Genomic DNA, 115,343 nt, shown 5'->3' with positions numbered 1-115,343 from the left:
ACATAATCAAACATGCCATGGGCCGTCATGTAGTTGCCGACCGTCACATACCAAGCCCCCCAGATAAAAAACTGGAGAAACATCATGATTGAGAGTCGCGTTCGAACACTGGCCACGGCAAGAACTCCTGATTAGAGCAAGTTGTAGAGGGTTGATCAGATTCCTGATTGCCATTCACATGGGAGTAGCAAAATACTGGACAATCCACAAAGAAAGTTACCAACAGAAGAGCGAAGTTACCAGCACAAAATACCAGAATTGCCTGTGAGATATCGCTCAGAGAGTGCAAATGTTTCGCCGACGAAAGACTATCAGTCCCACGACCCACGCAATCGATCCGATGGCAAGGAGCGTCAGCATATCGCCGACGGGTACTTCGCCGGTGGCCAAAATATTAGCGGGGCGATAGTAGCTCAGGATCCCCAGTGTGCCCAGGAAGTCGATTTCTGGCCAGAATTGAATCAGGAAGTTGAGTAAAAACGAAGCCACCACCAACCCGAAAGCCGTGGCCATCGCTCGCCCCCTGACATTGCTCAGCGTTGAGATGAGTAGAACAACGCCTCCAACAGCAAAGTAAACGCAGTACAGATTGCCGACCACGACCAACGACTTTGTCAGAGCATGTCCCCCCTGGGACGGAGCGAAGAAACTCGCGACATTATGCCCCGCTAGGAGCATCCCACAAAGCCAAAATCCTGAAATGAGCCAGACTAAGGTCTCGCTCACATACAGCTTAATCCGCGAGACGGGCCAGCTAAGCAGAATGTCGATCGTCCCGCGGTCTATTTCCCCCGCGGGGAGCCGTGTGCAGAAAACAATCTCTTGAGCCCACAATAGTGTCAAGACAGTTGGGTGGACCCATACAATAGCTCGCAACGTTTCTGCATTGATGTTTCCGCCAAAGTCGTCACCAAGAAGTGCTTGGATAAACGTACGTACAAAGGGCAACGTAGACAAAAACTGATTCAATCCTTCCTCTAGTTGGGGAAGTAACATCGTCAGCAACATTCCCACCACAAAAAGTGCGAGACCAAATGCCAGATGCAGAACCCAGGTTTCGTAGAGCGTCTTTCGCAGTATACCTCTAATCACTTGCCGATCTCCTGCGGCTCATAAAATCGGCGAAACAAGCTCTCAAGACTGGGGGGACTCACTGACAAATCTTCCAGTGGTTGATGAGTCGCCCAGGCAATCAATTGGGGCGTTGTACCCGTCAGCACACATTGGCACACCTTGCCGTTGCGCTGCTCGAGCAACAGAAAGCTTGGCAGCTCAGCTTGTTCGGCTTGTTCTGCTTCCTGAAACCGTAGCACGACAGAACGATGCACTCGCTTCCGCAGGGCGTCCATGGTTTCGTCAGCAATGATTCTTCCACTTCGAACAATCGCGACACGACTACATAGGAGTTCCACTTCGCTAAGTGTATGACTGGAAAAGAAGACTGTTGCACCGCTTGAGACGGATTCTCGCAGGCAGCGGTAGAGTTCGTCACACATCAAAGGATCGAGCGCCGAAGTCGGCTCGTCGAGGATTATCAGTTTCGGCTCGTGTACGAGTGCTAGGACAATCCCCAGTTTTTGCCTCATTCCGCGCGACATTTTTCGAACGGGTATGTTGCCGTCCAATTGGAACCGCTCAAGAAGGTCCTTGCCAAAGCTAGAAAGGTTTTTGCCGCGAATAGAACTAGCAATACTAAGAGCCTTCTTGCCAGTGAACCAGGGATAGAGGCGGAGGTCACCTGGTAAATAGCCCACACTTCGTTTGATCTCGGCGCTGTGAGTCCAACAATTCTGGTCGAATATCCGAGCAGAACCTTGCGTTGATTTTAAAAACCCCAACAGAATTCGAATTGTGGTCGTCTTGCCGGCACCATTTGGCCCCAGAAAGCCGAAGATTTCTCCTTGAGCCACTTGGAGATCGACCGAAGCGATCCCCATGCGATTGCCATAGTTTAACGAGAGTCCAGTTGTTGCAATGACATCCATGCTCTGTTGCCTCATCGTAACACAAGTCGCTCAGGCCATCTGGCCTGACACTCATATCTCAATTGGGCGACCTCCATGGGATCGAATCGTACGACAAGGATTCTCTAGTTTGCCAACTACTCGCTAAATATAACAAGAAATAGTTGGCTAAGACCACGAGATTCAGATATTCACACAAGTTACTCCAGAATTGCACTAGGATTCACATTTCCTTGGTCTATAGAATAAATGGCTAAACAAAGGCGAACTCTTATCGCTCTGTTCAAACTCGATACAAGAAATCCTATGCGGAGAGCCGAATCATGTTCAGGTACGCTTGTTTGATCGTGTCCTTGTTAGTGGCCGCCAATTCTTCCTTCGGCGAAGAAGCTTCACGCCAATGGCCCGGCTTTCGCGGGCCCGAGTTCACGGGAGTAGCGCCGCATGGCAATCCACCCACTACATGGAGCGAGGACAAAAACATCCGCTGGAAAGTCGAAATCCCTGGTCAGGGCAGCGGCTCACCTACGGTCTGGGGGGATCGCATTTATCTTCAGACCGCAATCAAGACCGATCGAACGGCTGACTCAACTGACAATACGGCGAGTCGTATCGTCCCTGAACCCGATCATGCTCCGTTCCGACTGGTGGCAACTGATCGCGACGGGTTGCTAGCTCAAGCAGAGCCTCCTCAAGATGGCGAAAGACCTCGGGATGGCGAGCGTCGTCGCCGCGGCCGTCGGGGAGGTGGCTTCGGACGAGCAGAGGCTCCTACCAATTACTATCAATTCATTGTCATGTGCCTGGATCGCAAGACGGGGGAACTAGTCTGGCAAGAAACTGCTTGCGAGGCGATTCCTCACGAAGGGCATCACGGCACGTCCAGTTATGCCTCCGCGACGCCGGTGACCGATGGCGAAAACATTTATGTTTCATTCGGTTCGCGGGGCATCTATTCCTACACCATGGATGGCAAACTTCGCTGGCAAAGAGATCTAGGCGATCAGACCATGCGGGGTTCCTTTGGTGAGGGATCTTCTCCCGCGTTGTACAAAGATACGCTCGTGATCATTTGGGATCACGAAGGGCAATCTTTTATTACCGCACTCAATGCCAACACGGGTGAAAGCAAGTGGAAGGTAGAACGGGATGAAGCGTCTACCTGGCTCACGCCACTCATTGTGGAGTACGATAGCAAAGTGCAAATTATCATCAACGGCATGAATCGGGCTCGGGGCTACGATCTTTCCAACGGAGAAGTCATTTGGGAATGTGGGGGGCAAGCCAGCAATCCTGTTCCCACGGCTGTGCTTCACGGAGACTTGGTGTTCTGCATGACTGGTCATCGTGGTTCAGCGTTATATGCCATCCCCCTTAGCGCCAAAGGAGACATCACCGATAGCGATGAGATCGCCTGGCACATCGAACGTGACACCCCTTATGTCCCTTCGCCATTGCTCTATGACGACCAACTCTATTTTACCAAGGCCAACACCGCGATTCTTTCTTGTTACAATGCCGACACGGGGGAAGTGATCTATCGGGGCAAGCGGCTACCCGATATGGACACGGTCTATTCTTCCCCGGTCGCCGCCGATGGCAGGATCTACATTGCGGGTCGCAACGGCACGACAACAGTCCTCAAGCATGGCCCCGAATTCGAGGTCCTGGCAACCAACATGCTCGACGAACCGATCGATGCGACCCCAGCTATTGTCGGCAATGAGATTATTATCCGTACTTCGGGACATTTGTATTCGATTGCGGAGTGATGCCCAGAATGACCGCATCCTCGGCCTCTTGATAGCGAATGAATCAAACAGAATGGCAAGAGAACTTACAGATAGCTATTCTGATGTGCCAGCACATTACGGTACGTTGTCAATCGCGCCTACTCTTCTCAATGGGCAGGTAGTCAAAGTTACTATTATGGGCGACAGTGATGGAATGGCTTATCTTTCCGACCTTTTGAAATACATGGCGGAACTTGATGTTGAGTTGCGAAACATGCCCGATGGCGCCAGAGCTCACTTTCCGTTGCGTCCAGGTTTGCAATTGCATGAGCTTTCTTGTGAAGTCGAGATCTGTCGTGCAGAAGCTAAAGGGTCGGGTGAACTTCCTTTTTAGATACCAAAGAGTTAAAAACCAACATCGGAGAATTCGTGAAGTTTTGCTGGCAAGGAATACGAATTAGATCGGGATAGTATATTATCATCATATCTGTTTCGTAAGATTTATCTATTCTAGGACTTTATTGTGGAGACTAAGAAGAGTGAAAATCTCTTTACTGTGGCTAATAGCGTTCGGTTTAGCCTCAATCCTACTCTTGCCGATAGCGTCGCTGCGGGCAGTGGAGCAGGTAGTAGTAGCAGAATTGGTCGAGTTCAAGAATCAGGCTGGACAATTCAGCATCGGGCTACCTGGGGAGCCGCTGTACGAGAAGACAACCGTAGGGGATGCCCAGGAGACACAGCATCAGTACACGGTTCCCATGGAGCAAGGGGTCTATCTGATCTCGTACCAGGAGAATCCGAATCTGGAAGGGAAGGGGCCAAAGGAGTTGGCGTCGGCACTTGTATCGGGTCGTGACCGACTTCAAGAGGTATTTCAAGGAGAACTCGTCGAGAGCAAGAGTATCGCACTGGATAAATCGCATCCGGGCCTTCAATTCCGTTTCACAATTCCAGCAGCCAATGGAGAGGCTCGCTGTCGATTCTACTTAGTCGGAACGAGACTTTACCAACTGATGGCCCTCGGTGCCCCAGATTTCGCGCAATCTGATCAGGCCACTCGAGTCATTGAATCTTTTAAACTGTTAAAATAGTAAGTCGGTTGGGAAGGCGTCCCTCTTTTCATGAGTTACCAAGATTGGAACTGTCTGGCAGCGGAATTTGAAAAATCTGTCTGCGACATCACGGCTAGTAGCGGCGAGCAGCTTGTCGAACTAGTAGACGCAGCGCACCCTACGCGGCGGCAAACTCTGGTTGACGCGGGGTGTGGCATTGGGACTTTTGCCAAGCAGTTTGGCCGACGATATGGCAAAGTAGTCGCTTTTGATTTCGCTTCGGCGATGGTACGGCGGGCTCGTGGCCTCTGCCGAGAGTTGAACCATGCAACCTGGCAGACGCTTCCTTTAGAAGACGCTGGTGCACAGCTTGGTACAGTCGGCCATCTGGTTGCTTGTCTTAACGTGATTACTTCCCCCAATGCTGCTCTTCGTACTCGTCAGTGGGATAGCGTAGTGCAACTGGTGCGGCCCGGCGGGCATCTGCTGTTAGTAGTCCCATCACTGGAATCCGCTCGTCATGTAGCGGAACATGATTCCGAGGCGTTTGGCGGAACTTTGGATACCGAGGCCGATCTCGTCAACCGCCGCGACACGGAGCAGAAGCACTACACGCGTCAGGAGCTTCGTCGCGCGCTCGTGGGACGAGGGATGAAAGTCGATCACCTTCGGGAAGTTCACTACCCGTGGGACGACGATGGCCTGGACGCGTCCGACGCAATACCGCCCTGGGATTGGGTCTGCCTGGCACAAAAGCCGCTTGCGGCTTAGCGAGCCAATACCCAATGCGCCGTGTGCCGTGCTACGACACGGCTACGGGTTTTCTCTAATCCCGATACGCCGAGTGACACTGTTGGCAACTCTTGTGAAGTAGTTCCATTTTTTGGGCAGCTAGATCAGAATTCTTCGCTTCAAGAGCATGTTCTAGTTCTTTGGCGGACCTCAGTGCTGAGCCAAACCAACTCGCCAAGCGTGTATCAGACCTCTGCTCAGCTGTGAGTTGCCTAGCCGCTTCAAATAGTCCTTCACGCAGCAGCAAAGCCTCCTGACGGGCGGATATGTCAGGATGCTCTGCCATCGGTTGCCAATCGGCTGCCTGGCAGAGTTTAAGATGATCCGACGCACGATCGACTTGAGCCATGGCCGCGGTTAGTGAATCTACCTCGGCGACCTCCACAAGAGCGGGCAAAGTCGCGTCTTCAGCCGGGGGTTGATATGCTTCGACATCCCTCCACAAACCGGCATAGTCGCTGCTGGTGCCCGATCGTTTGAGGATTTCGATTGCTTCCTTGTGATCGACCGTTCCTTCGGCAATGCACGCAACCGCTGCCGCCGCCGGTCCGCGATGTTTTCCATGGTGGCAATGGATATAGATGGGACCTTCGACAGAGCGCACAAGTTGAGCAAGCGACTTGCCTGCTTCCTCTGAGACGCCATCATATCCAATGGGGATATGCACATAACGCAATCCATGATGTCGCGCCGCAGCCGCTTGCGGCTTAGCCCCGTCAACGCTCACCACCGTGAGAACGCCTAACTCCGCGAGTTCGGCAAACGCCACGTCTTCATGGGGTTCCGCGCCAACGTAGATGCGCTCGGAAAGACGTTGCAAGTTGTGCAGATGGGGAAAGCGAGTCGCATTCACTGCTTGGGGTGTAGAAGACCTCTCAACGGCCAGAGAGGAGCAAAATGGCAAGAAAAGAAAACTTGCGAACAGCAAGTTCAGAGCAAGTAGCCAAACTGGAGAATGTCGTAAGGGAACTGCCATGCTGCAATTGTCAGTAAATCGCAGATCCGCGTCAAACGGCTGTCGAGGCCGATTGGCCTTCAACTATACATCTGCCCCTGTCCCACGGCTGGAAATGCATCGAGGATGTGGCGGATGCTGGGAAGCTTCTGGTTCTCGGGCCAGACGACCTCGATCACGTCGAACCGGCTGGCATATTCGAGTAGACCATGTCCCTTGAGAAAGGCGAGCCCGGCGTGGGTAAGCCTCCGTTGTCGAGCCGAGTCGACCGCTTCTGCCGGTTGCGTAGTATCATCGAGGCGACGGGTTTTCACCTCCACGAACACGACTGTGTCAGAACTAGCGGAATAGTCGACGGCAATGATGTCGATCTCGCCATACCGCTTGCGGTGCCGAGTTGTGACAATGCGGTAGCCGGCACGTTTCAAGAACCGAGCCGCGGCAATTTCACCTCGTTCGCCTAACGACTTGGGAGCCGATCGAAATGAGAACGGCAACCAAGTGAGTAGCGAAGTCATATGACTATTTACCGGCTTTGACCCGATCGGTGCGGCGTTCCTTCAGACGGACGGCCTTACCGGACCGCTCACGGAGGAAGTAAAGTTTGGCACGGCGGACGACGCTGCTTCGCTTAACTTCTACTTTGGCAATCCGCGGTGAATGGATGGGGAACTTCCGCTCGACCCCTTGGCCGTCGACGATACGTCGGACCGTGAACATCTCTTTGGAGCCGGAGCCACTACGGGCGATGACTACCCCAGAGAAGACTTGGATGCGCTCTTTGTCCCCTTCCAGGATACGGGTATGTACGTCGACGGAGTCGCCGATTTCGAACTGGGGCACATCTTCCTTGAGGCTCGATTGTTCGACTAATTTAATGATGTCTTGGCTCATTGTTTATTCCTTGTTCAATAGCTGTTAGCTGTTAGCTATTAGCCGTTAGTGGATTCAAGTCTGGCTAAAAGCTAACCGCTAATTGCCAATAGCACTTTCATTTCTCTACGTGTCCGCTAGAGCAAGTCGGGTCGCCGCTCTTGGGTCCGGTCTCTACTATTCTTTTCTCGCCAGGCTGCAATCTGGGGATGGTCTCCGCTAAGGAGAATCTCCGGAACCTGGTGTCCGCGATACTCACGCGGACGAGTGTATTGGCTATGCTCAAGGAGGCGATTCCCTGTGGAAAAGGAATCCACATGGCTCGACTCTTCGTCTCCCAACACGCCGGGCACGAGGCGGATTACGGTGTCGATCACCGTCATCGCTGCCACTTCCCCGCCGTTGAGGACAAAGTCGCCGATCGACAACTCCTCAGGCTGCAGGATGTCACACACGCGTTGGTCGAATCCTTCGTAGCGTCCACACAAGAGCACAAGTCGCTTGTGTGTGGCTAAACGCTCGACCACCTGCTGGTTCAAGGTTTCCCCCTGTGGGGTCAGCATGACCAGCTTCCCCGGATTTGCATCCAAGGTTTGTACTTCTTCGACCGCTTCGACTGTCGGCTCGGGCTTGATCACCATCCCGGGGCCGCCACCGAAGGGGCGATCGTCGACACATTGGTGTTTGTCTCGACTCCAGTTTCTTATGTTGTGCAGATGAATCTGCACCAGTTGGCGATCGATGGCGAGCTTTAACAAGCTCTGCGTCATGTAACCAGAGAACATTTCCGGAAACAAAGTCAGCACATCGAAACGCATTTGGTGTGAGGTGAGTAGGTGAGTAAGTGAATAGGTGAGTGGTCAAATTCCACATACATACCTTCTCACTCACTCACCTACTCCACCTTCTCCTTACTCTTTCGCAGCAGCTTCTTCGGGTGCAGCAGCTGTTTCGGCAGGCTTCTCTTCGGTAGCGGTCTCGGCGACCGGTGGTTCCGTTGTAGATTCTGCGGGAGCAGACTCGGCTGCTACCTCTGCAGGAGCTTCTGTTGCGGCAGCTTCCGTTGGAGCTGGTTCTTCTTCTTTTTTCTTGGGCAGTGAGGCAGGGGCACCAGGATCGGGCACGACCTTTGGCTGAGCCTTCTTAGACAAAGCCTCTTGCTGCTGGGCGAGGTGGGTGCCATCCTTGCCGTACTTCTTGATCAGCACAGCCACCTTCTCTGTCGGCTGGGCACCCACACTAAGCCAATAGGCAATCCGCTCCCCATTAAGTACGGCACGCGCATCCGTGTCGGCTACACTGGTGTCATAAACGCCCAGTTCTTCCAGAGCCTTCCCATCGCGGGGGGCATGATGATCGAACGCACACACACGGAAAAAGGGACGATGGGTCCGACCCATCTTCTTTAATCGAATTCTGACTGCCACTAAGTTCTCCTCGCCTGATCTTTGACTACATCAAACTGAAATATTGATTAGCGACCGTTGGGGCCGCTCTCGCTGCTGGAAACCCACAATTCTGCCAGATTTGGGGGGTGTCTGACAAGGGGTAAGAGGGGAAATGACCAATGTCGAATGACCAATGACCAAAAGGATTTGATTCGCAGCCCAAAATTGGTCATTGTTCATTGGGAATTGGTCATTTTCTCCCCCGCTGCTCTCTTTTCTTACGACGCATCTCTTTTTCTCGCTCTTTTTTGAGCTTGGCCTTCTCTGCCGGCGAAAGCCGCTTACCGGTGGGTTGCTTCTTCTTCGCAAGCTGGGCATTGGGATTGGTCATCTCCGACTGCATTTGCCGCATCATCTTCATCCGTTCCCGCATCCCCTTGCCGGCAAGTTGGGTCATCATGGTGGCCATCACGTCGAATTGCTTAACCAATTCATTCACTTCGTGGGGCTCGACGCCCGAGCCGGCGGCGATCCGGCGGCGGCGACTTTGGTCGATCGTCTTGGTTGGATTCCGCCGTTCGTCAGCCGTCATCGAATCGATAATCCCAAATAGCCGCTTCATGTCCTGCTCGGGATCCATGTCGCCCATAGCATCCTTCATGCCGCTCATGCCAGGAATCATGCCCATCACTTTTTGCAACGGGCCGAGCTTTTTGATTTGGCTCAGTTGCGATTTGAAATCGTCGAGTGTGAACTCGCCTTTCTTCATCCGCTCTTCCTGGCGGAGCATTTCGTCCTGGTCGAATTCGCGTTGGGCTTTTTCGACAAGGGTCATAATATCGCCTTGACCCAGAATGCGGCCTGCCATCCGGTCTGCGTGGAATTCCTCCAGGGCATCCAGGTGCTCGCCGGTGCCGATGAACTTGATCGGTACGCCGGTAACATGCTTCACTGAAATCGCCGCCCCACCACGGGCATCGCCATCCATCTTCGTGAGAATCACGCCATCGAGTTCCAAGGCTTCGTTGAACGCCTTGGCGCTATTGACCGCATCCTGACCAGTCATGCCGTCGACGACCAAGTACGCCTGATGCGGATTGCACTGGCGGTCGATTCGCTGCAGCTGGCCCATCAATTCGTCGTCGACATGCAATCGACCAGCTGTGTCAAGAATCACAACGTCGGCACCCAGTTTCTTTGCCTGCTTGAGTGCTTCGTTGCAAACCGTGACGGGGTCCTTCTGGCCACGATCCGAAAAAACTTCGATCCCTAGTTGCTCGCCAATTACATGCAGTTGGTCGATCGCCGCAGGTCGCTGCAAGTCAGCGGCCACCATGAGCGGTTTGCGACCCGACTCTTTGAGCATCCGGCCCAGCTTGCCGCAGGTGGTCGTCTTCCCGGAACCTTGCAGCCCGCACATCATCAATACGGTTACCTGGTCTTTGCCAAGGAGATGAAGCGAATTGTCGACCGGCCCCATCATGTTTACCAGTTCCTGGTAAATGAGGCCCACGACCTGCTGGCTGGGATCGAGCGATTTGAGCACCTTCTCGCCGACGGCTTGCTCGGTCACATCGGCCATGAATTGCCGGACGACCGGGAAGCTCACGTCCGCTTCGAGCAACGATTTCTCGACCAGCTTCAGGCCGTCGCGCATGTTGGCTTCGGAGAGTTTGCCCTTGCCTCGGAGCGTCTTGAACGCAGAGGTCAGACCATCTTGGAGGGCTTCAAACATAAGTGGTACCGCTAGTGGGATGTAGTTCGTGACTGCTCACCCCCCCGAGCGCGGGGGAATGGGCGTGAATCTCGAATTCTAACGGATTCGGCGGAGATGTGAAATCCTGCAACTTGCCCGTTATCCCCGCGCAGGGGGGGACCCCTATGAAACATACTCGGTCCCGGGTCCCCGCCTGCGCGGGGATGACAAATCTCTTTTCCAGTATTACCGCTAGGACTGGCAAACTTATTTCGCGATTCGCTGGGAACAAGCCCCAAACGACCTTCCTCGCTAGACAACCCCAATTTCAAAACCAAGAGTCCAGTAGGGGACCTTCTGCGCGCATCATGCCCCAAGCTCCCGCCCTCTTGTCGCACACGCAAAGCAGGCATTGCAATGGCTAGTGAAATCCTTGAAGCTCCGATACCTGTTCCAAACGCCCAACAGACAGTCGAGAAGAGACTGCACACTCCTGAAGGATCCCCCGTGCGGTTCATTCCTCCGGAGCCCGCAGAAATCGAAGACACGGGACTCCAAGCACACGATCTGGAGGTGCTAATCCTGAAGTTGCTTCTGAAAAGGGGCACCGTCACAGGTCGCACCATCGCCGAGTCGATGCATCTACCGCGCCACATCATTCAGCAGCCATTGGAACGATTGCGGTCTGAACTGATGATCGCCATCAAAGGTTCGTCGGGTCTGGAAGACTTTGTGTTCCAACTCACCGAAGCCGGTTTCGATCGGGCTCGCCGCGAGGATCAACATTGTTCCTACGCCGGGGCAGCTCCGGTTTCCTTGGATGCCTACATGGCTGCCATTAGCAAGCAGTCGATTCAACTAAGCAGTCTTACGATGGAGAAGTTGCGCAGCGCGTTCAGTGAAATGTGCCTGAGTGAAAACCTGCTCAGTCAACTCGGCCAAGCAATCAACGATGGTCGAGGTCTGTTCCTGTTTGGCCCTCCAGGCAACGGCAAGACATGCCTCTCCGAGCTGGTCGTGAGTGCCTTTGGCGAGTACCTCTGGATTCCCCGCACGGTCACGATTGATGGGGAGCTGGTGCGACTCTACGACCCACGCAGCCACGAGGCGGTTGAATTGCCTCAGTTGAAGGATATCAGTTACGACAGACGATGGATCCTGATTCGTCGTCCCACGATCGTCGTCGGCGGTGAATTGACCATGCAGCAACTCGATCTCCAGGTCAACCCGCAAACGGGAATTAGCGAAGCTCCAGTCCAACTACGTGCCAATGGCGGCGCCCTGGTCATCGACGATTTTGGCCGCCAGCGTATGCCCACCTCAGAACTCTTGAACCGACTTATCGTGCCGATGGAGAAACACCACGACTACCTGAACCTCTCGAGCGGCCGTCAGATCGCCGTGCCGTTCGACATGCTGATCGTGTTTTCTACCAACCTGGAGCCTAGCGACTTGGTCGACGAAGCGTTCTTACGACGTATCCCCTACAAGATCGAAGTCGAAGGCCCAACGACCGAAGAGTACGTGGCACTGTTTCACGAACTTGCCAGCAAAATCGACTGCCAGTGCGACCCTGAGGCAGTGGACTATCTACTAGAGAAGCACTACTTGCCATCCCAGCGCCCTTTGCGCTTCTGCCACCCCCGCGATCTCTTACGTCAGATCCGCAATTACTGCGAATTCCACAACCAGCCCCTGGCGGTGACGCGTCAGACGGTAGACGTTGCGGTGAAAAACTACTTCGCGGGATTGTAGGGGTCAACGTAGCACAGAGATGGTGTTGGCTATCACGATAAGCCCGGGGATATCACTGCGCTCACTCCCCGACGAATCGCATGAACCTACCGGGTTCAATTTGCCCCCCGTATAGGCTCTGGGGGCCTCTCAATTTCGCGGGGTTCGTCTGGGGACGCCGATTGATGATCGTAACTAATGACACGTTTCAATTTCCATTCTCCCTCGTTCAAAAAATAAGTATGAATGAAACGACCGCTGGAGACTCGGTTCGCTGATCCTCCATTTGGAGTAAAATAAAACTCGTGTGCTCCGAACTGAACCGCGGCGTAGGTCGTTCCATCCTTCTTGAGTGGGAACACAGACAGACTTTCTGGGACCACCTTCCGGGTAAGTTTGCCATGAGGATTGGAGCAAATGTTCTCTTGGATTGATTTGATGAATCCATCGAATTCCGATTCGCCTGACAAGTCATGAAGGAATTCGAGATCCTCATGTAGAACACTTCGCAGAACCTCTTCGTTGCACTTATTGAAACCCTCCTCAAAGATCGTACTGTCCATATCACGCAGTTGGATGAACAGCTCAGATGGCTCATCTGCGAATAGGCAACTGTTCGAGGAGAAAATGAGTATAACGGCGATTGCAATCAGCGGAATTTTCACGTGGAATCTCCTAGCTCTAGTTTGGAACGTGCAAGGCGAAACAAGCCCTCAAGACATTGCAATTCGTCTTGAATGACACACTATTGGGAAAATCAGGAGGAAATTGGTCAAATAGTTTGATTTGAGCAGCAGAAAGACAATGCAATAGAAATGGGAATGATTTCCAGATGCAGATATCTCTCGGGAACGGTACCAATGGTTGGTCGCTGGCACAAAGCTGTGCCTTCCGTTATCTTCACATCCATGTCTGACCTCTCCGAAATCCAACTCAATGATCGCGCCGGCGTACTCTGCCAAGAAATCCCCCCCCGAGCAGAAACACTCCAAATTGCAGTAAAAACACTCGACAGCGGCACGACACTCATCGACATGGGGATCGAAGTCCCCGGAAGCAAAGAGGCGGCAATTTACCTTGCTCGTGTTTGCCTGGCGGACTTGGGAGAGGTCACTCTCGACATGCCAAAAGATAAAGCCTGGCCGACTGTGGGAGTTTCAACTCAAAAGCCCGTCGCTGCTTGCCTGGCATCGCAATACGCGGGTTGGGAGATCAAAGGCGATAAGTTTTTCGCCATGGGGTCGGGACCGATGCGGGCTGCGGCGGGGCGGGAGGCGTTGTTTGATGAGATTGGGTACAGGGAAGATGCAAGCGAGGCCGTGGGTGTGCTGGAGACGGCGAAATTTCCGCCAGAGCGAGTGTGCCTTGAAATTGCCGAAAAGTGTGACGTAGTGCCGGAACAATTGACACTGCTCGTGGCGCCTACGAGTTCGATTTGTGGAACTTTACAGATCGTTGCCCGTAGTGTCGAGACGGCATTGCACAAGCTGCATGAATTGAAGTTTGACCTCTCGCGCATTGAAACGGGTAGTGGGACGGCTCCACTTCCTCCCTTGGTCAAGGACGACTTTGCCGCGATTGGACGCACGAACGATGCAATTCTCTACGGGGGACAGGTCACTCTGGAAGTGCACGGTGACGACGAATCACTCGCAGAGATCGGTCCGCGTGCTCCTAGTTCCGCCTCGCCCGACTATGGCCGTCCGTTTGCTGAAGTTCTCGCTGAGTATGGCAACGATTTCTACAAGGTCGATCCGCTCCTGTTCAGCCCGGCGGTGATTGAGTTTGTGAATCTTGATACGGGCAGCTGCTTTCGGTTTGGTGAAGTGAACGAAGAAGTACTGGAACGATCGTTCAGCGGTATGTAGTTGTTCGGGCTCGAGGACGAGCCGGCTCGCCTATTAGTATTGGACCCACATGCGAATCGCGATTCTCGGCAATGCTGGTAGTTGGTACACCAATGACCTAACACGTGCTGCCGGGGAAAGGCACGAAATTGTCCCGGTTGACTACCAGAAGCTTGCCTCCACGGTGGGTGGCGATACCACAGTCCACACCGCCGAGCAGACTCTCAACGAATGCGACGCCTTGCTAGTCCGCTCCATGCCGCCGGGGTCGCTGGAGCAAATCATCTTTCGCATGGACGCGCTGGCCAACCTGGCGCAGGCTGGCGTCACAGTGATCAACCCGCCTCGCGCCATTGAAGTGGCCGTGGACAAGTATCTCGCGACGACGCGCTTGGCTGCGGCTGGAATGTTGGTTCCTCGCACGATCACATGCCAAACAGTCGAGCAAGCTTTGAGAGCCTTTGATTCCCTGGGAGGCGACGTGGTGCTCAAGCCACTCTTCGGTTCCGAAGGGCGTGGGATTGTGCGGCTCAGCGATGAGACTATCGCAATACGCACTTTCAAGGCTCTCGCAGCGGTCGATTCCGTGTTTTATCTACAAGAGTTTCTCGAACACGAAGGTTGCGACTTGCGTTTGTTGGTTTTGGGTGACGATGTTTTGGGGATACGCCGCTGCAACGAGCTGGATTGGCGGACCAACATCAGTCGCGGGGCGACTGGCCAGCCGCTTGAGGTTACCAACGATCTAGCCGAACTAGCCCAGCGAGCAGCGGCGGCGATTGGGGCCCCGTTGGCTGGCGTCGATTTGCTGCCGACCCGTGATGGGCGTCTCTATGCGATTGAGGTGAACGCGGTGCCCGGCTGGCGGGCTCTGGCGGAGGTGACAGGTGTTGACGTGGCGGCACGAGTTCTGGGTTACCTGGAAGCACATCCCGGAAGCTGACACATCACGCTCGTCGACAGATGTGGGTGATGTGAAGTGGGTGTTTTCTAACGCAATTACCGCCTTTCCCAGCTAGTTGTTGGACCCGCTCTAGATCGTTATAATCGCCGATTCAGCTTCCACCTAGCACGGCCAGGTATCTGGCGGGCCGGATGTGTCAGCTTCCGGTGTGTGCCCCTGCCTTGTGGCCGCTATCGTATACCGTGTCCGAATTGCCTGTCGGCTGTTCAGACTTATCGCCGGTTGGGGCAACCGGATGAATTACAAATCACAGAAGGAGAAAAAGAGTGTCAATCAAAGTAGCAATCAACGGATTTGGCCGCATTGGCCGTTTGACGTTCCGCAACCTGCACGCCCGTTCCAGTGAGTTTGAGGTAGTTGCAATCAATGACCTCACCGACAACGAAATGCTGGCGACCTTGCTGAAATACGACAGCACGCATCGCCGTTTTCCGGGTAAGGTGACTCACGATGCTGAGTATCTGACTGTCGATGGCAAAAAGATCCGAGCACTCGCGGAACGTAATCCGGCAGAACTCCCTTGGGGCGATATGGGTGTGGACGTCGTGGTCGAGAGTACCGGTATTTTCACCGCCCGCGCTACCGACAGCAAGCCTGGCTACGATTCCCATCTCAAAGCAGGTGCCAAGCGCGTCGTACTGAGTGCCCCCGCCAAAGATGGTGCAGATCTTACTTGTGTGCTCGGCGTGAACGACGACAAGCTCACTGCCGACATGAAGTGCATTTCCAATGCGAGTTGCACGACCAACTGCTTGGCTCCAGTCGCCAAGGTGCTGCACGAGACTTTCGGCATCGAAAAAGGTCTGATGACCACTGTGCATGCCTACACGAACGATCAGCCCACCCAGGATCAGCCGCATAAGGATCCCTATCGTGCACGTGCCGCTGCTCAGAATATTATTCCCACCAGCACGGGCGCTGCGAAGGCAGTCGGCCTGGTGATTCCTGATTTGCAAGGCAAACTGACAGGCATCTCGCTTCGTGTCCCAGTACCCACAGGAAGCGTGGTTGATCTGACTACTTTGATGAAGAAGTCGGTTACCGCTGAAGAAGTGAACGCCGCCATGAAGAAGGCCTCGGAATCGGGCCCGCTCAAAGGCATTCTGTGCTATACCGAGGACCCGATCGTGTCGACCGACATTATCGGCGATTCCCATAGCTCGGTCTTTGCCGCGGATTGGACCCAAGTGATGGATGGCAATATGCTCAAGGTCGTGAGCTGGTACGACAATGAGTGGGGCTACAGTTGCCGCACTGCTGACTTGATCGCCAAGATTGCACAGCTGTAATCGATTAAGCAGCTCTCAAAATAAAAGCCTCGTTCCGAGATCGGGACGAGGCTTTTTTCGTTTATCTGTTGTTGTCAAACAGACAATGTTAAAATTCCACCTGGTATTTCTCGGTCATCTTGCGTCTGATAACGGCCGTAGCGTCGTCGATCAGCTTGAAGCCTTCGACCCGCGAGCTATTGGCTGCTGCCATAGATTGGGCTCGTGCTGCCGAGCGATCAGCGGCGCTTGATCGGGCGCCGGAGTACGCATCGCCAATGAGGTTGCCGAAATAGCCGTAGTCAATCGAGTAATTGCTATAGCCTCCGCCCCCCATGCCTGCCGTTGCGGTGCCGTAGGCGATCCCACCCTGCCGCTTGGCGAGTGCCATCGAACGAAGGGTCGTTGCCAAGTGGCCGCCGAAATCTAGCAACTCTGGATCAACATTTAAGATGGGCATGCGATCAATCTTGCGAGAGTAACGCTCCATGACTGCCGCACTTGCCTTGTTGCCTTGCAAATCGCGACGGAGATCCTTCACGAGGACATCAATCGCTCGAAAGTAAGTGATCGATGCTTCGCGAATTTGACTCTCAGGAGTCGCTTCGGAGGTTTGGCTCTCGCCGGTAGAATCCTTGAGTTGACTGAATTTGGTAGAGGGGAGTTCAATCACGCTGAAGACCCGGCGCTGACCGTCTTGAGACAAGGGACCTTGCATGTGGATGGCTTTTTCTTTGACGTCGAACTTCCAGGATTCCAAGTCGGAGATGTTGGCGCCCATATCTCCTAATACTGAGAGGATCAGATCTTTAGCGATAGGTTTGAGAGCAGAGATGTCACTACCAAAATCGATCCGCAATTGCCCTTGGACATCCTTGCCAACCGCGACCCGCAAGATAGCACCCTGGAGACTTGCCAGAATCGGCACGATCTCTTGGGGAGTCAAGTCAATTTTCTTGAAAGAGGACGAGGCTTCTATCGTCTGCAAAACCTCGTGTGGTTGTACGACATTGGCTAAATCGATTGCCATAAGAATCTGGACCTTCTCGTTAGTCAATCGGGTCGCCTCTCTGAGATACTCCGTGAGAGATACTTCATTATTCTTGTTGGCAAAGTTTAACCAACGCGAAACGAACTGGCGCTCAGCCGGAAACATAACGCCCAGTTCCTGGTCATCTAGCTTCACGAAGTAGGCATCGCTTGGAGTCCAAACAGCTTCGGTTCCATCGATGGTATCCAGGTATCCACCCTCGCTGCGTGCGATAGAACGCAGTGACATTGGCTCACTAAGTTGCATCACTCCCAACTCCCAGAGTTGCGAAAAGTTTTGACTCGGTTGCAACGCAGCCGCCAGCACTAATTTATTTGCTTCCGGAGGGAGAAAAATCGGACGCTCAACGTAAGCAAGTTCTAGCTTCTTTCCCCATCCCTCTTCCTGAGCTATCGGAGCCTGCAAGGTTTGCTCGACATTGATCAGAACCAATGTGTTGGCCGAAGCGGGGACCTTGTAGAGCAGTTCATCGAACTCACCGCCCTGAACATTATCAATGAACAAAAGACAAAACGACAAATAGGTCAACACCGTGCAGATGCGTGCCATGAAGAGATCTCCTCGTACAGCGGAAGTTTGCTCAGGAACAGTGAGAAAAAGCTTACCGACGGATAATACCAGCCAACGATGGGAAAATCTACAAGGGGTCACTCAAACGACTCCGTTTCGAGTGACACGGAATCTGCATGGCAAGGCATTATCGGCGCGAGGTCCACCGCTGCTTGCCAGCGGTTGTGGAAGCTGGCTGGGAATCGCGCGGGATTGGAGTTGTGCTAATGTTCCACTTTTTCTCAGTGGCAGTTGTAGAGAATCCGGAATTCGCACCCGAGCTGAAGTGGGTAGCGGCACGCCACTGAGGCTCGGCTTTCGAAGCCGAGTCTACTGATGCCAGGGGCGTCGTGGAAACGCTTTTCTTGTTTCCAGAACGCAATGGATTAATGCTGGCGATTTCTGCTTCTTCTGTTTCCCCCAGTGGAGACTCCAAAGCTCCGTCTGCCATCTGCTCGACATCAACATCTTCCATGGTGGCGAGAGTTTGGGCCTCCATGGGGATCTGGGAGAGCAGTTTGCCACCATCTGCCGACTCCAGGCGGACCCATAATTCGAAAGGACCTTCAGGAAGCTGAGTGTCTTCCAACGGCAGCTCCAAGTGAAGGCCGTCGCCAAATTGTGAAGTCTGCCACGCTGCAGCAGTTTCTTCCTCGGTGAAATCCCACCGCTTAATACGAGTTGGCGCTTCAGGGTCTCCCTGCATTACCATCAGCGAAACTTTGCCATCGAAGGCAGCAGGCTCATTTCTGGAATCTCGCGCTTCAATAACCGAAAGCAAGCTACTTGGTTTTGGCGACTCGGTGGAATCGCGGAAAACGTAAGCGATGACGAGTCGTTCTGCCTTGCGGACAGACGGACTCTGCGTTTCTGCTTCGGCGACAGCCTCGGTGTCGTCGAGATTCTCCAACGTTTCTACTTCGAAAGGAATATCCGTGGATTCTTCCAACTCATCATAGCCGGCGGTCTGATAGGCTACCGGATTGGGGATTCTAATAGTATTAGGGTCTTGTTCGTGTTCGATGCCCTCGGAATCTGCCAGGATTGCAGCTTCATGCTCTTCGTCAGAACTAATCGGTTCGCCGATTTCCAAATCCAATTCAGGGACTTCAAGTTCTTCGACAGGGACTTCTGACTCGACTGCAGGCTCCGAGGCAGGTTCGACTGAATCTAGGATGGATTCCTCACGAGGTTCCTGTAGAGTTCTCCGTGCAGGTTTCTTCTCGACTGTAGATTGTGTAGATTGTCTTGTGTTGGACTTCGAAGTTTGCTTGGGTGCAGGAGTGGGTTTGGTCACGGATGCCACGTGTGGCTGAGAACAACGGCATTGCCGCAATTTGTCGGAATACTCGACGACATAGTCCTCCAGCTCGTAGATATAATCTTCCTGGGCACGTAGTTCCCGTTCCAGGATATCGATCTGATTGTCACGCGTCGAACGACAGCCTGAGGTCGCAAACAACGAGGCCATCAAAGTGCCCAACAGCAGCGCAGGGTAAAGGCGCCTGTTCAAGTTGAAACCTGTTGTATCGTTCGCTGTTGGCATCACTCAGCTCGACTCTTACTCAGGGAAAAGAGATTTCAGGCAACCAGTAGAGCCGTTGCGCACGTACCCCGCCGAAGCCATTTGGGAGGTATGAAATAAGAAAACCGGTAGGCACCGTCAAGCGAGATCGAAGATGCTAGCAGGGGGAGGAGGCCTGAAGGAAGGGGAGAGATTAGGGGGAACTGACGAATGATGAAATACCCAATGACGAAAGAAGTCGGAAATACGAATGACTAAAGCTGGCCCCTTGTAGGGCACTTGTTTTTAGTCATTCTTTCGTGCTTGGGTATTTCCGTCATTCGCCATTAAATCGCTGCAATGTTGCCCCTACATGCGTTCTCCCATCCTACATTTCCATTTTCTCGATGACTTTATCGATGATTCGATATTCGCAGGCGTCGGCTGCGGACATGAAATGGTCGCGGTCGGTATCTCGCTCGATTTGCTCGAGGGTCTGGCCCGTGTGCTCGATCAAGATGCGGTTGAGCTTGTCTTTGGTTTTGCGGTACTCGGTCGCATGGATCATGATATCCTCGGCGGTGCCTTCCATTCCGGCAGAAGGCTGATGAATCATGATACGGGAGTTTGGCAGGGCATGCCGTTTGCCAGCAGCGCCAGCAGCCAAGAGCAAGGCCCCCATAGAGGCTGCTTGGCCCAGGCAATAAGTAGCTACATCACAAGTGACAAACTGCATGGTGTCATAGATAGCCATTCCAGCAGTGACACTGCCCCCAGGGGAGTTAATGTAGTAGTGGATATCTGCCTTGGGATCATCGGACTGAAGAAACAGCAATTGAGCCACAATGCTGTTGGCAACATCGTCGTTCACAGCGGAGCCCATCAGGACAATGCGGTCCTTGAGCAAACGGCTGTAGATGTCCATGGCCCGCTCTTCGCGGCCTGATTTTTCGATGACAAAGGGAACTAGCGACATGACGGGCAATCCATTGGTTGGGGGGACGAATGCGAAAGATTTTTATCGAGCAACGTTGGCTGAGTTACCTGACTCAATCGTCATCGTCGTCTTCCGGTTCTCCACCTAGTGCGGGTTGTTTAATAAGAATGTCATCGACGACACCGTATTCCATGGCCTCAGTAGCAGTCATATAGTGGTCGCGATCACAAGCTTTGTGGATTTCTTCGATGGTTTTGCCAGTGTGCTCAGCCAAGATGCCATTGAGGATTTCCCTAGTGCGGATGATCTCATTGGCTTGGATCTCAATATCCGAGACCTGGCCTCCCACTCCGCCATGGGGCTGATGAATCATGACTTTTGAATGTTTGAGCGCGAAGCGTTTTCCCTTTTCTCCACCAGCGAGCAGAACTGCGCCACCACTAGCAGCCAACCCCACGCAATAGGTAGCCACGGGAGGGGAAATCATCTGCATGGTATCGTAGATCGCAAGCGTTGAACTCACACTGCCACCAGGCGAATTGATGTAGAAATGGATATCCTTGCGACGGTTCTCGCTTTGCAAATAGAGCAGTTTCATGACAAGCTCATTGGCATTGCCATCGTAGATTTCGCCCTGCAGAAAGATCACACGGTTTTCCAGCAAGAGATCGCCCAGTGTCATCTGACGCTGACGCTGGTAGTCGCGCATCGCAGCGGCAAACCGAGGATCGAAGGAATTCTCGGCCGACGTTTCGTAATTCATATCAACTCCCTTTTTGGAAACCTATTCCTGACAGTCAACCGATGATATTGACGCTAAGGCAATTCTCGTCTCGTCCCCTCACGGCGACAACTCAATCCATTTAAGTGATAGTTCAGCTTTCGGTGGCCTCAGTTGATTCTGGTGCTGGTTCGCTCGCAGACGCGGGACCTTCTCCACCACCGGCGGCTAGATTCACTGCTTCGACGTCGAGATTCTCCGGCTCAAAGGGTTTGTCGGAAAACTTGGCATGTTCTTGCACTAGTTCAAGCACCTTGCGCTCGACGATCTGATTCTGCAATACGTCCATCAGGCCGCGTTTCTCAATCTGGGCACGCACACGACGAGGCGACTCGCCACTCTGCATGGCAATCAAGAAGATTTCTTTCTCAAAATCGCCCTCTTGGGCTTCAATGTTCTCTTCTTCAGCGATCCGCTCAAGAATGAAATGTTCTTTCAGGCTGCGGGCTGTTGAGGCGGCACTGTTCTGACGAAGGACATTTTCACGGGCACGAATCTCAGCTTCATTGAAACCAGCCCGGCGTAATTCCATGACGGTGCGTTCCAATTCCCGGGCACTCTGTCGTTTCAACAAGGATGGCGGCAATTGCCAATCTGCCGATTTGGTGAGCAGAGCGGAGATCTGGGAGCGGATTTTTTGTTGCTGCTCATACTCGAGTTGCCGTTTGAGGCTGTCGCCGATTGCGTCGCGAAGGTCGCCCTCGGTCTTGAAGTCCCCTATTTCCGCGAGAAATTCTTCGTTCAACTCGGGGAGCTTCAGTTTCTTGACTTCTAGTACTTCGAAGTCCACGTTAATTTTTTTCCCGCGAAGGGATTCGTTCGGAGCATCCTGGGTAAGTTCCAACTCCACCTTGCGGTGGTCCCCGGCCTTGGCACCACCCATCAGTTTCGCGAAGTCAGCGATTTCGCCATCGCGGAAGCTGAGCTTCTGACGAATTCGCAGAACGTGTTCTTCTTCTTTTTCGAGTTGTTTTCCATCGCACGAGGTCGTGATATTGACCGTCAGGTAGTCCCCTTCCTCGGCAGTCCCCTCGTGAGGAACAAGTTGTCCGTAGCGAGCCAACATCTTTTCCAAATGCTGATCGACGTCGGCGGGCGTAAAATCACGCACAGGACGCTCGATTTTTGCACCCTTCCATTTCGGCATGTCGAATTCAGGGCGAACTTCGATGTCGAACTCAAACGTCATTGGCCCGTCATCGGGGACCTCCACGGCATCGAGATTCAGATCGGGCTCGCTGATCGCGGTAAAGGATTGTTCCTCGCTAATCTGAGTCAAGCTATCCATGAGCAAAGATCCCTTGATCTGCTCGGCGATTTCTTTTTTGAACTTGCTTTCCACCAACTTGCGAGGAGCCCGACCGATACGGAACCCCGGTACGTTAGCGCTCGGCATCAGCTCACTGTAGGCATCGTTCATATAACGATCGATGTCCTCGCGTGAGACGGTCACGGTCACGTGACGTTCGCAATCGCTGGGACTGGTGACCTCCACCTGAAGGTTGAGTGGCTGATCTTCCTCAGCGGTCAGCGTATCTGCTTGTTGTTCTTCGTCTGCCATGGACTTTTCTCTCTGCGAAAATCTCGCCTGGAAAACCTCAACTTGGGTAGTCCGGCGGCAAGAAACTTATCTTCTAAAAAACCAAGAACCCGCTACCAGCAATTGTGCCTCCCCAAGTGGAAGGCCAAGAAAGCGGGGGCGGGCTCCAATTCGAAGCGAACTCTATCGGCAGTCCCGCGATACTCGCTGGATTTCAGCCAGCTTTTTCGCCGGGACTCGTGCTTAGAGCGGGTGATCGGGTTCGAACCGACGACAACAACGTTGGCAACGTTGTGCTCTACCAACTGAGCTACACCCGCAGTCCGTTCTGCACCCCCCTGCCTAATGCCCGAGAGGCACAGTAACGATTCCCGAATTATAGGCCCACCTCTGGCGTACGCAAGGGGATTTGGCCTGCCCGGAGTGGTAAAATCCCCGGGAATGAGTCACCAAACAACCAATGGTACTTGCCGGTTCGGGAAATGACCAATTTTCAATTTCCAACGACCAATATCAGCCGGAGAACTAACTCAATGGCTCTTGGTCATTGGTCATTGGACATTGGTCATTCGAGAACCTGTACCACCTGCGACTCCTTGGCAAGTCGAGTGTTCTGCGGCTACGATCTAAGCCATGCTCTTGTTCAAGAAGAAGTTTCTGCCCGCCATTCGTAGCAGAGAAAAAACCCAAACGATTCGTTTGTGGAAGCATCGTATGATGCGTGACGGCCAGCGGAGCTATATCCCTGGTGCAGGCTACATCACGATAGACAGCGTGCAGGAAGTCAAGATTGATGAACTAACCGACGCCGACGCTATCCCAGATGGATTTCCCACAGCCTTGGCACTGCAGGCTGAACTCGATTCTCTCTACGCGGACAAAATAGCAGCAGGCTACCAGGCCTATCGCGTCGTGTTTCACTTGCAGGATCCTCAGCCATCTAAGTGACATGCGGCGTGTCTTCCCTCAATAGGAGAAAATCTCCTGCATCGCCTGGGCGATCTGCTGGGGGTGATTCAGCATGTGGACCATGCTAGTGGCCAAGAGGATTATCGCAAATAGCACGATTCCCAACCAGCGCGGGTTGGAATCCACCGAGAGTCCGTCGAGCCTGGAGCCGAGCAGTCCGGCCAACTGTCGCCAACTGGCAAGATTCTGCTTCGAGCCGCTGGCGACCAAGGAAACATTGCGCATGATTTCGAAAGTTTCCAGATGCAGCTGGATTCCCACCGTTGGCATCGAGAGGCTATCGCCGGCCCATCGCGCTTGAGGATCAAGGCTGCGGGCTGCCTCGGACAAGACGGGGCGAAGTTCTTCCGAGCTGATGTTGTAGATCACCAGACGAGGCCGCGCCAGAAGCATTGTGAGCCAGATGGCGAGCCAATAGAGCACCAGGAGAAACAGCCACACGTACCCACCGAACTCCACGGAGGCAGCTTCAGGACGGAATAATTCGATGGGGCCAATAAAGACCAAACCCGAGAGCGCAACCCCCAGAGTCGCCAGGTCAGCCCCACCTGTTGTGATAAATGGCTTGCGCCGCGCGTTCAATATCCCCAGCATCAAGCAGTAAGAAACTACCGGCAGCAAGGCTATCGTCAATCGCAAAGGATCAGGAAGCATTAGCTCATGCTATCTCTGATGTGCATGTTGCAATAGGGCCAACCGCTGGAAATTACTCGGCCGACCGCAGCCACTCCAGCATCACCAAGCCGACTTTGCCCAGTGAATCCGCCGAACAGCGGTTCGGCGTGTCGGCTGTGGTATGCCAGTAGCGATTCGAGCGGTCGGGGTATTCGAAATCAATGACGTCGCACACAGGGATGCCCCCGATCTTGTGCAACGGGATATGATCATCCCGGACTTCGTAGCCCACGCGGGGTATGAATTCATTCACTCCCAACCGGGCTGCGGTGTCCCAGATTCCCTGCACGATCGGACGCGTATCCCTCCAGGCAACACTATTGTGCTCCTGGTAGATGCTCAATTTAGAGTCGCCCACCATATCCAGCAGTACCCCCGCGACATATTCATAGTCCCGATTGTTCTTGCTGTATTCGCGCGCAAAATACTCACTCCCCAGAAAATAGGGATCTCTGCGATCCGAGTAGACAAGTTCTTCGGCATCGAAGAGTACGAAGTCGAGCCCATATCGTTCCGGGAGACTCTTCACGTGATTTGCCAGTTCCATCAATACCGCCGTACCACTCGCACCGTCATTGGCTCCGAGAAAAACTCCCTCGCGGCGCTGACGCGGATCAACATCCTGCGAGGGTAGCGGCCTGGTGTCGTAGTGGGCACAAAGCAAGATCCGCTCAGTACTCTCGGGATTCCATTGGACAATGAGGTTGGCCAGCGGGACGGGTTTCCCCGTTAGGGGATGCTTTGTTTGGAACCGTTGCCAAGTAACCTGCCCGCCCAATTCCTTAAAATGCTTTTCAAGCAACTCTTGTTGCTTCTGCATCCCCGGGCTGCCACTCATGCGATTGCCGAGGGCACAAAGTTGCCGGAGATAATCGTAGGCCCGCTTGCCATCAAACGACGTAGGGACTTGTGCGATTGGCTGAGAGGGTTCAGCTAGCGCATATCCAGAGAAGAATCCAAAGATGCTAGCTGACCAAAGTGCGATGACCAATAATTTCATGGAGTCTTCTTGCTCGAATTGCCTACGGAGTTCGCTAAGAGTTCTCAACTCAACTTGAGAAATTGTAGGAAAATGGGTGCGGTCAGTCACCTGCAATGCAGCAGAGTAGCAACTTCGGCCATTGTAGCACGCCTCTCCGAGTCGTATTTCTTCAACTCGACATTGTAGCACGTGTCTCCGAGTCGTTTTATTTAAATCGTCATTGTAGCACGTGTCTCCGACGCGTTATTCCTTGTTACACTCTTGCCGCTAGTGCATTGTTCCGTTTGAAATCTAGGGTTGCACTGCATTGAGCCGATGGCGCTCGCCACGGGTTTTCCAGAATTCACCCGACGCTAGCCCACCCAGAGGGTACCCGGCGGCTCATCCGAATATCGAAGCGGAACAAAACACTAGTCGCAACGATACGATTCGGAGTGCCTAGTATCACTAAGAAATCACGACTCAGCAGAGGCGTGCTACAATCAGATCACGACGCGTCCTAGCGGACAGCCGTTTCTGCGGGAGGTGTCTCACAACCCAGGCAGTTTAGTCTTTAGTATTTGCCATTGGAACGGCTATACTTCATGATGATTTGCTCCAGAGATTGAACGTCAAGTCGTCATAAATGTTAGGAGAACAACATAGTGTTCACGTTTGGAAGAGAACATGAACGTGAATGTGTACTTCGCTATCTGCCAAAGGGCGAGGACGTTTCCAGGGTTACCGCACTTGTCGATGGTGTCCACGATTACCTCGACGGTAAATGCTCTAGAGCCTCGCTCTACTCCGTGTTTGCTACAGTATTCTCAGAGGGCGGCAGCGGAGCGTGGGAGCAAGCTGGCTCATGGTTGCGTCGCTTTGTTGGAGAGAATACAGAGTTCCAAATGGTTTGGCGCGAATTGGCGGCACATCGTCTCGGGAAAGTACGTTTTCGGGTCGCCTGCTTCATTAACGAAATGCCACCAGCACTAGCGAAAGAACTCGGCTCACAACTTGCCGAGGATTGCCACAAAAAAACCCGTGAGATGGCACAAGCTCGATTGGATGAACTAAGCGACGACTCCTAGTCGCTTCAGTCACATCGACAGGTGGAAAAAACTGTCATCTCATCACTAGCGGCGGCGCGCCAAACCGCCGCTAGAATCGCAGGAGCCCAAGCTGTCTCGATTTCATCTCCCAAGGCTCACGGAGAGGTTCTTTTTCGCTGAACGGGTAACGTGTCATAATCTATCTGATTACACGAAAACAACGGTTTTTGAGACGTCTCTTGGCCTGAAAACCAGGGACTTGGAATAAATCGAGCCGATAAATTATTCGGAGCAAAAGTCAGCCCTGCTCTGAGTCGAGTGATTACGACTTTTTCTTCGCGGTCTTCTTGGCAGTGGTTTTCTTCGTTGCTGCCTTTTTCTTGGTCGCGGATTTTTTCTTGGCGGGAGTTTTCTTCGCCGACTTCTTGGTCGCTGATTTCTTCTTCGCCGCTTTCTTCTTTTTCGGGGCAGGTCCTTGGGCCGCTTTTTCTGCCAGAAGCGACAACGCCTCGTCGTAGGTGATCTCCTCGGGCATCATCCCCTTGCGGAGCGAGATGTTGGTCGTCCCGTCGGTGATATAAGGGCCAAACCGGCCGTCGAGAATCTGAACCTGCTTTTCGGTGACTGGCGAGACTCCTTCGAAGACCTTCAGCGGTTCCTTCTTGGCAGCACCTCGGCCACGCGTCTTGGGTTGCGAGAGCAAGAACAGCGCTTGCTCCATGGTCACGTCGAGGGGCGAAATATCCGCCGGCAACGAACGAGTGTCAGAAGCACACTTGATGTAGGGCCCATAGCGACCATTGTGGGCGATAATCGGTTCCTGGCTGTCGGGGTGTGGCCCGATTTCGCGAGGCAACGAAAGCAGTTTGAGTGCCAATTCTAAGTCGATTTCTTCGGGAGTCATCCCTTTGAGCAAGCCAGCGTTTTGAGGTTTTTCTTCGTCGCCGGTCGTGCCACGCTGCACGTAAGGTCCAAAGCGCCCCACCTTCACAAAAACGGGCTTCTGAGTTTCGGGGCAGAGTCCCAAGGGCTCGTCGCCTCGCTCTGCTTGATCCAACAACTCTAAAGCGACTTCCATAGTCACTTCGTCGGGGGCCATATCTTCCTTGAGCGAGGCGGTGCGATCCCCCTGCTCGACAAATGGCGAATAGCGCCCGACACGGACAAAAACCTCGGGCATTCCTTCTGGAGTACCAATCGAAATGCGCCCAATTTTGGCCGGATCGATTTCGTCGATTTTGTTCTCCAGCAGTTTCTTGAGTCCGTCACGACCATTGCCGAAGTAAAAATTCTCCAGATACTCGATGTGTCCCCGCTCGCCACGACTAATCGCGTCGAGATCGTCTTCCATCTGAGCGGTGAATTGATAGTCAACAAGCGAGCCGAGGTTCTCTTCCATGAGTGTCACGACCGAGAACGCTACCCAAGTAGGAACAAGCGAGTTGGCTTTCTTGAAGACATACCCTCGCGCCAAAATCGTATCGATAATCGAGGCATAGGTACTCGGTCGACCGATCCCACGTTCTTCGAGAGCCTTAGTGAGGGCGGCTTCGCTGAAACGACCGGGTGGCTGGGTGCTGTGCTCCTTGGCATCCAGTCCCGTACAGCGGAGTACATCGCCTACTTCCACGCTGGGCAAAGTGCGTTCCTGATCGGCCAACTCTGCCGACGGATCGTCGGTCCCTTCCACATAGGCTCGCAGGTAGCCGGGGAAATCAATCGTCTTGCCACTCACCTGGAATACGCAGCCTTCACCCTCAATCGTGACAACGATCCGTCGACCGCGAGAGTCGGCCATTTGGCTGGCTATCGTACGTTTCCAGATAAGATCAAAGAGTCGAAATTCATCGCTGTTGAGCTTCGATTTCATCGCTTCGGGCAGTTCAAACGGATGCCCCGCAGGTCGAATCGCTTCGTGAGCTTCTTGGGCGTTCTTGACTTTTGATTTGTAGACTCGCGGCTCGGCGGGCAGGTAATCTTTGCCATAGTTGCGATCTACCAGATCGCGGGCGTCATCGATTGCCACATTGGCCAGCGTCGTGGAATCGGTACGCATGTAGGTGATATGGCCATTTTCATAGAGGCTCTGAGCAACCTGCATTGCTCTGCGGGACGTGAACCCCAGCTTGCGGTTCGCCTCCTGTTGCAGTGTGCTGGTAGTGAACGGCGGATACGGCTTAGTGGTGTACGGCTTATCTTCGACAGAAGCTACGCGAAACTCGCCGTTGCGAATGCGCTCGGCAAGTTGCAGTGCGGCGGGGCCATCGAGTAGTAGTAAATCAGGGTTCTTCAACTTTCCGTTGGAAGCGTCAAAATCTTTGCCGCTGGGAATCTTGCGGTTCTCAACCGAAACTAGTGGGGCTTCTAAGGATTGACCCTTATCGGTGTCACTTTGCTTGACAAAATTGCCAAGCAGGTCCCACCAAGTACCTGAAACGAATGCCATTCGTTCGCGTTCGCGCTGGACAATCAAGCGCACCGCCACGCTTTGCACTCGACCCGCTGAGAGTCGGGGTCGCACTTTGCGCCACAACAGAGGAGAGACTTCGTAACCGTAAAGGCGATCGAGAATACGTCGCGTCTCTTGAGCCCGAACCAATTGTTCGTCGACTTCGCGAGGTGAAGCAAGTGCACCCTGAATGGCATCTTTGGTAATCTCGTGAAATACCAGTCGATGAACAGGGACTTTCGGCTTGAGGATTTCCATCAAATGCCAACTAATCGCCTCCCCTTCGCGGTCTTCGTCCGTTGCCAGATAGAGGGCATCCGATTTCTTGAGCTGTTCTTTAAGTAGCTTGATCTGTTTGGTCTTCCCGGGGGGGATGACGTAGATCGGGGTGAAGTTGTCGTTGACATTCACTCCCAAATTGGACCAAGATTCTCCCTTATATTGGGCCGGGATCTGTTTCGCTCCCTGAGGCAGATCACGAATATGGCCGATGCTGGCCTCGACTCGGTAGCCACTACCCAAGTATTTGGCGATCGTCTTGGCTTTGGCGGGAGATTCGACGATCACCAGGGCCTGGCCGTTTTCTTTCGAGGCTGCTTTTTTCTTCGCCATTTCTTTCCTGATGTCTAATATTGGCCTTGGGAAGCCGAAACGCCTTCAAAGCCTTTGCCAAGTTTGCGTAGATACTCTTATTCGCCGAAATCATCTCGATACGTTAGCGAAGACTTGCCAAACAGCCTCTTCCGGCCAACTTCTACAAGCCGTAAATTAAGGGCTTCCTGCAAAGGTCGGCCATACGACGATTGGCTTGTCTCGTTTGGAAACCATCCTCTTTGAGGTTCATTTCGTCGCTAATCTCGGCCCAGGAGACACGGCAGAATCGACCACACTCCCGATTGGGATTGCATTTACGTCGATCTGCCATAGAATCACGGACCCCTAATATTAACACTTCACGTCGTCAATCATTACTTATGCACCGGCCAAGCTGTCAAGTGGTAGCTTGTCGGGCAGCCCCGACTCAGGACGGTTAGATGGCAAGCCCGTTTCGCTATTTTCGCAAGCATCAAAAGGCTTTTTTGGCAATTGCAGCAGTTATTGCCATGTTTGTTTTCGTCATTGGCGATGCCATGTTCGGTTATATCGGACAGTCTGGCGATAGCAGCAATCCGCGTGCTATCGTCGCCGAGTGGAAGGGGGGATCGCTCAATGGTCAAGAATTGGCCTCTCTCACCCAGCGCCGGTACTTCCTGAGCGAGTTTCTCAAGCGACTTCGTATGACAGGGGCTCAAAAAATCATCGAAGAGGGTGGTACCCCGATGATGCCCTCTGTCCCAGACTTTGTCCTTCCAGAGAGTACGACCTCCCGAGACGTGCAGGTTGGTGTTGTGACCACCCGCATACTGGCCGATCAGGCCAAAAAAGCTGGAATGACGGTTAGCGATGGGATGATCAATCAGTTTCTCAAGGAAACGAGTTTCCGCCGCGTTTCTGACCAAGACATCATGAGACTGCTTTCCAGTGTGCAGCAAGGCGATCCGAGATACCTTGAGGACCAATTGTTTTCCGGTTTGCGGGAGTTGCTTCTGGGCAACACCTATTTTGGGAGCTTCGCCTCGAATGTCCGCAATGTCTTACCAGAACAGCGTTGGGAGGATTGGCGGCACATCAATGAGCGGATTGCCCTGCAAGCGGTCGCGGTTCCCGCTTCCGAGTTTGTAGCCGAAGTTCCGGATCCCAGCGAGGCAGAACTTCTTGCTTTCTACGAACAATATAAGGACAACGTCCCCGGGATTGTTCATCTGGTTTTAGGTGCTCAGCTACCTGCCCCCGATCCAGGCTTCAAGGTGCCGCGACGTGTGAAGCTCAATTATATTCTTGGTGATGTAAATTCCTGGCGGGACAAATACCGCGATTCGATCACCGACGAAGAAATAGCGGACTACTACGAACGTAATAAGAGAACGCTTTTTTCTACGAAAGGTGCATCCAAGTTCGACGACAGTTTGTTCAATTCAGACTCCGAAAACGAAGCTCCGAAGTCCGGTGAGGCAGAGGATGCCGAGGAAATTGAGGAAACCGCGGGGAATGACGAGGCCGATGCCCCGATCACGGAGGAGTCGGCGGACGAATCCGCCGGAGAAACAGAGGAAGCAATCATCGAGGAAGAAGCTGACACCGAAGATGTCAGTGATGACGTAAGTGAGATCGAATTAGAAGCTGACCCACCTGCTGCACCGGGTGAAGACGAGTCTGGCAATGTGAGCTCAAGAGTTAAAATGCGATTGGTCGCCTTCCAAGAGAATTTGGAATCCAGCGACGATTCGGAAGCCGAGGAGGGCTCTGAGACTCAGGACTCCGATACCACGGAAACTGCTTCTGACGATCGAAGCACAGAGGAATCTAGTTCTGAGGCCGACACTCAGGAAGCTGAGGAGGATTCCAAAGCGTCCGATGAGAACCTTGAATTCGAGCCCCTGGAAGATGTCAAAGACTCCATTCGCGACAAGTTGGCAACGGACAAGGCCGTCTTGGAGCTCAAGGATAAGATCGAGAGTATCTACGGAGAGCTACAGTCGGAGTACAACCCCTATGGTTTTGATGTCGTATCAGCTCGCACGAATGAAGAAGAAATCCCAGCTCCCCCGAAGGATTTGACGAATCTCAAAGAGCGTGCTGCCGAAGCAGGTTTGATTTCAGAAGAGACCCTGCTCGTTTCTCAACGAGAATTGGCTGACACCTTTGTTGGTAAGGCCATCGACGCTCAAACCAACCGACAGTATGTGGTTCAGGCAGTCTTTTCTTCACTAGCAACTTACGAGCCATTCCTGGCCCAGGATTTGGATGGAAACTGGTATCTTGTAACAAAAACCCAGGACGTACCCGAAGAGGTTCCTGCTTTTGAGGATATTCGCAGCGAAGTAATGGCCGCATGGAAGCAACAGGAAGCTGCCAAGCTGGCGCTCAAGAAGGCAGAAGAAATCGCTAAAGACTGCGAAGAAGCCGGTAGCTCCCTTGCCAAGTTTGATTATGGCAAATCTTATGATGTGGTAACGACGGACCTTTTCAGTTGGTTAACATTTGGTTCAACTGCTGAAATTGAACGTGGTCCTCGTTTGGGTGAAGCTCCACCGTTGGAAGCTGTCGGCCCCGAATTTATGAAAGAGGCCTTCGAACTGGAAGATAAAGAGGTTGCCGCGGTATTGAACTATGACCAGACGATCGCCTATGTCATCCAACTCGATCGCAAAGAACGCCCCGAAGACGAGCTTCACCAACTATTTTTGACGGAAGCCAATACTTGGTATGGCGGTCAAGTTATGACCATGGCTCGGTGGCAGAACCAACAGCGTCAGGTGCTCGAACAATTGACTGAGCGCGTTGGATTGGATCTGGAGAAACTCGAAGAGTTCCTCAGCCCGACGCCGGGTGCGGAAGAAGACTAAGGGATTCTGTTCCCATATACCTCAACCATTCCCGCCCATGGGGGGACATCATACGCCGCTCTATGCGCGTTGTGGCTTGAATACCACTACCGACAACGGGGGTAGCGTCATCAGCAGCGAGAAGGGACGTCCATGGCTTTCGCTTTCCTCGGCTTGAAGCCCCGGATAATTGCCGACATTGCTGCCGCCGTAGTACGCTGAGTCGGTGTTCAGTATCTCCGAGTACCAACCTCCTTCGGGGACTCCGATGCGATAGTTCTGGCGAACCACTGGCGTAAAGTTGCAGGCCACCAGGACAAAGTCTTCTGGGTTGGTTCCACGACGCAGATAGACTAGCACACTATCGTTGTGATTGTGGCAGTCGACCCACTCAAAACCAGTATGATCGAAGTCTTGTTGGTGCAGGGATGGTTCGGTGCAATAGATCTTGTTCAGATCGGCTACCAATCGTTGTACACCTTGGTGAGTATCCCACTGCAGGAGATCCCATTGCAAGCTTTCTTCACAGTTCCATTCTTTCCATTGAGCAATCTCTCCACCCATAAACGTCAACTTTTTCCCTGGGTGGGTCCATTGATATCCGTAAAGGAGTCGCAGGTTGGCAAACCGCTGCCAGAGGTCACCCGGCATTTGATCCAACATCGAACCTTTGCCGTGGACAACTTCGTCATGAGAGAATGGTAGGACGAAGTTTTCCGTGAAGGCGTAAATCAATGAGAATGTCAATTCATCGTGATGATAGCCGCGGTGGATCGGCTCGTGGCGGAAGTATCGCAGGGTGTCATTCATCCAACCCATATTCCACTTCATGCTGAATCCGAGTCCTCCCAAATAAGTGGGACGCGATACTCCTCCCCAAGCCGTTGATTCCTCGGCCACTGTCAACACGCCGGGGTACTGGATGTGGACCTGTTCGTTAAACTCCTTCAAGAAATCAATTGCCGCCAGGTTTTCTCGGCCACCATATTCATTGGGAATCCAGTCACCATCTTCTCGGCTGTAGTCGAGATAGAGCATCGAGGCGACCGCATCGACACGCAATCCATCGATATGGTACTTATCGAGCCAGAAGAGCGCGTTGGAAACCAGAAAATTGCGGACTTCATTGCGACCATAATTGAATATCTTGGTGCCCCAGTCCGGATGCTCCCCTTGGCGAGGATCTGCATGCTCATACAGGGCTGAGCCATCGAAGAAGTCAAGTCCATGGCTATCTTTGGGGAAATGCGCCGGGACCCAGTCGATCAGCACCCCAATGTTGTTCTGGTGAAAGTAATCCACGAAGTACTGAAAGTCTTCGGGGCTGCCATAGCGACTGGTGGCGGCAAAATAGCCCACCGTTTGATATCCCCAGCTCCCTGTGAAAGGATGCTCGCTCACCGGCATGAGCTCGATGTGGGTGTAGCCCAACTCTTTGCAATAGGCGACCAGCCGGTGTGCCAACTCCCGATAGTTGAGCCAGGGATTTTCCCCTTCTGCGCGCTGCCAACTTCCCAGATGGACCTCATAAATCGAAAGCGGCGAAGTCAATGGATTGTGCTTCGCCCGTTTGGCAATCCACTCGGCATCACCCCATTGGTAACTATCAACGTCGGCTACGATGTTGGCCGTCTTGGGCGGCACTTCGGCAGCAAAACCATACGGATCGCATTTCTCGACGACATTACCATGGTTTTTCACAGAAAACTTGTAGAGAGTTCCCAGCGCCAATTCCGGAATAAACAATTCCCAGGTGCCACCGGGAATATGCTTCCGCATCGCGTGCTTGCGGCGATCCCAGCCATTGAAGTCTCCCACGACGCTAACACTCTCCGCATTGGGTGCCCAGACGGCAAAATTGACTCCCTGGATCCCATCGATCTCCCGCACATGGGCTCCCAAACGTCGATAGCTATCCCAGTGGCGCCCCTCACCCAGCAAGTGCAGATCGTAGTCAGTGAGCAGCGGTGGAAATGAGTAAGGGTCGTGCATAGTGGTCTGTTCGCCTGCTTGATTCATACTGCAGAATTGGTAGTTACGTCCCAGTTTACGATCGTAGAGCTCTGGTTCGCAGATTGCTTCATAGAGACCGGCAGGGTGGATTCGCCGCATGGGTTGTGAATGCCCATGTTTCGAATCGACCAGCCACACCTGTTTCGACTCCGGTAAGTAGGCTCGTATGGCAAGTGCTCGCCGGCCATCGTCTTCGATTTCATGGGGTCCAAGCACCTCGAAAGGATTGTGATGGTATCCATGAACGACCGGTGCAATGGCATTGAGATCAACTTGAGTTCGCACTTGGATGTCCTAGTCTATTTTCTGTTGTACTTGAAACGAATCGACCTGGCTGCCTATTTTGCCTAGATAACGCTTGTTTTTCTCATGTCAGCTCTGTTTCACCCCAGAAAATGCTTGAATTGATCATTTTCGAGGAAGTAGTTCTCGACTTCCTAAGTTGCACCTTGGATCACCGGCCCCGAGGAAGCTCCCCAGCTGCTTAGGGTATTTTTCCATTCGAGGGCCCGTCCAACCAAGGGGCCGTGCCAATTCTTAGCCTCTTGCCGAACTGCTGTTTTTCTTCTCGCCCGACGCCGCCAATTCTTCGCGGGGACAGAATGACTTGCATCGATCCGTTGAGTCGTACTTCTCCTGGCAGAACCACGTTCTTCACCCTGTACGGTTTCGACCGCCATTTCTGATTGGGAAGAATCCGCAACAGTTTCAGTAGAAGCTTCGAATTGCCAAGCCTGGCAGTCGACTTCGTGAAATAACAGAGCCCGGTCCACACGTTGCCAGAGATCGCTGTCTTTGACAGGAACAATTCGACCGAATCGTTCCCACCGCCACTCATTGGCTCGCCATTCGGCCAGCCCATGCTTCATGCCGCGGCTTACATACCGACTTTTTGTGACCAGAGTGACTCGAGACGGACCGTCGATGGCTTCGAGACCACGGACAACAGCCAACAACTCAAGCCGTTCACCGCAACTGGCCGGTTCGTGGTCCGAAGCGACCATTCGTTTGGTGGACTCGACGTTTTGCAGCACAAATCGCCAGGATCTTCCAGCAGGTGCGCTACAACTTGCCTCTGAAAAGAGCAAGTAATGGGGGGATGCATTCATAGGATGGGACGCGTCGACCACGCTCAATGAAGAATTGGTCAACTCTCTGGCGGGTTTTTGGGGCAGAAAACCTCAAATGTTTTCCGCCCCGGAGGGGAGTACCGGAGGCACGCGTCCACTGCGAGCCTGACAGAGCTAGCCCTGTCCAGAGAACGTTATCGGCAAACCCGCCGCAAACTCTCCACTTTATCAGGAGAGTTTTTTCCATGGAGCTGTCTTGCCGAGGCTGACAATTAGATTGCAACGGATAGAATCCCATTCGCGAAGAGACTTGGCTGCGCATAGTTCGCTAAACCAAGTGGCGGTTCTTATGCTGCAAGTCTACAAGCTCAGCCAATTCACGCCGCTCTTCACGACTCGCCCAGCCATCCACGACTGCCCATGTAAGACGGGAAATTTCTTCTTCCAAGCTCTCAGCGGGACTCAATAGAAGATCAGAAGTCCCACTGGTCTTGTACAAACGCCTCCCTGCGGCAATCGTCATTTCGGATTCCACCCGTGACATTTCCCGTATCATGATAAAAACTCCATATTTCGATTTGATGCCCGAAACAATTAGCATCCCAAGCGATTCTTTGCTCCTACAGTCGCCCGCTAAATCAAAAGCAATTGCTATGCCAAGTGATTGCCGATGGTCTAGGTTATTTTTCCAACTCCTGATAAGGAAATGGTTTAGGGAGCATTCTAGAAGGCGTTCGTTGCCCTTAGGACAAGCAATAGTTTATCCGGGTTCGCTTAATGAAGCGGCATTGAATGCATGGCAGTGCGGCAAAGAGGTATCCGGGTTTACATTGCATATATCCGTTCAGTCTTTCGCCACTCTGGCGCATCTGGTCTCGTCGGGGGGGACTCGGTTAACTTGTGTAAACCTAGGGATGAGGAATTCTAGAATTTTGGGAAATCTGAGATGTACAACCGTTCGCCTATGCTACGAGTTTTGATGGTTATTTGCGCTGGGTTGACATCCTCACGGCAGGCACTCGGACAACAGCCTATTTCGGGTAGAGGAGGCGAACCCATAGCAGCCGCGCGACGAACTGCGATCGACGCGCGACCGTTCCTTCGGCAGCTGGATGCCAGCGCGGTCCGCAAATGGATGGAGATCAGCTCTGTATGCACGATGGCAGAATTTGAGTTGTTTCTCGGACCGCTGGCAGAACCAGAGCGGAAGCTACTTGATAAAATGGCGTCTCTTACGGCACCGATTGTGACTCGGGTACATTTCGACGACCTCCGCTCCATCCTCAAGAATGGACAAATCTCGTCCTATTTTGAGGTAGAGCGGCTTGGGAAGCATCTCCTACACACGACGCCCGCATTGGAAAACGAATTGTACGGTGCCTTCGACTGTGTATTCGCCAGTGTGGGGCCTCCCGATGGCTCACCCCGATATGGCGATGTGATCATTCGACTAAGGGATTCGGTCCGCGAAAATGGTTGGGCGACCCCCTTTAGCGGCATGGACTTTCTGTATGCAGTGCGACATAAGGATGCACGTAAGATGCAGCAGCTATTGGAAGACGGTAAGACCCTGTCATCTAAGCGGACGGACCCCTTGAGCCTAGGGTTCGATGATCGCCTGACATTTTCTCACTACGTGGTCACCGAAAAGCATTGGAACCGGGCACTTGCCTATCAGGCGATTCTGGTGCTGCGAAACGCTGATGACTCGTCTGCCGGTAAGCAAGTTCATGAACGATTTCGCAAGATGCTAGCGACCGACTCTCACGAAGAGTTTTGGAAGCTATTCATACCAGCGCGCGAAAAGGATTTGCCACCAGAGCAAGAGGCTGCCCGGGTTCCCTTTGGCTATCTCGAAGGAAAGTTCGACAACCGATTTTTGCTTGACGATGTAACGGCGATTGAGGTTCCACAAGGGAAACTCGAAGAAGTTCTCGCCTGGCCGATGGCACGGGAGTATCGAGCGTTGATTCAGAGCGTAGGAGAGTAGTGCCGCTGAAGGTTTGATCCGCCGAGCAGGACTCGGCAGGCGCGTCGCGGCCAACAAGAAATCGACGGGCCGCTTTTCTCCACTGCCAGATGGGCGTAGCATGGGAACTTACACAACACTTGGGGCACCAAGAACATGGAACGAGGGGTCGAATGAGGAACACGAAACACTTCATCTGTATGTGTGCACTGGCATTACTTGGAGAGGGAAATGTCTCCCTCTTGAGCGCCCAAGAAGGAGAACCTGCTATTACTCCCGCTGAACAGCCTAAATCGGCAGACGGGCAAAGGGGCGGCTTCCTCGGCCGTGGCCGAATGGGTAAACAGGCACTCGGGATGGTACCTCTGTTGCAGGTCGATTCGGTGAAGCAGGAGTTGCGCGTCGAAGGGGAACAAGCGGCTCAGCTTGAATCATTTACACTTCAAGTGCGCGAAGATTTTGCTGAGGAGATTCGACAGCTCTTACAAGCGCTCCGCTCCGCTAATCCGGAGGACCGCAAACAGTTTCGCGATAAGGTCGGTGAGATTGCCCAGCGAATCAACGAGCGCCTGGATACGGTGTTGAACAAGGATCAATCCGATCGGCTCAAGCAGATAGATTTGCAACTTGGGCTACGGAAGAACGGCCCCGCCGCTGCACTCACGAGCAGCGATATTGCCATGGCGCTCGATCTCACTCCTGAGCAGAAGAAGCAACTTCGTGCCCAGGCGAGAGAATCCCAAGGGAGCGAACCGAAATCTCTCGCGGAAGTTAGGCAGGACGTGAGCGAAATTCTGACACCCGATCAACAGGCTAAGTTGGAAAATCTTCTCGGAGCAGAATTCGATCTGCCGGCCGCCTTGCTTGAGAAGGATGCTGGCCGTGGCCAGGGTGGCCGTCGGCGTATCGAAGGCCGCCAGCGCCGTGCCAATCGACGTGCTCTAGAACCTTCAGAACAAAAAGTTGAAGCCCCCGAACCTCCTGCAATTTGATACAGTCATTTACACGGAGGAAGGAAAATCATCATGGCTGATTTCAAAGTCACTGAACTGTCTGAGGATCTCGATTTCGACAGTCTCGCTTATTGGGATGTTGTGATTATTGGCGCTGGACCCGCGGGGTTGGCTGCTAGTCTGACGACTGCCCATCGTGGTTTGACTACACTCGTGATCGAAGCCAAAGACAAGCCGGGGGGCCAGCCGCAGTTTCTGTATGCCGACAAGAAGATCGTCGACATTCCTGGATTCCCCGATGGTATCAGCGGTGAAGAACTTTCCGAACGGACTTTTCGACAAGCGGTCGACGCCCTGGTGCAGTTTCGCTTCAATGACGAACTCGTCACGATTGACGATACCGAACAAGAAGAAAAAGGGGATGTCCTCAAGCGTGTCGTTACCAAGAACGGCGAGTATCTCTGCCGGAAAGTGCTGATTGCCTGCGGACTGCTGCATTATCCGCGTGCGCTTCCTGTGGTTGATGCACTCAAGTCGAAAAAGGTGTTCTACAAGGTGCCTAAGATCGGCGACTACGACGGCCGACCAGTCGTGGTGGTGGGTGGAGGTGATTCAGCTTTTGACGCAGCGGTAATGGCACAAGAACGGCGTGCGTCGGTCAACGTGGTCGTTCGCGAAGAAACTCCCATCGCCAAAGCCGACAGTGTCGAGCGCTTGCGCCAGACTGGTGGCATCGTCCATTGCTCGGCGGAGATCTCCCGTGCCTGGTTTCAGGAGGGAGAAATCGCCCTGGAGCTTACCGACGGCACCCAGTTGCTGGCAGAGTATATCGTCGTGCAGATTGGATTCCTCTCGGCCAAGGAAACCTTTCAGCGGCTTAGTCTGCGGCTCAACGAAGATGGCAGCATCGCCGTCGACCCCTACTTCGAAACTAGCCGACGCGGCATCTTTGCCGTTGGCGACGTGCACGGCGACATTAAGCTTATCACAGTCGCATGGGCCGAAGGAATTCAAGCGGCCATCTATGCCTTCAAGGAAATCACAAGCCCCTATTGGCTCAATGAGAAGCGGTTACGCGATCAGAAGATTGCGATGATCGGGGATAAGATTTCGCAAGCCGCGCGGGCGAAACAATAGCCGTATGTTGATTGGCAGTCCACAGAAAGCACAACAGTATCAGACCTCGGAGAGGTCCGAAGTGTGTTGCGTTTTTTGATGAGCCCGCATTCCCATTAGAATGGCTCCGCGCCATCCCTGGTCGCGGCTGACGCTCCAGTCGATTTCGCAGTTGCCAGGCTCGCTGTCGAAACAGCTTTGTTGGTTTACACTTCCGTAGGATTCTCGCACCACGGAGATAAACCAATTTCGGGCCTTTTCGGACATCTCCGTCATGCCGCCGCCGATGATGAAGCTATCAGGATGCAGGACGGGTGCCACACTGGCAAAGAGTGCGCCAAGCATGATTGCCCAATCGTCGAGCAGCCAGCGACAGAAAGAATCCTGCCGCTTGTCGGCAAAAGTGCGTACGTTGTAAGCTGCTTGTTTGACGTTTTCCTGATAGAGTTGATTGAGCGTTGCGAAGACTTCTGCGTCGATTCGCTGGCCCCGATTCTCCAAATCATGATGGATGAATTCTTTACCCTCTTGAGTGAGAGCCCAACCCAGGCGACGAATCAACCCTGAAAGCGAAGCCCGTGATTCGACGCACCCTTTTGCACCACAGCCGCATTGCGGAAAGGGATCGGAAGCGAAACGGTCTGCGTACGCTGATGGCACACCGATTTTCATATGCCCCAATTCGCCTGCTTGTCCCAACCCAAAGAACACGCCGCCGTCGGAAATCACACAACCGCCCAGTCCCGTTCCGGTCGTAATGAAAACGATCGTCCTGGGATCGGAACTCATGCCAAATCGCTCAAAGACTTCATCCTGTCCCGCGGCATTGGCATCATTGCACGCAAATACAGGGATTTCACATTTCGCGATTTTGCTTATTTCGGCAGCCAAGAGATCGCCAAAAGGAACCTCCCAAAGGTGCTTAGTCTCTGGAGTGCCAAGATTAGGGACATTCAAGATCAGTCCATCATGCGTACAGGGGCAAGGGACCGTAACGGCAATATCGGCCACGTCCTTCCAGTCGGCTGAAACATGTTCGAGAACCTCACGAATCCCGTCGATTATCTGACCAATCGTTCTCTGCGGGCCATCTTGCGTAAGGCTAGGTTTCTTCACGAGCTCCGCAAGGAGTAATTTCTGTGCCGTGAGATCGGTGGCCCCCAATTTCACATCATTGCCACCCAGGTCGACTCCGATGCGGAGGCAAACCGGTCTCCCTTGCGAAAGCTGTTTGTCGAGCGATGAGATGTTCAAGAAGTGATCTCCGTAATGGAATGTTCCAGGTTACTTTATGGTACCGAACGTACCTCCAAGCTCAAAGCCCCTAACTGCTTCGCTTGTCATTCGACCAGCCTACAGGCATAATCCGAACTCTGGTTGAATCGCTGACAAGTGTAAGAGGAGTGTTGAGATGTATGTAGCCACGAATTCTCAAGGAATGACCGCTCGATGGATTTCGCGAGGTGCTACCCTCTCCGAACTTCATGTACCCGACCGCGAAGGAGAACTGGCGGATGTTGTGTTGGGCTTCGATGACGTGGCAGGTTATGAGTCCGGTCGCAATCAACACTTCGGCTGTACAACGGGTCGTTTTGCGAATCGGATTAAACAGGGAAGATTTACTCTTGATGGAATCGACTACCAGCTGGCAGTGAATAATGGCCCCAATCATTTGCATGGTGGGAAACTGCGGAGCATGGACAAAGTCGTCTGGGAGGCCGAGCAACTTACTGATGCGCTGGGAGTACGATTTCGGTATATCAGCCCTGATGGCGAAGAAAACTTTCCCGGTACTCTAACCACCACAGTGACTTATACCTTGACCGATGACAATGCCTTGCGAATCGACTACGAGGCGACCACGGACAAGCCCACGATCATCAATCTCACCAATCACAGCTATTTTAATCTCGCGGGACATGGGAATCCAAATATCCTCGACCATGAATTGAGAATCGACGCGGATCGCATCACCGCGGTCGACGATGAATCGATCCCTACAGGCGAATTCCTTGACGTTGCCGGTACACCGTTTGATTTTCGCACCCAACACCGAATCGGCGACCGAATTGAGGAAATAGGGGGCTACGATCACAATTGCGTAACCAACGGCCAGTGGGGAAGTTTGCGAGAAATCGCCGAGGTAGTAGAGCCTCAAAGTGGCCGTATCATGCGAGTCTCGACCGACCAACCGGGAGTGCAATTCTACACGGCCAACGGGCTCGGTGGCCAACTTGGAAAGGGAGGAGCGGCCTACACGAAGCAAGGTTCCTTCTGCCTAGAAACACAGAATTTTCCCGACGCACCGAACCAGCCGAGTTTTCCTTCCGCAGAACTCCGCCCTAGCGAAACCTATCGTCACACCTGCATTTATGCGTTTGATGTGGTGTAGAGCTAAGTACTACTTCCACTCAGGCGTGCGCTCTTCGAGAAACGCGGATATACCTTCTTCGGCCGCCGTAGTGGTGAAAGAAGTTGCTTGAATTATAGCTCCAGCGGTAAGTTGTGTATCGAGTTGTTCGCCAATCGTTTCGCTCAACAGTCGTTTTGTGAGCTGTAGCGCTTCGGGAGCGCCTTCGGCACACTCGCGGGCTAGTTCCACTCCCCGTGCCCATGTCTTGTCACCCTCCACGAGCTCGTGGAAGATTCCTAGCCGTACGGCTTCAGCGGAGTCGATGATTGAAGAGGTCAGAAGTAGTCGAGCAGCTTGGCCTGTACCGATTCGGTGAGATAGCAGAGGAGCGACGACCCCTGCGGCAATGCCACGCCGAGGATCGGGTATTCCAAAAACACTCTCCTCGCAGGCAACGACAATATCGCAAGCCAACACGAGGCCCGCACCATGGGAAAGAGCCGCCCCGTTCACGGCGGCAATGATCGGTTTCGGAGTCTCCAGCATCCTGCTGATGACGTCTCGAAAGTCCGCGGCATCCTCCCCCCACCGCTCTTGCGAATCAGCCCATTCGCTTAGTAGCGAACTGGCATCGACAATTTCCTCCAGATCATTACCCGCACAAAATGTATCCGCCGCCCCAGTGAGAATGATCGCCCGGACACGCTTCTCGCGATAGAGATCCTCGAATGCTTCTACAAGTTGCCGTACCATGAGCCGCGTAAGAGCGTTGCCATGGTCGGGGCGGTTGAGAACGATCGTTCCCACACAGTCGGTGAGCTTGACTTCGACATGCTCGCTCGGCATATACATCGAGGGCTTATTCCCTTCACTATTCGCTTAGAATGCCTGTGGACGGCCCTTTGGGCAGCGTAGCGGGGAAAAGGAGTAAATACAAGCTGATTGCCCCATGTTTCTGTCTCGCAAAATCTCATAGAAAACGTGCAGTAAACCAATCCACGGCGAACTAGTTGCTATTGGCTCGGCAGTTGCTCCCACGCAGGTCGTAACTTATACTGGCAACTTGCTTTGTAGCGAAGTTAGGCCGCAAATGTGGATAGCCGAGGAAGGCGTGTTTTCTCCAAGTTTTTGGCAATCCTAGCGAACTGTGCTGCCTACAGCGTCGTAACCCTAAGTGAGTTGTTCTGTCGCGCTTTTGCACAGCAAACTTGAGCAGTCGATTATTGCATTTTCTCAAATTTACTCTATTTTTTCCACGATCTAATCCATGAGCGACGACATAGTTATCCAAACGCGGGCACTTTCCAAGGTGTATCGTGACTTTTGGGGCAGGCAAAAGGTGCGGGCCCTCAAGCCCCTGGACTTAGAGATTCATCGTGGCGAGGTGTTTGGCCTCCTGGGGCCCAATGGCTCGGGGAAAACCACTACGATTAAACTCATCCTGGGATTGTTGTTTCCAACCGAAGGAGAAGCAATTGTCTTCGGCAAGCGATCGACCGACGTCAGCAAGAATGAGCGGATCGGCTACCTGCCCGAAGAATCGTATCTGTATCGCTTTCTCAATGCAGAAGAAACGCTCGATTTCTACGGCCGACTTTTTGACATGCCGGCCGCAACACGCTCAGAGCGAGTTGATTCGCTGATCAAGATGGTGGGGCTCGACAAAGCTCGCAAGCGTCAATTGCAGGAGTATTCCAAGGGTATGACCCGCCGCATTGGCCTGGCCCAAGCATTAATCAACGACCCTGAATTGATCTTGCTCGACGAACCCACGAGTGGACTCGATCCCATAGGTACCCGCGAGATGAAGGACATGATCCTGCGGCTCAAGAGTGAGGGAAAGACTGTAGTGATGTGCAGCCATCTGCTGGCTGACGTTCAAGATGTCTGTGACCGCATAGCGATTCTACATCAAGGTGAGTTAAAGGAACTTGGCCGGGTGGACACGCTATTGACCGTGGCAGACGTCACACAAATCCGTGCTCGCAATTTGTCGCCTGAATGTCAGAATGAGATTCGCGAGGTCATTTCTCGTAACCATGGTGAGTTGATGGAAATGGACAACCCCAGTACGACATTAGAAGAATTATTCTTGTCAATCGTGCGAGATAGCGAAGCAAGGCCTGGTCGTCGAGCCAATGTTGAGCCGGTAACGAGCGATACTTAGTTTGACCGGCGTGCATCCAAATTTTCCCTTTCGATTCTTAACCCCTGGCTTGCCCATTTCATTCGACCATGGTTCTTGAACAAGAAATTCTGCCCTATTTTCAGTGGCTTTGGAGCGGCGGGGCCGGTTCGATTGGTGCTTTGCCGCGTTTCCTGCTAGTCGCCTTGGGGTTGGGGCTGCTAGGGCTGATGCTTGGCTACGCGATTGCAGCTGCCCGCCACGGTCTCCTGCGAGGCGGCGATATTGTCTATCGCACGATCACCAACGGAGTGCGAGAGATTTTCGAGACTTCGCCTCGACGGGTGTTGGCCCTGGCGAATCTGGCCATGAAAGAAGCTTGGCGCCGTCGAGTGCTGGTAGCTCTCGCGGTATTCTTCATTATCCTCATCTTTGCTAGCTGGTTCTTGAAGAAGAATCATCAAGATCCAGCGAAGCTCTATATCAGTTTCGTCCTCACGGCGACCACCTATCTCGTACTTGGAATTGCACTACTTCTGAGTGCGTTTAGTCTGCCGAATGACTTCAAGACCAAAACGATCTATACCATCGTTACCAAACCTGTGCGGTTGGGCGAAATCGTCCTGGGTCGCATTCTTGGTTTTACAGCTGTGGGGACGATATTGCTGGCTATCATGGGGGTATGCAGCTATGTGTTTGTGAATCGCTCGCTCGACCATACCCATGAAATTGATGTAGATAGCCTGAAAAACGTGAGCGATGCCGACGGAGAGAATATCGGCAAAGATGGCCGCAGTACTCTCAACGCCTACCATCGCCACGACGTAGAGCTCGACACCAATGGTGAAGGAGTCGCTCTCTCTAACTATGGGCATACTCACAATATTGTTCAGCGCGGCGGCAAGGAAGTGGTCTCAGGGGCTGAAGGGACCATGCGAGCCCGGGTTCCCCAATGGGGAAAGCTGACCTTTCTTGATAGGCAAGGGGTCCCTAAGGCACGAGGCATTAGTGTAGGCAGCGAGTGGACCTATCGTAGTTTTGTCGATGGCGCGACCCAAGCAACCGCGATTTGGACTTTCGACGACGTAAGTGAAGCATTGAATTACAAGCCGGAGGACTCCGACGGCGAGGGGGGGCTCCCCATCGGTCTAATCGTACGCGTGTTCCGTACTCACAAGGGAACTATTGGCAAGGCGATTACTGGCACGATCCAGGTACGAAACCCCGAGACGGGGCTAACAAGCGATCTGATCCCCTTCAACGCTTTAGACGCCAAGATCGATGAACGGCTCATTCCGCGTAAGCTTACCGGCACGGATGATTCAGAGTTAGATTTGTATGAAGATTTGGTCAGCTCGAACGGTCAGCTTGAAATCCGCGTACAGTGTTTAGAGCGGGGCCAGTATTTCGGGTTTGCCCAACCAGACATGTATATCCAGATGCGAGATGCTTCTCCGCTGGTAAATTACGTAAAAGTCTGCCTGACTATTTGGGTGCAGATGGTTATTGTCATCGCCATTGGTGTTGCGGCCAGCACGCTCTTGAGCGGATCGGTTGCCATGTTGTTTACTGTAGCATTCATTGTCCTAGGTTTCTTTAGGCCATTCTTTGTCGGTGTGGCTATGGGAACGGAGTATGGCGGTGGACCCGTTGAGTCGTTCTATCGGTTGATCACACAAATGAATGTGATCAGCAAATTGGACGACACTATGGTGACACGTTTGATCAAGGGAGTGGACTGGGTGTATCAGAGTTTCATGCTATCGCTGGCTCAAGTGCTTCCTGATTTTTCGTCATTGAGTACCGTAGATTTTGCAGCGTACGGTTTCAATGTGCCTGCGGATCTGGTCTATCAGAATCTGACGATGTGCTTGGCCTATGTAGTGGGGATGTCGATCGTAGGTTACTTCTTGTTCCGTACACGCGAGGTCGCCCGATGACCGAGAATAAATCTTTCTATCGCAAAATCGTCTACGTCGTTCTCTTGGCGGTGCTGTTGTTCCCTATCTCGTATCTGGGGGCACCAGCAACTGTCGATGATGACGGTGGCAAACTTGCCTTGATTCGTGAAGAAGCGGGGCTTGGACAGTCGAATCTCGGGGCGATCGACCCGGCCAGCGAAACCATTCGTATGGCAACTCTAGGTTTGAGAGGTATTGCTGTCTCCATGCTCTGGAGCAAGGCGAACGAATATAAGAAGAAAGAAGACTGGACCAATTTTCGCGCCACGCTCGAGCAACTTGCAAAGCTCCAGCCCTATTTCATCTCCTTCTGGAAATATCAGGCGTGGAATTTGGCTTACAACGTATCGGTCGAGTTGGATGATGTTCGAGATCGCTACAATTATGTCACACGTGGCATCGATTTCTTAAAAGAAGGGACCAAATACAACCAATCCAACCCACATTTGATCTCGGAACTAGGCTGGTTCATCGGCAACAAGATTGGCCGTGCTGATGAGCGTGTTGAGTATCGCCGAATGTTCAAAGCTGACGACGACTTTCACAATCGCTTCTTTGACGGAAATCCTCCTCCACCTGAGCAGCGCGACAACTGGCTTGTTTCTCGTCGCGAATATGAAGATTCGATTTCCGTGGTTGATGATAAGAAGAAGAGTATCGGTCAAAAAAACCCGACTGTATTTTTTGCCGCACCTGCGATGTCGCAAATTAACTATGCCGAGGCGATCGAAGAAGACGGCATCTTCCAGGAAAAGGCGCGCGCCGCCTGGCGAATCGCCAGCAACTTGTGGCGTGACTATGGCAATCGCGAAATGCGTTCGTCGCGGGGAAGTCTGATTCGACTGGCTGATCTCAATCGCTGGGAGTTAGAAACAAGCAAGTTGGAAAATGAATTCAGCAATATCGCTCCTGGTATTCGTGATGAAATCGTTGCCGAGAAACGTGCCAATCTGTCACCAGAGATGCTCGCTGCATTAGGTGTACCTGCCAGTATCCGTACGGAAGAGCAACAGAATTTGGCCGCCCAGGCCGAACAGTCGCTTGATGTAACGTTGGCAGAGATTGCCGATCAGATCGCAAAGAAATATCCTGAGAAAGCAGGTCAAGCTAACAAGCTCGCCAGTCGCATTGCTGAGAATCAGGATCGAATTTTCTTGATCAAGAACAATCGACAGGTTGCGAACTACGACTATTGGAAGACGCGCACTGATTTTGAGCAAACCTCGGATGCCCTGCGTGCTCGGGAATTGGCCTATGCAGCAAATCAGGCGTTTGAGCAGGACGCCGACTTGCTCGAAGCTCGTCGTTTATATGACGAGAGTTTCGACCTGTGGGCGAAAGTAATCGCGACTTATCCTGGCCTAGAGTATGACTCGACGACAGGCTCCGATCTGATGGAGTATATCGACCAGTACAACAAAGTATTGCAGCAATTGGATTTGAGTTTTAGCGACGAAGAGGTAGATGCCAATTTCCCCTTGTGGGAGATTCTGGAAGGTAGCGATCAAGAACGCAAATACTTTGATGCAATCACTGAACATAAGCGTCGGCTGGAAGGGGGTGACCAGAGCGAGGCTACCACGGAAGAGCCCTCCAGCGAATCGGCTGACGACTCGGAGTAATTTCTCTCCATGAGCGGTAGCTCATGGGTTTCGTAGGTCAGCGGCCATGGGCCAAGCGCCCTGTCTATCATGCTTCTGCTCCCATTTATTTAGGGAATTCTCTCCCGCCTTTCGCGGAAGCCGCGAACATCTTAGAATCGCATTCGCGTTTCCGGTCGCCTTTTTTGGCAGACCATTTTCAGTATCATCGATTTTAACAAAAATCTAATATGCGAATTGTAGTTCTGGGGGCAGGCACCGTTGGAAGATCGATCGCGTCGTTGCTATGCTTGCATCGTCATAGCGTGACTGTGATAGATACCAATCCCGAGCGCATCCGTCATATTAACGAGAACTTCGACGTGCGAGGGATCACAGGATCTGCTGCTCAGTCGAGTATTTTGTTCCAGGCGGGCGTGGGGAGCGCTGACCTTTGTCTCGCTGTGACCGGCATCGATGAAGTGAATATAGTCTCAGCCAGCATGGCGAAGGCGATGGGAGCCAATCGGGCAGTAGCCCGAGTCTATGCCCCCGTATTCCGGGATTTGAGTACCTTCGACTACCGACGCCATTTCGGAATCGACCGCTTGCTAAGTCTCGAGCATTTAACGGCGCTGGAATTAGCACGAGGTATTCGCCATCCCGGTTCGGTTGTTGTTGAGAGCCTCGCGCGGGGTGAACTTGAAGTCCATGAAGTTATGGTCTCGAAAGAGAAAAAAGGTGTCGGCAAGGCCCTCAAAGATCTCGAACTATCGAAGAATGTACGCATTGGTTCGATTAGCCGAGATGGGAAAACATGGATCGCGGGCGCGGAGGACATCATTCAAGTTGGCGACAGACTTACGATCATCGGTACTCGGAATGAGATCGATGATGTAAAAACGATGTTTTGCAGCGATGCGGGAAGTAAGCAGCGAGTAGTCATCGCAGGTGGCGGAGAAACGGGCTATCATTTGGCCTATGTGCTTGAGGGGGGGCACCACAATGTGGTGCTAATTGAACTTGACCGCGAACGTTGTGATTTTCTGGCGAGCCACCTCAAACAGACCACCGTGGTAAATCGCGATGCGACTCGACGTGCAATTTTGGAGGAAGAACGAGTCTCCACTTCTGATGTGTTTGTTGCTTGCACTGGGGATGATGAGGACAACATCATGGCCTCGGTTGAAGCACGAGACATTGGTGCCAAGACGATCATGGCACTCGTGGGGCGGCCTGATTATGCTCATGTCGTTGGCAAGCTAGGAATCGATCATGCAGTGAGTCCTCGCGAAGTGGTTGCTAAGCAGGTGCTTGGCTTTTTAACCAATGGACCTATTGTCTCGAAAACACCACTAAGCGAAGGGAGCAACCTCAGTGTGTTGGAAATCGACGTCAAAGAGGCATCTCCTGCAACTGAGCGTGTACTGGCGAATCTTGGACTTCCCCCACAGACTTTGGTCGCTGCAGTGATTCGAGAAGGGTTCGCTTCCGTACCAGGAGGTGACTATCAGTTTGCAACTGGAGATACGGTTATTGCGTTAGTTGCAGATGAAATGATTGAGCTGATCGAAAAAGTTTTTTGATCACCAAGTAGTATTCGACAACCTCCGATCTTACTATGAACCTCCGAATCGTAGCCCGACAACTCAGCGTAGTAGCTTGGCTTATTGGCTTGACAATGCTGTTTAGCATTTCGGCGGCCTGGCCCGAGATTGGAGGGCAAAGCGAATTTGAGGATCACGGGTTCTGGGCCCTCTTGGCCTCTATGGTGGTCTGCGGCATAACGGGTTTGATGCTGCGCATGGCCAGCGGGGAGAGCAATTCCACACTCTACCGCAAAGAAGCGATGGCAGTGGTCGGCCTGAGTTGGGTTCTCGCCACGGTATTGGGGGGCTTGCCTTTCTATTTCGCTGAAGTAATCTACACCAGCGTCGATGGTCGAGAAATTCCCATGGGAATTGCAGATTGCCTTTTCGAAAGCCAGTCTGGATTCAGTACCACCGGGGCAACGGTGCTGACTGATATCGAAAATCACAAGTGGGTGCCAAGATCGATCCTGTTTTGGCGATCTAGTACCCATTTTCTTGGCGGACTGGGAATCATTGTCCTGTTCGTCGCTATTCTGGGCCAAGGCTCCGCCGGCAAAGCACTGATGCGAGCCGAGATGCCTGGGCCCAGCAAGGAAGGCTCCCAGGAGCGAATGCAACATGCCGCCTGGAACTTTGCGGCGATCTATTGTGTGCTGAACCTTATCTTGACTATCATCCTGTATCTGGAGGGTATGACGTGGTTTCAAGCGATCTGCCATGCTTTTGGCACGATGGCGACCGGGGGATTTAGCACCTTGAATGCGAGTCTCGGTGGTTTCAACTCGAAAACTATCGAGTACACCGTGATCGTCTTCATGATTCTGGCCGGTACTAATTTCACTCTGATCTACCTTCTCACACTAGGGAAATTCAAGAAGCTAGTTACTGATCCTGAGTGGCGCACCTACGTTGGCATTCTGGCGGTCGCCACAGCTTTGGTAATCATCGTAGGAATCTTTGAGTCGCATGACTTTGACCCCCAAGACAAACTTACTGCAGTGCCTGAGTTTGAATTGGCATTCCGTGATGGATTGTTCCAGGTTGTCTCTATCATGACTACAACCGGTTATTGCACGGCCGACTTCGACCTTTGGAACAATTTTAGTCGTGGATTGCTGGTCGTACTGATGTTTATTGGCGGATGTGCTGGAAGTACCGGCGGTGGCATGAAGGTGATTCGTATTATCTTGTTTACCAAGATCCTCGGCCGCGAAGTGGAACATTCTTATCACCCTTCTGTCGTCCGACACATCCGATTAGCAGGAGAACCTGTCACCGATCAAAACATTCCCCACAACATTCTCGTCTACGTGGGGCTCATTGGTGCAATTATCGTGACAAGCTGGCTGGCACTAACCTGGATCGAGTTGGACCAAACTTGGATCGAGGCGGGGCATCCTACGCACAACAAGCTGATCGATTCCGGTACTGCTGTCTGTGCCACGCTTCACAACATTGGTCCCGGCCTCGGTATCGTAGGGGCGACGCGAAACTATGCCCCTTTTTCAGATTCGGCAAAGCTTCTGTTTACCCTTTTGATGATGCTCGGGCGGCTAGAGTTGTTTGCCGTCCTAGTGCTAGTCATGCCGAGTTTTTGGCGAGACTGATTAGAAATACTTTAACTGGAGAACACAAACAATGACGTTCATATCACAGATTGATACCCTCTTTGGAAGTGTGATTGTGGGACAAGCCCAGCCAACCCTCGACGGCACCTTCGCCTTGCAAGTGCTATTGCGAGTGCTACACATTTTTGGGGCTGTGATCTTGGTAGGAGGGATCTTCTATCAGCGTTCGATTCTGTTTCCCACCGGAGTGGATGCCTGCTTTGTCGGTCGTCGCCAGGTATGGGCCAAGTGGGTTGGCATCGCCACATTGTTCTTGTTAGCGAGCGGCCTGTACAACTTCATCACGATCATTCGAACAGCCAAGGCTGATGGAGTGCCTCTTCCGCCAACCTATCATGCCCTATTTGGAGTAAAGTTTTTGTTGGCACTGCTAGTCATGTTTTTGGCCGCAATCCTAGCCGGTAAAACAGAGGCCGCAGAGCGATTCCGCCAGAAGATGGGCATGTGGCTCAATGTGGCTTGGTCGGCCAGTCTTACGATTTTGGTGATCGCTGCAATTCTGCGTAATTATCATTGACTCTAGAATGTTCAAGCCAACTTAGATCTATCTGAAATGCAAGAAACGGGGATTCCATGGACAAAAAAGCCAAGAAGCGAATCGAAGTACTAAGAAAGAAAATCTCTCAATCGCAGGTCCTCTTATCTGCTGCCAAGCAGCAACCGGATGACCCCGAGGAACCAGCTCGGATTGAAGCCGACATTGCTCGGGCAGAAGAGGAGATCCGGAAGCTCAAGGAGAGCTGAATGTCGATTGGTGCCTTTTAGGGTGCCTGGTTTACAAACTCCGACTGATACATCGGCATATAGCGGTAATAGACTTCCAGAGTGAGAATCGCAAGCGTTGTTGTGTATAGCCGACCACCGCGATCGCTCCAAGGTTCGTCAAAGTACCAACTTCCATCCTCGTGGCCCTCTTCAGCTTGAGTTTGCACGAGATAGTTCCGCATGCGTGGGTTCCAGCGTCTCCAGCCGGCGCCACCTACGTGATGCAACACTTGGCTCGTGTAATAGTTGAAGTACATGTTCGAATCTTTGGGGTGTTCCTTGGCAAGTAGCACTGCTCCTTTGAGTAGGGGGGGATGCTCTTCAGGCCAGCCGATCATCATCCGACTATAGAGACCGACCGCAGTCATTGACGGTCGCGTGGAGGAAGGCTGCTGGTATCCGTAGGTCGCACCCTTCTCTGCTTGAACACTGTCGAGAAACTCAGCGGCCCGATACCAGACATGCCGAGGAATATCCAGTCTCCCCAAGACGCCGCTCTTTAGCGCCATGAGTTGCCACCCGGTAACAGAGAGGTCACCAGGCTGACGAGGTTCATACCGCCAGCCACCTAGTTCATTCTGGGCATTGACGATGAAGTCGATCGCTTTTTGAGCAGGTCCTGCAATGTTCGAATCACGAGTCATCGCATAGTTTTCGCACAATGCTAAGCTTGCAATCGCATGGGAATACATGTCGCCTCGAAGGCGGACGGACGCTTGCCTGGCAAACGGCAGGGAAATCTCTTGGGAGTCGCGCAAATCTCCGCCCTCAGAGGTCAGCAGCATCTTGTTGATTAGGAAGTAGAGCCCCTTGGAAACTACTTCTTGATAGGGACCTTCGTGCTGTGTGTAGCCGCCCCCGAGAAAACAGAGCAGGGCCAATCCTGTTGCTCCAGTACTCGAATCGATCCTGCCCGGATTGCGGCATTTGCCAGCACATTGAGGACAATGCTCTGCATCCAGATGAAAGGTCCAACTCCCATCTTCCAGTTGATGAGCTGCCAGCCACTTGAGGCCCGCTTCTACGGCAGCTTCGCTAGATTCGGATCCCCCACCCGCAAGGGCAAGACTACGACGATTATCAAGGTTTCGCCCTTCGAGGCCACCACCAGCGGATGCCAATGGATTGCCGATGTCTAACATCTCTGTAGCAAACGCATCGACCGAGGCGGTTGCCGTCGGAGTAAGCATGGGCTGCGTAATATCGACCGAGGGAGTTCCCAATTCCAGATCAGGTAGTCCCATTGCCTTTGGAGCCATGCTTTCGCTGTCGAGCTCATCTCCCACCGATGGCATGGGGTTTAACTCGATATCGAGCTCTTGTGGTAGTTCCGAGGTGGCAGTACCTTCGAGGGTCCAATCCGGACCCTTCCCTTGTTGCGTGATAACAAGGAGTGACAACAGAACTACGACGGCCAAATGGGCAACTCCGCTAGCTAGCCACGAACTGGACTCGCTGTCGGAGAGCCAGCCCAGCACCCAACCCCAAAGGGAACTGGAGGAGGATTTGGCATTTTTTCCTTGATCCGCAGCGGGAACTGACGGAGATTCCTCGAAAGATTCGCGCGCCGGATTCGATGGGGGCACGACGGGGGCCGAACCGGAAGAGAGCGATGGATTGTCGGCCTGCAAGGGATTCACGGGGCAGCGCCTGGGTAAATTGCAGATCAGCCGGCGGCGTCAACATCCGGCGTTTGGCTGCAAAGGGGTCTCTGAACCTAAATAATCCTGTAGAATAGGCCCTAGTTTGCCAGAACCGAAGGCCCATTTTGGGCATAGCGGCGGCCCCCCCGAACGCTGCTTCCCTAGCTTTTAGTATAACGCCTATCATGTCAGCCGAATGCACAAAAATTAACCTCAGATTAACCACTGGAAGAATCCAACGAAAAAGCCTAGAATCTGCTGTTTCGCTCATGTTTGACACCCCCTCTCGTAGGAATCCGGAGGGGAAAGAGATAGGCCTTAATTAAGAAGATACGATGGCTAAGAAATCTGGAAAACGCAAGAAAAAAGTTGAGACCGTCTTTCTGGTTTGTGAAGAGACGGGCGACTACAACTACACGATCCGCCGTAAGTTGGGAGGCGAGAAACTTAAGCTGAAGAAATACTCCCCCCGCTTGCGCCGTCATACTGTACACACCGAAAAGAAAAAATAGCCCTTTGGCTCGGGATCCCCCTCCGGATCTCTGCTCTTGATTCACGGATGACATGCCCAAACACTGGCGCATTGCCAACTACGATGCCGACTGTGTAGCCGCATTGCAGCAGGCGGCAGGTATTCCAGCTGTGGTTGCTCAACTGCTTCTCTCGCGCGGCATCAGCGATCCCGACGACGCCCGCCTGTTTCTCGATCCAAAGCTCACGGGTCTGCGTGATCCAGCCTTGCTTCCCGGTGCGACTCGAGCTGCCGAGATTATCTACGCCGCGATTCAGGCTGGTGACAAGATTACCATCTATGGTGATTACGATGCCGACGGCATGACTGCTACCGCGATTCTCTTGCGTTGTATGAAGTTGCTGCACGCGAACGTCGACTTCTATGTGCCGCACCGCATCGATGAGGGTTACAGCCTCAACAACGAAGCCTTAGAGAAAATCGCCAGTCAGGGAACGAGGTTAGTCGTGACGGTTGATTGCGGCGTGGCCAGTGTTGCTGAAGCGCAGCATGCCCGCGATCTAGGGCTCACGCTCATCATCACCGACCATCATCAAATGGCCGACCAACTTCCTCCCGCTGCGGCGATTGTCCATCCCGGACTACCTGACGGAGATTATCCCTTCGATGGACTGTGTGGTGCCGCCGTCGCACTGAAGGTAGCCTGGGCCGTATGTCAATGTGCTAGTGAAGGACAAAAGGTCACAGATCGACTACGTAGCTTCTTGTTGCAAGCCGTTGGGCTCGCTGCCATTGGAACGGTAGCAGACGTCGTGCCGCTGATCGACGAAAATCGCATCTTGGTCCGCTACGGCTTGGGTTGTCTGAAGTCGGAGCCCAACGTTGGCATAGACGCCCTGCTCCGCTCAACGAAGCTTCATGATAAACCTCGGCTTGCCGGAGATGACCTGGGTTTCTCCATCGGACCGCGGCTCAACGCGGCTGGGCGATTGGGCCAGGCTGATTTGGCCATCGAGCTCCTAACCACGGAAAGCATGCAGCGGGCTGATACGATTGCCCAGTACATGGAAGAACTTAACCTGCAAAGGCAAACTCTCGAACGCTCGATGGCTCGCGCTGCCTCGAAGCAGGCTCGCGATTTTGGTGATCCCCATCAAGCCCCCGCGCTCGTGCTTGCCGACCACGACTGGCATCCTGGTGTCATTGGAATCGTGGCGGGACGTCTGGCAGAAAAATATTGTTGTCCAGTGATATTGATCGCCAACGACCCGCTCGGGGTGAAGCCGGGGATCGGGTCGGCGCGGAGCGTGCCCGGTTTTAATCTGCACGAAGCCCTTGCCGAGTGTGGGGACCTACTCGATAGCCACGGCGGCCATGCCGCAGCGGCAGGGCTGCGCATCGTGCCTGGCAATCTCGATGAATTTCGCAAGGCGTTCTGCAAGATTGCCACCGAAAAGCTCAGAGATGAACCACGCCAAACGGATATCCTGGTCGATGCGGAGGCCTCGCTTCAAATGCTCACACGGCAAACCGTCGAGCAGATCGAGAGCTTGGCCCCCTTTGGGCAGGGAAATTCCGCCCCGATGTTGTGTGCCACCGAAGTACGTCTCACAGGGGCTCCAAAACGAATCGGCTCGACTGGCCGCCATTTGTCGATGATGTTCGATCAGTATGGCGTCAAAATGCGTGCCGTAGCCTTCGGCGGCGGCGACTGGGAAACAGAACTGGCCGGCATCGACGGTCCCATGTCGATCGCCTTCCGCCCCGTGCTCAACACTTTCCGGGGTCGCACCTCGGTGGAGATTCATCTCACCGACTGGCGCGTGGAGTGATTTCATCTCTGTCGTGCTTCAAGTTGTGTCGCGGCTAGAGAGATTGCGCACCTGAAACGATATCATCCGGCGTCATGACGGTCACGTCACTGAAACGCGCAAAGTCACCAGCATTGAAAGTTATGAGATGTGTCAACCCGTGGCGCAGCATAGCGGCAACTATTCTTGCATCATGAGCGGCCTTGCCTTGAACTTTGTAAGTCTGGACCAAGTTTTCCCAATGCTCCAGAATGCCTCGCTCGTCTCGTAGTGGCGGAAACAATTCCTTGAAATCGGAAAGCATTCGAGCGGTATCGTCTGTAGAAAAACCGAGTCCATTCGCTTCTAAGGGTCGAGTTGCAACGACCCAATACTCGTACAGCACTTGGGGAATCGTACGAATGGTATGCTGCTCATCGACAATACGCTCAAGGGCCGCTTTTGCCAACTCCCGATGAGGATGACCAAGGTGATCCAGTCGCAGAAGCACATTCGTGTCGACGAAGATGATCATTCACCACGGCCTTCGTAAATACTTTCTCGGCTATCATCAACGAAAGTAGCTTCGGTGGCGGGTGTGTTAGTCAGATGCTGGTGCAAGCGATCGCGCCAGGTAGCATTAGAAAGCACGTTTCCATCCTGAGTCGCCGTCTTTTCACGAAGAAGGAAAATGGCTTCTCTGAGGGCTTCCTGAGTATCTTTGTAGAGGCCGCTGTTTACAGCTTCTTCAAGAATGCGTTTATCGGAACTAGATATGTTTACTGTCATAGAAAAAAATTTCTCCCTATACTAATATACCGCTGGAGTTGACTGTAGCCAATTATTCAATCTATGCGGCAGCAAATCACTTTGAATCCAACCGGAATTTGATTGCGACTAGTTCTAAAAGCATTTTTAGTAAATCTTTTTCAGCATTGTGCCATTGAGGATTGTGGTGCCAGGCTAGGTCTGCGACATCCTCCTGCCTCCCCCATCGTTCATGGATCTCGCGAATGAGTCTGTCAATCTACTCACCAAAGATTGAATTGCCATAATCAGCAATATCAGTATATGCGTGATCCCCAGGGCGACCATTGGGCATGAGTTAGTCTCCATAATCAAAGTACACTTCGTGCTACGCCCGCGCTAGTTGATGAAATCGCTCGGTGAGGTCCTTGGTCACCGGCCCCGGTTTGCCGTCGCCGATGGGGCGGTCATCGACCTTCACTACCGGAATCACCTCGGCTGCGGTGCCAGTTAGAAAACACTCATCAGCCACGTAGACGTCGTGCTTGGTGATGGAGACTTCTTGCACTTCAGTTCCTGCCGCGCGAGCCAATTCGATGACTGCCTCACGCGTGACTCCGGCGAGAATCCCAGCATCGAGAGGTGGCGTGTAGAGCACCTCATCACGGACAAGAAAGATGTTGTCCCCCGTGCACTCGGCGACTTCGCCTTTGTGGTTGAGCATCAAGGCCTCGATGCATCCTGCTTTGAGGCCTTCGATTTTTGCCAGGATGTTGTTGAGATAATTAAGCGACTTGATCCGCGGGCTTAAGGCCGAAGGGTGGTTGCGCGTAATGCTTGTGGTGATGATCTCCAGACCATTGTCATACAGTTCTTGCGGATAGAGAGCTATCGTATCGGCGATGATAATCACCTGGGGATTACTGCAGCGGTTGGGATCGAGGCCCAAGGTGCCGGCTCCCCGGGTAACAATCGCGCGAATGTAACCATCGGTAAGACCGTTTTTCTTGACCGAATCGTTGATTGCCTTGCACATCTGCTCCTGGGAGAGTGGAATTTCCAAGCAGATTGCCCGGGCCGACTCATAAAGTCGGCGAACATGCTGCTCCAAGCGAAATACCTTTCCCACGTAGCTGCGCAGACCTTCAAAAACACCATCACCATAAAGAAGTCCATGGTCAAAAACACTGATCTTGGCCTCTTTCTGAGGAAAAAAGGAACCGTTGATGTAGATTTGTCGGGACATAAGGGAATGCGGAGTTCGGATTTGGGAAAGCGGAATAATGAAAGCAGAGACTAGTCCTGTGACAGCCTGGTTCGCAGTCAGCTGCCCTGAATGCGGCCTTCGACCAACTTGACAGTCCGGTCGGCCTGCTCGGCGATCCAGGGGTCGTGGGTCACCATGACTATAGTGAGCTTCTCCCGCTGGTTCAACTCACCTAGGATTTTCATGATTTGCTTCCCGGTTGACCGATCAAGATTCCCTGTGGGTTCATCTGCCAGCAGAACGCGGGGCTTGTTCAGCAAGGCTCGGGCGATGGCTGCCCGCTGCATTTCGCCCCCTGAGAGCTCTCGGGGCTTGTGTTTTGCTCGGTGGGAGATTCCTACAAGTTCCAGCAGCTCTCCTGCCCGGCGGCGATGTTCACCCCGGCGAAACCAGTAACCCAATGTGCTTTCGGTGATCAGGGCGGGGGCCAGCACATTCTCCAGGGCAGTTAGTTCAGGCAGTAAGTGGTAGAACTGAAAGATCATCCCAAAATGCTTGTTCCGCAATAGGTCACGGCTGGCATTGGGAAGATTGTCAATCCGATGACCGTCGAAATGCACTTCCCCCGCATCCGGCCGATCAAGAGTGCCCAAGAGGTGTAGCAACGTGCTCTTGCCGCAACCACTTGAGCCGACAATTGCCAGGAATTCCCCTTCATAGATGTCCAGGTCGATTCCTTGCAACACGGGAATGCCGAAGGAACCTTTTTGATAACTCTTGAACAACTGCCGCGTCGCCATCTGCACTTTAGACGAGCGGGGTTGCGCCGCGAGCGCAGAAGTTCCTTCGCTAAGCCGCAAAGCAGGGCGTGATGTCTGCCGTGGATCGGAAATGCTACTCATAACGCAGCGCCCTCACAGGGTGGAGATTGGCTGCGCGGAGCGCAGGAAAGACACTAGCCATAACGGCGATCACAACTGCACCGATACAGATCCAAGTCACGGTAAATGGTGCGACAATCGTTGGGATCTTGTAGAAGTAATACACAGAGGGATCGAACACCGGTTGTCCTGTGACGCGACCTAGGATATCTGCGATCTCATTTATGTTGGCAACGAACAGCAGTCCCAAGACCGCGCCCACGCCCGAACCGACAATGCCGAGGCTAAGACCGTAGCCAAGAAAAATTCCCATCACTCCACTCCCCGAGGCTCCCAGGGATTTGAGTATTCCTATATCGCGCGTCTTCTCTACGACGATCATCAGAAAGATCGCAAAAATGCCAAAGCCTGCCACGGCGATGATCATGAACAACAGCACATTTAGCACAGCTGTCTCCATATTCACCGCCGCCAACAGGGGTCCTTGTTTGTCGCGCCATGTGCTGACCATGTAAAACTGAGCCGGGAAGGCATTTTGGAGGGCATCACGCACTTGTTCTGCGTTTGTCCCCGGAGCCAGCTTGATCTGAATCGAGGTAAATTTGCCCACACCCGTCGTGGGGTCGATCATCCCACGGCTTTTTTGTAGTTCTCGCAACGGCACGAACACGAAGCTAGAATCATATTCGCTCATCTTGCTCTCATAGAAATCTGTGATCGTGTAAAACTCGTTGATTGCCTCAGGTGGCAGGGTTGCTTTGGGAAAACTCACGCGGACATCGTCCCCAGGCAGGGCGACAAAATGGTCACTCCCGTCTGCAGAGCGATACCCACAGATGCCAATTCCCAGCACAATACCGACATGCTGCTCGGTTGCCATATCAAAGTCACGGCCCTCGGCCTGTTGGTCATCGGGATTTCCAAACGGATTTGCCTGCTGAGAGTCAGGCGAAGGAGTAGCAGCAATTAGCTGTCGTTGTTTTTTTAGCAGAGCTCTTCGTTGACGATACGTCCAACCCGCTTGTTCCATTTGAATGCGCGGCTGTTGTTCACCTTCGTCTGGAACCTGATGGTCGACAGTATCATATCCTCCCTGGCGAAGTTTAAATGTAAGTTGATTTCGGTTCTCTGGGTGTTGTAGGTAATCCCCAAAAGCGCTAACACTTGCATAAGATTCTTCATCGATACCCACCATCGTGATTTGCTTCGTGAGCAGTTGGTCGTTGATGTCGATGTACATCAGCCCAGGCACATGCACGGTAGGAGACATGCCGACGATCGCATCCCCTGCGATCGCCTTGATCTTCTGCATATGGGCGTCGGCATCGAGAACACCATCCATCGAGCGGCTCTCAAAGATCAAATCGCCCAGCATGCCGTTAATGCGGGCTTGCATCTCGTGAGTAAAACCAGCCATAACGCTATTGACGACGATCATCGTCGCCACGCCAAGCATCACACTCACGATGCAAACCAGTGCGATATAACGGGTGCGCAGATAACGCCAGCAAAGAAGCAGTTTGTACATAGGAGCCGTCCGTGGTCCAGTAGGCGAGCCGGATGCGTTAGCTTCCGGCAAAGTTCGTTTACTTCTCAGGTCTCAAAAGTGGAAACAAGATCACATCGCGGATAGTTTGGGTATTGGTCAACAGCATCACTAGTCGGTCAATACCGATACCCAGTCCGCCCGCCGGCGGCATGCCGTGCCGAAGGGCGCGGACAAAGTCCGTGTCCATCTTGGCCATCGAATCTTCTTCACTCAGGCCATCCAACTGCGTGCGGAACAACTCTTCCTGTAGGTCAGGATCATTAAGTTCCGTATAGGCGTTGGCCACTTCCATTCCGTGAATGAACAACTCAAATCGCTCGGCAATTGCCGGGTTGTCACGCTTTCGCTTTGTCAGAGGACAGATACTAGCCGGATAGTCCATCACAAAGACTGGACCCACCAAGGCATCTTCAACTTTTGCCTCAAACACATCGCTCTTAATGACGTCAGGATGTCGCCCTTTCGTCTCAATATGCAGCGATTTCGCAAGTTCGGCGATGGCCGCTTCAGCGTTCGGGATTTCGGTATCAATCCCGGTAGCTTCCTCAAACAACTCCGCATAAGTTCGCCTGGCAAAGGGTGGCGTAAAATCAATGGACTTGTCGCCCCAAGAGAGCACATAGGACTGCCCCGTAGCCTGAATTGCGTTGCAGATGCACGCCTCGGTGAGATCCATCATCGAACGATAATCGCCAAATGCTTGATATACCTCAAGCATTGTAAACTCAGGGTTGTGCCTGGGACTGATCCCTTCGTTGCGATACACACGGCCCAGTTCGTAGACTCGCTCAATCCCGCCCACCATGAGTCGCTTGAGGTGCAACTCCAAAGCGATGCGGAGTGTGAGATCCATATCGAGCGTATTGTGATGCGTCATAAACGGCCGCGCGGCTGCACCCCCGGCAATTGAGTGCAGTGTGGGACCCTCGACTTCGACAAATCCCTGGCCGTTAAGAGTATCGCGGATGGATCGTACGATCTTGGTACGGTTCAAAAAACGATCAAGCACACCCTCGGTGTAAGTCAGATCGAGATAGCGTTGCCGCTGGCGGAGTTCGACATCCTGCAACCCGCCGTGTTTATCCGGCGGGGTTTCGATGGATTTGGTAAGAAAATGAATCCTTTCGGCGGCTATCGACAATTCCCCTGTGTTGGAGCGAACCAGTTGGCCATCGACGCCGATGATGTCTCCCAGATCCAACAATTCAACAGTTTTCCAATCATCGCCTACTTGTTTTTGACCAACCATGAGCTGGATCTGACCGCTCATATCACGGATGTCGATGAAGTGTAGTTTGCCCTTGTCACGGTGCAATACGATGCGACCAGCAGCACGCACCTGGGGACCAATGATCTTTCCCTTCCCCTGGTCGGCTTTCCATTGGCGAAAGTTGAAATCGGGGCCTTGCTGGTCGAAATCGGGGAGTGGCAACGTGGTACCGTCTTCGAGTTGGTAGGCGATCTGATCGGCAGCGGCGCGAATCTCTCCCACGAGAGTTCGGTCGTCGAAACGTCCTCCCCAGGGATCGATACCCAATTCTTGGAGACGCGCCATTTTCTCACGGCGGTTACTCTCCAAAGTTGAAAGATCGTCTGTATGGTTTTCAGCGTTATTGGTCATCAGTTGTGGCATTAGTTTGGGTCTGCGCGCAGGATAGGCCTCAATTCGTTAAGAGAGGTAAGATTCTAGTGGATAGGCAAACGTGGTCAACGTCAGCAGGAGGGGCCAACCAAGGAAACTATGCACCCTGCCTATTCCACCTGACTTCACTTACAGCTTTGATAGCCCGTGTCGGAAGGCGCGGGTTATTCACAGCATGGCGCTGGCCTTCCGGCCAGGTTCTTCAGGATTGAGTTAGACATCTAAATTCCAGAAATCTGAGTCCGCCACGCGGGTCAGCTTGAACTCTCCACTTAACGTCTCTCCGCTTAGCACTCCGGTCAGTGTATCAGGGGTGGATTCGAGAATTTGGAACGATCCACCAGAAATCCGAGACACGGACCCACGACCGCCCGTGACTGGTCCTTCATAGTCGAGATAGTCGAGGCGATGATCCGGCAGTCGAGTAACGTTCCCTGGTGCGCCGGCTTCAATCACGTTCAGGTGCAATGCGTTGGCCCAGGCTGCTGGCAGCTCGCGGAGTTCCCAGGTGGCTAGTACTCCGCCCACCTCCAGCATCAAGTCCCAATGGCTGGGCTTGTATTCCGAGGGACATTCATGTCGGAGTAGTGCGTAGCGAGGCATCGTGGCGAGCTGGGTCGACGTCGACCCCAAATTTAGGCGAATGGAGTAGAAACGCTATACCGCAAGCGGCTAGTTTAAAAACCGACGATTTCAACTTGCTCGGTTTTTTGAACACCTTGAGGAAAGTTCTTGCTGGTCACCTCGGCGGTAATGTTCACGAAACCAGCTTTTAGCACCGAGGTCGTCACTGTGAAACTCAACCGTTCGTTGGCACGGATACTAGCGACGGGATTGAATCGCAGTTCATTTCCATTGAGCTGTCCCGCTACGACCGATTGGAGTGTGGCCATATCGGGAATGATCTCTGGAGGGAACAGCACACGCAGTTGAATCTGCTCGTCTGTACTGTTCGAATTATTCTGTACAAAGAACTGGTAGGTAGCCCTGCTGCCAGCAAGCGGCTTCTTATTGTAGGGAGAAATCGACAGACTAATACCCCTCCCTCCACCAGAAGGAGGGACGACATCTGCTGCTCCGCCGGCTCCTGGTCCTCGGGCTTCGACAATCTCGATGCAATGCTCGTCCGCACTGGGAACCATGCCAATGCCAGGTCCTCCATCGCCCGAGACTTGAACGATGCTGCATGCCCGTAGCTTGGGGGCTTGGCAGATACACTCGACTTCAAACCGCTCAGTTGCACCAACCTCCAAGCGGGGAATCCGCCAGAGAAAACGAGACTTGTTGTCGGTGTCGCGAATCGTTTCGTAGCCTTGTGTAAGTGGTTTTGCTAGAAAAACACTGTCGTACTGGTCAAGCACTTCCACATTTGTGAGCGGGACCGCTCCCGTATTTTTTACCGAGAGTTTAAAGAGAGTCGTTTCACCGACTACGTTTTGTCTCGTACCATCTTTACGCACTTCCAAGCCAGGCTGAGGTTGAACCGCAGGCTGGATCACTTCCAAGCAAACTTGTTTGGAAGCTTCCGCCCCCTCTCGGCTACGAACCTTCACATCGTGGCAGATGCTTCCTGCGCGCACGACTTCAAACGTAATGAATTCAGTATGCGACTGACCTGGTCCAAGTGTGACCGAGAGAGGTTTGTCGATGTTGCGAGAACCCAGATTGTCGCTGGGATGACGAAATCCCTCGTCAAACCGATCGCTGAGTGTAAGGCCAGTGGCGGGTGCGTTGCCGCGATTGCTAATCACGACCTCGTAACGTGCTTCTCCTCCCACCTGACCAGTGGGCTCACCTCGAACTTCTAGTTCCAAGATGGGGCGTTGTATCACGGCCGGTTCGGCTGGCGTAATGGGAGGTGAGACATTCGATCCACCGCTTGGAATCGGAAGCACCGGATCGGAAGCTCCCAGGTCATCTGCGGGGGGAAGATACGTGCTGCTTCCGTCCCAATTAACATTCGTAGCGCCATTGGCAACCACCAGTCGCGGCATGTCACTTCCAGCAAAACGCGCTGGTCGGACTATCTGCATCGTGATACGGGTCGTATTTCCTACGCCACCGGTTGGTGTGACATCGATACTGGCGTTGCCGTCGACACCGGTAGATACTTCGACTGCTTGACCTGATTGACCTCCGGAGAGAGTTCCGCCACCATCGGCAACTTCATACCTCACGAGCCAACCTGCTAGCGGAGTGCCGTCAGATTGGCGACGGACGTTGGTTGTGAGTATTTGCGACGATCCGCCCGAAACGACTGCGGGAGGGAATGTCCACTGTACGTCGACCCAATAAATCGTAGCACTGGCACGACGTTGGGACAAACCTTTGACAACGGGTGCGACTGCCGTTATATGGCTGGAGCCTTCTACGGGAGAAGTAATACTCGCCCAGGCGTGGCCGGGCTCAATCGCGACGTCGTCACTCGGATTTCCTGTGCCGCGGTCTAGCGTTAGTGGAATCGCGGCCGTGTAGCCAATACCGTATTGGTTGTCGATCTTCTTCGGTTTGTTCCAGGGCATAAGGGGATTACGACAGATTCCTTTTCCCCCCAACTCCACGATCTCGCCCGCATTTTGACGAGCAACAAGCCACTCAATTTTTTGGTCGGTGATCAGGTAGTTGTCATCCGTGCAGATGCCAGCCTTCAAAACCACTTCGCTGCCAATCGGAGCAAGAACCCGTTCGGGGGTGATCGTCAGTGTCTCAGAAGCGACAGTATTCGGCGGCAATACCTGATTCGGCGGCATCACCTGATTTGACGGCAACACGGGGGCGGCCATCGGACTTGCAATTGCAGCCCCCGCAACTGGCATTGTGGCTTGAGGGAAGACGGGATCGGTGAATACAGGTGGTGCAAAGGGGTTGCCAACCGTCGAGGTTGCGGGGACTACATCTACTGTCTGTTGATTGGGCCAAATGAAGCATCTTTCACCCGAAGGGTCGATCCGGGGCAGACACGAACAGCAGCCACTCGCTAATAGCCCAGCAATGGCGATTACTAGCCTGGAGAGCGAGCAAATTGTAGGGAAACTGTTCATGGAGCATCTGGTATTTCAGTACGTTCCACGGGCGAACCGGTACATATCTCGGCCCTGCGCGGATTATCTCACTGTGAAAATCTAACGCCTGGGCGAGTAAATGATGCCAGAAAGCAACATCTACGTAGAGTTTACGCAACTTTGTCGGCCTACTTTGGCGACTAGATCGACCATGCCGGACAAGCCAAATGTGTCGATTTCATCGGGAAATACTCTCGATCCGTATGGTGGGACGTCGAAACTGGTAGTCTCTTCTGCTGTTGGCGAATTCCTTGCTTCCGCCGCTCGCCCCAATTACCATAAATGTTGGCCCCCGATGCTCCACTGACAGTCTGGCTGGTATTCAGGCTGGGCGGCTGGTGCACGGACTGTAGGCTTTTGGAACAGACTTTTTCGCACGAGATCTTGAGGTACCCATGCGATTTTTGTTGAAACCGATTCGGTTAGGCATTTGTTGTTTATCTTTCATCGCCGTTATTGGTTTGCTAGCGACAACTTGCCCGCAACACGCGTATTGTCAAGACGATGGTGGTGGCGGTGGCGGTGACGGCGGCGGTGGCGATGGCGGAGGAGGCGACAACGAAACCGACAACTTGGTGGCGGCTGGTGTGGCTGTTGATGCCAACGGAGTATTGCAGCGGCTTACCAGTGGCGATCCCAATGGATTTCTCGCCCGTGAGCGGGCTGCCCAAGCCTTGGCCTCGCTAGATGCTGATATCGCCAAGCCCAGCAAGCTCCGTAAGGTTTCTTTGACTCGACTTGCTCGCTTGACTCAACAAGCCATCAGTGAAGGCCATGGTCCCGACGAAGCCATGAAATGTCTTGCTGGTCTCACACGCATTAAATACGTTTTTTACTATCCCGAAACGAAAGACATTGTTATTGCTGGTCCGGCGGAAGGCTGGATGTCGGACTACGCAGGCCGCCTAGTCGGAATTGAAAGTGGACAGCCGATCCTGGAACTTGAAGAACTGGTCGTCGCACTGCGAACTTTCCCACCCAGCAAGAATTCCAACCCAATCGTCTATTGTTCAATCGATGCTACTGACGAAGGGCTCGCGCGCATGCAACAGTTCCTTAGCTCGATCGGTCGTCAAATCGGCCCCGGCGACGAACAATTTATTGTCAATGGACTGCAAGAGAGCTTGGGTATGCAGTTGGTAACTATCGGTGGAATTCCCGCGACAACTCGTTTTGCACGAATCATGGTCGAGGCCGACTATCGCATGAAACTCATTGGTATCGGTCTCGTTGAGCCAGCGGCGCGAATTCGTAGTTGGATCTCCCTAGCTTCTGCTGGTGCTGTGGCCCGCAATGCCATGTCTCGCTGGTGGTTTGTGCCTGACTATAAGAGGATTCGTACGTCGGAAGACGGTATGGCTGCCGAATTGGTTGGTGATGGCGTGAAACTGATCGGCGAAGATGAAGTTGTCAGCGCAAGCGGCCAGCGTCAGCAGGCAGGTCGCCAGAGTCGAGCCAGTGAACGTTTTACTAAGGGTTTTACAGATCGATATGGCCAACTAGCCGACCGAGACCCAGTTTACGCTCAGCTCCGCAATTGTATTGACATGTTAATCGTGGCTGCTTTGATTCAGAAGAATGACTACTACGGGCAAGCCGATTGGGATCTCTCCGTGCTGGGCGACGAATCAATCTATCCAGTTGCAGTCTACAACGCACCAGAGAAAGTAAACTCAGCAGTAAACGCCATCTGGAAAGGCGCGCATCTGGCAACCCCCGTGGGTGGCGGTGTCCAGATTCAAGCCAACCAAGCCCTAGATGTCGACAATCTATTGGAGGACGAAGCAGGCACGGTTGCTGCCGCTCGTGCAGAGATCAGCCTCGGTGACCTCCCTGCCGACAAATGGTGGTGGGATTGAGCCTCTTGCGGCTTAGCGATCTACCGTCAACACACGCAGGTCACAGACATTCGTCTGCGTAGGCCCGGTCTTGAGCAATCCGTTAACTTCCGCAAAGAAGTGGTATGCGTCATTGCGTTTGACATACGCCCGTGGGTCCAATCCCAGCTCGCGCGCTCTCGCCGCAATCGGTTCATTCACCAACGCTCCTGCTGCATCGGTTGGCCCATCTTCGCCGTCAGTGCCCCCGGCCACGAGGCAAAGCCCCTGCCAATCGTCGATCGCTTCGAGCATGGCCAGTGCGAGTTGCTGATTGCGACCGCCGAGCCCCCGCTCGTCCGCAGGACACAATCGAACGGTCGGTTCGCCCCCCGAGATGAGACAATCAGGGCCATCCTCCCCTCGCATGGTGACAGCCATCTCGGCAAAATGGGCTGCGACTTCTTCTGCCGCTCCCTCGGGTTCGCGCGCCGAGATCATCGCGTGACTATAACCAAGCCGTTCCGCTTCACAACCTGCCGCATCAACAGCCGTGGCGTTGTTGCCAATGATGAGATTGGAGACAGAGCATGAACTGTTTAGGGGATGCGTCTCTACCGGTAGATGTTTGAGCAGCTGGATTGCTTTCTGTGCTGAGGGATGATCCTGGATGCCCAAGTCATATAGAACCTGGATAGCCAATTCAGGAGTCGGCTCCCGCAACACTGTCGGTCCCGAGGCGATAGTCTCTAGGTCGTCGCCCAAGACATCGGAAAGGATCAAGGATACCGTTTGCCCAGCCCGACAAACGCGGGCCAGCCCGCCCCCTTTCACACGGCTCAACTCACGACGTACTGCGTTGAGTTGCTGTATATTCCCTCCACCGGCCGAGATAGTCCGAATCAAATCGCGTTTTTCCAGCAGAGACAGACCCTCGATTGGTGCCGGCAGCAAGGCCGAACCACCACCTGATAATAAACAGATACAAAGATCATCCGAATCCAGGTTAGCGACAAGACTGAGGATCTCACCAGTCCCAACGATGCCCTCTTCAGCGGGCTCGTTCACACCCGCAGGGCGCGCCGCATGAAGATGGATCACTTTGGTCGGCAACAGACAATCCGCCGGAACATTTACCCACCCTGCCACGCTTTTGTCCCGCAGCACCTGCTCTCCCAATGCTCCTTCCAGAGCAAGCGCCATCGCAGCCCCGGCTTTGCCAGCGCCAACGACGATAATCCTTTTGATCGAATCGAAATCGATTTCTTGATCGCCTAGCCAAAGCGATTTACCAGCGACGGCAACCGATTCAGAAATCAGTCTCGCAGGCTGCACAGCAGCGACGCCAGCATGCCAGATTTTCAGGGCGTCCTCGCGTAGTGTCTCAGAATCTCGCTTCATGCTCCCAGTTTGGCACCAGAGAGAAAAAAAGCAATTGGCGTACTTTTTGGTAACCGTCGGCCCCAGGCCGAGAGAATAGTATGCGCAGACCACCATCGGCCTTGCACAGACGGATTCGAAGAAAGTACGAGAAGTTTATTGGCGAGATTGTTCCTCTGATTGCGGTCGCCCCGCCAACTCACGCGGCATCTGCAGAGACCGCACCATCAAATTATCCACTTGGGCTCGACCTAGTCCTGAGAGTGCCAGTGAGACTGTTAAGTTCGTATCAGCGGGCGCACAACGGAGAATTCGGAAAGCTTGCCAGCTCGGTGCATATTTGACGCGAGTTGCCATCCCTGCACCTCCTAGCGAGTCGATTATCTCCAAACCATCGACCGAACCAATTAGTTCTTCGGGGACTCGTGCCATGCCCATGATTTCCACGATTTCTCCGGCTTTCACTGGTATGGCAGCCGAGGTAATCCAGACTGGCGCCGTCGAAATCACAGAAATGGGCTGTGTAGGATCGATTGCCCGAGCTTCCAATTCCAAGCAATAGGCTCCAGCGTGAGGCGCCTCTGGTGAGAGCCGCACACCAGAGGTAATTCCCGGAACAGGGAGTTGCTTGTGCCGCCAGCCTTGTGCAAGTAACGGTTGAAGGTCTTCAAACTCACCCCCGGAAAGGAGATGGGTCTTCGTCGTTGCGCGGGAGAGAGCTTCCTGCAAATGCCGTTCTTCGCTGATTGTATCAACCCCAAAAATCAGAGGGGTCACAACCTGTGATTCGGCAGATTGACTATCATTTCGCAATGAATATTCTGCCTGTGAGAGGGTACGCTCGATGGCTAGAGATCTTCGACATGCCTGCTCCACAAAGCCTCTTTGCAGATCCTGGTCACACGCTGCCAGTTCGCCTTCACAGCGAGCCAACAATTGTTTCACGCCGGTAACTTCTTCAGTGCTCTTAGCATTGCTTACTACTTCGAGCTGCTGCAACCGCTGGGCAACGACATCGCGGCGCAAACGCGACGCACGACCGGCGATGCTGCGCAAGAACTGGGAGACTTGTGAAAATGCTTGGGCATCGCTGGTCAGCATGATCATGCTATCAGGTGGTAGCGAATCAACCGATATTCGCAAGCCTCCGGTCGTTCGTTCGTGCCGTACACGTTCGGCCCCTGCAAGTGAGAGCAAATAGACATCTGCGGATTCGGCTACACCTTTCACAACAAATGATACTGGTCCTGAAGTGTGTAATTCTTGCTGAGAACGAAAATCTCGTGACCAAGTAATTGGTATCAAAAGGTGGCTTCTTTCGGCTTGCAATACGATCGCCGACAATCCTGGAACAGTACTTCTGGCGCCGCCAGCAATCTTGCCAGCTGCGAGCCAGGGCGTGAGCAATCGCAGACGAAGATTCAATAGTTCCAGAGTACGTGCCCGCTGACGAGTTTCGGGGTCGGGAGACGCGAGCGAAGAGTAGGATTCAAATAGGTAATCTCGACAGCGAATGCTCATGGCCGCTGAAGTGATTGCGGCCAGCTGATCATAAGAACCTCCTGCTGGAACGAGGTTGCCATTCTTGCCTTGCAAAGACTCGATTTGAATTGCGCGCTGTGGGCAGACTTGCGTTGGTATGGTTGTCCACAACGGAGTGCCTGGTCTAGCAAGCCGTTGACGCTGCCCCAACCAGGCTACGAAGTCTCTTAATGTGAGGTCGGAACCAAGAAGCTCGCGCCCAAGCAGGAGTGCGTCGGTAGTGCGACTAACGTCTCGTGATAATTGCTCGCAGGTCATCACTGTTGTGCGAGAACTTATGGGATCATTTTGCCTGATAAGTTGCTTCATGCGAAGAACTTGTTCCAGATCGTCGGTCGCGACTAGATCCCCTAAATCCCATGCAATGACATGATCCCACTCCTCCGCTTGTGATAGTGTTGCTAGGTTTTCGACCGGTGGGGGGCAGACAAGTACGATTCCCAATCGCTGCGCTTCTGAGAGTTCTGTCGGCGTTGCGGCTCGCGATAGCCAAATGGCATTGAAGCCCAGTTCTTTGAGCATCTCAAAGGGTTCCCCCTGCCAACGTATGATTCGTTGTATGGGCGACGCAGCACGCCGGGGTTCTCGCAGATTAAGGATTTCTCGTGGGACTAGTTTTGCATCGCTCGTCGCAGGCTTACTTCTTGGCTCTACCAAAATTGATTCGGTCGAAGCGGTGATGATTTCAGGATCGCTTTTGTACTCCAGAATGATGCCGTCAAGTTCAACTCGATCGACGATCAGTTCCGTCACGCCCGATCCACCAGGAACTAGGAACACGAGCTGGGTTACGTAGGCTTCGCGCGAGTCAATGCGATCTTCTGCCCGGATGCGTGCAATGCGTGTTTGTTCAGAGAGTAGTTGAGGGAGCTCCGTGAGCTGCAGCCTTTCTCCAGGCATCCCGCGGCTCAGACTACCACCGCGCAACAGAAGCTCGCGGCTGCGACCCGTCAGAGAATCTTTGCTGCGAGGCAAGACGACTCGGGCGGCAATTTGCACTCCAGGTCGGTTACTCGAAATGGTTGCCGCAATGGAGAGCTCTGCGATGACAGGGGCACTAGGAATGTCAAAGCTGAGTTGTGCAGATTCACCGGCAGGTCCTCGAAGCTGGACAACCTCTGCGCCCGAGCCAGTAAGATGCTCATCACGCTCGATATGCTGGGATACCACTTGAAAACTACTTTTCTCTGCAAGTCGGAGAACTGGCGCAGCACCATCCATTTCGTCGAGAAAAGCAGGTTCAGCTGCGAGCCCACTCACCAAAGAAAAAAAAGTGGCCAATAAAGTGGCGAGCATTCCTTGCGGAAATGCAGGGCTCCCAACGTTCAGTATTTGCCTAACAAACTGCCCCACGCAGGTTCCAAAAATTCCAAATTGTGGCCTGCGAGGGAGCATGAGTGTAAAATCAGAATTGGAACAGTAAGTATTTTGAAGATTTTCTGGGCTCGCCGCTAATTGTTGGCTGAGCCTACTCATCGCCTCTGCTGTTCTATCGGCAACTGATGAGCCTTGTTGCGGAAACACAACGCGACAACTTGAGCGAAAAATCGCTGTAAGTCTGGCTTGTATCAGGAGTTCCGTTGATTTACCAGTTCAATCCGCAGCAAGAAGTAAACATGCATTCTGTCGACCAAATATCAGAATGGCGGGGATGTTTTATTTGTAAGTCCTTTGGTCATATTGGTTTGCGTTGTTTTCTGAGGGGGAGCCTCCCCCATTGGTACACGCTCTGCTCTATGTCCAATCAAATCCCCCTCATCTTTGGAGATAGACCATGAGCAGCACCCAAAACCCCTCCTTGTCGACCGTGGAAACCGTTCCTGCCGATCTGCAGCGATTGGCTGATTCGATCAATAACCTTCCCTCAGAATACGCCATGCAACTGGCCCCATTGATCGATGCTGTCGTCGAAAGTACCTGCCGTCGCCGCCGTATTCTCACTCTCGTACAAGACGCTTTGGGCCAACTTCGCTTGGATATGAAGTATCTTATGTTTGATCTCGAGGCGACGCGTCGAGAAAGAGACGAGTATCGCTCGCAGCTTGAGGAATTTGAGAGCTGAGAGCGGCCATTATCTCATCCATTAGGTGTTTCCACGAAATTAAACTCCTGATATGCGAAGTGGCTAGTCGATTGGGCGGAATTTTCGCCGAATTTCAGTACGATTCTGTATTCTCCAGCCGATACCCTTGATCCTTGCAATCTGGTAGAATGCAGTTCTGTTGGCATCTCTAATAGGGACTTACAGCCCCTCATTTGGCAGAACAGCCGGTTACCCTGGGCAACTCGACTTTCCTACCGGATTCTGTTCTCCAGATCAGTAGTGCGGCTCTGCGGTTGGAAGCTATTGCAGCGACTGCTGGGAGCCGGTGTGGCTGAGTACCTGTGAAAGTGCATTTCACATCGATTTTCTCCGGACTTGCCTCTCCGGATAAAGGTTCGCCGGACTGGGACGATTGCGCGCTATGGTCACTGATCAGACTGCCGAATCACTGGCACAGCGCGCTTTGGATGTCAGTATTGTCACCCAAGAACAGTTGCGTGGTGTTTGGAATGCTTTCGGAACTCAGGAAGTAGACTACGAGCAATTCAAACAACTTCTCGTTCGCCAAGGCCTACTCACCAATTTTCAGCTCGAACGTCTTGAGCAAGGCTATCGGACGGGCTTCGTCTATGGCGACTACAAGGTGCTCTATCTCGTCGGGGCCGGTACCTTTGCACGTGTCTATCGTGCTGCCCATCGGACAACCAACGAACTGTTTGCCCTCAAGGTATTGCGCAAAAGCAAGAGCGACATTCCAACCGAGGCCGATCTCTTTCGGCGCGAGGGGGAACTAGGAATGAAGCTCAAGCATCCCAATATCGTTGCCATTCACGAAGTCTATTCCAAAGGCAAGATTCACTACATCGTGATGGATTTTGTGGAGGGGCATAACTTGCGCGATTTCTTCCGAGTCCGGGGGAAATTTGAACCACTCGAAGCGGCCCGCATCGTGGAGGGGATGGTTGCAGGGCTTAGCTACGCTTATCAACGGGGGATAACGCATCGCGACCTGAAAATGTCAAATGTCATCGTATCGAGCGACGGGGTCGCCAAACTGGTTGACTTCGGCCTGGCGGGACTTGGGGGTGATGAAGCGAGCGATGGTGCCAATCCACGCACGATTGACTATGCCGGTCTGGAGCGAGCCACCAACGTCCGCAAAGACGACATGCGAAGCGACATCTTCTTTGCCGGGTGCATCTTTTACCAGCTCATGAGTGGCCAGGCTCCGATGTCGGAGAATCGGGATCGGACCAAGCGCCTCGATAAGTCGCGTTTTCTCACGATCAAACCAATCTCCGAAATTGATCCCAATCTCCCCTTGGCACTCGTACGGGTGGTTAACAAAGCGATGGAGTTGGTCCCCGAGCGTCGGTACCAAACGCCGGGAGAGATGCTTGCCGATCTTAAGCTGGCAAGCAAACGTGTCCGCGACAATAAAGATCTCCCTGCCGAAGCTGTGGACGTGGGCCCGCAGGAAGGTCACGATGCGAATGGCCAGCCTCGCAAACTGATGATCGTGGAATCCGACACGAAAATGCAAAACGTTTTTCGTGAGTTGTTCAAGAAACAAGGCTATCGCGTCCTAGTGACCAGCGACCCCGAACGGCTCTTTCAACGATTCTACGAAGATAGCAATATGGCTGATATCGTGCTGATGAGCACCGGCCACATAGGTGCCAGCGCCGTCGCCGCCTTCAACCAATTTGGGGAAGAATCTTCCACGAAGAACACGCCAGTCGTGCTCCTACTCGGGGACAAACAAAACGGACTCAAGAAGCAAGCCAAACCCGACGAGCAGCGGGTTGTCCTGCAAATGCCCGTGAAGTCAAAGGAATTGCGGCAAGCAATCTTGAAGCTGCTGCCTGCGGATGAAGCGTAGAGCAGTTCGCAATCTTTCGCTCGAATTCTCTCTCGACCTGTCTGGTCGTGCAACGATTCAGATTCGCTCCGGCAGAGTGGAACTACCGGGCGAGAATTGTCAAAAATCGCTTTTTGACAAAACCAAACTGCTTATGAATCTCGACAGAAACTCTCCGTATCTTGTTGATGGATCGTGAGTTACGCAGATCATGCTTCGGCCAGAGGGGGGAGGTTTTGTAAAAAAAACTACTCTGGGCTGGTCTGGATCGAGTTGCAGGTTCCAGGAAAATCGCTGTACCGGTGTTACTTGATGCGCGCAGCACTTTCCCTGGGGTCGGGAGTTTTTCGGGAAGAACTCCCGGCCCATTTGCAGATATGAAAATTGTCAAGGAGCAGTTGCATTTCGGTGCGATCGTACTATCGCAATTGGGAAGCGAATCTCTACATCGATTCTTGGGCCAGCTCGAGGAAGCGCTTCCCTTTCGCCTCGTGAGGCGCGGCTAAACGCGGGTGATGTAAAGCTCATGATTCTATCTCGATCCTGCGCACCGAAACAGGAGTTTTGTCGCCGCACATTTTGTCGAAATCTTTTCTTACAAAACAAAACCCCCTCTCATTGTGCCGGTTCTTTGGGGCTCAACTCGTTGGCCGATCAAGACTTACGCGAATTACATTGGCTTTTCCGCGGCGGAGTTTTGTAAACACAACCCCACCAAACTGGCCGCTCCTTGCTCGTCGAAATCGTCAAACGCATTCAGCGCGCAAACCTGGCGCGAGCAAACCCGCAAGCCCCTTGCGGGCGTTAGTGCGTTCCTATTACTTATCGCACGTACCATTATCAAGATGTCGGGGAGAAATTCCACAACTTTTTTTGGGCCACTTTGGGAAGCTGAGAGCCAGGAGAGACGCGCTCCGCTTTTTGCCGAGCAGGACTCGGTAAGCAACGAGTTTTCATAGACGGCTAACCAGATGCGCTTGGCAATGGGCTCATGACCACGCCGCAAAACAGACCACAATTCTCCATGGTTGATGATACAATGGAATTTTGGGGCAGGATTTACTTGACAGCCCCCCCCCCCCCATAAACTACAGTCATAACAGGAAAGTGAGGGTCTCATGAAGCATTCAAATTTCTGGTCCGTTGTCTTATTCTATTTCTGTGCTTTCGCTTTGAGTTCACTCCCGGCAGCCGTTGCCGACACATTTGGCAGTGGAGCGAACTCGTTCGAGATCGAGTTTGTCACCGTTGGCGATCCAGGCAATGTGGCAGACACTACGGGAGACCCTAATCCAGCCGGAGCGGTGTCATACACCTATCGGATCGGGAAGTTTGAGATTCCCGAGGAGGCGATTCGCAAGGCCAATACGCTCAGCGCTGATGCTGGTGACCCACTGGGCATCACCCTCGATTCGCGTGGACTCCAAAAACCCGCCACGAGTGTGAGTTGGTTCGAGGCGGCTCGGTTTGTGAATTGGCTCAACACCAGTACGGGGAATACCCCGGCCTACAAGTTCGATACGAATGGTGACTTTCAATTGTGGAACTCTGGTGACGCTGGCTACGATCCAACGAATCTATTCCGTAATCGTCAGGCAAAATACTTTCTGCCTAGTGCCGATGAGTGGTACAAAGCAGCCTTCTATGATCCTGTGAGCGACCAATGGTTTGATTTTCCCAACGGAAGCGATACCGCACCCAATCCGGTTAGCAGCGGGATTGATCCGAATACTGCCGTATACAACCAATCTGGGCCAGCCGATGTTATGTTGGCGGGAGGTCCCAGCCCTTTCGGCATAGTTGGATTAGCTGGCAACGTCTTTGAGTGGGAAGAATCTAATTTTGACTTGCAAAGCAATAATCCTCTAGGTATACGAGGCGTGCGCGGTAGTGACTGGAGCGTTACAACAACATTTCTAGATCTGTCGTCGTCGTTTCGCAATCACTCATTGCCCAACAACGAACCTACGAATGTAGGGTTCCGAGTAGCGCAAATTCCAGAGCCCAGAACAGCCACGCTCTGCTTTCTCATAGTATTGTGTATGGGCATTAAGCTCGATGCTTGCGACAGGCTATATCTTTAAGCACATAATCTTGCAGGGAGGGATATTTTGGTCAATCAATTTCTTGAATGGATGGGTCTGCGTCAAAATGCGAAGAGCAGTAAAGCGAAGCTTTGTGACTCTGGAAAACTATCTAGTTTATCGAATCATTTTGGATTTGAGGTTCTCGAAGAACGCCGTGTTCTTGCTACTTTGACTGTGAGTTTGAACAGCGATGAACCGTTTCCTGTCGAGGATGGGGAGCTTACCTTGCGTGAAGCACTAGTATACGTCAATGGTACATCAGTGCCACTTGCTGGAGAGTTCGCACGCATCGATGAAACTGTTGATTTACTTGGCCAAAACGACAAGATCGAATTCGCCTCAAGCCTCAACGGCGGCACGATCACGCTTGCCAAGGACTTTTTCCCTCTCCAAATCAATATCAGCCGTGATATTACTATCGACGCCTCAGAATTATCCGGCGGTATTATGATTGATGCTACTGGAAATAATTCTGGGGTTTTTGATATTCGTCTATCGAGCTACTACGGTAGCCCTGAAGCCACTCTTAAGAACCTCACCATCACGGGCGGTAATGCCGGCAGTGGAGGTGGAATCAACTTCGATGGTACTTGGAACCCGTCCTCAACTACTGGCGACGCCGGTATCCTAACGCTGGATGATTGCACAATTACAGGTAATACTACCTCTGGAAGTGGAGGTGGGATCTTTGCAAGGCGTGGAGTGCTCAATGTCACGAACACAATAATTGAGAACAATCATAGTTATATAGATGGTGGTGGCGTTTATTTGCATGACTGGCTCGAAGCGACGATCTCCAAAAGCAAGTTCATTAACAATACTGCGAATTTTAATGGAGGTGGGGTGGCAATCAAAAAACCACATACTTCCAGCAGTGTATCCCAAGTCATAACGATTCAAGAAAGCGAATTCCTGGTGAATAAGGCAATCAGCACCAGTCCGTTTTCCGGTAATGGAGGTGGCATTTATGCTGATTTGGCAGGCTTTAACGGGAGTACCGAGAGTACCCAACCGAAGTTAGAAATCATTGATTCGACGATATCTGGTAACGAAGCCAGCAGTAACGGAGGAGGGATCTGGACCTGTACCAAGTATGGAGCTGAGTTCACCCTGACCAACAGCACCGTATCGGGAAATACTGCTGGTACACTGCAAGAGGGTTACCCAGGCTATCCCGCGACAATAGTGGGAGGTCATGGCGGCGGGGTGTGGATCGCTGTCGTAAAGTACCAACCAGATGCCGATCTTTTCGACGTGGCTCTCGTGAACTCGACATTCTCAGATAACGAGGCACTCAGCCAAGGGGGAGGAGTTTGGATAGGATTGTCTGGCATTGGCACGGGTGATGATGGTATGCTCGAGGCAGATCTTGATTTTCTCACGATTGCCAAGAACCAGTCCCCGGAGGGGGGCGGGTTGTACAGTGAGCCGGACAACCCTCTGCATCGCATCACCACAACCCTGAACAATTCGATTGTCTCCAGCAATGTTGTCTCTGACCTGGACAGTACGGCCAACAACATTGCCGGAAGCATCGAACTCGATTCCAGCTACAATCTAATCGGCCCGGGTCAGGTGACCTCCTCAACTCTTACTAGCGGCGCGGGGAACATTGACAATTCGAGCAACGATCCGGGCTTGGCCCCTTTGGCTTTCAATGGCGGACCTACCAAGACACATGCGCCATTGGAGGGCAGCCTAGCAATCGACGCAGGTGATCCTTCAGCAATCGCGGGAGTAAACGTCCCTGATTTTGACCAACGCGGGATAGGCTTTACTCGTGTTTTTGATGGAGACGGCGTGGGAGGAGCACAGATTGATATCGGAGCCCACGAAGTTGGTCTGGCGCGCGTGGTGAATGTCACCATCAGTGGCTCCGAATCCGACCACGATCCTTTCTCGTTCAATGACCCAAACGACGATGAGAACGATTTCGATGGCTCGGGTATCCAGCTTCGTACAGTGCCAGTGGGTGGGGCGGATACGGTGGGGATCAAATTCAGTGAGAATCTGGATCAGACCACGATTGACGCAGCCAGCTTGACCCTCACAGGTCTCATGACCCATGTGGAGCCGACGCTGGCTTCTTCGGGTGGATTTACCTTCGACCCCGACACTCAGGAATTTCGCTGGAGATTTGATGCACCCCTAGATGCCGATCAGTATGTCATTGCACTCACTGACGCCGTAATGGACGACTTTGGCCGACAACTCGACGGCGAATGGATCAACCCGTTCAGCGTCTTAACTACCGACTCGGCAGTCAGCACCTTTCCCTCTGGCGATGGAACCGCAGGGGGTGATTTCAATTTCGTCTTTACGATCTTGCCGGGGGATGCGAATTTGGACAACGACATTGGCGGGAGTGACTTCCTTGTTTGGTTGAGAAATCAGGGCGGTCCAAATCATACTTTCGTCCAGGCGGATTTCGATGGCGATGGTGATACCGATTCAGCCGACAACGCTTTGAGATCAGCCAACTACGGCGTGAACCTAATGTTCTTGTTCTATGCTGATTTCGACGGCAATGGGATCGTCGACGGCGAAGATCTGATGATTTGGGACATGAACTACGATATGGATAATCCCGAACATGAGCATGGTGATGCCAACCACGATGGGGCGGTCAACGGTGCGGATTATCTTCACTGGTCGAGGCAAGTTGGCCTGGAACTCGCCTGGGTTGCGTGAATAACGCGCTCCCCTCTCGCCGAGCAGGACTCGCCGGGCGGGTTGCGGCTAAACATGGTGGCTCTTAGCGCAAGTAATCGCTCTATTCCTGCAGAGTGTGTTTTTCGATCTCGGTGATCTTGTCCACCCGGCGGGCGTGACGTCCCCCTTCGAAATCGGTGTCTACCCAAACCTCGACCATGCGTTCTACGGCCCGGGGGCTGAGCATGTCGGCGGGGAGGCAGAGCACATTCAGGTCGTTGTGGCGACGGCTGATTTCAGCGGTTACCTCATCGGTGATGGGAGCGGCCCGCACATGGGGGAATTTGTTGGCGGTGATGGCCATGCCAATGCCTGTGCCGCAAATCAAGATGCCCCGATCGACAGCTTGGTCGCTCACCTTTCGGGCCACGAGCGCAGCAAAATCGGGATAGTCGACCGATTCCGTTACGGCTGTGCCGACATCTTCCACCTCGTGTCCTTTGGAACGAAGGATGGATGCCAGCTTCTCCTTGAGATGGAAACCTCGATGGTCACTACCAATTGCAATTCGCATGTCTTTAACCTTTCAACCTATCGGGAAGGGTCCCGGAAAATCTAATCTGCTATCCGTCTGAATAGAATCTGAGAGCGGAATGGCGCCGGCCACCGGTAATCTGGTGTACCGGCGGCGAGCGCCGATCCGCTCAATGCTTGTTTTACGATTCCACTCCTACCAGCTCCTCTACGAAAAATCAATGGAATCAAGTCTTTCCTTGAGTGCCGCCTCAACCTGGTCTCCGCATTGTCGGTAAAGTTCTGCTGGCCCCCCAATTGGGTCCGCTATGTCCCCACCGTCGGCCCGCAGTGTGTGAGTACGACTCGAAGCCTCAGGCCAACGCCTCAAGATTGCGTGGCGATGGCTATTGGTCATCGCAAAAATGAGATCCGCGTGTCGCACTAATTTGTCTGTCAGGGGTTGTGATTCGTGCTTCGATAGATCGATCCCTTTTTCTTTCATAAACTCGACCGCTTCGACACTCGCGGCACAACCGGGCAGTGCTGCCACTCCCGCCGAAGCAACGACGACACCGTGTTGTTCTAGTTCCTCAAGCGGGCAGTCAAACTTCTCCGCTGCCAATTTCTTGAGCAAGGCCTCCCCCATCGGGCTTCGACAGGTGTTCCCGGTACAGACTAAAAGTACGATCATGCTCGACAAACGATCCAAAGCGCTTTTTCCCACAACTCCCTCACGCAGACAATTGTAGGACTTGTCGGTCACACGTACTACCGTTGACGGCTGGCCGTAGCGACAGGGGCCATCGTTGAGGACCAGGGCCACATGGTCACTCAGTCCGCTGAGGGCCTCCTCTGCAGTCTTGGCGTCCCCTTTGCCCGACAGATTAGCGCTAGTCAGGGCAATGGGACCCGAGAGCATACCCAACACATCCAATACGATCTGGTGTGCTGGCACACGCAGACCAACGGACCCCTTGGGGGCCACTGCTTGCTGAACCGAGGCAGGTAACTGACGGAGCAAGCTCTCTTCATGGTGGTTGTCGACAACCAAGGTCACCGGTCCAGGCCAGCACCGTCGAGCCAATCGCTCGGCGATTTTGCCTGGTCGGGGAACATAGTCGAAAGCTTCTTCGGCACTCTTGATCGCCAGGGCCAGGGGCGTGTCGTGGTTTCTTCCCTTGGCGGCATAAATCCTTTCGATAGCCTCTGCATTTCGGGCACTGGCTCCGAGTCCGTAGACGGTCTCCGTAGGGAAAATAACCAATTTCCCTTCTGCGAGCATCTGGACTGCTCGATGAACCACGTCCCGCGTATCCTCAGCCTGACGTAGATCGATTACGATTGGCGGCATAAGCAGGTGCCAAGAACTGGCCAGATAAAGAAAAAACCAATTGGGACAGACATCGGATAATGGTCTTCGGACAATCATCAGACCTAACGAGCCCGCTCCCTCATCCCCGAATTAGCAATATAGACGGTTTTGGCTCCGCGGGTCAAGCTAAAAGGCCTAGGGGGTTCTGCTGCATCTCCTTATGCTGCAATAGGTTGCGTCCCAACAGGCTCCTCCAGCAATCCCGCACCCAAATCGCTACACTAGGTGCTATGCCGAAACTTCGACTCCACGCGCTGCTCCTACATTGCTTCTTGATATTGCTGGGTCTTGCGGTCGGCTGCGTACCTCACGGCGATCGCAGCGAGGCGCCTGATCTGGTGTGGGGGCTGCGTGGTATCTCCAGCGGTAGATTCCAAAAACCACGAGCGATCGCCGTCGACGACGCGGATCGCCTCTATATCGTCGACATGACCGCCCGCATCCAAGTCTTCGACGTAGACGGAACTTATCTCCATGGATGGCATACCCCCGAAAGCGCCAACGGTCGGCCTTCGGGGCTGACCATTGATCGACAAGGTCGACTCCTGGTGGCCGACACGCATTACTATCAAATGCTGGTTTACGATAGCGAGGGGAATGAAATCCCTGAGGCGAAGATTGGCGGCACCATGGGCCACGGGCCGGGGGAGTTTGGATTCGTCACCGATGCAGTTGAGGACTCTCAAGGGAATTATTACGTCGCCGAGTACGGCGATTTCGATCGGATTCAGAAGTTTTCTCCTGAAGGAGAATATCTGCTCGAATGGGGTGGCCCGGGGGAAGAACCCGGACAGTTTCGCCGTCCGCAGAATCTAGCCATCGACGCGGAAGATAGGATTTGGGTCGTCGATGCCTGCAATCATCGGGTACAAGTATTTGACACCGAGGGAATGCTTCTCGATTGCTGGGGTAGTGAAGGAAGCGAGCCCGGCAAACTATACTATCCCTACGACTTGGTCCTGGACGGCAAAGGACATATCTACATCTGTGAATATGGGAACCATCGAATCCAAAAGTTTACACTCGACGGGAATTCCCTCGGTTGCTGGGGATCGCAGGGGCGAGAATCGGGGCAGCTCAACAATCCCTGGGCTTTAGCTCGTGACAGTCAGGGGCGACTCCATGTACTCGACTCGAACAATCATCGCGTACAGCGAATTATTTTTTAGCCCGTAAAGACAAGCAGACATGTGGCAACATAGTTTCACCTTCGACAGCCCCGCCTATTTGCTCTTGTTGCTGCTTCTGCCGCTGTTGTGGTGGTGGAGCTACGACAGTCTCTCGGGGCTCGGTCACTGGAGGCGACTAGCCGCGCTCGTGTTTCGTTCGCTGGTACTCACGGCAATCGTCCTCTCGCTGGCCGACATCCAATATCAACGTCGCAATGACCAACTCACAGTCATTTATCTACTGGACCAATCGCTGAGCATTCCGACCGACGATCGGCAGGAGATGGTCGAGTTTGTCAACAACTCGATCATGGATCATCAAGACGAAAGTCGCAACGATCGCTATGCCGTGATTGTGTTTGGCAAAGATGCGGCCGTCGAGATGCCACTGGTGAATGTGCAGCTTCCACTCCCCACTCGGACCGAAGTTCTGCTCGATCCCGAGTACACAGACTTGGCAACGGCTATCCAGCGCGCAAAAGCCATGTTTCCTGCCGATGCCGCCAAGCGAATTGTGATACTTTCAGACGGCAACGAAAATTTGGGCAATGCCCGGCGCGAGGCTCGCTCGGCATCAGCCACCGGGGTGAGCATTGACGTAGTGCCGGTGATGCTCTCGGCTCGAGGTGAAGTGTCGGTCGAAAAGCTCGACATCCCGGCCAATGCCCGGCGGGGACAGCCATTTCAGATGCGCGTGGTGATGCGCAATGACGTACCGGAAGGATCCGCCCAAACCGTGAAAGGAAAACTGCGCGTCATTCGCAAGACAGGCGACCGGGAAGATCCGATTGTCGAGCAAGATGTGGAGATTGCACCCGGGAAGCGAGTTTTCACCGTGCCCGAGGAAATCGATCTGCCGGATTTCTACACTTATGAAGCCCGCTTTTCGCCGGACGATCCGGATGCCGACGGGATGATACAGAACAACTCCGCCACGGCATTTACCCACGTGCGCGGAAAAGGGCATGTCCTGTTGATCGAGAACTGGGAGAAACAGGGCGAGTTCGATTTTCTCGTAGATCGCCTTCGCAGCGAAGACATCACGGTGACTGTCACCACCACCGATCGACTCTTCAGTTCGCTCGCTGAGCTACAGCGCTATGACTCGATCATCCTGGCAAACGTCTCGCGGAGCTCGGGCACCGACGCGGACAATGTGGCCAGCTTCAGCGATGACCAGATCAGCATGCTAGAGCGCAACACTCGAGAGATGGGTTGTGGCCTGATCATGATCGGCGGACCTGATACGTTCGGAGCGGGAGGTTGGACCAACACCGAGTTGGAAAAGGCGATGCCTGTCGATTTTGAAATTAAGAATGCCAAGGTGACCCCGGTCGGTGCCTTGGTATTAATGATGCATGCCGGCGAAATGCCCCAGGCAAACTATTGGCAAAAGCGGATCGCCTTCGAATCGATCAAGATGCTCGGCAGCCGTGACTACTGTGGACTTGTCCAATGGAATGGCAACGATAGTTGGCTCTGGGGTGCCAGCCAGGGGGGCCTCATTCGCGTCGGACCAAATCGCAAGATGATGCTGGGGCGCGTCGATCAAATGACGATCGGCGACATGCCAGCCTTCGACGGTGCGATGAAGATGGCAGCAACCGCTTTTGCTGGGGTCAAAGACGCTGCAGTGAAACACATGATTATCATCAGCGATGGCGATCCAACTCCCCCGACGACGGCGACACTCAACCTGCTTAAACAGCAGCAAGTGAAAGTGACCACTGTGGCAGTCGGCTCGCACGGAATGCTCGGCAGCCAGGAGATGCAGAAGATCGCTACATTCACTGGAGGTAAGTATTACGAAGTGAAGAGCGCCAACGCGCTGCCCAAAATCTATCAGCGCGAAACTCGGCGGATTGCTCGCCCGTTGGTATATGAACCGAAGCCCCCGGTGCAACCTTTAATCGTAGGGCAGAGCGAAATTCTCGACGGCATCGAGGGTGGTGTGCCGCCAATCAGTGGTTTTGTGCTCACAACCGTCAAAGAGAATCCTCTTGTGGAAGTGATTCTCCGTTCTCCGCAACCTGCTACTGAGAAGAATGCGACTGTCCTGGCCAACTGGACCTACGGCGCCGGCAAGGCCGCCGCTCTCACCACCGATGCTGGGAGACGCTGGGCCGCCGATTGGACCAGTTGGGACAACTACGACAAGTTCTTCAGCCAATTGGTCCGCTGGTCGATGCGCCCCACCGACGACGCGGGGACTTTTAATATTGCCACTAATGTCCGCGATGGTTCAACCCAGGTGATCGTCACAGCGCTAGGAGAGGATGATGAGTTTCTTAACAATCAGTCGCTTATCGGCACGGTGGTGGCCCCTGACATGACCTCGATCCCCTTCCGCATCGAGCAAACGGCACCCGGCCGCTACTCGGGCGAGTTCCCGTCGGAGCTGGCTGGTAGCTATCTGGTAGTGATCAACCCGGGAGCAGGAAAAGCCCCCATACGCACAGGCGTGAACGTCGGCTACTCCGCCGAATATCGCGATTTTCAAACCAACATGGCGCTGTTGCGAACTCTGGCAGAACTTGCTCCCAAAGATACCCCACCCGGAACTCTAGTTGAAGCTGGCCTCAAGGCCACCGAGGCGGACCTCGCCGACGAAGAGAATCCGTTCCGCCGCGACTTGCCGCCGGCAATTTCCAATCAGTCGATCTGGCCCTGGCTGATTGTGATCGGAAGTTGCATATTTCTCGCCGATGTTTTTGTTCGCAGGGTGCAGATCAACTTCCTCTGGCTCACCGCCTTCTTGGGGCGAATCCGCGACAAGTTGCTCCATCGCCAACGCGAGGCCCCGGTGCCCGAAACAATCGGACGTTTGCGCAGCAAGAAACAAGAGATCGGTCAACAGATCGAACGTCAACGCTCGGCGAGCCGATTCGAGGGGACCGCGGAGAGTACGACTGGCTCGACGCCCGTGTCCCCGGAAGCTACAGGCAGATCGACGCAATCAAAGAGACCTCCACAACCTCCTCAGCAACCTGAGCCTGAAAACCAGGAGTCTTACACGGAGCGACTTCTTAAAGCGAAACGAGATGTGTGGAAAGACAACGATGGCAATCCACCGAGATGAGAGATGGAACTAAGATAGCCAACCTCAACGTTAGCGAATCGCATCGCGATTCAATTCTGCCGGCTTCATCTTGCCGGCCCAGAGTTCCTCGTATTCTGCATCGTCGACTTCGCGTTGGACCATGTCCAGAAAACCGACCATGCGTTTGCCATCGACGCCGACCGATTCGAAGATCACGGGTTCGGAACTCCCCATAGCGCTGCCGACGACTGAGTAGCGAATTTTGAACGGCTCCCCGTCGCGCTCGTTGATGAACAACTCGTCGATGGCGTGGGGATCAATGCCAATTCTCGTAAGTTTCTGCGGATTGTAAGAGCGAAGGAAGGCTTTGAACTCAGCGTCGTCGGCGGGGCCTTGCCAATCGTGCTTCATCTGGAAAGCGAAATAGAGATTCGCGAGTCGCTGGATATTGTTCTCGTTGACCTTGGCGATTGCCTCGTTCACATCAATCTCTCTGCGACAACCACCGAGCAGAGCAAGTAGCATGAGGCAACAGGCAAGTCTATTCGGCTGGGTGGGCTTACTTTTCATAAGTTTGTGTTAGAGACCGAAAGTAGAGGAGAACAGAGTAAACTGTAACCTATAGCAACACTTACAAATCCTCCGGTGATGCGACCGACCCATCGGCTCGTTTTCCGAGCCGATCAAGGATCAGCAGATCGGCTGAAGCAGAGATAGTATGCGTCGAACCGTCGCCGTAAACAGAATTGATGATGCCAGGGTGGGCTGACCCGAATCCGAATTCTTGAGACTGTGTGCCACCACGTTTTTCGTCGTCACCCCGAATAGGCACTTCAGGAGAAGGACTCGCAGTGCCTTGGGTCAATGCTCCGAACTGTCTCATGATAGGCCAATCGGCCCCGGTATAATAACCATAGACTTCCCAAAACGGCCAAGGACTTGAGTTTGGCACAGTCCAGAAAGTACTTTGTACCGATTTTTCGGCGAGGAGAATTGTATTGGAAGTGCCATCCTCAATCGCTGCAAAATCGACTTCTCCGAATTTCCAAATCTGGGGAGGATTCTGATTGTTTTTCACTTGGCCACCCTTCTTTAGGATGCCAGTCCACACGACAGCTTCCTCCGTGGGTTTCGGGGCAACGGTATCCTGCCATTGAAACCCATCCCACCCAGGATCATTCCAACTTGCCATCACGCCAGCATAGTCGCCAAGGGCATAGACATCGGTCCCGATGGTCGCGATGCGGCCCGAACGCGTTGGACAGTTAAAGGTCGGCACAGGAATCTCTGAGAGACCAGTATCGACGAAGCCCGCGTTGAGATTGCCATCTCCCCGTCGCATATTAGCTAGGTTCTGTTGTTCGATATACGGAAGCACCTGATACATCCAACTTGCACTTTCGTAGCCGTAAGCTGCCTTTGCAAGATCGGCCGGATTGGAAAACTGCTCCACCGCTCCTCCAGCCGTAGGAAAGACTCCCTTGGCAGACTCGAAGTTGAGCATTCCCAGTCCGAGTTGGCGAAGATTATTGATGCATTGCGTACGGCGGGCAGATTCCCTGGCCGCCTGCACGGCCGGTAACAGAAGTGCCACCAACACCCCTATGATGGCGATCACCACCAAGAGTTCAACAAGGGTAAAACCATCTTGGGTCGAGCGAATGTTAGAACGACGCAGTTTAGTATCCATCGAAAAGATCCCGAAAGTCTGACGGGTGTGAAGAGATACTCTATTCTATCTACCACGTCTGAAATTGGCGAGTCCATTCGAAGGTTTGTAAAAATGTTTCAGAGATCCGCGAAAGACAGCGCCGAACGAAACCCGAGGTAAGTTTCATGTAGGCAAGTTGAACTACCCCATAAAAACCCGCAATCCTCGCAGTCTGGATTTGGAATCACCCGCGAGTGTCGGCAGCGCCTAAGAATCTCACGTGTTTCAAGAAGCGAATATCAAGTAGCCGAACTACCCGCCGGCACCACTTCCTGCAGCGACTCTAGATGCCCCTTCGCCATGCCGAGGGCTTCCTCCGCAAGAGCTTTTGCTTCAGGGTACGATTGCAACTGCTCGATGAGACCGCGAATCGAATCGATATCTTGCTCTTGATAACCGATCGCCGCCTTGAGTTGATAGTCGATACTCAAGTCGTGCGTGTCGGTATATTCCATCGGAAATTCACCTGAACGTAGAGGAGCTTCGGCATCAATCAACAATTGTCCAATTCGCTCGGCAAGGACATCCTGATCGTGGACGATTGCCTCGATGGTTTCGCTAATTGCTTCACTCCCAGGGGGCAAATACGGTCGCGAGTAGCGAATGTATTGCGGAAATGATTTTCCCACGACGCCCAGCAATTGGTTAAGCAGATGATAGAGGGAAAGCTGCGACATGTGTTTGAGTACCGAGGGAGAACCAATTAGCTAAAAAGTTGGGAAACGGCCAGATCGGTCCAGTCGGCCAGGGGACCGGGAAGGATACCAAAGATCAACACCGGCACAGAAATTACAAAGATGTATGCTGCAGGGAGAAATCCGAGTGAGACCGCTCCACGGGTGTCAGGCTCCGGATCAATACACATTGTTTTAGCCACGCGAAGATAATACACCAGCGCGATAGCAGTGTTGAGGGCAGCGGCAACCAGAACGAAGGTCATCAACGGACCCCCGGCCATATAGAGCGATTGTAACACTCGTAGTTTGGGCCAGAAGCCGGCAAGCGGTGGCAGGCCGATTAAGCTTACCAGGACGGCGGTCATCATCACGGCCGTTAATGGCGAAGTGCGAATTAAGCCAGCGTAGTCGGCTATGTCTTCGCTGAGCATCTCATTTCGCAAGAACGCGATGATGGCAAATGCCGAGAGGTTCATGAATAAATACAAGGCGATGTACAACAGCAACGCCGAGACCGCAGTGCGGGCTTCGACGACGTCGCGCCCCGCCAGTGCAATCGCGGCTGCAACGGCCATCATCATGAATCCCGCGTGGGCGATCGTGGAATAGGCCAACATCCGCTTTATATTCGTCTGACCGTAGGCAGCCAAATTGCCAAAAGTGCAGGTGACGATGGCAATGATCGAGACTAGCACAACGAAGAACCTTCGCACGGGAGAGAGTGGGCCACCTCCGACCGGCGTGGCATCGCTAGACTCGGCAACTTGGGTGGCAAGCACGGCGTTATGTGTTGGAGTGGCATTCGAACCTGTTGCCACGGCGATCACTGCGGGACGATCTACGCCGTCGGCCACGGGCATCTCTGCCGTAGTCAGTCCCAAACCGGCACCTACCCGCAGAAGCAGCACTAACGCGGCGGCCTTGGATGCTACCGACAAGAAAGCATCCACTTCAGCCGAAGCACCTTCAAACACATCGGGACACCAAAAATGAAAAGGGAATGCAGAGAGCTTAAATGCAAGCCCCACTCCTAACATTAATCCCCCCAGTACCAGCACCATTACGGTCAACCGACCTTCGGCGCTGGTTAGTAGGTTGGGGATATCAAGATCCGTCAAACTAGCCGCCATGGTCGGCAAATGTGCTGAGCCCAGTACGCCGCAGAGCAAACTAATGCCGTAGAGCATTACCCCCGCCGTACCGGCTCCATAGATGACGTATTTGAGAGCGGCCTCACTGCTGCGTTGGCGACCCTTTACGATCCCCGCAAGCACAAAGGACGGCACACTCGCCATTTCCACTCCCATGAACAGCATCATCATGTGGTTGGCCGAGGCCATAATGCACATGCCAAGCGTGGCACCCAATACCAGGACGTAATAATCCTGACCATCTTTGGAGTCGGCAATCCCTGTCAGCCGCGAAAGAATGACGAACAGCACGACAAACGATAGCAAGAAAATGCGGACAAAAGCCGTGAGCGAGTCGTAAACCAACATGCCGGTGAAGATTTCTTGCCGAGGCATGGTCGTCCAGGACTCAATCCCCTCGACAGGAAACGCCAAAATAAGCGCGGTGATCGACCCCAGTAGCGCGATAAAGAAGGAGGGAATGTATTCCCCACCTTTAAAAATACGCACAAACAGCAAGAGGACAATCGTCACACAGAGGGCCAGCTCAGGCCGAAAAAACGGCAGGCTTCCTTCGAGCGTATTGCCGACTAGCGAATCAACGACGTGTTGGAGGGTCACAGGTTGCACAGTTTCTGGCTACTATTCGAAAAAGTTGAATGGGGTTATTTCGTTGCGATTTCAATTAACGTATGCGAGCGTCGGCGACCTGGCCATCTTCCGCGCCAAGTGGCTTGGAGGCAGTGGCTCGATTGTCGTGCTCCTCGGTCCAGGCTGCCAAACGATCTATTTGCATGTCTACTGAGGGCTGCATGTAGTTCAAAAGTGCTGTCGGATAGACTCCAAAAACGATGGCCAGAACCAACAGTGGTACGGCGATCGAAAGTTCCCGCATCGTAATCGGGGTGAGGGCTTCGCCATGGGGGCCTTTATACTCTGCACCCAGGTAGACCCTTTGAATGGCCCACAGGATGTACCCGGCGGTCAGGATCACCACCGCGGCAGAGATAATCGCCAGGGCATAACTGTATTTCCAAACCGACAAGACGACGAATACTTCGCCGATAAAGCCACACAATCCGGGTAGCCCCAAACCAGCGAAGAAAATGCCAACGGCCAACCCACTATACACGGGCATCTTAGCAAACAGCCCGCCAAACTTATCGAGATCGCGATGATGCACGCGGTCGTAGATGACACCGACCATAAAGAACATCCCGGCCGAGCTAATGCCGTGGGCAATCATCTGGAACATGGCACCATTGGCACCCATCTTCCAGTAGTCCGGATTGTAGCCCGTATCCGCGACGGCACTCCATACGCCGAGCCCCAGCACGACGTAGCCCATGTGACTTACGGAACTGTAAGCGACCATCCGCTTAAAGTCTTTTTGAGCGAGGGCGGCAAAGGCACCGTAAACCATACTCAGCACGCCGACAAAACAGACGAAGTAAGCCATCTCGTAGCCCGCATCGGGACAGATGGGATAACAGATTCGGATAATACCGTAGCCACCCATTTTCAACAGGATGCCGGCCAGGATCATGGAGATCGGCGTGGGGGCTTCGACGTGCGCGTCGGGCAACCAAGTGTGCAGTGGCACACTGGGGACCTTGATCACAAAGCCGATGAACAAGAGCAAGAAGGCCCACCATTGGGTGCTCTTACCCCAGAGTGCTTCACCGTCGAACAGATCCGTGTGTTGGCCCATCTGTTGGAGAGCCAAGATATTGAATGTATGCAACTGCTTACGCTGAGTGGGATCTGCTTCTTTGATGTACTCGGTGTATTTTTGTGCCAGGGGAGCGTCGCTCGACTTCCACTTGGAGAATGCCTGTGCAACATCTCCTCCACTTTCGACAGATACAATCCCAGCATCAGCGAGTTGTTGAGCGTCGAGAGTCGTCAGATCGCTATTGAAGTACAGCATCAGAATTGCGATTAGCATCAACACGCTGCCAACCAAGGTGTAAAGGAAAAACTTGATCGCCGCATATTCGCGCCGAGGACCGCCCCATACGCCGATGAGGAAGTACATCGGCAGCAGCATCACCTCCCAGAACACATAGAACAGGAAGAAATCGAGGGCCATGAACACGCCCAACATGCCCGTTTCCAAAAGGAGAAACAGGATGCAATATCCTTTGACATGCTTTGTAATTGGCCAACTAGCACCCATAGCTAGAATCGACAAGAACGCCGTGAGTACGACCAGCGGGAAGCTGATGCCGTCCATCGCCATGAAGTACTGAATGCCGAAAGAAGGAATCCAGTCGACATTGAACAAATTCTGCATCTCGGCGACCCCCTTCTCGAAATCGATGGGAGCCCCGGAACGGAAAAATCCGAGCGTCAGGATGAACACAAAAATGGTCACCGCCAGGCTGATTAGCTTGTACGATTCGTCCGCCAAGCGTGGCAGGATGGCCAACACCAAAGCCGCCACGGCGGGTAAGAAAACCAAGAGGCTCAGATAAACCTTCGGGTCGCTGAGGGTCATAATAGTGGTCAGTGGTTAATGGTTAGTGGTGAGCCGGGTCGTCCCCGACCCCGGTTAATTCAACTAGTGGGAATAAAATATGCCTGGACGATGCTGATCGTTACGAACAGGGCCACCGTTCCGATGACGATGAACATCACATATTGCCGCAGGTTGCCTGTTTGCAGTTTGCGAAGCCAGAGCCCCAGATTCCAGGTGCCGCTGGCAAAGGTGTTTACCGTGCCATCGACGACCGTTTGATCGAATAAGGCGTCGACGACTTTCGAGCAAGCTTTGCAAATCGCTGCGGCAGTGTGCAGGATCGAATCAATAATGTTGCGGTCAAACCACGAAGCGCAGTTTGAGATGAACAGTGTGGGTTTAACAAACAAGTAATCATAGAGTTCGTCAAAGTACCACTTGTTCCACAGGAAAGCCCACAAAGGTTTGAAACTCTCCTTGAGCTCGTCGGGGTTCAGTAGCCGCCAGAGGTAGATGATGCTCGCCAAAAGTACACCAGCCGCCGCCGTGCTGAACGCAGCAATACCGGCAGGTGTCTTGATGATGGGGACATGGCTGTCGTGCTCACTGGGAATCGTCAAACCGGTTAGCAACTCCCCCTGAGTGGAGGCAAGCGTTCCCACAGGGCGGCCTTGTTCGAGCAAATCGTTGACATGGAAGATGGGCCAGCCAATTCCCAGTGCGAAGAAGGCCAACACAACGAGCGGCCCGGTCATTACGCGGGGCGATTCATGAGCGTGATCGTAGCGATGTTCATCGCGCGGCTTCCCGGCAAAAGTCAGATACCACAGCCGGAACATGTAGAACGCAGTAATAAATGCGCCGCCAACAGGGGCCCACTTCAGAATTGCGTGTTGCGGATTGACACTGGCAAAACTCCAGGCCTGCTCAATGATCGCGTCCTTGGAGTAGTAGCCGCTCAAGCCGTAAGACGACAAGGGAAACCCGGCCCCGATAATTGCCAAACAGCCAATGAGCATCGTGTAAGCCGTGATCGGCATTTTCTTACGCAAGCCACCCATGAAAGTCATATCATTCGTATGTACGGCGTGTATCACCGAGCCGGAGCACATGAACAACAGGCCTTTGAAGAAGGCGTGAGTAATCAAGTGGAACATTCCTGCAACCCATCCCCCCAGGCCCAGTGAGAGCATCATGTAGCCGAGCTGGCTCACGGTGGAGTACGCGAGCACCCGCTTGATGTCGGTGGCCGTGATCGCGATCGTTGCAGCTACAAACAAAGTAACGCAGCCGATGTAAGCGATGACCAACAGTGCTTCGGGCGAGAAGCAAGGATAAAATCTACCCACCAAGTAAACGCCTGCCGCGACCATCGTGGCCGAGTGGACCAGGGCTGATACTGGGGTCGGGCCTTCCATCGCATCGGGGAGCCAGACATGCAGCGGGAACTGGGCACTTTTGCCAACGCAGCCGCAGAAGATTCCGACGCCTGCGATGAACAGAAGCCATTGGCCTTGTGTGTTTCTCTTTTCATCTCCGGCCGCTGATGCGGCCTCGCCTGGGGCTGAGTTGGGGTCGCCCTCGATCATGCGCTCTTGTTCGGCGATCATACCGGCGGGTGGCGCGAGGTGGTACTCATTTTCCTCGGGGCGAAGCAGGCTGAATAATCCTTGCTCTACTTCGCCGGCGTCGTTCTTCATATCGCCGAAGGCGAAGGTCCCCACACTGGCCCAAAGGGCCATCATGCCGATGAGCATGCCAAAGTCGCCCACACGGTTAACGATGAATGCCTTGTTCGCAGCAGTCGAAGCGCTGTGTCGTTCGATGTAGAAGCCAATCAGGAAGTAGGAGCAGATGCCGACCAGTTCCCAAAACACGAACACCATCGCTACATTGCCCGCGATCACGATCCCGAACATGCTAAAGCAGAACAGTGAGAGGTATTGGAAGAAGCGGTAGAACCGACCCTTGCGCCGCAAGTGCTCACCGCTCGAGAGGGTTACCTCGTGATCGACATACGGCTCGTGCAGTTCGTCATGCATATAGCCCAGGGCATAGATATGCACGCAGGAAGCAATCACCGACACCATACAGAACATGGCTACGGTCAGTGAATCGATGTAGTAACCGATAGTGAGCTTCAGATCACCGAATTCACCAAGTGAATACCAGTCTCCAGCATAATAGTCGGGGTGGTCGTTGTTGGCGTGGTGGGCAGTGTCATGTTCATCGGCAGCGTGGTGCTCATTCGCATCGCTGTGCTCCACGGTCGCTGAAGCGACCGCTTCGTCGCCATGTTCCGGTTCGTGAGCGGTTGGGAAGTCGTGGTTGGGTAACCAGACCCCGAACATCGCGATCAGGCTGAAAACGGCCGACGTGACAATCGCCAGCACGGAGAGATAGCCCGCCCCAATACCGCGGGGGCCCATGTATTTGCCGAACAATACGATCAACACGAAGGACGCCAGCGGCACAAGCCAGGCGGCCATCAAGAGAACCGGTAATGTGGTAGTAGGATCCATACTCAGAGGTTTACTTATCCGCGGAGCTGATCGGCGCGATCCACGTCGATCGAGTCATGGTTGTTGTAAAAATTCAAGGCGATTGCCAAAGCTACCGCTGCCTCGGCGGCGGCCAGCACAATCACGAACAGGGCCATCAGTTGCCCATCAAGCCCAAGTGAATTGGCATCATTGCGAAGATACTGACTGCCAAAGGCGACAAAATTCAGGTTGGCCCCGTTGAGTACCAGTTCAACTCCCATCAGCACACCAAGGGCATTGCGCTTGGTGGCCATGCAGAGGGCACCACAAATAAACAGAATGGCCCCTACGGTCACATAGTGGGCGACCCCCACGGGTTCGGTCAGCATATTGGCAAGTGGTAGATTAAACATCTTCTTGGTCAAATCTTTTCAATGTTGCTACGGGACCGTTTCGCGCGAGCCAAGTAAGCTGCTCCGATCAATACGACTAGCAAGTGAACCGAGACGATTTCAAAGGGCAAGAGGTATCCAGAACGACTCGGATCATCGGTGCGAGCCCCCAAGAGCCCCATGGCGATGGGTGTCACCGAGGGCTGAGCAACAATGGCGTCGGCTTCGGCACGTTCGATACCGCGCCATTCAGGGATACTAAACGCAGCGTAGGTCAAAATAAACAAAAGTGCCCCACCGGCGAGAAAAGCCTTCACCCAATCGCCGGCCCAAGTTTTCATTACGACAAACCGCTCTTGTGAAGTTAGCATCACGCCGAAGATCAACAGCACGAGCGTGCCTCCGACATAAATCAACAATTGCATCGCACCAACAAACTCGGCACCGGCCAGGAACATCAGTCCCGCAGTCGCACCGAGAGATAACACCAGATAAAAGGCCATCCGCACGATATTGCTCGACAACAACACGGCAACCGCAAACGCACAGGCCAAGCCGCTAAACAGAAAGAAGAAGAACGACGGCCAATAGATCGCATCCATCGCTAGAGTCCTTTCCTAGTGAGTTTAGGGGCAGCTAGAGTCGCTTGAGCGATCTGATCTTGCTCTTCTGAAGGCTTCACGGCGTCCTCAGGCTGCTTCTTATCGGCGGATCCACCATCACCGATGGCATAGACCGACGCTGGTAGGTCTATTAGCCCAAAGAAAGCCTTGCCAGGCATTTGAAGCTGCCAAAGGGTGGCTCCCAGGAACATTGCTGCGGCAATCGGAGTACAGTATTTCAAGCCGGTGGCCATCACCTGATCAATTCGCAAACGGGGCAGGGTCCAGCGAATCCACATCATCACGCATACGGCAATAACACCCTTGCCGATGACATTCACGGCGCCAATAAGTTGGCCAAGGTAGCCAACGAAAGGACCATTCTCGGAGACGATTCCAAGGAAATCGGTTACTGGAATCGGACCATGCCAACCTCCCAGAAACAGGATCGAAGCCAAGAGACCCACCGCGAACATTGAGCCGTATTCGGCCATGAAGAAAAAGCTCCAGCGGAGTCCGGAGTATTCCGTATGAAAACCTGCTACCAATTCACTTTCCGCCTCGGCCAAATCGAAGGGAGCCCGATTGACGCTCGCTGTGGCACAGGTGCAGTAGACCCAGAAGATAATAAAGGTGAAAGGGTCGTGGAAGACGATCCAGTTAGTAAACCAACCGGCCTGACTGTCTCCAATGACAACTAAATCCAGCGATCCTGCGATCAACACCGGCACCACCACGCACATACCCAGCGGGACTTCAAAGCTAACCACCTGGGCTGCTTCGCGCATCGCCCCGAAGAGCGACCATTTAGAAGCGGACGAATATCCTGCGAGAATCACACCAAAAACTTCCAACCCCATGACGGCCAGCACGAAGAACACGCCGACATTCAAATGCTGAGCGATCCAGGGATACTCGCCCCCGGCAAAGGGAATGGCGATAAATGCCGCGATCGACGCACAAAAGCTCACATAAGGCGCGATCTTGAACAGAAAGTGATCTGCCCCCCCAGGTGCCAGATCTTCCTTGCTCAGCAGCTTAATGCCGTCGGCCAGTGTCTGCAACCAGCCAAACTTACCACCAACGCGGGTCGGACCAAGCCGATCTTGGATGCGGCCGGAGATTTTACGCTCCAACCAGATAAAAACGAGCGCACCAACCGCCACGAGGTTTAGTATCAGCGCGACATGCACGAGCCCGGCGATTGTGTACGCCAGCCAAGTCCATATATACTGGGACAGAAACGGGGCCACTTATGGTTCTTCCTCAAACCAGCGGTGCCAATGCCGCCGAAATCACGCCCGGTGGGGGGTGACAGCACGAACTCAAGTTGTTACCAGACTGGCACTTACCAGCCTCCAAAACTAAGATTGTGAAATATGGCACAAGGCCCCCTGACTATACAAGCCCCTATCATGCTCCTGGCCAAGAATTGGCCTCAATTTTCACGCTTTAAGTGTCAATCCGGTATAAGTTGCGTTCTCTGCCGAATCCCTCTTTACTTCGATCCATCGTGACCGCATTAGCAACTTTCATAGCGGTCGTTCTGGTAAGCCTCGTCGTCGGACAGTCGCTGCTTGTCTGGCGTTTCGTAAGCACTCTCAGCAAACCCCCCGTCGATTTACTCGCAGACTCAGATGCCCCCACGGCTACGATTGTGCTCTGCCTGCGTGGCACGGATCCATTTCTTACCGATTGCCTGCAGGGGCTTGCGACTCAGGATTACCCTCAATTCGATGTGCGGATCGTCATCGACTCTCCCGATGATCCCGCACATCAGATAGTCGAACGGTTTATGCGCGGTTCCGGTGCCAACAATATCCGCGTGGAGAACCTCGCAGAGAAAAGTGAACATTGCAGCCTCAAGTGCAGTTCGCTGCGGCAAGTGATGCTGTCGCTTGACCCGGAGTGTGAAATCGTCGCTCAACTGGATGCCGATACGATCGCCCACCCCACTTGGCTACGAGAATTGGCCACCGGCCTCGCGCCGACCGATGTGGGGGCAGCAACGGGAAACCGTTGGTACATGCCCAATAGCTATTCAATCGGTTCGCTGGTTCGCTATACCTGGAACGCGGCGGCCATCGTGCAGATGTATTGGTACGAAATCGCCTGGGGAGGAACGTTGGCCTTGAAAACCAAGGTGCTGCGAGAAAGCGATCTCCTAGACAAATGGGCTCTGTCATTTTGCGAAGACACCATGCTGCATGCCCAACTCAAGAAGATTGGACTCCGCGTCGCCTTTGTTCCGAGCTTGATGATGATCAATCGTGAAAACATCTCACTGGCAAGCTTCATGAGTTGGTCGACGCGTCAGTTGATTACGGCCAAACTCTACCACCCCGCTTGGCCATTGGTATTGCTGCACGGAATTCTTTCCACTCTCTTTCCACTGCTTGCGGTCATACTGTTTATCGTGGCGATCATTCAACAGAACTACCCTATTGCCACTACAATGGGAGCAGTTATCGTGTTGGTGGGCTTGTCGTGGATCACATCCCTCTGGCCGATGGAGCGAGCAGTCCGTCGGATTGCAGCAAGACGAGGCGAGACAACGAACTGGCTCACGCCGTGGGGAACAATCAAATGCCTGGCCAGCATGGCAGTGACCCAGCTAGTCTATCCCCTAACCTTGGCCGGGGCCGTGTTTACCCGAGCAACCAATTGGCGGGGCATCGAATACCGCATCGACGGACCTTGGCGAATTCACATGCAGGATTACCACCCCTATAGCGCCGCGAGCGAGCAAGTAAACGAGTCACTTTGATGAATGGACTCCAAAAATAGCTGCCCATCAACAGGACAGATCCCAATCAGGCCGAACTGGGGCAAACTCAATTATTCCAGGCAAACAAATATGAGCCCGGCGGGGCTCGAACCCACGACCCACGGATTGGAAATCCGACGAAGGTCGATCAAAGTCTCGATAGGGACCGGGCGGCTTGGCCGTTTTGATCGTTGACAATTTGGGACAGTTTCCCATGGGTCAGAGCGTAAACTGCTGCCATGGGTTAGGGTATCACCCGGTTCCATAGAAGCGGCGGACGATGAAGCCGAACGCATTTCGCAACGCAGGTCAAGTGTAGGTTGAGTGAATCGCAATGGAAGTCACAGTTGCATCGCCCAAACAGGATGTGTTACGCCATTGCTGCACGCACCCTACGGACTACGCCACTATCTCGGTGAAAATACTTCTACCGAACTGCGTTTGGAATAACCCGTTTCCCCTCATTTTCCGTAGCCAGACAAGTCATTATTCTACTATACTGTATCTTGTTCGTGATTTTCGTAAACATTCCGAGATGCCACTAATGAGTACTCGAGCAATTCTGACTTTATTTATCGTGTCACTGGGCGTTACTGCAGTTGCACAAACAGAATCGCTCGACTGGATAGAACAGTATGGGACAACGGCTTCCGACGGCGGCTTAGGCGTCTCGGCTGATGGCTTGGGTAGCGTCTACGTAGCCGGTTTCACCAATGGAAGCCTAGTCACGACCTCAACCAGTCGTGACGCCTTCGTCAGCCGCTTTGACGACCAAGGGAATGAGCTATGGACTACTCAATTCGGTTCAACTGATTCAGATTTCGCTTATGCCGCCTCGGCCGATGGACTCGGAAACGTGTACGTTTCGGGATTAACTGATGGCGATTTGGCGACGAGCAATGCCGGCTCAGCAGATGCCTTTGTGTCGAAATTCGATTCGAGCGGTTCTCTGCTGTGGTCACGGCAATTTGGCACCAGTGCCTCTGACGTCAGTTACGGAGTCTATGCCGACGGCTTGGGCTACGTCTATGCAACAGGAATCACCGGTGGCGATCTCAATGGAACAAATAGCGGAAAGTTTGACGCGTTTCTCCGCAAGTACGATGCGGCCGGTAACTTGCTTTGGACCCGACAATACGGTAGCAGCGAGAGCGACTACGCTTACGGAGTCTCCGCAGATGCATTGGGCAATGTCTACGTCTCAGGCGACACTTTCGGCGATCTTGGGGGGATCAATGCAGGTGACACCGATGCCTATGTAATAATGTACGACGCAGCTGGGAATTTACAGTGGACTCGCCAACTCGGAACCACTGAGGCTGACCTGGGCCACGGTGTTTCGGCCGATGGTGCGGGCAACGTTTTCTTGGCGGGATCTACGCAGGGCGATTTGGCTAGAACGAACGCTGGCTCATTCGGCGATGGGTTCGTTAGCAAGTTCGACATCAACGGTACCGAGCTGTGGACCGAGCAGTTTGGCACGAGTGCAAGCGAGGCGGTCTTTAGTGCCTCTGCCGATGCCTTGGGAAATGTCTATGTAGGCGGAAATACCGCAGGCAGCTTAGCGGCACCCAATGCCGGAAGTATCGATACTTTCGTCTCCAAGTTCGATTCCACTGGCACCCACATCTGGAGTGGACAAGTGGGTTCTAGTAGCTACGATTCGTTTTATGCGCTTTCTGCCGATGGACTTGGCAACGTCTACCTATCAGGTCAGACTCCCGGTATACTTGGTAATGCGAGTTATGGCAGCCAAGATATCTACTTGCTCAAGTTTAAATACGTCCCGGAACCAAGCAGCTTACTCTTGACCGTGCTGACCTGTGGGGGCATGCTCGCCAGGGTAAGAAGCACCACTTAACTTCGCGACCACACTTCCATCACTCGCTTCCAGTTCCTAACTGCTCGGCCCTAGTCTACGAAAGACGACTCAGTTCGTTTCTCAAAATGCTAGTGTCTTCCTTTTCCCTCCCCAAAATCGCGTATCGACATGAGGAGCGAACCTCCGAGGGTGGAAACTGTGAATTCCTAACCTTCGTCGGAGAGCATAGCCAATGCACTTTCGGTTTTAGGCTTCCTGCGTTCAGCGTGAAACTCCGAGGCAGGTTGCGCAGCTTAGCCGTATCTAGCGGCGGTCGATTAAGCGAATGGGACTTAGATCTTCCGCAAGTCGTTACTTAGAAAGGACCTAGGCAAAAAAGGCCTCTCTTGCGTAGATGGTGTTTATCAACAACCCCATCACCCACAAGGAGGCCCAGGATGGCCTATTCTAACCAAGGACGGTTACAGCAACAGATTGGTTGTGCCAAGCGGCGACACGGGGCAAGTAGAACGTATTACCGCAACGCGGTTGCATATCGTAGCCCAGGGTTCGCCAGAGCGAGCCTGCGATAGTGCATTACCAGTAGTATCTTGGCCGACGAACGCTGCTGGCTAGGGAGCCCCCCAGCAACAGCAGCACACCACTGCCAGGTTCGGGGACGACCGTCACAAACACTCCGCTGCTCCCGTCTGTGAAGTGGGCCCAGAACGCGACGTGCCCGTTGCTCAGATCGAAAGCGTTCAACGCCGACACGATGCGCAAGTCCGGCAAGAGTGGGTTGTCGCTCACATCGAATAGCTCGCCGACAGCGGTCAGCAGCCTCAACTCGCCCTGCGGGTCGGTCACGAACAGGCCGTTGAATAAGGCGCTGCCATTCGTCAGAACGGCCGGGAACGCGACTTGTCCCGCGTCGTTGATATGGTGACCTCCCGTAAATTGTGAATACACGATTCCATCAGCCAGACCGGGGGCCTGGTCTCCTGTGCGGGCGACAACCATCGGGGGCCCGCCGCTGGCAGTGCGGAAGATCGCCTGGTGATTGTCGGCATTGACGTTCATCCCTCGCAAAAAAGTGTTGAACGCCACATCGCCAGAATGGTTCATTTGCACGATCCCAAGACTGTCGTAGAACACCCCCGAGAGGAGGCCGCCGACCTCGCTGCGTTCGCGGACGATGAGTTCGATGGCACCGCCGGTCGCGCGGAAGATGGCCTCGTCGTTTGCGGGGAGGACACCGGTTCCCTCTAGTCGGCTGGAAAACGACAGTTGGTTGGAATCGTTCAGGTGTATCGAAATGAGGCTGGGGGTTGCTCTCCCGTAGACCACGCCTGTCGGCAGGTCTGCCGCCTGGTCGCCGGCACGTGCTATGAGCGACAGGTCCGGGCCGCTTGCGGAGTAGATGGCCCAGTCAGTCGACGGCGTGACGCCACTGCCAGTCAGATTGGCCAGAAAAGCCAGATCGCCGACGTTGTTCAAGCTAATGACGGAGCCGAAGCCAGCGAAGTGAGCGTCGGGAGCTCCCGGCGCCGGAACGCCAGACTGAACCACCGGCTCGAGCCCGCTGCCGCCGCTTTCACTCTGGATGATTTGGTTGTTTGACCCATTGATGCCAGTGCCATTGATCGACGCCCAGAAGGCGGTGCGGCCGGCATCATTGAATTGCAGTCGGCCAATGTCGACATACCTTGGCAAATCACTTGACGGAATGGTCTCGCTTCCATCGATCGTGCCCCTCGATCGTGCGAGCTTAAATAGACCTCCCCCGGCTGCGTCGCTAAAGACGGCCCTGTTTATGGTTGCAGCCCCACCCTCGATGTCGAGTCGACCGGCCGTCTGTCCTGCGTTGTTGAGCAGCACTTCCACAGTTCCCGTCGGTTCCGAAATCTGATCGCCAAACACCAAACCAGTCGGGAGGCCCGCTGTTTGCTCGCCCCGGCGCGCCAGTGGAACCGCCCCCGAGCCTCCCCCCTCGCTGAAGAGGGCTTGATCGTTCGTAGCGTCGACACCGATACCACTGAGAGCACCGACATACGCCACCTCCCCCGCATCGTTGACGCTAAGTTTGAAGAGACTGGGGCTGAAACTGTCATAGTCCACCCCGCTGGCAATTCCCGGTGCCGGAGTGTCGCTAAGCGCGACGGTACGAAACTGGCCCACCTGACCAACAGCGGAATTGGCAATCATTACGCCTACGATAGCTGCCACAATTGCGAATAGTACTCGATGCATTAGTCCCCCCCTTGCAATTCAGTGGTGCGGTTAAATAGTCATGAAACCATGTGACTGCAATCGTGCAATCCGAAATTGCACGAACTGGTCTAATCTATAAGGAATTCTCCAGATAGTTCAGCCGGGAACTGTTTCCGGCAGAATTGGCTTTCATTGTAACTGCTGCGGCCCCTCCCCCTGTATCTAGCGCAAGGCGATTTTTTCAGATTTTTCTCGTCTCTGGCAGCTAAGAAGTTCAAAAACACCCAATTGGGTTGCAAATTCCTATCAGCGCGCACCCTATCCTGAAATTGCGACTTACAACGAGCGAGATGGGTTAAACACACGACATGGTAACTCTTTCTCATTCTTTCTGTTCGTGGTTGAATGATCGATACAGTGTTCAGACGCAGCCCCGAATCAACATCAAGAGAGCCCTGTTCTGCCTACTTATGCGCTGAAAATGGACCACCCAACGTGAATTTCGGAGAGCAGAAACTGAAAGACGTAGTGCTCTCTTAAGAACCCATGCAGCCATATCGACGACACATAAGTGACACTCTCAAATGCTTCATCTTTCGTTCAGTTGTGGCCCGCCACAGGTTCATTCTGGCAGGGAAATTCATACTATAATCCTGCCACAGCCGTAAACTTCTGTGCAGACAAGCGACTTCACGAATGCTTGCTAAATAAGCTGCAAAACCTGATCAGTTTTCTACCGCTTGACCAAAGTCAACCCCGTGCAAAAGGGAAGACCAAACAATTTGAATGGTAGCAAAGGGAGACAACAGGGAAGAGAAAGTCAAACCTAAAATCATCGCGAGAGCGATCTAATCCTACTCCTACTCAAGAGAAGTTTGCCCCTTCCGCCGTCCCCCGTATCCCGTCCCCGCTACTTTTGTGGAGCAAAAGGCGACTCAGAGGCAGAGCCTCGCAGAAGGTGCGTCCCCACGCGGAACATGGGAACGAGGGTGAGAATTGGTGGGCGATGCCCACCCTACGATCTCTCCCACCTACCGCCGCCCACTATCCCCATCCCGTTGTAGCACGACTCTCCGAGTCGTAACTAAGAACCTATCCCATCCCAGAACCAATTTTGCTCAAAAGTAGCTTGGGTCCCCGACCCGAGAATTACAGCGTAACTCCAAACGGGACAGGGTACCGTTCTACAGTATTGGGATAGGCACGTAGTCAAATCCCTTCATGTCGTCTCAAAGCCTCCGTTTCTTGTATCTTGGAGTAGAAACGTCTAGGCCAATGCCAACGAGCAAGAGCGTGCTGTAAGAGAAGAGCACCGGCAAACCCAGTGGCACACCCCCGAAGGGATAAATCGGCTTGCCGATCTTTAGCAATGAGGATGCGCCGGTGGGAGGAAGACCGACGCATCGCTCATTACTCAGGAGGGATGCGATGAGGTGCTTTCCATCGGTATTGGCTCGGGGCCATCGAGAAAGCCTGAGAGGGAGCGGCAACGATACGGCGATTGAAGTTTGCGGACCGCTTTGGACTCGATTTGGCGAACTCGTTCGCGAGTGACCGAGAAAATCTTGCCCACCTCTTCGAGCGTGTAGGTGTAGCCGTCGGCCAGGCCATAGCGGAGGCGGAGGATTTCCCTTTCACGGTGCGACAGGTCGGTCATCACCTCTTCGAGTTTGAGCTTGAGGGCTTCCAAGTTCGTGTCGTATAGCGGATCGTCGTCGCGTTGCTCTTCCAGGAATTCACCAAAGTAGTTGTCCTCGTGGTCACCCACCGGTTGATCGAGTGACAGGGGATGCCGCGTCATCTTGTAAACGCAACGAGCATCGTCGATGGAGATCTTGGCCCGTTCGGCGATCTCTTCGGGGTTGGGTTCCCGACCAAATTCCTGCACGAACTCAGCCGTCACCGTGCGAATCTTGCTCATCGTATCGATCATGTGCACGGGAAGCCGAATCGTACGACTTTGATCCGCGATGGCCCGCGTGATTGCCTGACGAATCCACCAAGTGGCGTACGTGGAGAACTTGTAGCCACGAGCATGTTCGAATTTATCGACGGCTCGCATCAGTCCTGTGTTGCCTTCCTGAATCAGATCCAAAAAGCTCATGCCGCGATTACGATACCGCTTGGCAATCGAGACGACCAGTCGCAAATTGGCCGCTGAGAGTTCCCGCTTGGCAGCATCATAGGCATTCTTACGGGCGGAGGTCTTGCGTACCAATCGATGGAGCGTCTGTGGTGTTTCGAGTGATATCTTCATCAAGTATTTCAGCTCTTCGCTGAACTCACGCTGCAGCACAGAGTGCAATAGTTCCTCGGGTCGACGGAGTTGATCCTTGATCGACGACATCCGCTCAGAGATTTCTTGCAGCTGTTCCCACAAGGGGAGCAACTTTTGCAGGCGGATATTCAGTTCCTCAACCAGGCGAACGGCTTTGTTGCGTCGGTTGACCAGTCGCCGCCAGGCAGCGTGTTTTACCTGATCGGTTGCTCGTCGATTGACGGCGATTCGAAAGTCTTTTTGGTTCTGCGACAACAAGTGGCGAATCGTGACCAGGTTGGGGCCGATCCGTTTGAGAATTCTTTTCTTCTCTGCCGTGTTGGTGACGGAGATTTCAATCGTGCGGTCGAGACGCAGGTTGCCGTCGTAAACTTTTTGCAAGAGATCGACTGCCCCGTGCAGCATGAAGTCGTTGCCCATCAGTGAGCGACGAAAGCGAGTCCGAGTTGCTTCAATCTTTCTGGCGGAGTAAACCTCGTTGTCACGCGAAAGCATGGGGATTTCGCCCATCTGCATTAGATACATGCGCACGGGGTCGTCGATTGCCGAGGTATCGTCGCTTTCGGTTTCCTCCTCAGAGTCGGAGGAATCATCGATATCGTCTTCTTGGAGGTCTTGCTCGTCTTCTTCCTTGAAGGATCGATTCTTGGCTGGACTTGTCGGTTTGCCGTTCTGCCGGGCCGCTGCTTTTGAGGGGGATTTGACTTTTGCTGTCGTACTCTTGCGGTTTCTAGTTGCCACGGCTCGTTCCTCTTGAGTTGCCTGCGTTGGGAGTGATTCGCTGGCAAGTTGTGATTGCAGAGGACGTGCCGGGAACCGCCAAAAGGCACAGGCAAGAGTCGTAACATCATTGCAGATAATAGTTTGCGCCGATTGCTGCGAAGCTGTAGCTCTTCGACGAAGCTACGCATGCTGCGAAAATCCATCGCTGCAAGAGAAATGATGTTGCTTAGAGTCAACGTAGCCGGCGAGTACTCGACAGAGTATTCGTGAGATTTCCTACAACCGTTGTGAGAGTTATCGTGGCTCGCTAGGTCGAAGAGCTGAGTTGTCGAAGAATGGCGGGGGGGAGTCGGAGCGCGGAAGACGCGCTCTGCTGCGCTGGGGCTCCGCATTGCGGCTAACAAGTCGGAATTAACGGGCGCGGAGCTGTTGGTCGGCGAAATCCAGATAGCGCTGCCAGTCGTAGAGTGTGATATCGTGTTTGCCGCTGCGGATGTGATAGGCGACGTCGGTGGAGATCGGCTCGTTGACTGCGGGCATGTCTCGATTGCTCAGGCCGTTTTTGCCGAGAAGTTCGTAGACTGGCGATGCGTATTGGAGTGACAAAAATTCTCCCCTTGGATCGGCCCAAAGGTCTCCTTCCGCGCTAGCGATGTACAACGGTCGCGGGGCGATGAGTGCACAGAGCATGTGCTGGTCGACGGGGAGTTCGTCCTCATTATCGTTGTACTTGTGGAAGTTCTTGCAGAACCAGTGAGGAAAGCGTGTGTTGATTCGTTCGACCGTCTCGCCAAATCGGCGGCGACTCAGGGCCGCTCCGCCGCAACCCGATTCGTTTGAGATCACCAAGGCAAAACGTTCATCGCGGGCGCCCGCCCAGAGTGCTGCCTTGCCCAGGCGTGAATGGCCTAGGACGGCGGTCCGGCTATGGTCGATGTCTGAGTCTTCTTCGAAGTAGTCCAAGGCCCGACTGAGTCCCCAGGCCCAGGCTGCGATGGTCCCCCATTGGTCGTCGTTGTCGAACAAGGCGTGGACGCCGTTCTGGAAACCATCATCAAAGTCGGGATCGATGTCTCCGCAATAGATGGTCGCTACGGCGTAACCGCGAGAGAGGGTTTCTTGAATGGGCCAACGTGAGCTTTGTGACCCGCGACCTTTGTCAGTCGCATGGTTGTCTTCGACCGTGCCATTGTCTCGGTCAGGCACCCAAGAAGTCGGCAGCCAAATATCGGGGTCGTCCGCTACAGCGTGATTGCCAGCGAAGTTCAACCCGAGAAAGATCGGCACAGGGCCTTCGGCGTGCTTGGGCAGATAGATCAGCAAGTCGGCAACTAGTTCCTGGTCATTGCCGTCAAACCATAGCTTCACCTGTTTACGAACCGCCGTGCCACCGAGCGCGTTGTCGTCAATTTCTACTTCACCAAAGTGAAGACCACTTTCACCGGTAGGTGCGCGGCCGTAAACGTGTTTCTCCAAGAGTTCAACGATTTCAGCTCGACGCTTGTTCTTCCAAGTTTCTGCGTCAGAGACTCGGTCGCCATTTTCAAGCGTCAAAAGATCGGGCAGAGTGAAGGAAGGGACCTTTGTTTCGTCGTAATTGAAATCCTCAGGCTCGGCGAAAGCCGGCTTGATCGAGATCATGACCAGTAAAGCGAAGATAATGGATTTCGTACTCATAGAAGTTTAAAGCAAAAAAGTATCAATGCGAGTTTGGGTGTGACCTTAGTGTTTTGAATACCCCAAGTTCAGTGCGCTATCTCACGGATGATTTGCATCGTGGTTGCAGAATACTTATGCCATTCAATCAACATGAATAATTAAGACGGGGTTGGGTGAATTACGAATGTAGCTGCTAACATGACCCTGGGAAGCACTGTCAGTGCGTTCGTGGGCAAGAACTAAGAGTGGGGGAGTGCTGGCAGGATCGTCCACGCGCAAGGGTTTACGCTCCCCCGGAGGTTGCACGTTGAGTGAATAGTCGAATCCTAGCTTTGCGGCGGAGCGTTGCAATGCAACATGCAAACGGGCATGAGTTTGCACCAAAGCATTTTCTAGCGACTCGATACTGATTTTTACATCGGGCTTGATCGAGTTCATTGCTTCACGCACATTCTCATAGAATTCTTCTTCAACTATGAGGACCAGTTCAAGACTTCCTTCAGGATGGACTAGCCCTACGGACCAACGCGCTGCCATGGCTGCCGCTTCATTTTCACCGAACAACATGATCCTCATCCGACTGAAGACGTCGCCCTTAGGGTGAAATGGAGCCCTTGTCGTCAGCACCGGCACTGGCGATCGAGCCAGTAAGACATCGATCACTGTTCCAGTGCTATCCGATCCGATGGATTCGAAGTCTCTCCCAAAGGGGCAGGGAACCAAGGCAAGCTCGGCCTGCCAATCGGAGACCGCTGCGAGAATCTTTTCGTAAGGCTCCGGCTGGTCGGGTGAAATGCTATCGGGATCCAATTGCTCTGACCAATCGGGAATCGAAATGTGCTTGCTCGTGGATTTAGCGGTTCCCAGGTCTAAGATGGCTACTTGGCATCCCAGTCGTTGACGCAGTCGGTCTACAATGCCGATCCCCAGTTCGTCTTGCGCGAAACCATCCAAGACGAGTAAAATACGTCCAGGCTTTCGAGGTTCTAGTGCGGGCACTTCTCCAACTTCTGCTCGTTGGAACATAGCCATCGACTGTTCGAGTGTGTTATCGACTTCGCGTTGTGTTGGTTCAAACATAAGTAGAATTGGAAAGTGATGCCGGTACATCGACATCAAGTTAAGGCAATGCGGGAATCCAGTTCATGTAGTGCAAAAGGAGCAAATAGACGATAGCTCCAGCGACTTGTATAGTCATGATACTTCCCCCGAGTTTGATAAACTCTCCCCAGCCGACGTTTTGATGCACTTCCTTCTTGAGAGTGTAGAGAGCGATCACACACGAGATCGAACCAATCGGTGTGCCGTTGCCCCCCAAGTTGCAGCCGAGGACTACCGTCCACCATAGAGGTTCGGCGGGTAGCGAGCCAGCACCAATTTGGCTTACTACGGGAATGAGGGTCGCTGCCACGGGGATATTGTCAACAAATGCCGAGGCAATGGCTGAGAACGCGGCCAGCAGAGGTACCAATGCCGCAATCTGGCCCTGGGACAAGTGGACGACCTGTTCGGCAAGCCAAGCCAGTGCCCCGGTTGCTTTGACGCAGCCGATAATCACGAACAAGCCGAGGAAGAATAGGATGACCGTCCAATTCACCTTGGAGATGGAGTCCTCCACGCTGCGACCGGCAAATAGCAGGGCGGCCGTCCCGCCGGCCATGGCAATGAAATCCATTCCCACCCCCAATTGCTGGGCAAGTGCAAAGCCAATTACCGTCGCCACTAAGATCACAGCGCTGCGATAAAGGACCCAGCGATTCTCGACCAATGCCCATGGATCGAATTGATTGATACGCTCTCGGAGGGCCAATTGTTCCTCCGCTGTTTGTTGCCATGGCAAGCTATGGCGAAATGCAATTCGCAACACGACCAAGGCCATCAGAAAACTAATGAAGGCGTATGGCGCTGAGACCATCAAGAATTGCTCGTAAGGAATTCCAACCTGGGTGCCAATCATGATATTTGGCAACCCACTTGCAAAAGTAACGATTGCACCGCTGTTGGCACAGATTGCCACGGAGAGCAGAAAAGGCTTGGGATCGTAATCCAATGCCCGGCAGATCACGAGTACCAGCGAACTGAGTATGAGCATTGCTGGCACGATTGTAAGCACGGCAACGAATAGGAATGTCAATCCGCACATCGCGAAGTATAAAGCTGCAGCGCGCCCCCCTGTCGCTTTGACTAGGAGCATGCTCAGAAAATGAAATAACCCGCTCCGGCTCGTGACATCCACCAAGATTCCCGTTCCGATGATCACGCCAAAGATATTTAGGTCGTGAGATAGTATGTCGTAGATCGTGTCATACTCGTCAATCACTCCCAGTAAGAGGGCGAGCACAAGCAAGACTACAGCGCCGGTGAGAGCAGCTACTGTCTTGTGGAACCTCTCTACTGCCACGCCGATGTAGGTGATGAGCATCCCCAATCCAAACAAGGCCATAATCCAGCCAGCAGAAGGTTCAGGTGTGGCATCGGCGATCATTACGGCATGAATCATGCTTTTGCTAATTCTGGGTTAACTTCTTGTGCGAGGCACCCAGACACTGAGCGGGCACTTCGTTCGTTATTCCTTTAACGGCATGGACTAGGTATTCGATACTCTGCAGAGCCTACCATGTTCTGTGAGGAGCCTTAAGGGTGTGTATTGTTAAGTGACTTGATCTGCATTTTTTCTCGAAACCGAGCAGCATCAACTGGTTTCCAAGCGACCAAGTTGGTGCAAGATGACGCAGTTAACGCCTTAAACAACCAATTTCTCCCTGAAGCATGTTTGTTCATAGAAAGAAATCGCATTTTTCAAGAGATTGGAACAATAGACTTCGCTTCGGTTGGACCCTCTTGAAAGAGACTTCTTGGGATTGGTGGGAAGACAATACCTTTCGCATGGCTGCAGCGATTGCTTTTTATACGATTTTTTCGCTTGCGCCAGTTCTCATCGTTACCGAGTGGATCGGTAGCTTGCTCTTGGACGAAATTGACTTTACCGTTCGGCGAGACTTAGCCAATGAGTTGGGTATTCTAATAGGTGCGGAAGGAGCGAAGGCCATCGAAGTGGTGCTTGAGCAAGCGAGTGCCTCTGCTCGAACTCCGTTCGGTCTTCTCGTTAGTTTGTTCACAATCCTTATTGGGTCCACGATGGTGTTTCTGGAACTCCAATCGGGACTAAACGAAATCTGGGGAGTGAAGCCTAAGTTGCAGGCCAGCATAGTGAAGCAATTTCTCATGGCTCGAGTCCGTTCGTTTGGAATTGCAATGATGGTCGGGCTCTTACTGGTGATCTCACTTGTGCTCAGTACGATCCTGCAGATTTTTCAAAGGCGGTTAGATGAATGGATTCCCTCGGGAGCTTGGCTGTGGAGCAGTTTGAACTTCGCAACCTGGATTCTTCTGGTTGCAATGCTTTTTGCGATGATCTACAAGTTCCTGCCAGATGTGAGGCTTCCCTGGCGCAATGTGATTCTGGGAGCAGTGGTCACTTCGCTCCTTTTTAGCTTTGGGAAGTTCATCATTGCGATCTACTTAGGGCACGCAACGTTCGCCAGTGCGTATGGAGCCGCGGGGTCGTTTGTCGTGTTCCTGGTATGGGTTTACTACTCTGCACTAATCTGTTTGTACGGAGCAGAATTTACCCACGTTTATACGCGGCTGCGGGGAGATCATCCCCCTGCAGAAGAATTCGCAGAGCCTGAGGAAAGTGGAAAAGCAGAGGATCTCTTGGATGCTAAGAAAGTTCCGTCAGAGTCTGTGCACTAGTAGCATTTCCTGTATTCTCGCGAGTCTGCTATTTGCTGGCTGAATCGGCCACAGTCAATGCTCCTGTTGATATTTTCGACTGATTGTCGTTCTCGGCTTGCGATTCGGCGGCAGCAGGTTTCGCGACGACGTCGGCAGAAACCGTGAGTGTCGGGTTGCGATTAGGACGATCGGTGGTGATCGTCACTGGCACCTTGACTGGGCCCGGTTGATCGCCAGGAAGATAGGTGATTTCTACCAAGTGAAGTTCCTTGGAGTCCTCGTCGGTGTTGAACGAGAAACAGTTGTCGCCGCAATTGACGTCGAGGATCTTAAAGGGCTTCTTGCCACGCACGACGACTTTCTTCGTGACGGGCTCGCCAGCATTGACGGACCCCAGAACCAATGTTTCAGGAGTTACGGAAATCTCGGGGACCACGTGTCCGCTGACAAACAACGGAATGCGTTGACTTTCTGCCCGCGAGTCGTTGGTTACGACAGTCAGTTGATCCTTCACGAATCCTGAGGAAACATTGTCCTTCATTCGCACCACGAGATTGTAGGTGACCTTTCCAGCAGTGCGGGTCCCTCCATCCATTTCCACTTCGAAATTGTCGTTGTCGTTCGTGATGTCGGTGATTTTCCAGTCGTCGCGGCCGGCGTAGCTAACCGTAAGCCGCTGCTCCTTGGTATCTCCCTCATCGACCTTGCCAAATTCGACCGCACCAGGAGAGAAGACAACGTCGCCACGGATATTGCCATGGACACGCACCTGAACTTCAGCCGAGTAGGGTGCGCCGAAAGAGACGGTTAGAGTTGCACCATGTCGACCTACGAAAGTGTGCGTGTTGAACTTCGCAACGAGATAGGACTTTTCGTAGGTGTTGATGACCTTGTTCTCGATCGAAGGAGACGTGCAGCCACAACTCGAGCGAACTCCCAAGATCTTCATGGGTTGCTTGTAGAGATTGGTGATCTCGAACTTGTAAACGGTCTCGGCACCCCGGGCGACTGTGCCAAAATCGTGTTCAAGTGTGTTGAACATCTTTTCGGCCCACTCTTGAGCAGAGGCCTGGCCGAGAGCGAAACTCCCCAACACCAACAGATTCAGAAACCCAACGCGCAACATGGCAAATGTCCCCAATAAAAGTGAACGGCCTGATTGCACAAATCCCTTCGCACTTAGCATTTTCCGACAAACTTTCCCTGCTAGCAAGCAGTCCTAACTGTGTTCTTAACCGTAGGGTATTTTACCGCGATAGGGGGGACTCGTGAGAGATATCCTCTAGCGAAAGTCAGAATTTTTCTCTTTTTTTGGTCCTTTTGCATACGCCCCTTCCGAACGCGAAAATTGGTCATATTGTGCCGAGTCTAACGCCCAAGGACTCAAAATGGCCAATGAGCAAATCCCAATGACCAGTTCAGAGGAGCAATCGAAGCTCGCTGGTCATTGGAAATTGGGCATTCCGTGAAGTGCAACATGGAGACCACTGATTTTCCCGCCTGATTTCTAAAGTGACGAACTGTCGCACTAAGAATTGCTGACTATCCCCCCTGCAAAGTGGACGTACTTTGCTAGAATGCCCACTTCGATATCTTTCTGCCACGTTGCCAGGCGTGGGACCTAGTGAAGTCTCACCCCAACCGAGCCAAATAATCCAGTTAGCCCACCTTCGCATGTCAGTAGCCACGAATGTAACTATTGTCGGGGTTGGTCTAATCGGAGGATCGATTGGCTTGGCACTGCGGGAGCGAAAGTTGGCTACAAGGGTCGTCGGCTGCGGACGTCGCCAGGAATCACTCGACAAAGCATTGGCTGTGGGAGCGATCGACAAAGGATCGACCGACCTTGCCGCGTCGGTGGCGGATGCCCAGATTGTGATTGTAGCCACCCCGGTGGCGTCTGTGGTGGAACACGTCTGTCAAATAGTTGCTGCTACCAAGGCAGAACTGATAACCGACGTCGGTAGCACCAAAACCCTGATTTGCCGACAGATCGAGGAGAAACTCTCAAGTTCGAAGGCGCAATTTGTCGGAAGCCATCCGCTAGCGGGCGATCATCGCACGGGGCCGGAGAACGCACGGGCTGATTTATTCGCCGACCGCACTGTGGTCGTTACACCTACCGATGCAACGCCGGCTGAGCTGACTCGGCTGGCAAGAGAGTTTTGGAAGTCGTTGGGCGCCCATGTTCTGGAAATGGATCCCGAGCAGCACGATCGTGCGGTGGGAGCGACCAGCCACTTGCCACATTTGGTTGCGTCGGCCTTGGCAGCCAATACCCCTGCAGAATATTTGCCACTGGCGGCAACCGGATGGGCTGACACGACACGTATCGCGGCGGGGGACCCCGAATTGTGGACCCAGATATTCGCCCAAAACGCCCCGGCAGTGCTGGAAGAGCTTGATCGCTTGATTGAGCAGCTTGCCAAACTACGCACTGAACTGGCAAACTCTGAGTGGCGACCACTTCAAGAAACTTTGGAAAGAGCAAAACAGGTTCGAGATGCTTTGGGAAATTGATATTCACCCGCTTTCTGACCAGCCAGACCAGGAAGCTGAGCGAATCGCATTACTGGCGGCTGAATCTGGCATCAACCCGAGCTTGTCGGTTCGTGCTGCCCGCGGGTTTCTGGTCGAGAGTGAATCGCTCGACGAATCTCAGGCCAATCGCCTTGCGGAAGAACTCTTTGCCGACAATACCGTGGAAAGCTCGGTTGTCGCTAAGGTTGGAGATTCCCGTTTGGCCACAGCACCGACCGGGCAGGGGAATGGCGAAAGTCCCTCGCTCCTGCAAGTGTTGCTCAAGCCGGGCGTCATGGATCCGGTCGCCCAGAGTGCAGAGGGGGCCATCCGAGATTTTGGCTACAGCGTTTCAGCAGTTCGCACGTTGCGAAAATACTGGATCAGTGGGGCCAGCCAGGATCAGCTTGCCTCGATATCCGAGAGAATTCTGGCTAACGACGCGATCGAGCAAACCGTCGAAGGGCCATTGCCGTTCAATCAGCTTCAACACGGTAGCGACTACGAGTTCGAGCTTCGCACGGTCACCTTGAGTGGGCTCGATGATGTGGGGCTGATGCAATTGAGTCGCGAAGGACAGCTCTATTTGCAATTGGCTGAAATGCAAACGATTCAACAGTATTTTGCTGAGTTGGGCCGGGAACCGACCGACATCGAGCTGGAAACCCTTGCGCAAACCTGGAGCGAGCACTGTAGTCACAAGACGCTGGCCGGCCGCATTGCCGCTAGCGACGATTCAGGCGTACGGCAATTCGAGAATATGCTCAAAGAGACCATCTTTGCTGCCACGACCGAATTGCGTTCGCTGTGGGGTAAGGATGACTGGTGCGTGAGCGTATTCAAGGACAATGCGGGCATCGTGAAGTTTGACGGCGATTTTAACGTAGCCTTCAAAGTAGAGACCCACAATCACCCCTCCGCCTTGGAGCCTTACGGCGGTGCGAACACGGGCATTGGCGGGGTGATTCGCGATACGATTGGCACCGGGATGGGGGCCAAACCGGTTTGCAATACGGATGTTTTTTGCTTTGCTCCGCCGGATACACCCGCGGACGAGTTGCCCAGCGGAGTGCTGAATCCCAAACGGGTGATGCGAGGCGTAGTGAGCGGGGTCCGCGATTACGGCAACCGCATGGGGATTCCCACGGTAAATGGGGCTGTCTGTTTTGACGAGCGTTACTTGGGCAATCCGCTGGTCTACTGCGGCAACGTGGGCATCATTCCCGTCGACAAATCGTTCAAGGAACCCCAGCCAGATGACTTGATTGTCAGCGTCGGTGGGCGCACGGGACGTGATGGAATCCATGGCGCGACCTTTTCTAGTGCCGAGCTAACGCACGAGAGCGAATCGCTTTCCGGCGGAGCGGTGCAGATTGGCAACGCCGTCGAAGAGAAGAAAGTGCTTGACGTATTGTTGGATATTCGCGACCGGGACCTTTTTACTGCAATTACGGACTGTGGTGCCGGCGGGTTTAGCAGTGCGGTTGGCGAAATGGGTGAGGAGATCGGGGCCGAAGTGTGGCTTGATCGGGCTCCAGTGAAATATGCCGGCCTGACCTACACAGAGATTTGGATTTCCGAGGCCCAGGAGCGGATGGTGCTTAGTGTGCCACCGGCCAATTGGGACGAACTTCACTCTCTTTGTGCCGCCGAGGGAGTCGAGGCCACGGTCATAGGAAAATTTGCCCCCACCGGTCGGCTGGTGCTGAAATATGGCGACAATGTGGTCGGCGACTTAGCGATGGACTTATTGCACAATGGCCGGCCTCCCGTGATTCGCTCCGCTAGCTATTCTTCTACTCCAACGAAACCGCTAAAGATCCCCACAGCGAGTGGCGATCTGACTGCCGACCTTCTCCAGATCCTCGGCTCCTACAATGTGGCAAGCAAGGAGTGGATCATTCGGCAATATGACCACGAAGTACAAGGGGGGAGCGTCGTAAAACCTCTGGTGGGGGTTGAGCAAGACGGTCCCAGCGATGCCGCTATAGTCCGGCCTGTGCTAACTTCCCGGCGGGGCCTGGTGATCTCGTGTGGCATTAATCCACGCTACGGCGACCTGGATTCTTATCACATGGCCGCCAGCGCGATTGATGAAGCGATTCGCAATTGCGTCGCGGTTGGTGCCGATCCGGTACGCATTGCATTGCTCGACAATTTCTGTTGGGGAGATTGTGAGAAGAGCGAAACCCTCGGTTCGCTGGTCCGAGCGGCACAGGCTTGTCACGACCTTTCGCTGGCCCTGGAAGCCCCCTTCATTAGTGGCAAAGATAGTCTCAATAACGAATTCAGTTTCGTGGGAGACGACGGCAAAAAACAAACCATCGCGATTCCAGCGACGCTGCTCATTAGTGCCCTGGGGCAAATCGCCGATGTCGCAACGGCCGTGACGATGGACCTCAAGCACTGCGATAGTTTTCTATACCTGGTAGGCGAAACGAAGGACGAACTTGGCGGTTCGCATTTTGCCTTGATTCACGATCTTGAGGGAGGCGATGTTCCCACGGTGGACACGGCCATTGCCAAGCGGACTTTTGCAGCGATGCATCAAGCGATATCACAGGGACTTGTGGCCTCTTGCCACGACTTGAGCGAGGGTGGCCTTGCAGTCGCCGCAGCAGAGATGTGCTTTGCCGGGGGGATTGGTGCGGAGATTGAAATCGCGAAGCTTCCCGTGAAAGAGATCAAGATGCCATCGGCAACCCGCTTGTTCAGCGAATCGAACACCCGATTTCTATGTGAAGTGCGCAGTGAAGATGCCGAAGTCTTCGAGCAGCAATTAAGTGGGGTGCCACACGCCTGCGTGGGTCGGACGATGCCAGACACTGAACTGCGTATTACTGAAAGAACGGATTCCGCGCCTGTGATATCAGCCAGCCTGGCTGATTTGAAAGCAGCTTGGAAAAAACCACTCGCTTGGTAGGCACCTTAGATAATAGTAGCCCTCGCCGGAAGGCGAGGGTTTCACCGAACAACAACCCCCGCCTTCCGGCGAGGGCTAGAAAAGCAAGAAAACAAACCTAGACGCCATGGCTCAACCTCGAATTCTCATCCTGCGGGCGCCCGGCACGAATTGCGACGTCGAGACCGCGCATGCCTTCCAACTGGCGGGGGGACAGCCCGACGTACTGCACCTGAATCGGCTGCTCGAAGCACCCCAATTGGTCGCCGAGTATCAAGTGCTGTGCATCCCTGGCGGGTTTAGCTACGGCGACGACATTGCCGCCGGCCGGATCTTTGCCAACGAGATCCGCCACCATCTAAGCGAGGTTCTCCAAGAGTTCCGCACTGCGGGGAAGCTGTTGCTAGGTATTTGCAATGGATTTCAGGTCCTCATCAAATCAGGCCTGTTAGATACCGACGACGAAACCGGCCCGGCGGCATCGCTCACCTGGAACGACTCTGGCTGCTTCATGGATCGTTGGGTGGGTCTAAAAGCGGCAGGTGACAAATGCGTGTTTCTCTCAGGCATGAACGAGTTGTACCTTCCCATCGCCCACGCCGAAGGCAAATTCGTCACCCGCGATGCTGCAGCCCTTGAACGATTAGACCAGGCTGGTCAGCTAGTACTTCGCTATGCCGACGTGGAGGGATCGATCCCGCCGTTCAATCCCAACGGAGCCATGCACGACGTCGCCGGCATGTGTGACACAACGGGTCGCGTCTTCGGCCTAATGCCCCACCCGGAGCGCTTTGTCGACTTCACGCAGCACCCCAGCTGGACCCGTCGCGAAGTTCGCGGCGAGGGGGCTGGGCTAGCGCTTTTCCGCAATGCGGTGCGGTATTTTAACTGAGGGCCGATCACTTTATGTCGTCTTTCGCTCCGCGAAAGGCGACATTCAGCAAGTGTGCATCGTGCAAAGCAACTGCTATCGTCCGGTGACCGAAAGTCCCACCGGGACGGCGCTATGACAGCCCTGGGCAAGGCCTTGCGAGCCTCAGCGAGTAAGGCCGTCGCCCAGGGTGTAAAAGTGTTAATATTCTTCGGTCGAGCAAGAAAACGAAGTGTAACGGAGAACCGCTGACGAGACCGAAACCTCGCTCGCTATGAAAAAGTGCTCAAACTGAAAAGCAAGACTACAGTAACCACGGATAGCCCAGCGCGGCCACTAGCCACAACCAATAATTGGAACAGGAGGAAACCAAGAAAACAGAGAAGAAGGGACATTGTTGAGTGGAGTGCGATTTTCTCGCCCTCCGTTTCCGCTGTGTTCTTTTGTTCAAAACAAACCGTTGAAACGCAGAGGACGCCAAGACGCAGAGATTCGCAGAGAATTCCCATTGTTTTCTTCCTCTGCGCCTCCGCGTACTCTGCGTTTTCAAAATATTTGTTTGCAAGCTGCGAAAACTTTAATTGTTAGTAGCACGGATTTCTCGGATAGAGCAAGTCCCACGAAAACGGGACGAAACTCATTCGATTGTTCAAAATCACACCC

The 115,343-nt window shown here is 53.4% G+C and carries 88 protein-coding genes and 1 tRNA gene (1 of these 89 only partly in view); 37 read left to right on the top strand and 52 right to left on the bottom strand.

Annotated elements, in window-relative coordinates; all coding sequences use genetic code 11:
* The 3 genes from Pr1d_RS10780 to Pr1d_RS10770 form a co-directional block, all read right to left on the bottom strand.
* A protein-coding gene (locus Pr1d_RS10780; RefSeq protein ID WP_238476684.1) for a nucleoside permease crosses the window boundary here: on the bottom strand, nt 1-116 show its 5' portion. It extends 1,108 nt beyond the left edge of the window; only the first 116 of its 1,224 coding nucleotides appear in the window; it begins with the start codon at nt 114-116; its stop codon lies off the left edge, out of view.
* Between the two features lie 160 nt (nt 117-276).
* The gene (locus Pr1d_RS10775) at nt 277-1,092 is read right to left on the bottom strand and encodes an ABC transporter permease subunit (protein WP_148073528.1); all 816 of its coding nucleotides are present in this window, start codon (nt 1,090-1,092) and stop codon (nt 277-279) included.
* Complete coding sequence (locus Pr1d_RS10770) at nt 1,089-1,985, bottom strand: ABC transporter ATP-binding protein (RefSeq protein ID WP_168205173.1); 897 nt, start codon at nt 1,983-1,985, stop codon at nt 1,089-1,091. The genes Pr1d_RS10775 and Pr1d_RS10770 overlap by 4 nt, the downstream gene beginning before the upstream one ends.
* Before the next feature lie 302 nt (nt 1,986-2,287).
* Here Pr1d_RS10770 and Pr1d_RS10765 point away from each other — a divergent pair, with 302 nt between their 5' ends.
* The 4 genes from Pr1d_RS10765 to Pr1d_RS10750 all read left to right on the top strand — a co-directional run bounded on the left by Pr1d_RS10765 (nt 2,288) and on the right by Pr1d_RS10750 (nt 5,520).
* Nucleotides 2,288-3,736 carry an outer membrane protein assembly factor BamB family protein gene (locus tag Pr1d_RS10765; RefSeq protein ID WP_148073526.1) on the top strand — a complete coding sequence of 483 codons (1,449 nt, stop codon included), beginning with the start codon at nt 2,288-2,290 and terminating at the stop codon, nt 3,734-3,736.
* A 52-nt stretch (nt 3,737-3,788) separates the two neighbouring features.
* Entirely contained in the window at nt 3,789-4,091 is a 303-nt protein-coding gene (locus Pr1d_RS10760; RefSeq protein ID WP_148073525.1) for a hypothetical protein, read from the top strand.
* A gap of 145 nt (nt 4,092-4,236) precedes the next feature.
* Nucleotides 4,237-4,788: a hypothetical protein gene (locus Pr1d_RS10755; RefSeq protein WP_148073524.1), complete on the top strand. Its 552-nt coding sequence runs from the start codon at nt 4,237-4,239 to the stop codon at nt 4,786-4,788.
* Between the two features lie 30 nt (nt 4,789-4,818).
* Complete coding sequence (locus Pr1d_RS10750) at nt 4,819-5,520, top strand: class I SAM-dependent methyltransferase (protein WP_148073523.1); 702 nt, start codon at nt 4,819-4,821, stop codon at nt 5,518-5,520.
* Nucleotides 5,521-5,575: 55 nt separating this feature from the next.
* On the opposite strand, the gene Pr1d_RS10745 is transcribed toward Pr1d_RS10750, so the two are convergent.
* The 6 genes from Pr1d_RS10745 to ffh all read right to left on the bottom strand — a co-directional run bounded on the left by Pr1d_RS10745 (nt 5,576) and on the right by ffh (nt 10,492).
* Nucleotides 5,576-6,517 (bottom strand): dual specificity protein phosphatase family protein, encoded by a 942-nt coding sequence (locus Pr1d_RS10745; protein ID WP_168205172.1) that lies wholly within the window; start codon nt 6,515-6,517, stop codon nt 5,576-5,578.
* Nucleotides 6,518-6,576: 59 nt separating this feature from the next.
* Complete coding sequence (locus Pr1d_RS10740; RefSeq protein WP_148073522.1) at nt 6,577-7,014, bottom strand: YraN family protein; 438 nt, start codon at nt 7,012-7,014, stop codon at nt 6,577-6,579.
* A gap of 4 nt (nt 7,015-7,018) precedes the next feature.
* Nucleotides 7,019-7,390 carry a 50S ribosomal protein L19 gene (gene rplS, locus Pr1d_RS10735; protein ID WP_148073521.1) on the bottom strand — a complete coding sequence of 124 codons (372 nt, stop codon included), beginning with the start codon at nt 7,388-7,390 and terminating at the stop codon, nt 7,019-7,021.
* 116 nt (nt 7,391-7,506) lie between these two features.
* Nucleotides 7,507-8,187: a tRNA (guanosine(37)-N1)-methyltransferase TrmD gene (gene trmD, locus Pr1d_RS10730; protein WP_148073520.1), complete on the bottom strand. Its 681-nt coding sequence runs from the start codon at nt 8,185-8,187 to the stop codon at nt 7,507-7,509.
* Nucleotides 8,188-8,280: 93 nt separating this feature from the next.
* Nucleotides 8,281-8,796: a 30S ribosomal protein S16 gene (gene rpsP / locus Pr1d_RS10725; RefSeq protein WP_148073519.1), complete on the bottom strand. Its 516-nt coding sequence runs from the start codon at nt 8,794-8,796 to the stop codon at nt 8,281-8,283.
* A gap of 211 nt (nt 8,797-9,007) precedes the next feature.
* Nucleotides 9,008-10,492: a signal recognition particle protein gene (ffh, locus tag Pr1d_RS10720; protein WP_148073518.1), complete on the bottom strand. Its 1,485-nt coding sequence runs from the start codon at nt 10,490-10,492 to the stop codon at nt 9,008-9,010.
* A gap of 378 nt (nt 10,493-10,870) precedes the next feature.
* Between ffh and Pr1d_RS10715 the strand changes: the two genes are divergently transcribed.
* Complete coding sequence (locus Pr1d_RS10715) at nt 10,871-12,208, top strand: AAA family ATPase (protein ID WP_148073517.1); 1,338 nt, start codon at nt 10,871-10,873, stop codon at nt 12,206-12,208.
* A 95-nt stretch (nt 12,209-12,303) separates the two neighbouring features.
* On the opposite strand, the gene Pr1d_RS10710 is transcribed toward Pr1d_RS10715, so the two are convergent.
* On the bottom strand, nt 12,304-12,852 hold the full coding sequence (locus tag Pr1d_RS10710; protein WP_148073516.1) for a nuclear transport factor 2 family protein: 549 nt from the start codon (nt 12,850-12,852) through the stop codon (nt 12,304-12,306).
* Between the two features lie 243 nt (nt 12,853-13,095).
* Between Pr1d_RS10710 and mch the strand changes: the two genes are divergently transcribed.
* The 3 genes from mch (at nt 13,096) to gap (ending at nt 16,287) form a co-directional block, all read left to right on the top strand.
* Nucleotides 13,096-14,055 (top strand): methenyltetrahydromethanopterin cyclohydrolase, encoded by a 960-nt coding sequence (gene mch / locus Pr1d_RS10705; RefSeq protein ID WP_148076352.1) that lies wholly within the window; start codon nt 13,096-13,098, stop codon nt 14,053-14,055.
* 49 nt (nt 14,056-14,104) lie between these two features.
* On the top strand, nt 14,105-14,977 hold the full coding sequence (locus Pr1d_RS10700) for an ATP-grasp domain-containing protein (protein ID WP_148073515.1): 873 nt from the start codon (nt 14,105-14,107) through the stop codon (nt 14,975-14,977).
* A gap of 287 nt (nt 14,978-15,264) precedes the next feature.
* Entirely contained in the window at nt 15,265-16,287 is a 1,023-nt protein-coding gene (gene gap / locus Pr1d_RS10695) for a type I glyceraldehyde-3-phosphate dehydrogenase (RefSeq protein WP_148073514.1), read from the top strand.
* An 88-nt stretch (nt 16,288-16,375) separates the two neighbouring features.
* On the opposite strand, the gene Pr1d_RS10690 is transcribed toward gap, so the two are convergent.
* The 6 genes from Pr1d_RS10690 to Pr1d_RS10665 all read right to left on the bottom strand — a co-directional run bounded on the left by Pr1d_RS10690 (nt 16,376) and on the right by Pr1d_RS10665 (nt 22,948).
* Nucleotides 16,376-17,866 (bottom strand): hypothetical protein, encoded by a 1,491-nt coding sequence (locus Pr1d_RS10690; protein ID WP_148073513.1) that lies wholly within the window; start codon nt 17,864-17,866, stop codon nt 16,376-16,378.
* A 148-nt stretch (nt 17,867-18,014) separates the two neighbouring features.
* Complete coding sequence (locus tag Pr1d_RS10685; protein WP_148073512.1) at nt 18,015-19,412, bottom strand: hypothetical protein; 1,398 nt, start codon at nt 19,410-19,412, stop codon at nt 18,015-18,017.
* Between the two features lie 346 nt (nt 19,413-19,758).
* Nucleotides 19,759-20,346 carry an ATP-dependent Clp protease proteolytic subunit gene (locus tag Pr1d_RS10680; RefSeq protein ID WP_148073511.1) on the bottom strand — a complete coding sequence of 196 codons (588 nt, stop codon included), beginning with the start codon at nt 20,344-20,346 and terminating at the stop codon, nt 19,759-19,761.
* Nucleotides 20,347-20,419: 73 nt separating this feature from the next.
* Nucleotides 20,420-21,070: a ClpP family protease gene (locus Pr1d_RS10675; RefSeq protein WP_148073510.1), complete on the bottom strand. Its 651-nt coding sequence runs from the start codon at nt 21,068-21,070 to the stop codon at nt 20,420-20,422.
* A 112-nt stretch (nt 21,071-21,182) separates the two neighbouring features.
* Complete coding sequence (gene tig / locus Pr1d_RS10670; RefSeq protein ID WP_148073509.1) at nt 21,183-22,649, bottom strand: trigger factor; 1,467 nt, start codon at nt 22,647-22,649, stop codon at nt 21,183-21,185.
* Between the two features lie 226 nt (nt 22,650-22,875).
* Nucleotides 22,876-22,948 (bottom strand) — tRNA-Gly (locus Pr1d_RS10665).
* Between the two features lie 313 nt (nt 22,949-23,261).
* On the opposite strand from Pr1d_RS10665, the gene Pr1d_RS10660 reads away from it, so the two are divergent.
* Complete coding sequence (locus Pr1d_RS10660) at nt 23,262-23,576, top strand: ASCH domain-containing protein (protein WP_148073508.1); 315 nt, start codon at nt 23,262-23,264, stop codon at nt 23,574-23,576.
* Between the two features lie 18 nt (nt 23,577-23,594).
* Here Pr1d_RS10660 and Pr1d_RS10655 read toward each other — a convergent pair whose 3' ends face one another.
* Together Pr1d_RS10655 and Pr1d_RS10650 are read right to left on the bottom strand one after the other, a co-directional pair.
* Nucleotides 23,595-24,251 (bottom strand): hypothetical protein, encoded by a 657-nt coding sequence (locus tag Pr1d_RS10655; RefSeq protein ID WP_148073507.1) that lies wholly within the window; start codon nt 24,249-24,251, stop codon nt 23,595-23,597.
* Nucleotides 24,252-24,303: 52 nt separating this feature from the next.
* Nucleotides 24,304-25,272 carry a M28 family peptidase gene (locus Pr1d_RS10650; protein ID WP_148073506.1) on the bottom strand — a complete coding sequence of 323 codons (969 nt, stop codon included), beginning with the start codon at nt 25,270-25,272 and terminating at the stop codon, nt 24,304-24,306.
* 626 nt (nt 25,273-25,898) lie between these two features.
* Between Pr1d_RS10650 and Pr1d_RS10645 the strand changes: the two genes are divergently transcribed.
* Nucleotides 25,899-26,321, top strand: coding sequence for a hypothetical protein (locus Pr1d_RS10645; protein WP_148073505.1), 423 nt, complete (start codon nt 25,899-25,901; stop codon nt 26,319-26,321).
* Between the two features lie 283 nt (nt 26,322-26,604).
* On the opposite strand, the gene topA is transcribed toward Pr1d_RS10645, so the two are convergent.
* Entirely contained in the window at nt 26,605-29,343 is a 2,739-nt protein-coding gene (topA, locus tag Pr1d_RS10640) for a type I DNA topoisomerase (RefSeq protein ID WP_148073504.1), read from the bottom strand.
* A 422-nt stretch (nt 29,344-29,765) separates the two neighbouring features.
* On the opposite strand from topA, the gene Pr1d_RS10635 reads away from it, so the two are divergent.
* Complete coding sequence (locus Pr1d_RS10635) at nt 29,766-32,177, top strand: hypothetical protein (protein ID WP_148073503.1); 2,412 nt, start codon at nt 29,766-29,768, stop codon at nt 32,175-32,177.
* A 60-nt stretch (nt 32,178-32,237) separates the two neighbouring features.
* Here the strand turns inward: Pr1d_RS10635 and glgB are convergent, their stop codons facing one another.
* The 3 genes from glgB to Pr1d_RS10620 all read right to left on the bottom strand — a co-directional run bounded on the left by glgB (nt 32,238) and on the right by Pr1d_RS10620 (nt 35,840).
* Nucleotides 32,238-34,454 carry a 1,4-alpha-glucan branching protein GlgB gene (gene glgB / locus Pr1d_RS10630; RefSeq protein WP_148073502.1) on the bottom strand — a complete coding sequence of 739 codons (2,217 nt, stop codon included), beginning with the start codon at nt 34,452-34,454 and terminating at the stop codon, nt 32,238-32,240.
* A gap of 152 nt (nt 34,455-34,606) precedes the next feature.
* Nucleotides 34,607-35,278, bottom strand: a complete 672-nt coding sequence (locus tag Pr1d_RS10625; RefSeq protein WP_148073501.1) for an RNase H family protein — start codon at nt 35,276-35,278, stop codon at nt 34,607-34,609.
* Between the two features lie 289 nt (nt 35,279-35,567).
* Nucleotides 35,568-35,840, bottom strand: a complete 273-nt coding sequence (locus tag Pr1d_RS10620; RefSeq protein WP_168205171.1) for a hypothetical protein — start codon at nt 35,838-35,840, stop codon at nt 35,568-35,570.
* Between the two features lie 345 nt (nt 35,841-36,185).
* Between Pr1d_RS10620 and Pr1d_RS10615 the strand changes: the two genes are divergently transcribed.
* From Pr1d_RS10615 to Pr1d_RS10605, 3 genes are all read left to right on the top strand, one after another.
* Complete coding sequence (locus tag Pr1d_RS10615) at nt 36,186-37,229, top strand: hypothetical protein (RefSeq protein WP_148073499.1); 1,044 nt, start codon at nt 36,186-36,188, stop codon at nt 37,227-37,229.
* A 152-nt stretch (nt 37,230-37,381) separates the two neighbouring features.
* A complete protein-coding gene (locus Pr1d_RS10610; RefSeq protein ID WP_148073498.1) occupies nt 37,382-38,200 on the top strand; it encodes a hypothetical protein in 819 nt (272 codons plus the stop codon).
* A 33-nt stretch (nt 38,201-38,233) separates the two neighbouring features.
* On the top strand, nt 38,234-39,298 hold the full coding sequence (locus Pr1d_RS10605) for an NAD(P)/FAD-dependent oxidoreductase (RefSeq protein ID WP_148073497.1): 1,065 nt from the start codon (nt 38,234-38,236) through the stop codon (nt 39,296-39,298).
* Nucleotides 39,299-39,337: 39 nt separating this feature from the next.
* Here Pr1d_RS10605 and Pr1d_RS10600 read toward each other — a convergent pair whose 3' ends face one another.
* Entirely contained in the window at nt 39,338-40,531 is a 1,194-nt protein-coding gene (locus tag Pr1d_RS10600) for an ROK family protein (RefSeq protein ID WP_148073496.1), read from the bottom strand.
* Between the two features lie 157 nt (nt 40,532-40,688).
* Between Pr1d_RS10600 and Pr1d_RS10595 the strand changes: the two genes are divergently transcribed.
* The gene (locus Pr1d_RS10595; RefSeq protein ID WP_148073495.1) at nt 40,689-41,669 is read left to right on the top strand and encodes an aldose epimerase family protein; all 981 of its coding nucleotides are present in this window, start codon (nt 40,689-40,691) and stop codon (nt 41,667-41,669) included.
* Between the two features lie 9 nt (nt 41,670-41,678).
* On the opposite strand, the gene Pr1d_RS10590 is transcribed toward Pr1d_RS10595, so the two are convergent.
* Complete coding sequence (locus tag Pr1d_RS10590; protein WP_148073494.1) at nt 41,679-42,482, bottom strand: enoyl-CoA hydratase/isomerase family protein; 804 nt, start codon at nt 42,480-42,482, stop codon at nt 41,679-41,681.
* 415 nt (nt 42,483-42,897) lie between these two features.
* Here Pr1d_RS10590 and Pr1d_RS10585 point away from each other — a divergent pair, with 415 nt between their 5' ends.
* From Pr1d_RS10585 to Pr1d_RS25745, 7 genes are all read left to right on the top strand, one after another.
* Complete coding sequence (locus Pr1d_RS10585; RefSeq protein WP_148073493.1) at nt 42,898-43,797, top strand: ABC transporter ATP-binding protein; 900 nt, start codon at nt 42,898-42,900, stop codon at nt 43,795-43,797.
* A 68-nt stretch (nt 43,798-43,865) separates the two neighbouring features.
* On the top strand, nt 43,866-45,695 hold the full coding sequence (locus Pr1d_RS10580) for an ABC transporter permease (protein WP_148073492.1): 1,830 nt from the start codon (nt 43,866-43,868) through the stop codon (nt 45,693-45,695).
* Nucleotides 45,692-47,338, top strand: coding sequence for a hypothetical protein (locus Pr1d_RS10575; RefSeq protein WP_148073491.1), 1,647 nt, complete (start codon nt 45,692-45,694; stop codon nt 47,336-47,338). The genes Pr1d_RS10580 and Pr1d_RS10575 overlap by 4 nt, the downstream gene beginning before the upstream one ends.
* Before the next feature lie 209 nt (nt 47,339-47,547).
* Nucleotides 47,548-48,882, top strand: a complete 1,335-nt coding sequence (trkA, locus tag Pr1d_RS10570) for a Trk system potassium transporter TrkA (protein WP_238476683.1) — start codon at nt 47,548-47,550, stop codon at nt 48,880-48,882.
* A 35-nt stretch (nt 48,883-48,917) separates the two neighbouring features.
* On the top strand, nt 48,918-50,495 hold the full coding sequence (locus Pr1d_RS10565; protein WP_148073490.1) for a TrkH family potassium uptake protein: 1,578 nt from the start codon (nt 48,918-48,920) through the stop codon (nt 50,493-50,495).
* A 31-nt stretch (nt 50,496-50,526) separates the two neighbouring features.
* Nucleotides 50,527-51,033, top strand: a complete 507-nt coding sequence (locus Pr1d_RS10560) for a hypothetical protein (RefSeq protein ID WP_148073489.1) — start codon at nt 50,527-50,529, stop codon at nt 51,031-51,033.
* A gap of 56 nt (nt 51,034-51,089) precedes the next feature.
* Nucleotides 51,090-51,260: a hypothetical protein gene (locus Pr1d_RS25745; RefSeq protein ID WP_168205170.1), complete on the top strand. Its 171-nt coding sequence runs from the start codon at nt 51,090-51,092 to the stop codon at nt 51,258-51,260.
* A 17-nt stretch (nt 51,261-51,277) separates the two neighbouring features.
* Here the strand turns inward: Pr1d_RS25745 and Pr1d_RS10555 are convergent, their stop codons facing one another.
* Nucleotides 51,278-52,921 (bottom strand): prenyltransferase/squalene oxidase repeat-containing protein, encoded by a 1,644-nt coding sequence (locus Pr1d_RS10555; RefSeq protein ID WP_148073488.1) that lies wholly within the window; start codon nt 52,919-52,921, stop codon nt 51,278-51,280.
* A gap of 338 nt (nt 52,922-53,259) precedes the next feature.
* Here Pr1d_RS10555 and rpmG point away from each other — a divergent pair, with 338 nt between their 5' ends.
* On the top strand, nt 53,260-53,436 hold the full coding sequence (gene rpmG, locus Pr1d_RS10550) for a 50S ribosomal protein L33 (RefSeq protein WP_146451405.1): 177 nt from the start codon (nt 53,260-53,262) through the stop codon (nt 53,434-53,436).
* Nucleotides 53,437-53,488: 52 nt separating this feature from the next.
* Entirely contained in the window at nt 53,489-55,228 is a 1,740-nt protein-coding gene (gene recJ / locus Pr1d_RS10545; protein WP_148073487.1) for a single-stranded-DNA-specific exonuclease RecJ, read from the top strand.
* Between the two features lie 34 nt (nt 55,229-55,262).
* Here recJ and Pr1d_RS10540 read toward each other — a convergent pair whose 3' ends face one another.
* From Pr1d_RS10540 to Pr1d_RS10505, 8 genes are all read right to left on the bottom strand, one after another.
* Nucleotides 55,263-55,721 (bottom strand): type II toxin-antitoxin system VapC family toxin, encoded by a 459-nt coding sequence (locus Pr1d_RS10540; protein WP_148073486.1) that lies wholly within the window; start codon nt 55,719-55,721, stop codon nt 55,263-55,265.
* A complete protein-coding gene (locus Pr1d_RS10535; protein WP_148073485.1) occupies nt 55,718-55,975 on the bottom strand; it encodes a hypothetical protein in 258 nt (85 codons plus the stop codon). The genes Pr1d_RS10540 and Pr1d_RS10535 overlap by 4 nt, the downstream gene beginning before the upstream one ends.
* Before the next feature lie 346 nt (nt 55,976-56,321).
* Nucleotides 56,322-57,179, bottom strand: a complete 858-nt coding sequence (gene ilvE, locus Pr1d_RS10530) for a branched-chain-amino-acid transaminase (RefSeq protein WP_148073484.1) — start codon at nt 57,177-57,179, stop codon at nt 56,322-56,324.
* Between the two features lie 77 nt (nt 57,180-57,256).
* Nucleotides 57,257-58,042 carry an ABC transporter ATP-binding protein gene (locus Pr1d_RS10525; protein WP_210417953.1) on the bottom strand — a complete coding sequence of 262 codons (786 nt, stop codon included), beginning with the start codon at nt 58,040-58,042 and terminating at the stop codon, nt 57,257-57,259.
* The gene (locus tag Pr1d_RS10520; protein ID WP_148073483.1) at nt 58,035-59,549 is read right to left on the bottom strand and encodes an ABC transporter permease; all 1,515 of its coding nucleotides are present in this window, start codon (nt 59,547-59,549) and stop codon (nt 58,035-58,037) included. The genes Pr1d_RS10525 and Pr1d_RS10520 overlap by 8 nt, the downstream gene beginning before the upstream one ends.
* A 58-nt stretch (nt 59,550-59,607) precedes the next feature.
* On the bottom strand, nt 59,608-61,203 hold the full coding sequence (gene lysS, locus Pr1d_RS10515; RefSeq protein WP_238476682.1) for a lysine--tRNA ligase: 1,596 nt from the start codon (nt 61,201-61,203) through the stop codon (nt 59,608-59,610).
* 222 nt (nt 61,204-61,425) lie between these two features.
* Nucleotides 61,426-61,815, bottom strand: coding sequence for a DNA polymerase ligase N-terminal domain-containing protein (locus tag Pr1d_RS10510; RefSeq protein WP_148073482.1), 390 nt, complete (start codon nt 61,813-61,815; stop codon nt 61,426-61,428).
* A gap of 74 nt (nt 61,816-61,889) precedes the next feature.
* Nucleotides 61,890-64,253, bottom strand: a complete 2,364-nt coding sequence (locus tag Pr1d_RS10505) for a COG1361 family protein (protein WP_148073481.1) — start codon at nt 64,251-64,253, stop codon at nt 61,890-61,892.
* 416 nt (nt 64,254-64,669) lie between these two features.
* On the opposite strand from Pr1d_RS10505, the gene Pr1d_RS10500 reads away from it, so the two are divergent.
* Nucleotides 64,670-66,133, top strand: coding sequence for a DUF1598 domain-containing protein (locus Pr1d_RS10500; protein WP_148073480.1), 1,464 nt, complete (start codon nt 64,670-64,672; stop codon nt 66,131-66,133).
* Nucleotides 66,134-66,145: 12 nt separating this feature from the next.
* On the opposite strand, the gene Pr1d_RS10495 is transcribed toward Pr1d_RS10500, so the two are convergent.
* Together Pr1d_RS10495 and Pr1d_RS10490 are read right to left on the bottom strand one after the other, a co-directional pair.
* Nucleotides 66,146-67,492 carry a glycerate kinase type-2 family protein gene (locus Pr1d_RS10495; protein WP_148073479.1) on the bottom strand — a complete coding sequence of 449 codons (1,347 nt, stop codon included), beginning with the start codon at nt 67,490-67,492 and terminating at the stop codon, nt 66,146-66,148.
* 135 nt (nt 67,493-67,627) lie between these two features.
* Nucleotides 67,628-70,294: a hypothetical protein gene (locus Pr1d_RS10490; RefSeq protein WP_148073478.1), complete on the bottom strand. Its 2,667-nt coding sequence runs from the start codon at nt 70,292-70,294 to the stop codon at nt 67,628-67,630.
* 493 nt (nt 70,295-70,787) lie between these two features.
* Between Pr1d_RS10490 and Pr1d_RS10485 the strand changes: the two genes are divergently transcribed.
* The 4 genes from Pr1d_RS10485 to Pr1d_RS10470 all read left to right on the top strand — a co-directional run bounded on the left by Pr1d_RS10485 (nt 70,788) and on the right by Pr1d_RS10470 (nt 77,696).
* Complete coding sequence (locus Pr1d_RS10485; protein ID WP_148073477.1) at nt 70,788-71,075, top strand: transcriptional regulator; 288 nt, start codon at nt 70,788-70,790, stop codon at nt 71,073-71,075.
* A gap of 403 nt (nt 71,076-71,478) precedes the next feature.
* Nucleotides 71,479-72,939, top strand: coding sequence for a protein kinase domain-containing protein (locus Pr1d_RS10480; RefSeq protein ID WP_148073476.1), 1,461 nt, complete (start codon nt 71,479-71,481; stop codon nt 72,937-72,939).
* A gap of 1,097 nt (nt 72,940-74,036) precedes the next feature.
* Nucleotides 74,037-75,002: a formylglycine-generating enzyme family protein gene (locus Pr1d_RS10475; protein ID WP_148073475.1), complete on the top strand. Its 966-nt coding sequence runs from the start codon at nt 74,037-74,039 to the stop codon at nt 75,000-75,002.
* 27 nt (nt 75,003-75,029) lie between these two features.
* A complete protein-coding gene (locus Pr1d_RS10470) occupies nt 75,030-77,696 on the top strand; it encodes a choice-of-anchor Q domain-containing protein (protein ID WP_148073474.1) in 2,667 nt (888 codons plus the stop codon).
* An 82-nt stretch (nt 77,697-77,778) separates the two neighbouring features.
* Here the strand turns inward: Pr1d_RS10470 and rpiB are convergent, their stop codons facing one another.
* Nucleotides 77,779-78,231: a ribose 5-phosphate isomerase B gene (gene rpiB / locus Pr1d_RS10465; protein ID WP_148073473.1), complete on the bottom strand. Its 453-nt coding sequence runs from the start codon at nt 78,229-78,231 to the stop codon at nt 77,779-77,781.
* 168 nt (nt 78,232-78,399) lie between these two features.
* Nucleotides 78,400-79,524 carry an L-threonylcarbamoyladenylate synthase gene (locus Pr1d_RS10460; RefSeq protein WP_168205168.1) on the bottom strand — a complete coding sequence of 375 codons (1,125 nt, stop codon included), beginning with the start codon at nt 79,522-79,524 and terminating at the stop codon, nt 78,400-78,402.
* Between the two features lie 251 nt (nt 79,525-79,775).
* On the opposite strand from Pr1d_RS10460, the gene Pr1d_RS10455 reads away from it, so the two are divergent.
* Together Pr1d_RS10455 and Pr1d_RS10450 are read left to right on the top strand one after the other, a co-directional pair.
* A complete protein-coding gene (locus Pr1d_RS10455; RefSeq protein WP_148073471.1) occupies nt 79,776-80,714 on the top strand; it encodes an NHL repeat-containing protein in 939 nt (312 codons plus the stop codon).
* 19 nt (nt 80,715-80,733) lie between these two features.
* Nucleotides 80,734-83,793 carry a VWA domain-containing protein gene (locus tag Pr1d_RS10450; RefSeq protein WP_148073470.1) on the top strand — a complete coding sequence of 1,020 codons (3,060 nt, stop codon included), beginning with the start codon at nt 80,734-80,736 and terminating at the stop codon, nt 83,791-83,793.
* 30 nt (nt 83,794-83,823) lie between these two features.
* Here Pr1d_RS10450 and Pr1d_RS10445 read toward each other — a convergent pair whose 3' ends face one another.
* From Pr1d_RS10445 to nuoH, 9 genes are all read right to left on the bottom strand, one after another.
* Complete coding sequence (locus Pr1d_RS10445) at nt 83,824-84,324, bottom strand: hypothetical protein (protein WP_148073469.1); 501 nt, start codon at nt 84,322-84,324, stop codon at nt 83,824-83,826.
* Between the two features lie 61 nt (nt 84,325-84,385).
* A complete protein-coding gene (locus tag Pr1d_RS10440; protein WP_148076348.1) occupies nt 84,386-85,444 on the bottom strand; it encodes a DUF1559 domain-containing protein in 1,059 nt (352 codons plus the stop codon).
* Nucleotides 85,445-85,704: 260 nt separating this feature from the next.
* A complete protein-coding gene (locus Pr1d_RS10435; protein ID WP_148073468.1) occupies nt 85,705-86,142 on the bottom strand; it encodes a hypothetical protein in 438 nt (145 codons plus the stop codon).
* Nucleotides 86,143-86,168: 26 nt separating this feature from the next.
* Entirely contained in the window at nt 86,169-87,893 is a 1,725-nt protein-coding gene (locus tag Pr1d_RS10430) for an NADH-quinone oxidoreductase subunit N (RefSeq protein ID WP_148073467.1), read from the bottom strand.
* A gap of 64 nt (nt 87,894-87,957) precedes the next feature.
* Nucleotides 87,958-89,772 (bottom strand): complex I subunit 4 family protein, encoded by a 1,815-nt coding sequence (locus Pr1d_RS10425; protein WP_148073466.1) that lies wholly within the window; start codon nt 89,770-89,772, stop codon nt 87,958-87,960.
* A 59-nt stretch (nt 89,773-89,831) separates the two neighbouring features.
* The gene (gene nuoL / locus Pr1d_RS10420; protein WP_148073465.1) at nt 89,832-92,255 is read right to left on the bottom strand and encodes an NADH-quinone oxidoreductase subunit L; all 2,424 of its coding nucleotides are present in this window, start codon (nt 92,253-92,255) and stop codon (nt 89,832-89,834) included.
* A gap of 14 nt (nt 92,256-92,269) precedes the next feature.
* Nucleotides 92,270-92,629: an NADH-quinone oxidoreductase subunit NuoK gene (gene nuoK, locus Pr1d_RS10415; protein ID WP_238476681.1), complete on the bottom strand. Its 360-nt coding sequence runs from the start codon at nt 92,627-92,629 to the stop codon at nt 92,270-92,272.
* Between the two features lie 8 nt (nt 92,630-92,637).
* Entirely contained in the window at nt 92,638-93,210 is a 573-nt protein-coding gene (locus Pr1d_RS10410; protein WP_148073464.1) for an NADH-quinone oxidoreductase subunit J family protein, read from the bottom strand.
* A gap of 2 nt (nt 93,211-93,212) precedes the next feature.
* Complete coding sequence (gene nuoH / locus Pr1d_RS10405; protein WP_148073463.1) at nt 93,213-94,463, bottom strand: NADH-quinone oxidoreductase subunit NuoH; 1,251 nt, start codon at nt 94,461-94,463, stop codon at nt 93,213-93,215.
* A gap of 260 nt (nt 94,464-94,723) precedes the next feature.
* Here nuoH and Pr1d_RS10400 point away from each other — a divergent pair, with 260 nt between their 5' ends.
* Together Pr1d_RS10400 and Pr1d_RS10395 are read left to right on the top strand one after the other, a co-directional pair.
* On the top strand, nt 94,724-95,977 hold the full coding sequence (locus tag Pr1d_RS10400; RefSeq protein ID WP_168205167.1) for a glycosyltransferase: 1,254 nt from the start codon (nt 94,724-94,726) through the stop codon (nt 95,975-95,977).
* Between the two features lie 544 nt (nt 95,978-96,521).
* Entirely contained in the window at nt 96,522-97,838 is a 1,317-nt protein-coding gene (locus tag Pr1d_RS10395) for an SBBP repeat-containing protein (protein ID WP_168205166.1), read from the top strand.
* 537 nt (nt 97,839-98,375) lie between these two features.
* On the opposite strand, the gene Pr1d_RS10390 is transcribed toward Pr1d_RS10395, so the two are convergent.
* The 5 genes from Pr1d_RS10390 to Pr1d_RS10370 form a co-directional block, all read right to left on the bottom strand.
* Nucleotides 98,376-100,028, bottom strand: a complete 1,653-nt coding sequence (locus Pr1d_RS10390) for a DUF7453 family protein (RefSeq protein ID WP_148073460.1) — start codon at nt 100,026-100,028, stop codon at nt 98,376-98,378.
* 1,375 nt (nt 100,029-101,403) lie between these two features.
* A complete protein-coding gene (locus tag Pr1d_RS10385) occupies nt 101,404-103,008 on the bottom strand; it encodes an RNA polymerase sigma factor RpoD/SigA (protein WP_390622077.1) in 1,605 nt (534 codons plus the stop codon).
* Nucleotides 103,009-103,401: 393 nt separating this feature from the next.
* Nucleotides 103,402-104,667 carry an alpha/beta hydrolase family protein gene (locus Pr1d_RS10380; RefSeq protein WP_238476680.1) on the bottom strand — a complete coding sequence of 422 codons (1,266 nt, stop codon included), beginning with the start codon at nt 104,665-104,667 and terminating at the stop codon, nt 103,402-103,404.
* A 123-nt stretch (nt 104,668-104,790) separates the two neighbouring features.
* Nucleotides 104,791-105,729 carry a hypothetical protein gene (locus Pr1d_RS10375; RefSeq protein WP_148073459.1) on the bottom strand — a complete coding sequence of 313 codons (939 nt, stop codon included), beginning with the start codon at nt 105,727-105,729 and terminating at the stop codon, nt 104,791-104,793.
* A 40-nt stretch (nt 105,730-105,769) separates the two neighbouring features.
* A complete protein-coding gene (locus tag Pr1d_RS10370) occupies nt 105,770-107,149 on the bottom strand; it encodes an ArsB/NhaD family transporter (protein WP_148073458.1) in 1,380 nt (459 codons plus the stop codon).
* 341 nt (nt 107,150-107,490) lie between these two features.
* Here Pr1d_RS10370 and Pr1d_RS10365 point away from each other — a divergent pair, with 341 nt between their 5' ends.
* Nucleotides 107,491-108,405, top strand: coding sequence for a YihY/virulence factor BrkB family protein (locus Pr1d_RS10365; protein WP_168205165.1), 915 nt, complete (start codon nt 107,491-107,493; stop codon nt 108,403-108,405).
* Between the two features lie 28 nt (nt 108,406-108,433).
* On the opposite strand, the gene Pr1d_RS10360 is transcribed toward Pr1d_RS10365, so the two are convergent.
* Nucleotides 108,434-109,513, bottom strand: a complete 1,080-nt coding sequence (locus tag Pr1d_RS10360) for a DUF1573 domain-containing protein (protein WP_168205164.1) — start codon at nt 109,511-109,513, stop codon at nt 108,434-108,436.
* A 548-nt stretch (nt 109,514-110,061) separates the two neighbouring features.
* Between Pr1d_RS10360 and Pr1d_RS10355 the strand changes: the two genes are divergently transcribed.
* The 3 genes from Pr1d_RS10355 (at nt 110,062) to purQ (ending at nt 114,701) form a co-directional block, all read left to right on the top strand.
* Complete coding sequence (locus Pr1d_RS10355; protein WP_148073455.1) at nt 110,062-110,907, top strand: prephenate dehydrogenase; 846 nt, start codon at nt 110,062-110,064, stop codon at nt 110,905-110,907.
* Nucleotides 110,891-113,830 carry a phosphoribosylformylglycinamidine synthase subunit PurL gene (gene purL, locus Pr1d_RS10350; RefSeq protein WP_148073454.1) on the top strand — a complete coding sequence of 980 codons (2,940 nt, stop codon included), beginning with the start codon at nt 110,891-110,893 and terminating at the stop codon, nt 113,828-113,830. The genes Pr1d_RS10355 and purL overlap by 17 nt, the downstream gene beginning before the upstream one ends.
* A 106-nt stretch (nt 113,831-113,936) precedes the next feature.
* Nucleotides 113,937-114,701: a phosphoribosylformylglycinamidine synthase I gene (gene purQ, locus Pr1d_RS10345; RefSeq protein ID WP_148073453.1), complete on the top strand. Its 765-nt coding sequence runs from the start codon at nt 113,937-113,939 to the stop codon at nt 114,699-114,701.
* The last annotated feature ends 642 nt before the right edge of the window (nt 114,702-115,343 follow it).

The sequence above is a fragment of the Bythopirellula goksoeyrii genome (assembly GCF_008065115.1).
In the GTDB taxonomy this organism is placed as follows: domain Bacteria; phylum Planctomycetota; class Planctomycetia; order Pirellulales; family Lacipirellulaceae; genus Bythopirellula; species Bythopirellula goksoeyrii.
This window is presented reverse-complemented; position numbering and strand designations above follow the sequence as displayed.

Excerpts from the sequence above, each read along its gene's own strand:
- Pr1d_RS10715 (WP_148073517.1), top strand. The coding sequence starts at position 10,871 with ATGGCTAGTGAAATCCTTGAAGCTCCGATACCTGTTCCAAACGCCCAA.
- Pr1d_RS10595 (WP_148073495.1), top strand. The coding sequence starts at position 40,689 with ATGTATGTAGCCACGAATTCTCAAGGAATGACCGCTCGATGGATTTCG.
- Pr1d_RS10565 (WP_148073490.1), top strand. The coding sequence starts at position 48,918 with ATGAACCTCCGAATCGTAGCCCGACAACTCAGCGTAGTAGCTTGGCTT.
- Pr1d_RS10650 (WP_148073506.1), bottom strand. The coding sequence starts at position 25,272 with ATGAAATTATTGGTCATCGCACTTTGGTCAGCTAGCATCTTTGGATTC.
- trmD (WP_148073520.1), bottom strand. The coding sequence starts at position 8,187 with ATGCGTTTCGATGTGCTGACTTTGTTTCCGGAAATGTTCTCTGGTTAC.
- Pr1d_RS10590 (WP_148073494.1), bottom strand. The coding sequence starts at position 42,482 with ATGTATATGCCGAGCGAGCATGTCGAAGTCAAGCTCACCGACTGTGTG.
- Pr1d_RS10610 (WP_148073498.1), top strand. The coding sequence starts at position 37,382 with ATGAGGAACACGAAACACTTCATCTGTATGTGTGCACTGGCATTACTT.
- Pr1d_RS10450 (WP_148073470.1), top strand. The coding sequence starts at position 80,734 with ATGTGGCAACATAGTTTCACCTTCGACAGCCCCGCCTATTTGCTCTTG.
- Pr1d_RS10500 (WP_148073480.1), top strand. The coding sequence starts at position 64,670 with ATGCGATTTTTGTTGAAACCGATTCGGTTAGGCATTTGTTGTTTATCT.
- Pr1d_RS10435 (WP_148073468.1), bottom strand. The coding sequence starts at position 86,142 with ATGTCGCAGCTTTCCCTCTATCATCTGCTTAACCAATTGCTGGGCGTC.
- Pr1d_RS10560 (WP_148073489.1), top strand. The coding sequence starts at position 50,527 with ATGACGTTCATATCACAGATTGATACCCTCTTTGGAAGTGTGATTGTG.
- Pr1d_RS10455 (WP_148073471.1), top strand. The coding sequence starts at position 79,776 with ATGCCGAAACTTCGACTCCACGCGCTGCTCCTACATTGCTTCTTGATA.
- Pr1d_RS10425 (WP_148073466.1), bottom strand. The coding sequence starts at position 89,772 with ATGACCCTCAGCGACCCGAAGGTTTATCTGAGCCTCTTGGTTTTCTTA.
- Pr1d_RS10765 (WP_148073526.1), top strand. The coding sequence starts at position 2,288 with ATGTTCAGGTACGCTTGTTTGATCGTGTCCTTGTTAGTGGCCGCCAAT.
- Pr1d_RS10410 (WP_148073464.1), bottom strand. The coding sequence starts at position 93,210 with ATGGATGCGATCTATTGGCCGTCGTTCTTCTTCTTTCTGTTTAGCGGC.
- topA (WP_148073504.1), bottom strand. The coding sequence starts at position 29,343 with ATGGCGAAGAAAAAAGCAGCCTCGAAAGAAAACGGCCAGGCCCTGGTG.
- Pr1d_RS10485 (WP_148073477.1), top strand. The coding sequence starts at position 70,788 with ATGAGCAGCACCCAAAACCCCTCCTTGTCGACCGTGGAAACCGTTCCT.
- Pr1d_RS10585 (WP_148073493.1), top strand. The coding sequence starts at position 42,898 with ATGAGCGACGACATAGTTATCCAAACGCGGGCACTTTCCAAGGTGTAT.
- Pr1d_RS10480 (WP_148073476.1), top strand. The coding sequence starts at position 71,479 with ATGGTCACTGATCAGACTGCCGAATCACTGGCACAGCGCGCTTTGGAT.
- Pr1d_RS10540 (WP_148073486.1), bottom strand. The coding sequence starts at position 55,721 with ATGATCATCTTCGTCGACACGAATGTGCTTCTGCGACTGGATCACCTT.
- Pr1d_RS10770 (WP_168205173.1), bottom strand. The coding sequence starts at position 1,985 with ATGGATGTCATTGCAACAACTGGACTCTCGTTAAACTATGGCAATCGC.
- nuoL (WP_148073465.1), bottom strand. The coding sequence starts at position 92,255 with ATGGATCCTACTACCACATTACCGGTTCTCTTGATGGCCGCCTGGCTT.
- Pr1d_RS10360 (WP_168205164.1), bottom strand. The coding sequence starts at position 109,513 with ATGTTGCGCGTTGGGTTTCTGAATCTGTTGGTGTTGGGGAGTTTCGCT.
- Pr1d_RS10620 (WP_168205171.1), bottom strand. The coding sequence starts at position 35,840 with ATGCTAATTGTTTCGGGCATCAAATCGAAATATGGAGTTTTTATCATG.
- Pr1d_RS10460 (WP_168205168.1), bottom strand. The coding sequence starts at position 79,524 with ATGCCGCCAATCGTAATCGATCTACGTCAGGCTGAGGATACGCGGGAC.
- Pr1d_RS10685 (WP_148073512.1), bottom strand. The coding sequence starts at position 19,412 with ATGCCAACAGCGAACGATACAACAGGTTTCAACTTGAACAGGCGCCTT.
- Pr1d_RS10760 (WP_148073525.1), top strand. The coding sequence starts at position 3,789 with ATGGCAAGAGAACTTACAGATAGCTATTCTGATGTGCCAGCACATTAC.
- Pr1d_RS10475 (WP_148073475.1), top strand. The coding sequence starts at position 74,037 with ATGAAGCATTCAAATTTCTGGTCCGTTGTCTTATTCTATTTCTGTGCT.
- Pr1d_RS10445 (WP_148073469.1), bottom strand. The coding sequence starts at position 84,324 with ATGAAAAGTAAGCCCACCCAGCCGAATAGACTTGCCTGTTGCCTCATG.
- ffh (WP_148073518.1), bottom strand. The coding sequence starts at position 10,492 with ATGTTTGAAGCCCTCCAAGATGGTCTGACCTCTGCGTTCAAGACGCTC.
- purQ (WP_148073453.1), top strand. The coding sequence starts at position 113,937 with ATGGCTCAACCTCGAATTCTCATCCTGCGGGCGCCCGGCACGAATTGC.
- Pr1d_RS10580 (WP_148073492.1), top strand. The coding sequence starts at position 43,866 with ATGGTTCTTGAACAAGAAATTCTGCCCTATTTTCAGTGGCTTTGGAGC.
- Pr1d_RS10750 (WP_148073523.1), top strand. The coding sequence starts at position 4,819 with ATGAGTTACCAAGATTGGAACTGTCTGGCAGCGGAATTTGAAAAATCT.
- ilvE (WP_148073484.1), bottom strand. The coding sequence starts at position 57,179 with ATGTCCCGACAAATCTACATCAACGGTTCCTTTTTTCCTCAGAAAGAG.
- Pr1d_RS10605 (WP_148073497.1), top strand. The coding sequence starts at position 38,234 with ATGGCTGATTTCAAAGTCACTGAACTGTCTGAGGATCTCGATTTCGAC.
- purL (WP_148073454.1), top strand. The coding sequence starts at position 110,891 with ATGCTTTGGGAAATTGATATTCACCCGCTTTCTGACCAGCCAGACCAG.
- Pr1d_RS10380 (WP_238476680.1), bottom strand. The coding sequence starts at position 104,667 with ATGAGTACGAAATCCATTATCTTCGCTTTACTGGTCATGATCTCGATC.
- Pr1d_RS10660 (WP_148073508.1), top strand. The coding sequence starts at position 23,262 with ATGCTCTTGTTCAAGAAGAAGTTTCTGCCCGCCATTCGTAGCAGAGAA.
- Pr1d_RS10440 (WP_148076348.1), bottom strand. The coding sequence starts at position 85,444 with ATGGATACTAAACTGCGTCGTTCTAACATTCGCTCGACCCAAGATGGT.
- rpmG (WP_146451405.1), top strand. The coding sequence starts at position 53,260 with ATGGCTAAGAAATCTGGAAAACGCAAGAAAAAAGTTGAGACCGTCTTT.
- Pr1d_RS10375 (WP_148073459.1), bottom strand. The coding sequence starts at position 105,729 with ATGTTTGAACCAACACAACGCGAAGTCGATAACACACTCGAACAGTCG.
- Pr1d_RS10615 (WP_148073499.1), top strand. The coding sequence starts at position 36,186 with ATGTACAACCGTTCGCCTATGCTACGAGTTTTGATGGTTATTTGCGCT.
- Pr1d_RS10505 (WP_148073481.1), bottom strand. The coding sequence starts at position 64,253 with ATGAACAGTTTCCCTACAATTTGCTCGCTCTCCAGGCTAGTAATCGCC.
- Pr1d_RS10535 (WP_148073485.1), bottom strand. The coding sequence starts at position 55,975 with ATGACAGTAAACATATCTAGTTCCGATAAACGCATTCTTGAAGAAGCT.
- Pr1d_RS10700 (WP_148073515.1), top strand. The coding sequence starts at position 14,105 with ATGCGAATCGCGATTCTCGGCAATGCTGGTAGTTGGTACACCAATGAC.
- recJ (WP_148073487.1), top strand. The coding sequence starts at position 53,489 with ATGCCCAAACACTGGCGCATTGCCAACTACGATGCCGACTGTGTAGCC.
- nuoK (WP_238476681.1), bottom strand. The coding sequence starts at position 92,629 with ATGTTTAATCTACCACTTGCCAATATGCTGACCGAACCCGTGGGGGTC.
- Pr1d_RS25745 (WP_168205170.1), top strand. The coding sequence starts at position 51,090 with ATGGACAAAAAAGCCAAGAAGCGAATCGAAGTACTAAGAAAGAAAATC.
- Pr1d_RS10635 (WP_148073503.1), top strand. The coding sequence starts at position 29,766 with ATGGCAAGCCCGTTTCGCTATTTTCGCAAGCATCAAAAGGCTTTTTTG.
- lysS (WP_238476682.1), bottom strand. The coding sequence starts at position 61,203 with ATGCCACAACTGATGACCAATAACGCTGAAAACCATACAGACGATCTT.
- rpiB (WP_148073473.1), bottom strand. The coding sequence starts at position 78,231 with ATGCGAATTGCAATTGGTAGTGACCATCGAGGTTTCCATCTCAAGGAG.
- Pr1d_RS10655 (WP_148073507.1), bottom strand. The coding sequence starts at position 24,251 with ATGCTTCCTGATCCTTTGCGATTGACGATAGCCTTGCTGCCGGTAGTT.
- Pr1d_RS10510 (WP_148073482.1), bottom strand. The coding sequence starts at position 61,815 with ATGCCTCGCTACGCACTACTCCGACATGAATGTCCCTCGGAATACAAG.
- Pr1d_RS10625 (WP_148073501.1), bottom strand. The coding sequence starts at position 35,278 with ATGAATGCATCCCCCCATTACTTGCTCTTTTCAGAGGCAAGTTGTAGC.
- Pr1d_RS10675 (WP_148073510.1), bottom strand. The coding sequence starts at position 21,070 with ATGAATTACGAAACGTCGGCCGAGAATTCCTTCGATCCTCGGTTTGCC.
- Pr1d_RS10390 (WP_148073460.1), bottom strand. The coding sequence starts at position 100,028 with ATGCATCGAGTACTATTCGCAATTGTGGCAGCTATCGTAGGCGTAATG.
- Pr1d_RS10740 (WP_148073522.1), bottom strand. The coding sequence starts at position 7,014 with ATGACTTCGCTACTCACTTGGTTGCCGTTCTCATTTCGATCGGCTCCC.
- rplS (WP_148073521.1), bottom strand. The coding sequence starts at position 7,390 with ATGAGCCAAGACATCATTAAATTAGTCGAACAATCGAGCCTCAAGGAA.
- trkA (WP_238476683.1), top strand. The coding sequence starts at position 47,548 with ATGCGAATTGTAGTTCTGGGGGCAGGCACCGTTGGAAGATCGATCGCG.
- Pr1d_RS10575 (WP_148073491.1), top strand. The coding sequence starts at position 45,692 with ATGACCGAGAATAAATCTTTCTATCGCAAAATCGTCTACGTCGTTCTC.
- Pr1d_RS10690 (WP_148073513.1), bottom strand. The coding sequence starts at position 17,866 with ATGGCACGCATCTGCACGGTGTTGACCTATTTGTCGTTTTGTCTTTTG.
- Pr1d_RS10395 (WP_168205166.1), top strand. The coding sequence starts at position 96,522 with ATGAGTACTCGAGCAATTCTGACTTTATTTATCGTGTCACTGGGCGTT.
- Pr1d_RS10355 (WP_148073455.1), top strand. The coding sequence starts at position 110,062 with ATGTCAGTAGCCACGAATGTAACTATTGTCGGGGTTGGTCTAATCGGA.
- Pr1d_RS10525 (WP_210417953.1), bottom strand. The coding sequence starts at position 58,042 with ATGAGTAGCATTTCCGATCCACGGCAGACATCACGCCCTGCTTTGCGG.
- mch (WP_148076352.1), top strand. The coding sequence starts at position 13,096 with ATGTCTGACCTCTCCGAAATCCAACTCAATGATCGCGCCGGCGTACTC.
- Pr1d_RS10520 (WP_148073483.1), bottom strand. The coding sequence starts at position 59,549 with ATGTACAAACTGCTTCTTTGCTGGCGTTATCTGCGCACCCGTTATATC.
- Pr1d_RS10495 (WP_148073479.1), bottom strand. The coding sequence starts at position 67,492 with ATGAAGCGAGATTCTGAGACACTACGCGAGGACGCCCTGAAAATCTGG.
- tig (WP_148073509.1), bottom strand. The coding sequence starts at position 22,649 with ATGGCAGACGAAGAACAACAAGCAGATACGCTGACCGCTGAGGAAGAT.
- Pr1d_RS10370 (WP_148073458.1), bottom strand. The coding sequence starts at position 107,149 with ATGATTCATGCCGTAATGATCGCCGATGCCACACCTGAACCTTCTGCT.
- Pr1d_RS10680 (WP_148073511.1), bottom strand. The coding sequence starts at position 20,346 with ATGTCGCTAGTTCCCTTTGTCATCGAAAAATCAGGCCGCGAAGAGCGG.
- Pr1d_RS10745 (WP_168205172.1), bottom strand. The coding sequence starts at position 6,517 with ATGGCAGTTCCCTTACGACATTCTCCAGTTTGGCTACTTGCTCTGAAC.